Raw genomic sequence first — 94,623 nt, 5'->3', positions numbered from 1 at the left:
TCACCATGGCCTATGAACCGGCAGCCGGCCAACTTCTTCGCTTCAACACCGCTGGCGCTGACACCCGGTTCAGCTGGTCCGGAAGCCAAATGATCTCCGAATACGGTACCGCCTTCGTGATCAACCGCCGCTATGTGCCCGGTCCCGGTACCGACGAGCCGGTGGTATGGTACGAAGGCTCGGGCACGAGCGACCGCCGCTGGCTGCACGCCGATGAGCGCGGCTCGGTAGTGGCGGTGAGTGACGGCTCGGGCAACGCGATCGCGGTCAACCGCTACGACGAATATGGCATTCCCGCATCGACCAACATCGGCCGCTTCCAATACACCGGCCAGGCATGGCTGCCCGAGCTCGGCATGTACTACTACAAGGCCCGCATCTACTCACCGACGCTGGGCCGCTTCATGCAGACCGATCCGATCGGGTACGGCGCAGGTTTGAACGTTTATAACTATGTGAACTCTGACCCCGTAAACTATCGGGACCCAGCGGGACTTGATCCCGAGCCTCTTCCTGGCTGGCCGAATTGCTATTGGGATCCCGATACGACGACGACGACCTGCGGCGGCGATGGGGGGCATCCCAAGGACGAAGAGGGGGTTCCTTGGTGGTATGGAACGGGAGGCGGAAACGTTGGCGGCGGCTCTGGCAGCCTTGGAGGAGGTGTCGGCGGAAGTGGAGGAATTAATAGCGCTATCGTGGTGCGGGCAGCCGTGTCGCCGCAAGAGACGCCGTGTGGCGACTCCCCGGATAGCGCCCTCAATATCGTGCGCGACGGTTTGGATTGGCTGAGTGTGGGCGCAGATGGCCTTTCCATTGCAGCCACAGCGACAGGCGTTGGCGCTCCGATCGGGGGACTCGTCAAAGGTTTACAGATCGGCTTGGAAATAGGCATAGGCGGGATCAACGCATACGATGCCTACTTTAACGGAAACTACGCTCCAGGAGCAGCTCAACTTGCGGGCCTCGGCACTAAACTTATCCCAGGAGGCGCACTGGCTTCGAGAGCGGCAAGAAGTCTTAGAGGAGGACAGGCCCGTAACGCTCTCGGACAGTTTAGGAGGTCGATGCTCGATACTGCAGCGGGCCGTGAAGCTGTCGACACTGGATTAGGGAGAGCGGCAGGTGCCGCCACAGAGGGCACAATATGTCTATTCAACTGAATCAAGCTATCGTCATATTTTTTGTGTGGGTGTTTTGCTTACTGGAGGACCAGTGGTTCGATAAACTCCTTAGGTATCAGATTGAAGGCCAGGCTGAAAAGGTTGGCTCGCCTGCAAATAAAGCAATAGAGTTATACAATAAAATCAAAAATCGTTTTCTTTGGATTGCGTTGGCAACTGCATTAACGATGATCCTTTTGTCATTTCATATTGATAGCGCGACGGTGAGGATTGCGATTATTTCAATGGGCGTGTTGATTTGCCTTACTTACGTAATTCTTAAACTTATACCGTATAACAAATCGTCGAAGATGCTCGGTAAGAGTTAATCAATGCCGCAAAATACGAAATCCACTTTCGAGAAGTTTAAGGATTGCGGAATCAGGATCACATGGCATCAGATGCGACGTAGGCCCACCGTAGGTCGAATATCGCCGAACAATCCAGCCAGCGCACTTTGACCAGGAAAACCGGATCCAAACGCCCCGGCTGAGTTTGGGTAGAGTTTGGGTCGCCGTCGTTGGAGGCCCAAGTTTCAGTCAAAATCGGCGGAGAACCAATGCTCCTGCCCGCAGCCCTGAACAGCCTTCGTAATGCAGGGGTCACAGGTTCGAGTCCTGTAAGCGTCTACTTCTGGGAGTTGAAAGCGGCGAAGCTGCCTTCCGGGTCGGGCCGCTCGTAGCGGCAGCGGCGGCCCCATTTGTGGGCGTTGAATCTCGCTTCCGCTTGCGAGCGCTACTCACTCACGGAGATGATGATGATGATCGAACACTTGCCCCGATCAAATATTATTGGTTGGCAGCGGTCGCATTCTTCGGCGCGACGATTCTAGCGGCGTCGATCCGTCTGCGGCACGACCGCGCAGTAATGCGCTTGGAACGGTGACAAGGCGGCGCAGTGCCGGAGACCCGAACCGAAGCCCAGCCAGCGCCAGCGTCCAAGGATGTCGCTGCGCTGAATGTCCATTTGGGGCTTAGCGGTCCTTCCCTACCGGCGATCAACGATCGGCAGCTATTGCCGTTCTCAAGCCGAAAGAGGACAGGCGGCTTCCGGCCCAACTTTGGTCGAAGATCGTAGCGGTATGTGATGTCCGCTTATGGGGCGGGGCGAGCGCATCCCCCATGACCGGCTTTGGGGCGTTCGCGGACAGGTCGCTTTAATGAGTCTACGGTCTAAATCTCTCTAATCTGTATCGCATCTGGCGCAGGAATTGGCGATGTAACGAGCGTCGTCCCCGGTTTGCGGACGCTTCTTTCAAGTGGATTTGCAGACGCCCGGTGGCTTCCATTTACAACTCTTTACTGGCCATGTTTCCGCAGATGCGCAGCTTCCGGCTTGTACGGACTTCGCCTTTCTTCCGTGTCCCCGAGGCGCCGATGCGCCTCTGAGGGTTCTGGTGGTCGATGATGACGCGCGCATTCGACTGCAGATTGCCGGCCATCTGACCGAACGGGGGTACATGGTGGTTGAAGCTGCCAGTGCGGACGAGGCGCTGCTGCTTCTCGAGGACATTGATCGCTCGATCGACTGTGTTTTCTCGGACGTTCAGATGCCCGGCCGTTATGATGGTGTCGATCTGGCCCGCTGGGTACTCAGCCACCGTCCCGGATTGGCAGTTCTGCTCGCATCAGGGAGTTTCCAGGTCGAGGATCTTGAACCGGAGCTTCGCACCATTCTGCCGGTGCTCGCGAAGCCATATCGCGGTGAAGCCGTCGAGGCGTGCATGGCGTCCTTGGTCACGGCCATGAGGCTGAACCACGTCGACCGGCTGACAAATTCCGCCTGAAGCAGAGGCAATGGGGATTCCGGACTGAAGTTCTCTCAGTCCGCCACTCAAAGCTTTCCGCGCTGGTACTCCCGGAGCTTTGCCTCCGGATCGCCCCTAAGCCTGCGTTTCCGCCAGTAGTTTCGCCGCCGGTAAATGACGGTTGCCGCACAAGCAGCGACGGTGGCCCCACCTCCCATGACCCAGATCAGTGCGGTGCTCAGGTCCGTCGGAATCACGTCGGTCTTCTCGTTACTGCCTTGGCCTCCTGGTCGCGCTTAAACCATCGAAAGCGGAGGCAATGTAAATTGTGGTAAAGGACCGCGGAAGCCGAACGGAACCGAGGGCGGAAAGAAGGTGGATGCCCATACCGTCTTGAACCCGGTTATCGTCGATCTGGTGGTGGAGCCCCCAATATCCGGGAGGCGAAACGTGATGGATTACCATCTGGCGTCGCCATGCGGCCGCCGCGCCGCAGCGGAAATGCCGCGGTTCACAACTGGCAATCTTCACACCATTCTTCACATGATTTGGGCTTGAGAGCGATTCGCAAAAATGCTATGGAAAATTTCCCGTAAATTTCAGAGGTTTGCGGTGCGTTGAGGCGTTGCCGATGGCGAGGAGCCAAATTTTGGTACCGGCATTCGCAGGTTCGAATCCAGCCGGAATGATCGCGAAACCGCCGCTGCCCGGCGCCCTATGTCTGGGCATTGGCACGGCGCTCACACCGGGCTTGCGGTCACAGGGCTCGTGGACTCGCGCTCGATGATCGAGAACGGGATATAGACGGTACTCCCCAGGTGTCGGTCGCTTCGCGGCGGTCGAAGCTCCTCGACCAGGCGTTGTGTCGCAAGTTCCGATATCTCCACGATCGGCTGCCGAACCGTGGTCAGAGGAGGCCAGATCTTTACGGCGATCGGCGTATCGTCGAAGCCGACGACGGAAAGCTGGTCGGGAATCAGGATACCGCGACGATGGGCCTCGGAGACGACCGCAGCGGCCATGTCGTCATTGGCGCCAAAAATTGCCGTCGGGGACCGAGACAGGTCGAGGAGCTCGCGCGCCGCCACCAGGCCCGATTCATAGGTGAAGTCCCCCTTGGCAATGAGGGCGCCGTCTTCCTCGATGCCCGCGGCGGCCAATGCCGCCCGGTAGCCCGCCAGGCGCGTCGCACTCGCATAATGCTGCTCCGGCCCCTCGATCAGCCCGATCCGCACATGGCCCAGGTCGATCAGCCGCGCGGTCATCGCCCGCGCCGCATCGTAATCGTCGACGCGCACGCCCGGCATGTTCGCCAGTTCGCGTCCGGGCGACAAAGCCATCATCGGCACATCGGTTACGAACAGTCCGGGCGAACGATCCACGATCTCGCAAAAGGGCGGGGGCAGAAGCAATGCATTGGCGCCGCTGCGCACCAGCCCGTTCAATGCGGCGGCCGTGGCTTCCTCCGTCTCATCGTCGCAGCTTCGGATCAGCAGCTGGGCACCGAGCTGCGCCGACGCGTTGAGCGCCCCGACGAGAACGGCGCTCAAGAACGCGCTTTGCGGATTGCGATAAATGAGGCCGATCCTGAGCTGCGACGCGCTGGCAAGAGCGCGGGCGGCCGCGTTCGGCGTGTAGCCGAGCTCCTCGACTGCCTTGTGGACGGCTTCGCGCGTGCTCTCCAGCACCTTTTTGCGGCCTATAAGCACGTTCGACACCGTCATCGCCGACACGCCGGCGCGGGCGGCGACGTCGCTGATCGTGACGGCCGAACTTGATCGACGTGAACGCTGGCTCATGGACGATGCCTCACAGGCAACATCGCTTCGTGCCCGACCGAAATCAATGATCTAGCCCCTGGGTTGACATGCTCGTCCTTTTCGCAGAGTTACCGACAAAGGCAAGATTTAGCGCTAAACAATAATGGCGCAATGGGGAGGTCCGATCATGGAAGGTATGGACATACGCCATTCCGGTGCCCGCATTCACCGGACCTCCGACGCGCCACGGCCGAATGGGGGAGAGTGGTGATGGCGACGATCCCCGGCAAGTCCGATTCGCCGACCTGGCCCTCACCGGCGAGTGCCTGGTACGCGGCGATCATACTGATGCTCGCGAACACGCTGGCGTTCGTCGACCGGCAGGCGCTGGCGCTGCTCGTACAGCCGATCAAGAACGACCTTCAGATCTCCGACACCGCAATGAGCCTGCTTTACGGGCTGAGCTTCACCCTCTTCTACGTCGCCGTGGGTATCCCCGTGGCGCGGCTCGCCGACCGGTCGAGCCGCCGCAACATCGTCGCCCTTTCGGTATTCGTCTGGAGCGCGATGACGGCATTATGCGGCTTCGCCCGCTCCTTTCCGCTGCTGTTCGCGGCGCGGGTCGGCGTAGGGGCGGGCGAGGGCGGTCTCAGCCCTTCGGCCTATTCGCTGCTCGCGGACTATTTCCCCAAGAACCGGTTGCCCGCCGCGATGGGCGTCTACCAGATGGGCATCTATCTGGGCGGCGCCTGCGCGCTGCTGATCGGCGGCCTCATCTCCACGGTCGTCCCGCCCGGCGAAGAGGTGGTGTTGCCACTGCTCGGCGCCGTCAAGGGCTGGCACATCGTGTTTCTGGCGCTGGGGATTCCGGGGCTGCTGCTGTCGGCCCTGATATTGACGGTGCGCGAACCGGCGCGGCAGGGGACGGCGGGCGAGGCGCCCAAGGTCCCGATCCCGCAGTTCCTGTCGCATATCGGCGGACGCAAGCGCGCCTATTTCGGCATCGCGCTGGGCTTTGCGCTGATGATCTTCGTCGGCAACGGGACCGGCGCGTGGATTCCGGCCTTTCTCGAACGGAAATTCGGCTGGACCACCGCCGAGATCGGCGCTTCCTATGGCCTGATCGTCTTCTTCTGCGGCACCAGCGGCGCGCTGGCGGGCGGCTTCTTCGCGAGCTGGCTGCGCGGCCGGGGGCATGAGCGCGCGAACCTGCACACCGCGCTCATCGGCTTTTGCGTCCTGATCCCCGTGACGATCGGCTTTCCCCTGATGCCCAGCGCCGGGGCCGCGCTTGTGCTGATCGGAGTCATGAACTTCTTCGCGGGCTTCAATTTCGGCGGCGGGCTTGCTGCGTTGCAGGAACTCACGCCGAACCGGATGCGTGCATTGTTGTCGGCAATGTACCTGTTGACGATCAACATCATCGGTGCCGCTCTAGGGCCCACCGCAGTCGCGCTGATAACCGATTTCTGGTTCGGAGACCCGCAGCGCCTGCCCGAGGCATTGGCCGTGACCTGCGCCATAGCCTCGCCTCTTTCCGTGCTCGCGCTGCTGATCGGCATCCGCGGCTATTCCGACGCGCAGACCGTCCAGGAGCAAATGTGACCCTCGAAGCCCCAGACCTCATGACCGACCCGCTTGCGCTCAGCGTCGAGGACCGGGCATGGGTCGATCGCCAGCTCGCTACGCTCAGCGCCGAGGAAAAAATCGGTCAGCTCTTCATTTTCGCGGCCGAGCAGGACACGCTGGAGGAGATTGCCGAACTGGCGGCACTCAAGCCGGGCGGGATCCACCGCTTTCCGGGGCATGATCTCGACAAGGCGTGGGCGTCGACACGCGCTGCGATCGATAGCGCCACGACGCCCGTCGTGATCAGCGGCGATATCGAAGGAGGGACGATCTCGTATCGCTTTTCGACGGCGATACCGAACCAACTGGGCATCGCGGCCTGCGACGATCTGGCGCTTACCGGCGAGCTGGCACGTGTCGTGGCCGAGGAAAGCGCTGCCCTGGGTTATAATTGGTCGTTCACTCCGGTGATCGACATCAATGCTGCCTGGCGCAATCCGGTGGTCGGCACGCGCTCCTACGGTTCCGATGTCGAGCGGATCGCCGGGCAGGCGCAGGCCTATATTCGGGCCCTGCAGGCGCACGGGATCGCAGCGACGGCCAAGCATTGGCCCGGTGACGGCTATGACGATCGCGACCAACATCTCGTGACCACGGTCAACCCGCTGGACATGGAGGCCTGGGAGGCCGGGTTCGGCGAACTCTATCGCCGCGTGATCGCCGACGGAGTGATGACCGTCATGTCCGCGCACATCGCCTTGCCCGCCTTCGTCAGGTCGATCCTGCCGGATGCCGGTCGCGAAGCGTTCCGCCCGGCATCCGTTTCGCGGCTGCTCAACGAGACGCTGCTGCGCGAGCGTCTCGGTTTCAGGGGGCTGATCGTCTCCGACGCTACCGGGATGGCCGGGCTGACGAGCTGGGCCGACCGGGAAGAAAGGGTCCCCGCCGTTATCGAGAATGGCTGCGACATGTTCCTGTTCAGCCGGTCGCCGGCGTCGGACGTGGCGCTGATGACGAAGGGATTGCGCGAAAGCCGCCTGTCCGAGGCGCGGCTCGAAGCGGCGGTCGAGCGCATTCTCTCGTTCAAGGCCAGACTCGGGCTTCACCGGATGACCGCGGAGGAACGGCTGCCCACGCTCGACGACGTCCGGGAGCGCCTGAGCGTTCCCGCGAACCGCATCGTTGCCGAACGCGCCGCGGGGCAGGGCATCACGCTGGTGAAGGACGCGCAGCAGCTGTTGCCGCTCGATCCGGTTCGCCATCGTCGCGTGGTGGTGATCGAAGACGCGGGCTGGAGCTTCTTCGTGGGGGCGCAGCCGCGCAACCTCGATGCGCTCAAGGACGCGCTGCGCGCCGAAGGATTCGAGGTCCGGGATTTCGATTCAGACCACCGCCCGACCCGGGCGGATGCGGATCTGATCCTCTATCTCGCGGGGCAGGAGGCGACGCCCAGCCTCGGCAGCATCTTCCTCGACTGGGGGAAGCTGCACGGCGGATCACGCAAGGCGATGCATCGCTTCGGGCATGAGATCCCGACGCTGATGATCTCGCTCGGACAACCTTATTACCTGTTCGATGCTCCCGACATGGCCACCTACATCAATGCCTATTGCGGGCTCGAGAGCGTGCAACGCGCATTGGTCCCCCGTTTGCTCGGCCGTGAGCCGTTCGCCGGGGTCAGCCCGGTCGATCCCTTTTGCGGACTGGAGCAGGCGAAATGGTGACGCGCGAGCGCATGAGACGGACGCTGTGATGGATAAGGTTTTGCCCAATGACCAGCAGGCACAGCTTGCCGGGCTCTATCGGGCGATGGCGCCGGAGGGGCTGACGCCGCTGTGGGAAGCGCTCGCCGCGCTGGTGCCGCCTCAGCCAAGCTCGCCCGCGCTCCCGAACGCCTGGTCCTATGCCACGGCGCGCGACTTTCTCATGCGCGCGGGCGATCTGATCAGCGCCGCCCAGGCGGAGCGGCGGGTGCTGATCCTCGAGAATCCCGGTCTGGCGGGCCAATCCTCGATCACGCCCAGCCTCTATGCCGGGCTCCAGCTGATCCTGCCGGGTGAGGTCGCCCCGTGCCATCGGCACACGCAATGTGCGTTGCGCTTCGTGATGGAAGGCGAGGGGGCCTATACCACGGTCGACGGCGAAAAGGCAGTGATGCATCCCTTCGATCTCGTGCTCACCCCGGGCGGGCAGTGGCACGATCACGGCAATCCGACCGCCGAACCGATGATCTGGCTCGACGGGCTCGACATCCCGACGGTGCGTCATTTCGACGCGGGCTTTGCGGAGCGGCTCGACGTCGACGTGCATCCCGAAACCGCGGCGCCCGGCAGTACGCTCGCGCAATATGGGCGAAATCTCCGCCCGTTCCCGGGCAGCGCGGCCGATCGACGCCCGGCGCACCAGCCGCTGTTCCATTATCCCTACGCGGATTGGCGCGCCTCGCTCGACCAGATGGCGGCGCAGGCAGCCATCGATCCCTGGCTCGGCCATGCGCTGGAGTTCGTGAATCCGGCTGATGGCGGGCCGGTGATGCCGACCGTCGCGGCGCATGTCCGGCTGCTCCCGGCCGGCTTCGCGACGAAGCCGCGCCGCTCCACCGACGGCACCGTATTCGTCGTCGTCGAGGGTAGCGGGGAGGCGATGATCGGCGACCGGGCGCTCGCGCTCTCGGCGCGCGACATCTTCGTGGTGCCCTCGTGGCACGCCTTGAGGCTGCGTGCGGACACGCGGCTGGTCCTGTTCGGCTATTCGGACAAGGCGGCGCAGCAGAAGCTCAATCTGTTCAGGGAGGAACGCGTGTGAGCGACCTGTTTCAGCCGCAGCCGCCGGTCTATGCCGCAACCAGCGATGACAACCGCTTCCCGGTACGCCGGCTGTTCTGCATCGGCCGCAACTATGCTGCGCACGCGCGCGAAATGGGCCGCGATCCGGATCGCGAGCCGCCCTTCTTCTTCACCAAATGGGCCGAGACGGTCGTGCTCGGCGGTGCCACGATCGCCTATCCGCCCGAGACCGCCAACTTCCATTATGAAGCCGAGCTGGTCGTCGCGATCGGCAAGGGCGGGCGCAACATCCCGGCGAGGGAGGCGGAGCGCCATGTCTATGGCTTTGCCGCCGGCCTCGACATGACACGCCGCGACCTCCAGCTCGATGCGCGGGAGAAAGGGCGTCCGTGGGATACCGGAAAGAATGTCGAGCAATCCTCGCCGCTCGGCCTCATCCATCCGATCACCGAAACCGGCCCGCTGACACGTGGCGCGATCCGCCTCACGGTGAACGGGTCGACGAAGCAGGAGGCCGATCTCGCCGAGCTGATCTGGCCGGTCGATGAGGTCATCGCCTATGTGTCGCGCTTCTACCGGCTGGAGGCGGGGGATCTCATCTATACCGGCACTCCCGCGGGCGTAGGCGCGGTGGCGGAGGGGGACAGGATCGTCGTCACGATCGACGGCCTCACCCCGTGCGAGATTCTCGTCGGTCCACCCGCGGCGGAATGAAGGCGATGCGGCTCCACGGTTATTTCCGTTCCACTGCATCCTATCGGGTGCGGATCGCGCTGAACCTGAAGGGGCTTCGCTACGACCAGCTGTCCCATCACCTGCGCAAGGGCGAGCAACGCGCGCCTGCGTACCTCGCGCTCAACCCGCAGGGGCTGGTGCCGGCGCTCGAGCTGGACGACGGAAGGGTACTGACCCAGTCGCTCGCGATCTGCGAGTATCTCGACGAAATCCACCCGGAGCCTGCGCTGCTGCCCACCGATTCCATCACGCGGGCACATATAAGAGCGTTCGCACAGCTGATCGCGTGCGACGTACATCCGGTCCAGAATCTGAAGATACTCAACCGGCTGTGCACGCTCGGAATTGGCGAGGACCGGATCGACGGCTGGGCTCGAACCGCGATCGAGGAGGGCCTGGCGGCATGCGACGTGCTGATCGCCGACACGGCGGGCCGATACTGCTTCGGCGACGCGGTAACCCTCGCCGACATCTGCCTCGTGCCGCAACTGGTCAACGCGCGGCGCTTCGGCGTGGATCTGCGGTGGCCGCGGCTGCTCGCGATCGAAGCCGCATGTCTCTCGCTTCCAGCCTTCGCCGACGCTGCACCGGAGAGACAGGAGGACGCAGAGTGATTGCATGCAGCGAAGCGCGGAAGGAGAAGCTGGTGCCCCGAATTCGAAGTTTGTTCCGGACGACGGCGCTTTCGGCGATGATCGGCCTCGCGATGGCGCCGTTCAGCGCCGCGGACGCGCGCGACGGCGGTGGTGCGACGCCGCCGCAGGCGCGTGCATCGACGCGCGCCGAGCGAAGGCCGAACATCCTCCTGATCATGGCCGACGACCTGGCCCCGCGGCTGGGAAGCTATGGCGCGCCCGTGCGCACCCCCAATATCGACCGGCTGGCCAGGCAGGGCGTCAGCTTCGATCGCGCCTATTCGCAATTTCCGTGGTGCGCGCCGAGCCGTGCCTCGATGCTGACCGGAACGCGGCCGAACACCACGCGCGTCGCCGACCTCAACACGCCGTTCCGCGCGGCGCTCCCCGACATCCTGACGCTGCCACAATACTTCAAGTCCAACGGCTATTTCTCCGGGCGCGTGGGCAAGATCTTTCACCAGGGTGTGCCCGCCGGCATCGGTGAGGCCGGTCCTGACGACACCCGATCCTGGGACAAGGTCGTCGATCCGCGCGGGCGCGATCGCGACGCCGAGAACGGCCGGCTGGTCGATCTCACTCCTGGCATCCCCTACGGCTCGGCGATGGCATATCTCGCCGACGAGGGCGAGGACGGCGAGCAGACCGACGGCAAGGTCGCCACCGCGGCGATCGAAATGCTCGAGGCGAACCGCGACAAGCCCTTTTTCATCGGGGTCGGCTTCTATCGCCCGCACGTGCCCGAAGTGGCGCCGAAGAAATATTTCGACCTATACCCGCTCGACAAGATCGCGATCGAGCAGCAGACGCCCGAGATGCTGGCGCGCGTGCTGCCGGCGAGCAAGGCGTGGGCGCCGGACAATTTCGCGATGACGCCCGATCAGCAGCGGCAGATGATCCGCGCTTATTATGCGGCGACGAGCTATATGGATGCCCAGGTCGGGCGTGTGCTCGACGCGCTGGAGCAACTCGGTCTCGCCGACGACACCATCGTCATTTTCACCAGCGATCATGGCTTCATGCTCGGCGAGCACGGCCAGTGGATGAAGAACATCTTGTGGGAGCCGTCGGCGCGGGTGCCGCTGGTCATTCGCGTGCCGGGTGCTCGCAAGTCGGCGGGCAAGCGCTCGCCGCGCACGGTGGAGCTGCTCGATATCTACCCGACATTGCTCGATCTTGCGGGGCTCCCCGGCTATGCCCGCAACGAGGGCAAGAGCCTTGCGCCGCTGCTCGCGCGCCCCGCGGATCGGGGCTGGACCAAGCCGGCGCTGTCGCAGGTGCGCGGCGGGCGCAGCGTTCGCACCGAACGCTGGCGCTATACCGAATGGGAAGGCGGCAAGCAGGGGCGCGAGCTCTACGATCACGCCAGCGATCCCCGCGAGCTCCGCAATCTCGCCGATGACCCGCGCCAGGCGGTCACCATCGCCTCGCTGCGCAGAATGCTTCCTGCTGGCCCCGTCGAAGCGCGGCCCAAGCCGGTTCGCTACGATGCGATCCATGACTGCACCTATTTTCCAGCCCAGCCGGCCAAGGCACCCGGTGCGCCCGGCGGCGACGGACTGGCCGGTTTGACACGATGCGAGGAACTCGATCCATGAGCACTCGGCGGCGGACATTCAGGATCCGAGCAACATTGTGCTCGGCCGCGGCGATCGCGGGTGCGTTCACCATGCCCCTGGCATTTGCGCAGCAGCGCGACCGCGCGGCAGCGCCGCGGGTAGTTGCGGCTCCGGCCCGCACCGATCCGCGTCCCAATATCATCCTCATTCTCGCCGACGACATGGGCGTCGAGACCGTCAATGCCTATGGCGGCGAATATTTCACTCCCAATCTCGATCGCATGGCGAAGCAGGGGCTGCGCTTCGACAATGCGCACGCCATGCCCTTGTGCTCGCCCTCGCGCACCCGCCTGATGACCGGGGTCGAGAATCACCGGAATTATGAGGCGTTCGCTTATCTGGCGCCCGGCCAGGTCACGTTCGGCAATGTCCTCAGGGACGCCGGCTACGCGACCGGGATCGTCGGCAAATGGCAGCTTTCCGGCAACGGGTTCGACGGGCGAAAGGGTATCACGCCCGAGCAGGCCGGATTCGAGGAAAGCGCGCTGTGGCAGCTCAAAGCGCTCGATGCGAAAGGCTCGCGCTATTGGGGGCCGACCCGCGTGGTCAATGGCAAGACCCGGATCGACGAGGAGGGCTTCGGCCCCGATCGCGATCAGGCGTTCGCGCTCGACTTCATCGAGCGGCACAGGGACCGTCCGTTCTTCCTCTATTATCCGATGGTCCTGGTCCATGATCCGTTCGTCCCGACGCCGGATTCGATGTCGAGCAAAAGCGAGAAGGACCGCTTCGCCGGCATGATGACCTATATGGACACGCAGGTCGGCGCATTGCTCGCCAGGCTCGAGGCGCTGGGGCTGGACGAGAATACGATCGTCGTCTTCACCGCCGACAACGGCACCAATCGCAAGATCACCAGCACGCGCAACGGCACCGAGGTGCGGGGCGGAAAGGGACTGCCCACCCTCACGGGCACGCATGTGCCGATGATCGTGCGCGCGCCGGGCCGGGTTGCGGCGGGCAGCATTACCCCCGCTCTGTTCGACTTTCTCGATTTCGTCCCGACCTTCGCGGAGTTCGCGGGCGCGAAGCTGAAACCGGGCGCCGTCGACGGCGTGAGCCAGGCGGCGGTGATCGCGGGCAAAGCGTCGGGCGTCCGCGACTCGATCTTCATGCATTATGACCCGCGCTGGCTGGCGCGCCCTGCGCGCTTCGTGTTCGATGCGACGCGCAAGCTCTATGGCGACGGACGCTTCGTCGCGCTCGATCCGGCGAGCGGCGTGGAGACCGAGATTTCCCCCGAACGGATGACGGCGGCGGATCGCGAGCGCCGCACGGCCTTCGAGAAGATCCTGCACGAGACGCCGAACGTCCCGTTCAGCAAGGAACGCTTCCCGATGTGCGTCGGCCGGCCCTCGCGCGATCCCAAACTTCCCGCGATCGAGGCGGGGTGCGGCCCCGCCTCGAGTGCCATTGGAGAGGATTCCTGACCGGCACGGGCCCGGCTCGAACGATCAGGTGAGTTGGAGAATTGTGATGTCCCGTTTTCGCGCCAGTCTGTTATGCGCTGCCATCGGCCTGGCGGGTGCCGCCGCGCCGCTGCTGGCGCAAGAGACGTCCAGGCCCGCTCCGGCAAGGGCCGCGACGTCCGCCGCCGCCAAGCCAAAGAACGTCATCTTCGTGATCGTCGATGATTTGCGCTACGACGGCATGGGTTTCCTCCAACCGCAGCTCCGCACGCCCAATATCGATCGCATGGCGCGCGAAGGGAGCTATTTTCCGAATGCCGTAGTCACTTCCTCGCTCTGCTCGCCGAGCCGCGCCACGATCCTGACCGGCGAGACGGCGCGTAACCACCGCATCGTCGACAACAACAATTCGTCCGAGGCCGGGCTGACCTATTTCCCGGCGCTGCTGCAAAAGGCCGGTTACCAGACGTCGTTCATCGGCAAATGGCATATGGGGAGCGACAATGACGATCCCCGGCCGGGCTTCGACAAATGGGTGAGCTTTCGCGGGCAGGGTGCCTATTATCCGACGACCGGCATTCCGGCATCGGCCGCGGCCGCCGGCAAGCGCAACATGCTGAACGTCGACGGGCGCGAGGTTCCGCAGCGGGGCTATATCACCGACGAGCTGACCGACTATGCGATGAACTGGCTGGACAAGGAGCGCGACAAGTCGAAGCCCTTCTTCCTCTATCTCAGCCACAAGGCGGTGCATTCCGATCCGCTGCCCGCACCGCGGCATCGCGGCCAGTATGACAAGGTGACGTTCAAGATCCCCGACACCGCCGCCGACACGCCGGAGAACCGGCGCGGCAAGCCGATGTGGGTCTACAACCAGCGCAATACCTGGCACGGCATCGATTTCTTCTACAACTCCGACATGAAGATGACGGAGTATCTGCGCTATTATTATTCGACCTTGTCGGCGGTGGACGACAGTCTGGGGCGGATCTTCGACTATCTGCGCCAGCACAAGCTCGACCGCGATACGATGGTCGTCTTCACCTCCGACAATGGCTTCCTGATCGGCGATCACGGGCTGATCGACAAGCGCAACGCCTATCAGGGCTCGGTCCGCGTGCCGCTGCTCGTGTGGCAGCCCGGCAGCGTGGCGGCGGGGGCGACCAACCCCGGGCGAATCCGCAATCTCGATTATGCCCCGACCTTCCTCGACCTCGCCGGGGTCGAGCGTCCCGCCAATTTCGAAGGCAAGAGTGCGTTGCCGCTGATCACCGGCCGCATCGCGGCGAAGGACTGGGCGCCGCAGGACTTCGTCTATGAATATTATTGGGAGTGGAGCTTTCCGATGACGCCGGGGACCTTCGCGATCCAGCGCGGCGACATGAAATATATCCAATATTACGGCATCTACGACACCGACGAACTATACGACCTCGCGCGCGATCCCGACGAGCGCAATAACCTGATCAACGACCCCGCGTACCTTCAGGCCAAGATCGATCTGCGCAAGGCCCTGTTCGCGCAGCTCGCCGATCGCGAGGGGCGGCATGCGATTCCCTATGGGGAGCGCCGGGCGATCGGCAGCGTCCGCCGCAGCCGCACCGGACCCGGCGCCGCGCAATTCCCCGACGAATGGCTGGTCGAGCCCAATCGTGCCGATCGGCTCGACGACATCCTGCCCGACAGCCCGGCCAAGCAGAAAGCCAAAGCGGAGGGGCGCCCGTTCGCGCCGGTGGCGCGGCTCGGGCAAGAGAAGCTGGACGAGCAATGAGTGGCCGGATCAATCGCCGCGGGATGATCGGCCTCGCCGCCGCAGCGACCGTCGCCGCGCGCACCGCGTCGGCGGCCACCGCGGGACGGCCGAACATCCTGTGGCTGGTCAGCGAGGACAACAATCCGTTCGCCGGCGCCTATGGCGACCGGCTGGCGCATACGCCGACGATCGACGCGCTGGCGCGCAAGGGCGTGCTCTATCGCAACGTCTATTCGAACGCTCCCGTCTGCGCGCCCTCGCGCTTCGCTATCCTGACGGGCATCTATCCCGAAAGCTGCGCGCCCGCGAACCAGATGCGGGCCAACGCAAAGCTACCGCCCGAATTCCGTACCTATCCCGAGTTGATGCGCGCGGCGGGCTATTTCTGCACCAATGCCAGCAAGACCGATTACAATTGCGACGTCGATCCAGCGAAGATCTGGGACGTGCAGGGCGCTGAGGGTCATTGGCGCAAGCGGCCGGCGGGCAAGCCGTTCATGGCGGTGTTCAACTACGAGACCACGCATGAATCGCAATTGTTCACGCCGACGCCCGGGCGCGTGACGCCGGAGATGATCGTGCTTCCGCCGTTCCTGCCGGACACAACCGGCATCCGCCGGGATTTCGCGAGCTATCACAACTTGATGGAGAAGATGGACGGGCAACTCGCCGCCCGGCTCGCCGAGCTCGAGGCCGACGGCCTCGCTGACGACACCATCGTTTTCCATTATTCCGACAATGGCGGCGTCCTGCCGCGCTCGAAGCGCTATTGCTACGACGAAGGGCTGCGGTGCGAGCTGGTCATCTATGTCCCGCCCAAATGGCGCCACTTGATGCCCGTGGGCCCCGGCAAGGTGATCGACAGCCCGGTCACGTTCATCGATCTCGCCCCCACATTGCTTTCGATCGCCGGCGCCGCGCAGCCGCCGCAGATGCCTGGCCGCCCGTTGCTGGGCAAGCGCGTCGGCGCGCCGCAGCGCTGGGCGTTCGGCATGCGCAACCGCATGGACGAGCGCATCGATTTCTCGCGCACCGTCACCGACGGCCGCTGGCGCTATATCCGCAACTACATGCCGCACCGCCCCTGGGGGCAACACCAGGCCTATGAATGGCAGGCGCAGGGTTATCAGGACTGGGAGACGGCGTATCGTGCCGGCACGCTCGATGCCGTGCAGCGCCGCTTCTTCGAACCCAAGCCGTTCGAGGAGCTTTACGATCTGCGCGGCGATCCGCACCAGATCGCCAACCGGGCGGGCGATCCGGCCGCGGTGCGCATGCTCAAGTCGATGCGGGATGCGCTCGATGCACACATGGTCGCGATCCACGACAATGGCTTCCTGCCCGAAGGCATGGCGGGGGAGGGCTATGTCGAAAGCCGCAATCCTGCCGTCTATCCGCTGAAATCGGTGATGCGGCTGGCGGGCGCGGCTGCAAGCCGGGATCCCGGCCGGCTGACGATGCTGCGCGAGCATTTGGCGAGTCCGGTCCCGGTTCTTCGCTACTGGGCGGCGACCGGTATGCTGGTCCTAGGCGAAGCCGCGCGAAGCGAGCTGACAGCGTTGCGATCGATCATGCGCCGCGACGACGCCCCCAATGTCCGGATCGTCGCCGCGGAAGCCGTGGCCCGGCTCGGCGAGGCCGAAGGAGTCCATGCTCTTGCCGGCATCCTAGACGCGGCGCCGTCGTGGCAGATCCAGCTTTCGGCGATCAACGCGCTCACCTTTGTCGGCGAAGCGTCGCGTGCCGTACTCGATTCCGTGCGCCGCGCGGCCCGGGGCGATGACGATTATGCGCGCCTCGCCGGGCGGTATCTCGAGGCAGTGCTCACCGGCACCTACACGCCCGCCACGGCGATCTTCGAGCTGGATCGACTGCGCAAGCGTCTCGGCACGCCTGGCAGCGCTGCGCCTACGAAGAATTGATTGGAGACCGACGGATGATCGCGAATGCTCCCCAAGATGCGGGCCGGGCGCTGAGCCGGCGCAGCGCATGCCTGGCGCTGGCCGGGCTCGGCGCGATGGCGCTGACCGGCGCGGCCCATGCCGGACCCAAGCGGGACTCTCGCCCGAACATCGTGGTGATCGTGCTCGACGATGTCGGCTTCTCGGACCTAGGCGCCTTCGGATCCGAGATCCGCACGCCGGCGATCGACCAGCTTGCCCGCGACGGGGTGCGCTACAACCGTTTCGACAGCAAGGCGGTTTGCACCCCGACGCGTGCCGCGCTGCTCACCGGGCGCAATCCACAGACGGTGCGGATGGCCGACCTTCCGGCGGCGAAGGTCGATCCCTCCGATCTGACGCGTGACCGGGGCGAGCTGCCCCGGAATGCCCAGACCATCGCCCAGGTGCTGCAGCGTTCGGGATACCGGACATACGGGTTCGGCAAATGGCATCTGGCTCCGGAGGACGAGGACGGATCGCCCGGGCGCAACGCTTCGTGGCCGCTGCAAAGGGGCTTCGGAAGCTTCTATGGCTTCTTCCTCGGCTGGACCGATCAATACCGGCCCGCGCTGATCGAGGGGAACCGGACGATTCCCACGCCGACCAGCCCGGGATATCATTTCTCGGTCGACATCACCGACCGGGCAATCGCCGCGATGCAGCCGTCGGGCGGCGATGCCGCGCCCAGATTCATCTATCTCGCTTATGGCGCGGGCCACTCTCCGATCCAGGTGCCGAAAAGCTATATCGATGCCTATCGCGGCGTTTACGAGAAGGGCTGGGAAGCGCTGCGCGGCGAGCGGCTTGCGCGCATGAAGCGCATCGGCATCGTTCCCGCGAATACCGCGCTGGCGCCGCGCAGCCCGTCCGACCGGCTATGGGAGGATCTCAGCGCAGCCGAGAAGGCTGTGTTCGCCCGGTTCATGGCGACTTATGCCGGGTTCCTGACCCATACCGACGAGCAGATCGGCCGGTTGGTCGCGCACCTCAAGGCGACCGGGCAATATGACAACACGCTGTTCGTGCTGTTGTCCGACAATGGCGCTGCGTCGGAGGCGGGGCAGAAGGGCTTTTTCGAGAAACTGTACCGCCCCAACACGCTGACGCCCGAGCAGATGCTGGCGCGCCTCGACGAACTCGGCACGGGCAAGACCCAGGCGGAATATCCGCGCCCCTGGGCGATGGCCAGCGTCACGCCGTTCCGCCGGTACAAGGTCTGGCCCTATCTCGGCGGCGTGCGCACGCCGCTAATCGTGACCTGGCCGCGCGTCATTCGCGACGGGGGCGCGATCCGTCGCCAATATGTCGACACGGTCGATATCGCTCCCACGCTGGCGGAGGTCGGCGGTGCCCGCTTTCCGCGCAAGTTGAACGGAGTCGCGGAGATTCCCGTGGCCGGCAAGTCGATCCTACCGACCCTACGCTCCGCCACGGCGCCGGCTGCGCGCACGGTCCAGTATTTCGAGCTCCGCGGCAATCGCGCGATCACGCAGGGCAAGTGGCGGGGCGTGGCGATTCATGCGCCGGGGACTGACTTCGCCGGCGATCGCTGGCAGTTGTTCGACACCGAAGCCGACTTCTCCGAGGCGACGGACCTCGCCGAGCTCCATCCCGCCAAGCTCGAGGAGCTGAAGCGGCTCTGGTGGCGCGAGGCGCGCAAGTACAGCACGCCGGCGCTTGCCGAAATGCCGGAGCGCTTCCGTTCGCGCGAACGTTTCGACGACAGCCCGGATCGTGCCGGCCCCGCGACGCCGGCGAGCAACTGACTTTTGGTTGCAGTGACCGCCAAGAGACCGCAATGAACCATGCTGTGAATTCCGCCACTCCAGACGATACCAGGCTCGTTGGCATGCGGCGCGTCGAGGGCGGCCGCTTTCGCATGGGTTCGGAGCGTTTCTATCCCGAGGAGGCGCCGGTTCGCATGGTCCGGGTCGACCCGTTCTGGCTCGATGAGACACCCGTGACGAACGCGCAGTTCGCGCGCTTCGTCGAGGCTACGGGACACGTCACCTTCGCCGAGATTGCGCCGGACCCTGCCGATTATCCGGGGCTGGACCCGGCGTTCGCGCTCGCGGGCTCGCTGGTCTTCCAGAAGACTGCCGGGCCGGTCGATATGGATGATTTCTCCCGGTGGTGGGCCTTTCGCGTCGGTGCCGAATGGCGCCATCCTATGGGTCCGGACAGTTCGATCGAAGGGCTGGAGGATCATCCGGTGGTCCATGTCGCGTATTCGGACGCGGAGGCCTATGCGCGCTGGGCGGGCAAGGCGCTTCCGACCGAGGCGGAATGGGAGTTCGCCGCGCGCGGCGGTACCGACACGGAATATGCATGGGGGGACGAACTCGCGCCCGGCGGCGCGATGCTGGCCAATTACTGGCAAGGCCTTTTCCCCTTTGCGAACACGCTGCTCGATGGGTTCGAGGGGACCTCGCCGGTTCGGCACTATCCGCCCAATGGTTTCGGCTTGCACGATATGATCGGCAACGTCTGGGAATGGACGTCGGACTGGTTCTCCGTGCCCGGCGCCGGCGATCGCAAAGTGGCGAAGAAGAAGCCGGGCGCATGTTGTGCCATCCCAAATCCGCGGGGTGGGCGCGAGCGCGATAGCTACGACCCCTGCACCCCCCAGGTGCGCGTCCCGCGCAAGGTGTTGAAGGGCGGGTCGCATCTGTGTGCCGAGAATTACTGCCAGCGCTACAGGCCGGCGGCCCGTCATCCCCAAGCTGTGGATTCGTCCACCACGCATATCGGCTTCCGCTGCGTCATTCGAGCCTGACCGGCGCGCGTCCGGCCTTCGCCGTTCGCGTCTCTGCCTCTCATGCCCCCGCCTGCCGCCGGGACGGTCGAAGCACGTCGGCAAAACAGCGCATGCCGAAAGTCCCGCGCTGTCGACCCTTGTGATTGTCGCTTGACAGCATTCCTGGCACTCGTCAGTTTAGCGTTAAATCAAATGGTCGGCAGGTGACGATTCGCCTTCCGTCCAGGCCAGCAGAGCCGCGTGAAAGCAATCAATTCGGGGAGGTTTCCATGAACCGTGCAATCCAGTTCCACACCCTTGTCTCCGCGCTTGCGCTATCCTTTTCATTGACGGCGGCGGCGCACGCGCAGGATGCCGGGCCCGTATCGGAGACGCAGGCCCCGGCGACCGACGTCGTGGACACCGGCGAGATCATCGTGACTGCGCAGAAGCGGGCAGAGCGCCTGCTCGACGTGCCGCTGGCGGTCACCGCCGTCACTGCGGAGGCGCTCGCTGATCGTCAGATCGTCGACACGAGCTCGCTCGTCCAGGCAGTTCCGTCGCTCAGCTTCCAGCAGGGCGCCAACCCGACGAACACCAGCTTCCGCATTCGCGGTATCGGCACGTCGCTCTTCGGGCAGGGAACCGAATCCTCGGTCTCTACGGTAGTCGACGGCGTCGTCGCCGTGCGCCAGGCGCAGGGTTTCTCCGACCTCGCCGATATCGAACGCGTCGAAGTGCTGCGCGGCCCGCAGGGAACGTTGTTCGGCAAGAATGCTTCGGCGGGCGTGATCAGCGTGACCACCGCGCGGCCGACGAGCGACTTCACGGCGCGTGGCGATTTCACCATTGCCGAGCATGACGAATACCGGGCGCGCGGCACCGTTTCCGGTCCGCTGTCCAGCACGCTGCGCGCGCGCGTCACGGGTTATTATAATGACGTGCGCGGCGTCACCCGTAACATCGGCACCAATCGCTGGGTCAACGGCTCGCGCGGCTGGGGGGTGCGCGGCAAGCTCGAATGGGACGCGACCGAGCGGCTGAACTTGCTGCTGAGCGCCGAGTATCGAAAGACCGACGCCGATTGCTGCGGCTCGACGATGATGAGCATCGTCAATCCTGTGCTCCAGAAGCTGGTCGGCCCGATCCGGGCCTCGCGCGAAAACCGGACGGTCAACGAGGACGCCGATACCTACGCCAACACCAACCAGCAGACCTACTCGCTACAGGCCGACTGGGATCTGGGTTCGGCGACGGTCACTTCGATCACTGCGTTCCAGAAGTACCATCTCGACGTCAATCAACCGATCGACCGCATCAATGCACCGGCTCCGTTATTCGTGGGCGCGGGGGCTGCCTATGCCTGGTGGAACCAGAACCATGGCGTCGCGAATATCCAAGGCCTCAGCCAGGAATTGCGGATCGCGAACAACGGCAGCAGCGACTTCAACTATGTCGCCGGCATTTTCTACATGCACAGCTATATCGAGCGGCCGTTCGATCGTCGCCGCGCGCGTTGCACCGCGGGCACGATCGGCATGCCCTGCGCCGCTGCGAATATCGTCTATCAGTCTTCCGCCAGCGAGATCCATCTTTCGCAGGACAGCATCGCCGCGTTCGGCCAGTTCGACTACAACATCGTCGGTGGGCTGAAGGCTATCGGCGGCCTGCGCGTCCAGTATGAGAAGGGCTTCAACCGCGGCTACCGCGTCGCCCCGATCGTGACGGGCGACGTGATCTTCCCCGCCAATCCGCCCGTCAGCGGTGAATTCCGTGCCGATGACATCGCGGTGACCGGCAAAGCGGGTCTCCAGTATGAATTCAGTCGCAACGCCCAGCTCTACGGCACCTATACCCGCGGCTATAAGGGCCTCGGCTACGAGATGGAGATCTCCGCCGATCTCGCCAACCAGAAGGCGCTCGAGCCCGAGCATGTGAACGCCTATGAGCTGGGCTTCAAAGGCCGTACGTCCGACGGATCGTTCACCGTTTCGGCCGCTGCCTTCCTCGCCGACTACACCAACCTGCAGGTTCAGGCGAACCGCTCGGATCCGGTGACCGGGGTCGTGCAGTTCGTCTCGACCAACGCGGGGAAATCGCAGACCAAGGGTTTCGAGATCGAAGCGACGTTGCGCCCGACGGAAGGCTTCACGGTCAACACGGCAGTGACCTATGCGCACTCGACAATCGATATCGACGGCCTGAATTGCCCCCTGCAGCTCCAGGCCGCTGCGCCGGTAATGACGGGCGCTCCGATCAACGTCTGCTACCGTCCGGCTGTCGGCGCTACCCCGCAGCAGAACCTTCGTGGGAAGCCTCTGGCGGCGAGTCCCGAGTGGCGCGTCAGCGTCTCCCCGCGCTACGAAACGGATATCAGCTCCAGCCTCGGGGCGTTCGGGCAGTTCTCGATCAATTATACGAGCGAGCAGCAGTTCGCGGTGGAACAGGATCCGCTGCTATGGCAGCCGGCATATGTGCTGGTCGATGCCAGCATCGGCCTCAAGACCATCGACGATCGCTACAGCCTCACCCTGTTCGTCAAGAATCTGTTCGACGAAAATTATCTGACGAGCATCGCGCATAATTCGCTGCTGGCGACCACTGCGAACCCCTACGATCTGGTCGGAACCTACAACAAGGACTCAAGTCGCTATTTCGGCGCAACCTTCGGATTGAAGTTCTGAGCTTTTGCGACGGTCGGCATCTTCCGGTGCCGACCTTCATCCTTCACCGCGTTGACGGCGAGTCAGCGTGAGGCAGCTCCATCTATGTCGACGGCAGGCCAATCGCGACACTGCGCTGTCGGGTTATGATTACGGCTATAACCGCCTTTCGCCCCAATCGACGAACGGTAGCGTGTTCTACGAGAAGTCCGGCCTGGCGGCCGGGTTTCGTGCAGTTGGCATTCGGATTATTGTCGTGCCTGCCGTTCGGACTAGGCGCGTCCGCGAAACCGGTCGGCCAACGGCCGGCTCGATTCCAACCTGGGTTATGATGTGACGCTGAACTTCCAGCTGTATGTCCAGGGGCGTCAACGGTACCAACGTACAGGTCGTCGAGTGGTCGGCCATCGAGGAATGCTTCTTGATGTTTCAAGACACCGGCACGCTACAGCGCGTTTCGTTTGAACAGACCTCTGGTTTTGGGCGGCGCGGCGCAATTGACGGTAGATCCGCATTCGCCACGCCTGCAAAAACTCTCTTGCGCTCAGATGACCCGCATTCCGAGCTCGTCGACTAACTGGCAAAGACGAGGCAGCATCCCGTCGGCCCACATATATCGTTCGGCCCATGACCAGCGGGCTACTCTGTGGACGGAAGCTGTGGAATGCGATTCCACCAGCTTCTGCACCTTGGGCGCCGCCGCGCCGCGCGATCGCCGCATGATCGAAGCGGGAACGAGATTCGGCGACAGTCACTCCGCGCAGCACAGCGCGGGGTAGAGAAAAGGCCACAGGCCAGCGCGGTCGCAAAGGACTGTGAAGGCCGACCAGTCGAAGCTCTCTCGCGGCCACGGTGCTTACGAATTACCAAACCGATTTCATATTGCCGCTGAAGAGTCAGGCTCGCGAAAGAACAGCTCGCATGCACCAGAGGTGTGCCAGGAGTAGCGGTGGGGAAAAGATGCCGCCGGCACCGGAAATGCGCCATTTTTGGAGGGAAACGGTTGGAATGAGCATGTCGATGTCGACCATATGCGAGCCGCCGGCGAGCTTTCGGGTGACGCCTTCGTGCAGATCGATCGACCAGGGATCGTCGCGATGGATAAAAGTCAGCGTGACGGGTCGGGTCGCGGCTGCGGGCATCGTCCAACTGCGCTGGACCGATAATTGAGCAAAACTTCTTCTCCTTTCCGAAGTCGGCATGCGCATATACTTACGAACGGCTTAAACTTCACTACGACGAGTTTTGTTAATCCATATCGCTATCTGTCATGATCGTCATTCGGTAATCCAAAATCGGAACGCCATCCGATAGCCTTCATTCCTCTCTCGTAATAGTGCTTCCATATATGGGCCGAGGTAATCGCAGGAAAGAAATCATGTCCTATCTGGCGGGCGACGGCGTGCCATCCTTGTGACCACACCAATCGTTCTCTAAGTGAAATACGATGAATCGCCTGTATTGTGGCGGGCGTGAATTCGAGTAGATAATTGCGAACGGATTTGGGTGACGCTGCGGCGCTAACTTCAAGAACGTTCTTCGGTATTGTATTCGGGGCGAGCCTATCGGTAAAAAAAAGTGCCGGAAATACTATGCCCAGCGCCCCCGCGCGCTGCGCCTGATCGACGAACGCATCCCATTGCAGCGCGCCGGACACAACGTCGCGCCGAATGATCATTGCCATCTCGATCATACGCAACGGGGTCAGGCTATCCAGCGGACAGCTGGCATGAGTTGCGACGTGAAGCAGAAGGAGCGGCTGACGGAGCGCAAAGCCCATAGGGCCGGCCGGCCACGCCGATCTTCTCGAAGGCTGGTCTACGAGATCCAGGCGGGCAGCGGAGACCGTGGGTCTAGGCTGATAGTCGAGCGAATGGTGTAGATCCACGGTCCACAGATCATCTGCGTGAGTCAGCAACAGCGACGATGGCTCCATTCTCCCGCCGGGAGCGGCCCAGCTCGTCTCCCGGTTTGACTTATATGTGCGGATAAATCCCCCCTCCTGGAGGAGCATGTTGGCAGCATCGGCGTCGCCGGCCCCAACCAACAGGTCAATGTCGCTCGACGGTCGGGTCGACGGATCAGGAAAATAGGCGAAAGCGGTGTGCATGCCCTTGAGGACCGTGGCGCCAATTCCGCGTCGATCGAAGGCATGAAGCACTTCGATCGCCCGGCTTCGCATCCGTTCCATCCGCAGACGATTGTGCCGCAAGTGCAGATCAAAGACGCCTGCGATTTCAGCGGATGCCTGGACTCGACCCTCGCCGATCCACCAACCGAGCAATGGTCCGATGCCAGCGGTGTACGCCGCGAGGCTCATCGCGACTGTATCTCCATCATTCAGCACAATGTCCGACTTCTCGTGGGTCAGAACCTCGCCCGCAACGCGCGTCAACACTTCGCGAGCCCGGCGGCACCGCTCAGTCGAAATATCGGGCCACAGCCATCGCGGACATCCTTGCGATCGCGCCCAGTCGACCCGGCGCCGAAACTCCTCGGGCGAGATGTCAAATGTCGAGAGCGCGAGCGCAGTCACCGGTTCTTGCTCCTTGCTCGTCATCGGGGGAGAGGCGGATTGCATCCCCGATGATTGGCACGCTCGGGCCGCCCGTGCGCACCGCTTCATTGAAACGCCGGTCGATATCGATGACCGGCAGGGAAGAGGGAACATTCATGCGTGAACCTCATATGTCTGATGGGTAGCGTGATCCCGTTCCTCGATCCGGGGAGGATGCTGCTGCGACAGACGGATCAGTCGCCCACACAAGGCGAACGCCTCCGGTCGGTGCGCGACGATGACGATCGTCGGGCGCGGGTTCAGGCCGGCGAGCATCGTCAGAATGCCCCTCTCGCTATCGGCATCGAGCGCGTTGAGCGCTTCGTCGAGCAGCAGGAGCCGAGGCCGCCGTAACAGCGCGCGAGCCAGGCCGACGCGCTGACGTTCCCCCCCTGAGATCATCGCGCCGCGCTCGCCGAGCGGTGCATCGATGCCCCCCACGCGCTGGAGCAGCGCGGCGACGCCGACGAGGTGCAAGGCCTCCACCATGTCGGGCGTGCTGGCATCGCTGGACCAGGACAGGCTCTCGCGGAGTGTCCGGCCGCTGAGGACAGGATCCTGGCCGACATAAGCGAGGTCGTTAGCGAAGCGCGTCGGGTCCGTATCGCCGTGTCGTATCTGGCCCGCATCGGGAACAAGAGTCCCCGCCATCAGGTCGAGAAGCGAGGTTTTGCCGACGCCCGAGGGGCCCGCGATTCCGACCATGGCGCCGGGCGGAATATGGATCGAAAAGTCGCGCAAGATATCGCGTTCACCTCGGGAGGCGGAAACGTTTTCGAACGACAGGCCTGCGGTTTCGAATGGCGTTGCGGCAGATGCGGCGCGTGCTGGGGCGGGGGGCAACATCTCCTCGAGCGCTCGCAGCCGCTCATAAGAGGGCAGGCTATGTACCAATTGCTGAAGCCCGCGCTGCACCTCGCTCAAGGGCCCGCTCATCCGGCTCAACATCAGCAGCACCACGAGAAGGCTCGTCGCGGGAAAGCCGATTGCCACGCCCGTACCGACGAGCGCGATCGCGGCGATCGCCGTCAGACTGACGCTCATCTCCCTGGCCCGCGCGTGAACCGAAGCGAAGGCGACGCGATCCGCGATCGCGGCGTCGGACAGAAGGCGCTGCTGCTCGAGCCAGGCCTGGCCGGTTCGCTCGGCGGCGACCATCTTCAGGCTGGCGAGAAAATCGATCGCATTCTCGGTCATGCCGAAATGGCGATATGTGATGCTCTCGCCGAGGCGTCGTATTCGGCCGAGCATCCGTCGCATCGGGAGATAGGTGAGACCGATGATCGTGAAGGCTATCAGCGCGGCGAGGGGCGCCACCGCCAGCGCCATCAACGCCATCCCTATCGCGATCACGGTGGCGGTTATTGCGGCCATCAGCGAATTCGCGGCGATACCGACCTGATGGATCTCTACGCTCAATGCCTGGACGATACGGGCATGCGACAGTTCCGCGATCTGGGCCCATGCTGCCCGCGTCAGTCGGTCGGCGAGGCGCAGTCGCGCCGCCTCGACGAAACCGACCTGAAGCCGGCTGGTCAGCCGTTCCCGCGCCAGCACAATGATGGCGCGAAGCGCGACGAGCAGTGCGAACAGGGCCAATATCGAAGGTAGGGAAGTTCCGCGCGGAAGCATCGGCAAGGGACTGGCCACCCCACCGGCCGGCGTGAACATACCGAAGATCGCCGGAGCCAGTAGCAGGATCCCGATGCCCTCTGCCAAGGTCCCCGTCGCCATCAACCCGATTGCGACGAGCAGACGGGTTCCGCCGAACGCGGCGAAATCGCGAGCGAGATTCGCCAACGTGAGGCCCGAGGATTTCATGCCGCTTTCCTTGCGTGGATGGCGCGCGCATAAAGATCGAGGAACGCTGAGGCAGTGAAGTCCGCATCCTCCACCAGCGCACGCGCCTGCGCTGCGTTGGCCAGTCGCAGGCGAAACTCTTCATCACCGGCAAGCCGGAGAATCGCGGCGGCCAGCGCACCCGCGTCGCGGCTCGGCACCGCGATCGCCGCCTCGGGAGCATATTCCGCAACGTGGCCAACCGCGGTTCCCACCGTAGGCACTCCGGTGATTGCGGCTTCCAGCATCGCGATCGGCGCGCCCTCGCTGAGAGAGCTGACGACCATCAGGTCCGCCTGGTCGACCCAGTCCCGCAATCTTGCCTGGGGCTGGAATCCCGGTAGCCGTACGCGATCTTCCAGTTCCAATGCGGATACCGCCGCATGGATCTCTCCGCCGAGCGTGTCCTCGCCGACGATGTCGAGGGTGAAGGGCAGGCATGCCTCGCGTAACTGCGCAGCGGCTGCGAGCAGGGTCGACTGATCCTTGACGCGATTGAGACTGGCGATCTGCAGGAGCCGGAGGGGTTGGGTGGGATCGCGGCGCCGGGGCGGAGCGGCGGGCCAGCGATCGAGCGCGACCCCCAGGGGCACGCGGAGTGCGTCGACACCGACCGAGCGGGCATAGTCGCGCATGGTCTCGCTCGGCACGGTGACGAAAGTCGCAGCCCGAAGCGACAGCGCGGTGATGGCGCGCGACTTGAGGGTCAGATGGCCCCCATAATGGATTTCGGGCAGGCGCACGACGTCGCCGCCCGGCAGTGTCAGCACCATCGGAATATCCGCCAGCGCCCGTCCGCCGCCGCCCACCAGCCCGGAGATGCCCGCCCAGAAGGCGTGGACGATATCGAACGGCTTCGCGCGATGCAGCGCCAGGAGCTTGGCGACGCCGCGCAGCGACCGCGGCCGCGACCCGATATTGTGGACGTCGGCATCGAGGAGCCGCCATCGGTCGGGGCGCGGTTCCTGTTGCAGCGCGATGACCTGCACGTCGTGCCCGGTGCGGGTCAGTCGCTCGATCAGCCAGAGCATGCACGGAATGACTCGGTGGCTGCCCGTGCGATCGACCCCGCCCGGCGTGATCAGCGCAATCCTCATTGCGCTCTCCGCGCGACGACGGCTTCGTAGATGTCGACGAGTCGGCGACCAACGACTGGGAGGGCGAGATGCGTGTCGAAGTGCCGGCGAACTGCGGCGCGGCCCTGCTCGCCCGGCCGGGGCGCCAGCGATACCAGCGCTTCGGCGAAGGCTGACGCATCGCCGGGTGCCGCGAAACGGCTATCGGCCAGATCGCCGACCAGCGCGCGAAACGGCGCGATGTCGCTGACGACCGACGGCAGGCCGCAAGCCAGCGCCTCGATCAGCGCATAGCCCGATCCCTCGCGGTGGCTGGTGGCGAGAAGGAGATCGCATGCCCGGCAGAGCTGCTCGACCTGCATATGCGGCACGCGTCCGAGCAAATGTACATGGCTGGCCAGCGCAGGATCGCTCGCGAGGCGCCGTTCGAGCGCGGGAAGCAGCGCATCCGAGCCGTGGACGCACCAGAGCTCCGCCCCCGGCAGGCGCTCGCTCGCCAGGCGGAAGGCTTCGATTGCGGTCAGGGGATCCTTGTTTGCGTCCAGCCGTCCGATCCAGAGGATCGCCGGATCGCCGTGCACCCCGGTTCGCGCCCGCGCCTCGGCCCGATCGCCCGGTTCGAAGTCGCTGGAGCTTTCCGGCACGGCAAAGATCGGCGCTTGTGCCGGCAATTGGCGTGCGGCGATGAATGGCTCGGCCTGCGCCTCGGCGGTGAACAGCGCGGCCGCGGCACGCGCGTGCCCCCATTGGCGCAACCGCGCGAGCCGTGGTCGGGCGGCGTTGCTGGCGTGGTCCTGCACCAGCAACGGCGGCACGAGGGTAGACAGTAATCGGGCATGCAACGGGAAATCGAGACCGTTGAGATGGACGATGTCGGGTGTCACCTCCTGCACTGCGCGTCGCAAACGCCAGGGCGCAAGCGCACGCCCGGCCGCGACGGGAATGAAATGGTAGCGCACGCCGCGCCGCGTAAACCTGGCCTCGGTATGGCTCGCCTGTACAACCACGACATCGACACCCGCGCTTGCCGTGGCTTCGGCGATCGCCGGCAAGGTCTGCCAGGCCGCCAGCAGCGCTTCCGGCTCGCGCCGCTGGGGGTCGAGGACGCAGTTCACCTGGGCGATGCGCAGCGTCACGAGGCGGCATGCTCGATCAGCCGGGGCAGGTTCGCCGCGAGCAGCGCTATCGCCTCTTTCGGCTCCTCGCCGAGCGTCAGGCGCCATGCCCCGTGCAACGTGATCCGGCGCAGGCCGGCGGCGATGTCCGCCGCGAGCAGATCGAACCCCGGCTCGAGCGGACCGAGCGCCGCGCGTGCCGCCGCGGGATCCAGCGGCTCCAGCGATACGCGCTCTCCGCGATGGAGCACGCACAGGGCTGCGGCGTCCGCTGTGACGGGGTGCGGGGGCGCCGGCACGGCAATGGCGCGCTTGCGCTTGCCGTTGCGGAGACGGATCGGCGCGTCCTCTTGCTGGTGTGCGTCTTCGGGGAACAGATGCACCGGGCGGGGGATGCCCCAGACGCGGAACTTGCGCTGGGTCTCGACATAGACGGTGTCGTCGGAAAGCAGCGGAAAGCCCGCCATGTGCGCGGCCAGCGCGAGGCAGCTCTTTCCCGAACCGCTGCGCCCGGCGAGCAGGATCGCCGTCGACCCCGCGACGAAGGCAGAGGCATGGATCGGCGTGCGTCCATTGCGCGTGAGCAACCACAGGATCAGGCAATCGAGCACTTGTTCGCGCAGTTCCGGATCGTTGAACGCATCCGGATCGGCGACGCGACACCAGGCCTGGCCGCGCCCGGCATCGGCGCGCGCATCGATGTTCCCGCGGATCGAAAGCCCGAGCCCGTCGGTCTCCACCACCGGTCCGCCGCCGTAGACTGGAACCGGACCCACTTTCAGCCACAGGTCCAGCACCGGCCCATGCGCGTCGACCGGGGCCTCCCAGCCGCGACATGCCGCTGCGACTGCTTCGATCAATCGCGGGTGGCTGGCCTTGACGCGGAGCGTCACGCCGAGCGGCGAGAAATAGGCGAAGGCACAGTCGCCTGTCGGCAGCTTGCCCCTTGCTGTTTCCGTCCCAATTTCCGCGCTCATAGCTTGCGCCCCGCTTGCTCCACTTCTTGAGTGGGTGCGACGCGCGCGAAGGTTCAAAGCGGCTTCGCCGCTTCCTTCGAAAACCGCTTTGAACCTCGACCGGTTGCGCCGCCACTAACCTCAAACCGGTGTGTAAAAACGGGGTGGCAATGTGATTCTGGTCGCTCATTCCTTCTGTCTGCGGCGCGACCGCAAGCAATTCGAACGATCAAAACCCTATGCGCCGCTCGCCACTCTGCTCGCCGCGGCGATCCTTCGCGAACGCGGCCATTCGGTCGCGCTGTTCGATTCGACCTTTGAGCCGGGCGGCGACGGCTTCGGACCCCGGCTAGGTGCGCTCGATCCGGAGATCGTTCTGCTGATCGAGGACAATTTCAATTACCTGACCAAGATGTGCACCGAGGATCGGCGCGCCGATGCGCTGCACATGGTCGCCGCGGCGCGGGGCGCCGGCACGCGGGTCGCTGTCAACGGGCCGGACGCCTCGGACAACCCGCGCCTGTATCTAGAGGCGGGCGCCGATGCGGTGATGACGGGCGAAGGTGAACTTGGCGCGGCCGAGATCGTCGACGCGTTCCAGCGCGGCGCGCCGCTTGAGACCGTCCCAGGGCTGATCCTGCTCGAGGCCGGAGAGCTGCGCCACACGCCGCCGCGCCGGCAGGAACAGGCGCTGGACGCGCTTCCCTTTCCCGCCTGGGACCTGGTCGATGTGCACGCCTATCGCGAGGCGTGGACGCATGCGCACCACCGTTTCTCCTGGAACATGGCGGCGTCGCGCGGCTGCCCCTATTCGTGCAATTGGTGCGCCAAACCTACTTTCGGACGGCGCTATACCCAGCGATCGGCCTCTTCGGTCGCAGAGGAAATGGCGCGGCTGAAACGCGAGGTCGCGCCCGATCATATCTGGTTCGCCGACGACATCTTCGGGATGACCGGGGAGTGGATCGCCGAATTCGCCGAAGAAGTGCTGCGGCGCGACGCGCGCATCCCCTTCATGATGCAATCGCGCACCAACCTGATCACCGCGCCGGTCGCTGCGGCGCTGGCGGCGGCTGGGGCGGAAGAAGTGTGGCTCGGAGTCGAATCGGGTTCGCAGCGGATCCTCGACGCGATGGACAAGGGCACGCGCGTCGAATCGGTGCGTGTCGCCACGCGGACCCTGCGTCGGCACGGGATCCGCTCCGGCTGGTTCCTCCAACTCGGCTATCCGCCCGAGGACTGGGACGACATCCTCCTCACCCGCGACCTGCTCCGCGACGAGCGGCCGGATGAGATCGGCGTATCGGTTTCCTATCCGCTGCCCGGCACGGTGTTCCATGATCGCGTGGTTGCGGAGCTCGGCGCGCGCCGCAACTGGCGTGACACCGACGAGCTAGCGATGCTCTTTCAGGGGACGTTCGACACCGCCTTCTACCGAATGGTGCGCGACGCGCTGCATGCCGACGCCGATGCCGGGATGGTCGACGAATTGCGCTGGCACGACCTTGCCCGGCGCGCCGACGCCCATCGCTCGTCTAGCCCGGTGAGCATGGAGCTTCGCGCGTGAACTCCGCGGCGGAACTGCTGCCCGCCGGTGCGGCCTTCGACGCGATCGCCGATAATTTCGATGCGCGCTTCGGCGACTGGCAGAGCGTCGAGGCGCAGCGGCGCGCGGTTCGCCGCGTGCTCGTCGAGCTGTTCCCCGAAGGGTCGCGCCTGCTGGAGATGGGTGGCGGGACCGGGGTCGACGCCGCTTGGCTGGAGGCACGCGGGCGAGAGGTGCTGCTCACCGACGCCTCGCCCGCGATGGTGGCGGAAGCGGCGCGCAAATTGGGCCCCGGCGCGGCGGAAGTCGTCGCGATTGAGCAGCTCGATCGCCTTGCCTGGCGCGGCGAGCGCTTCGACGGCGCCTTCTCCAACTTCGCCGCGCTCAACTGCGTGTCGGACCTCGCGCCGATGGGCCGGAGCCTGGCGCGGCTCGTGCGATCCGGGGGGCACGTCGCCTTGGTGGTCTTCGGCTGCTGCTGCCCGGGCGAGATGATCGCCGAGGCGGCACGCGGACGCTTCGGCAACATGCTGCGCCGGGCCAGCAAGGGCGACGTGCCGGCCAGGCTTGGCGGGCAAAGCTTCAGCGTGCGCTATCACCGCAAGGCGGCGATCGTCGCGGCGATGGCGCCGGGGTTTCGTTATATGGGGCGTACCGCGATCGGGCTCTTCGTCCCGCCGAGCGCGGCCGAACCCTGGATTTCCCGCCATCCCTGGCTCCTCGCCGGGCTCGAGGCGGCCGACCGGATCGCTGCGCACAGGCTCGCGCTGTTCGGCGATCACATCCTCTACCGTTTCGAGCGCCGCCATGACGGGGAGGCGGCATGAGCGCGCCGCTTTCCGACACGCTCGACCGCTTCCGTGCCGACTATGCTGCGCACCGTGCCACCGAAGGGCGCGGACTCGCGGAGGCGGAGCTGCTTCGCCTTCCCTGGCTCCGGACCGGGCCGCTGGCGCGGCAATGGAGGGTGCGTGCACGCACCTTCGAAGCTTTTCTCGAGCAGGTGGCCGATCCGTTGGCGCGAGAGGCGGGGCGGCCGTTGCGCGTCCTCGATCTCGGCGCCGGAAACGGCTGGCTCTCCTATCGGCTCGCGCTTCGCGGGCATGAATGCACTGCCGTCGATATTCGCGACGACCGTGTGGATGGTCTCGGCGCGGCTCGAGCCTTTCGCGCGCGGGTGCCGTTCGACTGTCTCGTCGCATCGTTCGACGCGCTGCCGGTAGTCGATCGCTTTGCCGATCTCACGGTCTTCAACGCCGCGCTGCACTATGCGACCGATTTGGGCACGACGCTGGCGGAGGCCGCGCGGGCGACGCGGCGGGGCGGGGTGCTCGTCATCCTCGATTCGCCCTTCTACGCGAAGGACGCGCAGGGCGCGGCGATGGTCGCCGAAAAGCATGCTCATGCCGCCGAGCGCTTCGGCGACCGCGCGCAGAGCCTGCTCGCGCTGCCGCACATCGAGTATCTGACCGCCGCGCGGCTGCGCGAGGCTTCGGCGCCTTTGGCCCTCGCCTGGCGGCGGCGGCGCGTCATCTATCCGATCTGGTACGAATTGCGCCCGCTCGCTGCGCGCCTGCGTGGCGCCCGCATGCCTTCCCGCTTCGACATCTGGACCGTGCAGATCCCATGATCCTGCTGATCAATCCCCGCGCCACCCGGCCCAAGAACCGCCGTTTCCCGCTGAGCCTCATGGCGATCGGCGCTGCGCTGCCCGAAGGCACCGACTGGGAGATACTGGACGGCAATCTGCCCGGCATGGACCTGTTCGCCAGCGCGAGTGCGATGATCGATGCGCGGGCCGTGACGCCCGACCCGGTGCGTGCGATCGCGCTTACGGTGATGCCGGGGCCGCAGCTCGTCAGCGCGGTGCCGCTATCGAAGGCGCTCAAGGCGCGGTATCCGGACATCCCGATCATCTGGGGCGGCTATTTCGGCAGCCTCTATCCCGCGCCGGTGCTCAACGCATCCTATGTCGACTGGGTCGTCCGCGGGCAGGGCGAGCAGACCTTCCTCGAGCTGCTGGACGCGATGGAGGGCCGGCGCCATCCGACAAGCGTGATGGGCCTCGCCTTCCGCCAGGCCGACGGATCGCACTGGATCGGGCCCGAGCGCAAATGGGTTGGGCCAGACGAGCTGCGCGATCCGCCATTCCACAAGATCCAGGTCGGCACCTATCTCCACCCGACCATCATCGGCCGCCGCTCGGGCGTCTACCAGGCGTCGATCGGCTGTCCTTTCGGGTGCAGCTTCTGCGGCGTCATCTCGGTGTTCGGGCGCAAGGAGAAGGTGCAGGCGGCCGATCGCGTGGCGGCGAACCTCGCCTTTCTCGTGCGCGAGCACGGGATGGATTCGGTCCATTTCTACGACAACAACTTCTTCCTCAACGAGAAGCACGCGCGTGCCATCGGCGAGGCGTTCCTGCCGCTGGGGATACGCTGGTGGTGCGAAGCCCGGGTCGACACGCTCTCGCGCTTTTCCGACGACACCTGGGATCTGCTCCGCCGTGCCGGGATGAAGATGGTGTTCTGCGGCGCCGAATCCGGATCGGACGAAGTGCTCGCCAAGATGTCGAAGGGCACCACGACCGACCAGATCCTGGCCGTGGCGGCCAAGACGCGCGAGCACCGGATCATCCCCGAATTCTCGTTCGTTTTCGGCGATCCGGACGAACCCGAGCGCGAGACCGACAACACGCTCCGTTTCATCCGGCGCCTGAAGGCGATCAATCCGGAGATGGAGCTGATCACCTATTTCTACACGCCGACCCCGCAGCGCGCCGCGACCTATGGTGGAGTCGATCCGCTCACCGGCACGCCCACCGATCTCGAGGAGTGGATCCAGCCCGACTGGGTCAACTGGATGACGCACGAGGATCCGCACCTTCCGTGGATGGATCGGCGGATCAAGGCGCGGGTCGAGAATTTCGAGCTGGTGCTCAAGAGCCGCTTCCCCTCCGTGCACGACGGCAGGACGCGCGCCTGGGGCAAATTGGTCGGCCGCGTCCTCGCGCTGCGCAGCTGGGCGCGCGAGGATTATCGCAACCCGGTGCTGCTGCGCAGCGTCCGCAAACTGGCCCAGCGCGCGCGCGACGACCGTCAGGCCTATGGCCATCTGCGTCAGGGCGTCGACGAATTGGACGTCGCGGCATGAGCGCGTTGCCGGTCCGCGAAGGCTATCGGCTATGGGCGCCGACCTACAACGCCGAGAATGCGGTTTCGCAGCTCGAGGCCTCGCTGGTCGCCGAGATGACACCGCCACTCGCCGGCCTGCGCCTGCTCGATGCCGGATGCGGAACCGGGCGGCGCCTGCGCGACTGCGGTGCGGCCATGGCGACCGGAGTCGATTTGAGCCCGGAGATGATCGCGGCTGGGCAGGGCGATCTCGACCCGGCGATCCGTCTACTGGTCGGCGACGTGCGCGCGCTGCCGCTTCCCGATGCCGGCTTCGACCTGGTTTGGTGCCGCCTGGTGATCGGGCACCTCTCCGAATGCGCGCGGGCCTATGCCGAGCTGGGCCGCGTCACCGCGCGGGGCGGGCAGGTGATCGTCACCGATTTCCATCCGGCGGCGCACGCGGCGGGTCATCGTCGGACCTTTCGCCACGGCGATCAGGTCCATGAAGTCGAGCACCACGTCCACGAACTGGCGATACATCGCGAGGCCGCGCGCGCCGCGGGGCTGCGGCTGGCTGCGGTTCGTGCGGCGGAGGTCGGCCCGTCCGTCCGGCCTTTCTACGAGCGCGCCGGACGGATCGCGCAATACGAAGCGGATCGCGGGCTCCCGGTGGTGCTCGCGCTATCGTTCGTGAAGGAAGATCGATGCGGATCCTGATCCGCACGCCCGATCGCGACGTGGCGATCGAAGGCGGAACGCTCGTCGCGGCTTCGGGCGATTTCGATATCCGGCTCGACTTCGCCCAAGGTCATATCCGTCCCGGCCTGATCAACGCCCACGACCATCTCCATCGTAACCATTACGGCCGGCTCGGCGAACCGCCTTATCCAGACGCCTATACCTGGGCGCGCGACATCCAGCTTCGCCACGGCGCGCTGATAGCCGAACGCCACGCCCTCTCGCGCCGCGAGGCGCTGCTTGCCGGCGCGTGGAAGAACCTGTTCGCCGGCGTCACCACGGTCGTCCATCACGACCGCTGGGAACCGGATTTCGACCGCGACTTCCCAGTGCGTGTCGCGCGTATCGCCGGCGAAGATTCGCTCGGCATGGCAACGGAACTCGCCTTTCCGGCCGCTGCGCCGCGCATTTGCCTGCATGTCGCGGAGGGTGTCAGCGCGGTCGCGACAGGCGAAGTCGAGCGGCTCGATGGCATGGGCCTGCTCTCGCCCCGGCTGATCGCCGTCCACGGCGTTGGGATCGAGGGCGAGGCGATGTCGCGGTTCCGTGCATCGGGTGCGGCTTTGGTCTGGTGCCCGACGTCGAACCTGTTCCTGCTCGGTCGCACAGCATCGCGCGAACTGCTCGAAGACGGCCTCGACGTGCTGCTGGGGAGCGATTCCTTGCTCACTGGCGATGGCGACCTCCTCGACGAGCTCCAATGCGCCCGCAGCCTCGGCTTCCTGTCCAACGCGCGGCTCGCGGATGCGGTCGGCGCCACGGCCGCGCGGCGTCTCGGCCTGCCGACGCCTTCGCTCGATCCCGGCGCCCCGGCCGATGTCGTCGTGCTGACCAAGCCGCTGCTCGAGGCACGTGCCGAGGACGTCGTGCTGGTGATGGCAGGCGGCATCCCCCGCGTCGCGCGGCTCGATCTCGTGCCGGCGCTTGGCGCGCTCGGCGCAGCCGGCCGCATCCGTCGGCGTGGCAACATCAATCGCTGGACCAGCGCAGCGGCGGGCGATGGGAGCCCGGCCATTCCGCCACGCGGAACCGAATCTCTCTCAACTATGGGGCATTCCAATGACGCTTGTTACCAAGACCTCCCTCCTCGCGGCGCTGCTGCTGGCGGGCACCGGCAACGCCTGGGCGCAGACCGAAGCGGGGCCCACGCGTGATGCGGCCACGGTTGCCGATCCTGCCCGGGAGAATCCCGCGCAGGAGGAGGCGCCTGCCGAAACGCCACCGCCGCCATCCACCGACATTCTCTCGGGACGCACACTCTCGATCCTGCTCGATGCGCGGCTGGTCGCGGCTGACGGCCATCGTCGTTTCTCGGACGGCGGCCTGAGCATCACGCGCTTTTCCGGCACCGACGACGGCGATTTTCGCGTCGATCCGCTGCCGATCGAGGCCGACCTGATCTGGACGCCGCGTTTCACCGGCTCGCTCGCGGGCAACGTCTCGGTCGCGTGGCAGCGCGATCAGGAGAACGAAGTCGATCTAATGGAGGCGTTCCTGACCTTCCTCCCCGAACGTTCGGGCAATGTCAGTTTCTCGGCCAAGGCAGGACTCTATTGGCCGGAGATATCGCTCGAGCATGCCACCGGTGGTGCATGGAGCACGGTGCACACGATCACGCCCTCGGCGATCAATTCCTGGGTCGGCGAGGAAGTGAAGGTCGTCGGCGCCGAGGTCTCGATGATGGCGACGGTCGGCAAGAGCGACATATCGGCAACGGCCGGCCTGTTCGGGCTCAACGATACCTCAGGGACCTTGCTCTCGTTCCGCGGCTGGGCGCTGCACGACATCAAGGCCACTGCCTTCGGCCATTTCGAGCTGCCGCCGCTCAACGATTTCATCGTCCATCTCCAGGAAGACCGGACGCGTTCGCTGATCGAGCTCGACAACCGCGTCGGCTTCTATGGCCGTCTCGAATGGCGGCCGCCCGTTCCGGTGACGCTCAATGCCTTCTACTATGACAATCGCGGCAATCCGGAAGCTTTCAAGCCCACGGGCCAATGGGGATGGCGCACGCGCTTCGTGAACCTGGGGCTCACCGCCGAGCTTGCGCCGGGGTTGCGGCTCCTCGCCCAGGCGATGGAAGGCACCACGCAGATGGGCTTCAAGACCAACGGCGTCGTATGGGTCGATACGCGGTATCGCTCCGCTTATGCGCTGCTCGCGAAGGAAATCGGGGAGGGTGAGATCTCGGGCCGGATCGAAGCCTTCGATACCAGCGAGCATGGCAGCGAGATGTCGCATGACGACGAGAGCCAGCAAGGCTGGGCGCTCACTGCGGCGGGTCGCTGGACGTTCAATCCGAGGCTGACCGGCTTTATAGAACTGCTCCATGTGCGCAGCACACGGGGCACACGGCGAGTCTATTTCGACCTGCCGCCGACCGAATCGCAGACGGTGGTGCAGGCATCGCTGCGCGTCCGGCTGTGAAATCCGCCCCGGTTCCTCCGGCGCTGCGCTACCATTCGCGGAAAGGCGCGCTCGCCCGACGGCTCCTCGCGCGGCGGGGCGCGGTGCTGGCGCGGCTGCCCGCGCAGGCCCGCGACGACCTCGCGCTCGTGCACGAGACCCGGAGCCGGACCGCCCTGCTGATGGCCGACACGGCGGCGCTGCATCTCGTCGCCTGCGCGCGGGCCGCTTCCGTGCTGGACGGCGCGATGGCCGAGGCGGGCGTGCTGATGGGCGGCAGCGCTCGCCTGATCGCCGCTGCCAAGGGCGCGACACCGCTTCACTTGTTCGACGTGTTCGAGACGTTGCAGGGGCGCGACGCCTCCGGGACCGCGCTCGGCGCGCATTTCGGCGGCGTCCATGGCACGCTCGCCGCCGTCGAGAACCTTCTGTCCCCCTTTGCGGGCGTCTCCCTTCATCCCGGCATATTCCCGCACTCCGCGGCGGGGCTGGAGGGGCTGCGCTTCTCCTTCGTCCATCTCGACCTCGACCTGCCCGAAGGCACGCGCGCGGCGCTGGAATTCTTCCATCCGCGCCTGGTGCCCGGCGGCATCCTGCTCGGTGACGACTATGCCGACCCGGCCGTACGCGTGACGTTCGAGGAATTCTTCGCCGAAAAGACAGAAACCTTGATCGCGCTTCCCTGGAGCCAGGGGATGATCGTCAAGCGCTGACGCGGCCGCGCTCAGGGGGTGAGCGCGGCCGCGGACGCCGCCTCATTGGGCGGCGACGGCCAGGGTGCCGCGCATTGCGGGATGGTAGATGCAGTAGAAGGCGATGCTTCCCGCCTTCTTCACGACCATGCTGACGCTCTGGCCTTGCTGGACCCGGACGTCGAAGCTTTTGTTGCGGGCGGTTGCGGTGTGCGGCACGGAGTCGCGATTGACCCAGACAATCGTATCACCGACCTTCACCCCGCCGGGCAGCTTGCCGAAGCTCATGTTCGCCATCACCACCGTATATTTCTGAGGCGCCGGCGATCGTGCAGTCGCCGGGGCTGTCGCTGTGGTGGCCAGGGCGAAAGTCAGCAGCGCCGCGGCGCCCGAAATCCGCAGCGGGCCGCGGCGAAGTGGATGGGCTTTCCCTGTATCCTGCATATTCGGTCGACTCCCTTCGAAGGAGTCGGCGCGGTCGGAGCGGACGAACGAACACCGGGGGAGCTCGCGGCCGAGACCGACGCTCGATCGCGCCGACATCCCGTAAGTGCCGCCCGCGCGCTGCGAGGTTCAAAAGCTGGCGATCAGAAGGGAAACGAGGCTCCAAAAGTCAGCGCCGTGGCGCTGTGGCGCCGGCCGGAATAATAATCGCGCCCAGGGCCGGAGCCCGAGAGGTTGGCGCGCAGGTCCAATCTGCCAAGGTCTCGGCCGAGCGTCACACGCCAGTCGTAATGCTCGCGCGGCGTGTAGCGGGGCGGATCACTGAGGTGAGTCAGAAGGCCGGCATGCCCGGTCAATCGCCATTTGGGCGCCAGGCGCAATGTGCTTTCGACCTCTGCGTAGAGCGTGTGGACGCCCGGGCGGAGATAATCGGGCGAGTAATAGACGCGCGACGCGATGCCGTGCGCCGTCACGCCGAGATAGGCTTCGGTATAGTGCGTGTCGCCCGTGCCGGAGTGGCGCGTATACCAGCTTCGGACCACGCCGGCATCGATCGAGACGCTTGGGGTTATCCGTGCCGCATAGCCGGCGTTGAGCTGATAGGCGAGCAGCGCCGGATCCGACTGGTCGAAGCCGACGGTCGCCGAGCCGTTCACGTAGAGCCCCGATTCATGGTCGTAGCCCAGATCGATGGTGGCTGCGGGATCGCCGCTGCTCACCGAATAGCCGCGGAACCGAAGATCGCTTTCCACGCTGGCGCTGCCGATGATCTGCGCGCCCGCCGGCGCGACCTGGCACATGCCGAAAATCGCGATCGGCAGGCCGGCATGATGAAGAACGCGGAGAAATCTTCTAGCGGTGCCTCGCCCCGGCAACGGCGCGTTCCAGCGCGCAACGGCAGTCGCAATTTGTCGAGATCGGCAAAACGGTCGCACAGGCATCAATATTCCCTTGCGCGCCGGGCGTCGTCGCGATGCGAAAAGCGGCCACTCCCCGTTCCTGGCGGGCCAAAGCGAGCAGCCCGCTCACATGGGCCGCCGCGTAGGAACTGCCATTTACGAAATACCATTTGCCCCCGGGTTGTGTTGTCGGCACGTCGCGGCCCGGTGCACCGTACACCGCGGCGGGCCGCGACGGCAAAGCCTGATCCGCGACCGCTATCACGCCGGTCTCCGAGGCGGGAAATCCACCTTTGGGCAGGCTCGGATCATAGGCCGCCACGACGGAGACGTGGCGTGACAGCGCGATCGAGACCAGGCGCGCCAACAGCGGGTCAAACGGGCCACTCAGGCTGAGATTGATCACCTTGGCATCGCTGTCGATCGCGAAATGCAGCGCCTTGGCGAGGCTCAGCGTATCACAGACCGTTGGAGTGGCGGCCGCCGGCCGCATCTGCCAGCAGGCGCGGAGCGCTAGCATCCGTGCGCCGGGCGCCACCCCGGCAATGCCCAGCGCGTTGCCGGATTTCGCCCCGATCACTCCGGCGACGCCCGTGCCATGCTGCTCGGCGTTGGTCGGGTGGTCGACGACGAAATCGCGGTTGGCCGAGAACTGGCCGATCAGATCTGGATGGCTGGCCTCGACCTTGCTGTCGATTACCGCGACGGTAACCCCGCGGCCGGTCGCGACACGGTGAAGGTCCGCGAGCCGCCAGGCGCCCGCGGCGGGCTGAACGGCATAAAGTGGATCGTTCTCGAGCTGTGCGCCGCCTTGCGCGTGGTAGAGCTGCATCGGCTGGGCCCAGAGCACCTGTCGGTCGCCGGTGAGGCGCGCCAACGTGTCATCGACGGTGCCGCCCTCCGGTACGCGCATCACGAAACAGTCGACGCCCAGCAGCGGCATCGGCCAATTGTCTTCGATCGTCAGGCCGTTGCGGCGCGCGATCGCCACCGCGACCCGGCGACGCGCGCTTGCCGAGGCCTTGTCGCCATAGGCGCCGGAATAATTTGCGTTCGGACGGAAATGGGACGGCGGGAGCCGCAGCATGACGAGGATCTCCCGGCTCGTCTGCTGCTGCTGCTGAATCGTCGCGTTCTGCGGATGTGCGTCGGCCGGTGCCGGCAGAACCGCCGAAGCACATAGCGCGAAAACGCCTCCGAGCAGGGTGAGGAGGCGCTTCACCGTGCCCCGTCGCCGTCCAGCGGCTCGGCGAGCGCGATGCGCGGCGACGCTCGGAGTTTCGCGACCGTCGCGTCCCGCCGTACGCCGTCGACACGCAATATCCAGGCACCCGTCGTTAGCGGCCCCTCCACCACGCGCGCCTGCGCACCGTCCAGCAGTGTGCGGATGTCGCGCTCGGCGGTTTCGGGGCGGAAGAGGACGACCATATTTCCCGCTTGCGCGGTGCCGGCCGAACCCAAAGCGTGATACTCCGCAGGGCCCGGCGCCTGTCGGAGCGAACCGAACGCGACGAGCAGGAGCGCCGCGGCGGCGGCTTGGCCCGCGATCGCCCAACCAATGTTAATGCGCCGGCGCAAGAACGGAATCACGCGCGCGGTCGCGGCTATGGGCGTGGGCGCCGGTGTTTCCTCCGTAGCCGTTCCCAGTTGCTCGCGCATTGCCGCCCAGCCTTGCTCGACATCCATCGAAAGCCCTCCGATCCGGCGCCCCAGTCCTCGCTCGAATTGCAGTTCGGCCCGGCAATCCGCACACTCGACGAGATGCGCCTCGACCATCGCCGCCTCGGCGGCATCGAGCGTCTCGTTGACGTACCAGGGAAGCAGCGTCTGCGTCTGCTCGTGCGGATCGCCATGGAGTTTGATGACATTGTTCACGGCGATCGATCCTATATCCAGTCCGCCAGGCCGCCGCCCAGCTTGCGCCGAAGATGGCGCCGCGCATGAAACATCCGGGTCTTCACCGTATCCACCGGGCAATCCATGATCCCGGCAATATCGCGATATCCCATTTCGTGATAATAAGTGAGATCCACGACTGCCCGGTGGTCCGGCGACAGGGTCGCCACGGCTTCGGCGAGCAGCGCCTGTCGACGTTCCTGCGCGAGTTCCTCGTCGGGGCCGGCATCCGGCGACACGAGCTCTTCGCTGCGGTCGTCCTCGACCGGCTCGTCCCGCCGGCGCAGCGCCTTCGCGGCTTTGCGATAGGCAATAGTGAAGATCCAGGTCGAAAGCTTGCTCGCGCCATTGAAGCTCCCAGCGCCTTCCCAGACCACCATCATCGTGTCGTTCAACACTTCCTCGATCGTCGACGGCCGGCGAAGGAGATTGAACAGGAACCGCGACAGCCGTCGATGATAGATGCGATAGAGGTGCTCGAACGCCTCTAGATCGCGCTCGGCCACCCTCGCGATGAGGCGAAGTTCCTCCTCGTCGCCGCGCGCCGCCATTTTTGTCCCACCCTTTGTTGAGAGCCGTTCGTCCAACGCGCCTCGTCCATGTCGCATGGCCTGTTAGTGCGGAGCATCGGCTTTCGGGTTCAATTCGCTGCCGATTGCCTTCGCGCAAAATCTGTCAGACAAGGATCTCTCGAGCAATTCAATACCCCAGCCACAGCCTCGTTGGCGATGTACCTGCACTGAGCAGTGTCTGGTTTCGTGGCTCATGCCCAACGTGCTCTCCGAGGCTGGCTCCGGTGAGAGCCCGCTGACCACGACAATCGTCGAGCCCGCCGGCAACCTGTATCCCGAAGCTCTTCTTGAGTGGCATCGACCAGCGGCTGACGCGAACCGTTGCCAGGCGCGATGATTCGGCCGCTTCCCGAGTCGGTTGCGTGTGTAACGGCAATATGGTGCGCCTTTGATCCAGAAATGGATAAAGTGTCGTTAGTTCAATGAGTTGACGCGGTGCGCAGGATTGCTTCGAATCCTGCCTCCCCAGCCATCCCTCCCCTCCGATTCGGTTCCTAAGGCGCTGAAGGAGAAGGATGTGGAGTTGGTGTCATCGACCGGGTGGACCGGATTTGACGGCATTTTTCACGCAATTCGTCACCAGGATTTCCAGCGCCGGGAGGGCGCCAGGTTCGGGGGCAACCGCGCAGCGCTATCGGCGAAGGTCGTCAGGCGAAGCCTGCAGGCTCAAACGTCGTGCTCGTCGCCGCACTTGCCCACCGGTTCAGCGCCGGGTGTCCGCCTTGGCTTTGGAGCGCTTCCCAGTCGGCGACGTCGACGGGGGCGTTTCATTCGCCGCAGGGCGGGGGCCTTCCGGCTCGGCTTCGTGCCCCTCTCCAATTCTCTCCCGCGCCAGATACGCCAAGAGTCTGGCGGCGCGCCGAATTGAACTCATGCCGGCATCAACGAGGGTGATTGGAGATGGATGGCGGCAGCAATTGCACGCGGAAGATCCTGGGCAATTCGAGTTCCTCATTATGGCGGCGTGGGGCGTCTGGCAGCGGGGCCGTCGTCCCGCAAGCGCCGTGACAACATGTTACAACGGCGCTTCGAGCAGCCGCGATGCGACAATGCGCGAGGTCTCGTTCCGGGTCCGTCATTTTTTGTAAAATAGTGTAAAATCAGGAATTTGATTGCCCCGCGCTGGGCGGGAAGGTGGCGTATCGCGTCGGCGAGCTTCGCACGTCGCGCGACGCCAATGCCCGTGGTTCGACAGCCACGCGACGTTCTGGGCGGTACGCACCGACTATCGCGTGATCGGGAAATGGGATCTACTCGCCGAAGCCCGCGAGCTCTCCAGCCGCGAGGCAGGCGATTCGCGTCCGGGACGCTGGCCGGGTTTACCGGCACATGGGCGACAATGTGAAGCTCGGCGTCGGCTACAACTTCACCGACTATTCCGGCGATCTTTCCGATCTCAGCTACGACGATCGGGTTCCTTCGTGAACCTGATCGGGAAGTTCTAACCCATATCCCGTCCCCGGGGCGAGCGAGAATCGGGTATCGCCGCCGCCGAGTTGAGGCTCGGCGACGGTTTCGTCTATGCCCTTCGAAGGCAAGGGAGAGAGGCATGCGTACCGATCGAGTGATCGCAGGAGCGATGCTGGTGCTGGTTGGCGCCTGCGTATCGCCGCTGAGCCGAGAAGGGTCGCTGCCGCCCGCGGGCGCGGGCCTCACCGATCCAACCTATGCTCTCGCCTCGGCTCCGGGAAACGGCGAGGCCGCGGGCGCCGTTTCGCTGGTCCGTGACGCGCTTGCCGCCAAGGGATATCGCGAGACCCCGAACGGCCGCTATCGCCTCGAGGTTGGCCTGGCCAGTGCTCCGCCACAGGTCGAGGTCCAGCACGACGAGAGCCGCGGATCGACCAGCAGCGGCGCGCTGCCGAACCCGATCGTGCTGTGCCGGCCGCGGCGCTACGTGCTCACGGTCGGAATGGTCGATCGGGCGAGCGGCGACGTGCTGTTCCGAAACGCGGCGGTAGTCCGGCACTGCGGCTCGACTCGGGAAAAGATCCTGCCTCGGCTGGCGAGGGCCGCGGTCATCGGGTGAGGGTCGATGCGAAGGCGGGCAGTGCGAGAGTGAAGCGCGAACCGTGCGGTGACACGGCGGCGTACTCCAGCCTGCCGCCATGGCGGTCTGCTACGGTCCTCACATAAGCGAGGCCGAGACCGACGCTCATTCCCGGGGCGGACCTCCCCATCGGACCGAAGCGACCGGTCAGATCCGCGAGACGTTCCTCCGAGATGCCCGGACCCCGGTCTTCGATCCACGCCTCGAACTCGAAGGCGTCGCCGGTCGCGACCACATCGATGCCGCAGCGAATTTCCGCACCCGGCGGGCTGAACCGCACTGCGTTGTCCAGCAAGTTGAGAAATGCCCGGGTGAGGGCATGGCGCTCGCCGCCGACGCAGAAAGGCTCGCTGGGAGGCACGACGATCCGCACGTCCTTTTTCGACGCAAGCGGCCAGAGCGCGTCGCTCGCCTCGGCCAGACAATCGTGCAGGTCGGTCTCTTCCGGAGCAAAGCCGGTCTCGCGCAGCCGCGCCAGTTGTACGAAATTCTCGGCCAGGCCCAACGTTCGGCGAGCGTGGTAGGCGATCTTGTCTGCGGTTGCGGCGGTAAACCCGCCACTCCCGGATTTCGTGGTCGCGTCCAGCAAGGTGATGATGGCCGCTTGGGGCGAGCGCATATCGTGGCTGAGAAATTCCAGGGCCTGTGCGCGGTCACGCTCGACAGCGCGAATGTTGGTGATCTCCGCCAGGAGGTGGATCCATCCGCGCTGTTCGCCGGTTGCATCCGTGAGCGGTGTCCGCCGATGCGAGAAATGCCTGCCGTCCGCCGATATGAGATCGTTTGCCGCAGGGGTGCTGTAGAGAGCCGCGCGCGCTTGGGCGTCCCGGGCCAGGAGCGCTTCGGCGCGGCCGTTGGCGACCAACACGTCTCCTTCCATGGTCGTGACGACCAGGGGGTCGGCTACGCCGTCGACGGTGTCGGCGACCAGGCGCTTCAGATCGCGCAAGGCCGTGATCGAGTCGCTGAGGGCGAGGGCGTTCCGCCCGGCATGGTCGAGCCGGCTTTCGGCCGGCGCCAGCGTGCCGCCAAGATCCATCGACAGACGGGACAGTTCCTGCGAAATCGTCTTGTCGATCGCGTGCAGCCGTCGCCAGCCCCATAACGGGTATACGAATGCTATCCCGAGCAGCGCTGCTGCAGGGGGTATCCACAGGCCCGTCGTGGCGATGAGCAGGACCGGCAGTGCGGCGACCAGACCGAACATCGCCAGCGAGGCGAGCAGGGCGCCCGAGGGCCTGAGACGCCAGAACATCAGCAAGAGGATGATGCCCGGCATCGTGCCTGCGGCCAGCCGGATCGGCAGCGACACCTCACGCACGAAGCGGTCGGCGAGCATCGCGTTCAGGAGGTTGGCCTGCACCTCGAGTCCGGCGAGCGTTCCCGCGCCCGCGACGTCGTGGCGGTCGCCCAGGCCTCCGGCGGTCGCGCCGATGAGAACGATCCTGTCACGAACGAAGTCGGGCGGGAGGCGCCCGGCGACGAGGTCGCCGAACGACACGGTTCGGAACGCGCCGGCAGCACGATAGGGCACGAGCACCGACATCTCGCCCCTGGCGTGCGCGCGCTGCCAGGCCGGCGAAGCATGGCCCATTGCCAGCCTGTATGTCTGCTCGACGAGGTGCAGCCAAGTGCGCGAGCCGTCGTCCACCTCGAGCAGTGCGGTGCGGGCCGTGCCATCCTCTTCGTGGGGAAGCGCGACCTGCCCGAGCGCTGCGGCAGCCTTTGCGACCGGCGCAATCGGCGCCACTGTCTCGAAAGCCCGTCCGTCCGCGCCCGGCGCGTCGAAGAGGATCGGCAATGCGACCTTCGCCTGTCCCAGGGCCTTGGCCAGCGCCGCATCTTCTCCCGAAGAACGCCCGGGTTCCGTGAAAAGCACGTCATAGGCGATCGCTGCCGGTCGATCGGCGGCGAGAATCCCGATCGCCTGCGCGTGCATGGTGCGGGCCCATGGCCATTGTCCGAGCGCGGCCAGACTCGCATCGTCGATCGTGACCAGGAGGATCCGGTCGGAAGCCGCTGGCGCCCGCAATTCAACCACGAGATCGTAGATCGCGTCGTCCGCCTTCGAAGTGGCACCGGTGAGGGTGAGCCCCAAGGTCAACGCCAGCACGAGCACCGCAACCGCGCACCATTCCATCAGCAAGCGCGGGAACAACTTCAACGCTTTCGAGATCGTGTCGGATCGGTGATCGTCAGCTTCTCGGGATCCGTCCACGATTCGGTGGCCTCGCCGTCCTCGATCTGGATCAGGCCTACGCGCCAGTAATAAACGCCGCCGGGGAGCCGCCGCAGCGTGAGCGCATCGCGCGCGAGCGCAACTTCATCGACCATCAAGCTGCCTTGCGGCGTGTCGCGCATGAGTTGGAAGCGATATCGCCTTACCCCCCCGCCGGCGCCCGACCAGCGGAAGCGGTATCCATCCTCGCCGGTTTCGACGGATCCATGAATCGAGGCGAGGCGACGCCGGAAACTATAGGCTTGCGCCAGTCCTTCCAGCCCGCTGGGCGCCACTGCCGATACCCGGACGAAGAGGTTGCCGTTCGGGATGTCGTTGAGAGCGAAGACCCCGTCGTCGGAAAACTGCTCGGCGACGTTGTCGATGAACCCGGCGTCGGTCGCGATCACCGCGCGGTAGCGGATCGCCCCGTCGAGCTTGCGGGCGCGGAACTCTACCGCGTAGCGCGTCTGCACCGGCGGTGGTTCGTCCAGATCCGGGGCAGCAAGAAGCTTCTCGATTCGAGGGGGGCTGGCAGAATCGAGCGTTGCGCCGAAGCTGCGGTCCAGTTCCAGCGCGCCGGAGCCGTCGGGGCCGGAGAACCCGACCCGTCCCGTCAGCACCTCCGTTGCGGCGACATCCCGTTCGGCTTCGAATGAAACCCGGAACTCGGTGCCTCGCACCGCGGTCATGCTGATCGGGGTACGTATGCGGTATCGGCCCGAGGGCGGGTCCACCGGAGTTACCTTCGTCTCGAGGCGACCTTTCTGCACTTCGATGCGATAATCGATCGCACCGGTGAGCAGGATGCGGCGGAGCTCCCGGATTCGCACGCGGCTCTGCGATGGGATCACCACTTGCGAGCGGTCCGCGAGGATCAGCGTGACGAAGCTGTTCGCAGCAGTCGCGACATCGGTATTCTCGCCGATTACCGAACCCGCGGCCAACGGCACCGGGCGGCCCGCCATGGATAGACTCACGGTGCCGCGGTAGCTTGCAAGGCGTGCGGGCTCGACCTTGTAGCGCAACCAGTCACGCGGGATGGTCAGAGGCCGGCCGACAGGCAGGCGCCGCGGATTTCGGATTCCCGCCAGCTTGAGCAGGGCCCGCCATCGCCGTTCCGGCACGAGAAAGCTTTGACTAAGCCTGTCAAGCGTATCGCCCCGGCGCACGACATAAATGACGGTGTCGGGGGGAGGGGCCGGTGCGGGGGTGACGGCGGCGGCCCACAGCGCGCCCGCTAGAAACATGCCTACTCCTCTGCCCCGAAACGCTCCATGCGATAGCCATAACCAGAAATCGCGACGATGCGGTAGCCGTTCTCGGGGGTCAGCTTGAGCTTGGTGCGAATACGCGAAACGTGCATGTCGAGCGTCCGCGTCGAGAGATCGGCGGCACTCTGCCAGATCGTCTCCAGCAGATAGCTTCTCGACAATGCGCGGTGCATGTTCTCGAACAATGTGAGCGCGAGCTGGAACTCCTTCGCGCTCAGCGCGACTTCCTCGACCCCTACGATAACCCGTTCCGTCAGACGATCGAAAGCGTACGAACCGAACTGCAGAACCCGGTCTTGTGCGGCGGTGGGCATTGCACGGCGCAGCACTGCCTGGACGCGTGCGACGATCACAGTTCCGGTTTCCGGCTTGACGACATAGTCATCCGCGCCCGCATGCAGTGCAGCGGCGATGTCATCCTTGTCGGACCGGCTCGTTAGCATGATGATGGCGGTTGCCCGGGATACGGCATCGCGGATCGAGCGCAGCAGCTCCATCCCCGAGCTGTCGGGCAGATTCCAGTCGAGCAGGATCAGGTCGAAGGTTTGCCTGCGCAGCGCGGCAAGAAGGGCGGCGCCGTTGCGAAAGCCGGTGCTCGAATGGCCCGCCGCGACCAATGCTGCCGAAGCGAATTGGATTACGCTCTCATCATCATCGACTACCGCGATACGCATGCAGGGCCCTTGCGTGATCTCAATAGGGCTCAGCCACGAGTGTTGCCGCCTGGGCACGGCGGCAACCGCAGTAACCATTGCTCCCGGCTACGCCTGCCAGGTCTGCAAACGCGGATACACCTGGATGAGCAATCATCGACATGCTCCGCTGCTAGCAACGGGGGGCAGGAGCGACAATCGCAGCCTTGTAAACAGTTGTAACAAGCATCTGAGATTCCGCTACGTCACGGCCATCCCGCGCGGCTCCTCCCGTCGGCGGATCAGGACGGATTGTCGCAGGGATCGCAGGTAGTTTGGACCGCCGATCGGGGTCTGGCCGACACTCTCGCTACTGGGCCGTGGGATAGCATTCCGGCACTCCTTCCGTAGTAACGAAGGTCATTCCGGGTAAAATCCAGGACGCATGAGTACCGCGTGCGAGATGCAGGACAGTATGATCTCAGGGAGCTAAGTCGTCCCCAATCTACATCGCATCTGGCGCAGGAACCGGCGATGGAGCGAGCGAGCTCCCCGATTTTAAGATCGTTTCTTTCGGACGGATTTGCAGACTCCGATGGCTTTCATTTACAACTCTTTACTGGCCATGTTTCTGAACATGCGTAGCTTCCGGCTTGTATGGCCTTCACCCCTCTTCCGTGTCCCCGAGGCGCCGATGCGCCTCTGAGGGTTCTCGTGGTCGATGATGACGCGCGCATTCGACGGCAGATTGCCGGGTATCTGGCCGACCGGGGGTACATGGTAGTTGAAGCTGCCAATGCGGACGAGGCGCTGCTGCTTCTCGAGGACGTCGATCGCTCGATCGACTGCGTTTTCTCGGACGTTCAGATGCCCGGCCGCTATGACGGCGTCGATCTGGCCCGTTGGGTACTCGGCCACCGTCCCGGACTGGCAGTTCTGCTCGCATCAGGGAGTTTCCAGGTCGAGGATCTTGAACCGGAGCTTCGCACCGTTCTGCCGGTGCTCGCGAAGCCATATCGCGGTGAAGCCGTCGAGGCGAGCATGGCTTCCCTGGTCACGGCCATGAGGCTGAACCCCGTCGACCCGCTGGCAGATTCCGCCTGATGCAGAGGCAATGGGGACTTCGAACCGAAGCTCTCTAGCCAGGGTCGCGGCTTGATCTTCATTTTGTTTCGCCCTGCGCCAGGGGATGGTCGGAGGTGCCCGACATCGTCGTTCCCCGGGGCGATCCGTCGGTGCATCGGACAGCTCTCAGGGTTCACGGACGCGACCACGGTGCTTGGCGCCAGGACCTTTGGGGAGGGCGGGTTCGCGAGGATCATCTTGCTTGCTCCTCAGTGAAGAGGGCGACCACCAGCCCATCGGCCAGCCATTGGCCGAGCAACTGGCCTGCGCGTGTGATGCCGGCTTCTTCTCCGAACGTTTCGACCATGGTGGCGCACAGACCGGCAAAGGGCATACCGCCGCGCACTCGAAGCAGGGCATGGTGTTCGAGTTGATCGATCGCGCGGAAGCGTGGGGCATCGCCCTCGCGCCAGACGAGGATCGCGCCGGGTTCCGGCAAATAGGCCACGGCAGGCGGCGCTTCGCCCTCGGCCAACGCGGACCAGATCGCGGGCGCATTGGTAGTGAGCTCGCCGAAGTCGAGCGTCGGCGCGAGGCGCAAGGTCGCGCGGTCCCAATCCACTTCGCCCAGGTCGAATGCGGTGAGCGCGGTGGCATCGGGGCCGACAAAGGCCTCGGCGAGCGCGAGTTCGATCCACGCCAACTCGGGGATCTCGGGGTCGTCAGCATAGAGCATCGCAAGCGTCGCCGGAAAATCGCGCGAATAGGCGTCGAGCGTCCAGCTGCTCGGCGGCACACGCTCGACATGCGCGATCACCGCCTGGTGGAACGCCTCGCCGCCGATCCAGTCGCGGGTGCGCGCGAAGCCGTCCTCGATGCATGCCGCGAGCTGGGAGCGGAAATTATTCTGATAGACGCGTAGCCCGGGCGCGGCATTCTCTCCGATTCGTATGGCGGCCGATGCGTCCTCGCGCATCAGCCATGCACGCATGTCGCGCTGGAGGTCGATCAGGCGCATGCCGCCGCCCGGGCGCCGTCGCGCGCAATCTGCCGGGCAATGTCCAGCTCCGAGAGGAGCGCGTACAGCGGCGGAATCGCGTCGTCACGCTCGATCATGGTCGCCACCGGGCCGAGCCGCGGCAGGACGTGCGCATAGAGGTCCCAGACCGAGGCGGGGACTGGCTGGTCATGCGTGTCGATCAGCAACTCGGCGCCCTGACTGTGTCCGGCGAGATGGATCTGGCGCACGCGACGGTGCGGTAGGCGGTCGAGATAGGCCAGCGGATCGAAACCGTGATTGGTCGCGCTCACGAACACGTTGTTGACGTCGAGCAGCAGCCCGCAGCCGGTACGCGCGCATATCGCGTCGAGAAATTCCCATTCGGTCATCGCGGCGGGCGTGAAGTCGATATAGGTGGAGGGATTCTCGACCAGGATCGCGCGGCCCAGCGCATCCTGCGCGCGGCCGATATTGGCGCAGACCAAGTCGAGCGCCTCGCCGGTATAGGGCAAAGGGAGGAGGTCGTGTGCGCTGAAACCTTCGCTCCGGGTCCAGCTCAGATGATCGGAGACGAACAGCGGTTCGATCTCGTCAACCAGTGCCCTCAATCGTGCGAGATATGCCCCGTCGAGCCCGTCGGCCGACCCGAGTGACATCGACACACCGTGTAGCGCGACCGGATAGCGCGCGCGGACCTCGCGCAGGATGCGGCGCGGCCGGCCGCCATCGACCATGAAATTCTCGGAGATCACCTCGACGAAATCGACCGCGATACGGTGTTCGAGGAAATCCGCATAATGCGGCTTGCGCAGGCCGAGCCCGAAGCCGGCGAAGGGAGCGATCATCGGATCAACCTCTCCAGGGTGTCCGGCCCGGCGACGATCGCGCCGGGCCGGCATGCGGTCACTTCGGTTCGGTCAGGCTGCCGCCGGCGGCCTTGCACGCTTTTGCGGTCATCGCCTTGAAGCCCTGGCCCTTGCAGTCGTTCTGGCCCTTGCAGTCATTCGACGCGGTCTTGCAGTCCGACGTGCCCTTGCAGGTGTTGACGCCATAGCAATGGACGGTCTTGGCGGCACCGACGCCGGCCTTGGCAAAGGCGGCGGTCGGTGCGGCGGCGGTGATTGCGATGACGGCGGCGGAAGCGGCGATGCTGACGCCGGTGCGGATGATGGTCATTGGGAGTTCTCCAGAAAGTTCTGCCAGGGTTGGCCTCCCCAGTTCGCTGTGCCGCGGCGGGCGGTTACAGCCCTCCCGAAATTACCAGCGCAGCAGGCGCGGTCCGAGCAGCGCGCCGACCGAGGCGGCGAGCAGGATGCCCAGCGAATACCAGGTCAGCACGAAGATTGCCGAGACTTCGGGACAGTGGAGGCAATAGACCGTCGCGGCGAAAGCGCCTGCCGCAAGGCCCGCCGCCGCGCCCGCTGCGCGCAGGCGCGTCGGCGCGAGCCGGCGGAACGACCAGAGCAGCCCCACGAAGATCGGCATGGCGAGCGTGAGCACGCGCCACGGACAGGTCCTCCAGCTATGCCCCAACCACATCGCCAGCCATTCGCCCGAGGGGGTGCGGATCAGCTCGAGCGCGCCGACGCCGGCGAGCAAAGCGACCGGGATCGCGATGACCCACAGCCAGCGCAGCCGCCTGGTGTCGGGCCGGGCGAGCTGCGCGGTCACGACGAGCGCCGCCACCGACAGCGAGAGGGTGTATCCCCACTTCATCCAGAAGGCGAAGCCGTGCATCGCCTCACCCAGATCCGGGCGGATGCCCATCGACAGCAGGACATAGCCGCCCGAGACCAATGCGCCGAGCAGGATGCCGATGGCGATCCGCCAGCCGACTGCGTTCCTGCGGACTGGCGGCACGTCCTGCGAGAGGCGGGAGATGAGGTCGTCGGTGTTCATCGCCTTTCCCCCTGGATCCGCGCCACCAGCGCCTTGAGCCCACGATGCACCGAGACCTTCACATCGGATTCGCCGATCCCGCCGGCCTGTGCCGCTTCGGCCACGCTCAATCCATCGAGCCTGGTGGCGCGGATCATCCGCGCCTGCTTGGCGGGCAGATCTGCGAGCAGGCCTTCCATGTCGAGTCGCGCGGTCGAGGCGCTTTCGAAGTCTTCGGCGATCAGCATGTCCTCCAGCCCGTCGATCGGGCACAGCCGGCGGCCCCGGCGGAAATGGTCGACCATCTTGTAGCGGGCGATCGCGAACAGCCATGCCGTGAAGGCACGATCGCGGTCATAGGTTACGCGGCGCGTGTGCACCGCGATCAGCGTTTCCTGCACCAGATCCTCGATATCGTCGTCGGAGCCGCTGGCGCGGCGCCGATAGAAGCCGCGCAGCAACGGCACGAGCAGGCGCAGCAACGCGGCATGGGCTGCGGCGTCGCCGTCGAGTCCATCGATCATCAATCCGCGCAACGCGTCCTCATTCGCCTGCATTCGTGCTCCTCGAGGAAGAGTTCGGCGTAGCCGGCACGAAGGTTACACGGCTTTGCGGCAATTTTTTTGCTCGCCCCCGTAACCGCGCCCCGGCCCGCGCCGAACTAGCGGCGTGATCCGGGCTTTCGCCTCCTCCCCGGTCACCGCGCGGCCCGGCACCCCCAAACCCGGGCCGCGCACCGGAGGCACCCCTATCGAAGGAAAGACCCATGCGTTCGACTCACGCCTCCCTCGCCGCCACGCTGGCGGTTGCCGCCGCCGCCGCGGCGCTCGCTCCCGCCGCCGCCGCGGCGCAGAACAAGCCCGCCATGGAAAAATGCTACGGCGTCGCACTCGCCGGCAAGAACGACTGCAAGGCGGGTGCCGGCACGAGCTGCGCCGGCACGTCCAAGGTGAATTATCAGGGCAACGCCTGGAAGCTCGTCAAGGCAGGCACCTGCATCGCGATCAAGACGCCCAAGGGCAGCGGCTCGCTGACTCCGAAGGCGTGACCCTCTTCGGGCCGGGGCGCCTGAGCCGCGTTCCGGCCCCGCATTTGCGGAGAAACCCGATGATTTCGTTGATCGCGCTCCCCGAGCGCTTCGTCCGTCGCGCGTCTGCGCTGGTGCCGGACGCGTTCCTGCTGCTCGTCGCCCGTTTCGGCATCGCGGCGGTGTTCTTCCTGTCGGGCCGCACCAAGGTCGACGGGATTCTCCACGTGACCGACGGCACCTATGAGCTGTTCCGCACCGAATATACGCTGCCGCTGATCCCGCCCGAGATCGCCGCAATTGCCGCGACCTGGTCCGAACATGCCTTCTCGATCCTGCTGGTACTCGGCCTGTGCACGCGCTTCTCGGCACTGGCGCTCTTCCTGATGACGTTGACGATCGAGATCTTCGTCTATCCCGACGCCTGGCCGACGCACCTCAGCTGGGCGGCGATCCTGCTGCCGCTGATGTTCCGGGGCGGTGGCAGTTGGTCGCTCGACGCAGTCGCTCGATCACTGCGCGGGGACAGGAGCCGTGGCGCCGTGCAATCCGGGTGCTGATATTCCGCTTCCGGTCACAGCCACGCAACACGTTGCTGCCTAAGCACGATCCGCGGCGCGGCGATTTCCGCTTCACTGGAACGCAAATCTGGTGGAACCTGGCGTCGCAGCCGCAGTGTATGCGATCGTTCGCCTGGAAAGCGGACGAGCCAAGGGAGGAACCTGATGCGTATCTTGTCCGGTCTGGGACTTTGCCTGTTGGCGGTCGCTGCGGTTCCGGCGCTGGCCGGTTCGCAAGCCGCGGCGCCTAACGTGCTCAGCGCTAGGGAGCGTGCCGAGGGCTGGCAGCTGCTGTTCAACGGCCGCGACCTGAGCGGCTGGCGATCGTTCGACGGGCGCGCGCCTTCGTCTTCGTGGGAAGTGCGTGACGGCACCCTGATGCTGACCGCGAACAGCGGACGGATGAGGGGTGCCGATCTCGTCACCGCCGAGAGCTACGGCGCGTTCGAACTGACGCTCGATTGGAAGGTCGAGCGCGGCGGCAACAGCGGAGTCCTCTATCTCGCGCGAAACGCGCCGCAGACCACGCACATCTACGAAACCGGGCTCGAGATGCAGATCCTCGACGATGCGGGGCATTCTGACGGCAAGATCCCGTCCCATCGGGCCGGGGCGCTCTACGACATCACGGTGCCGCCGGCGGGTGCGGCGCATCCTGCCGGAAGCTGGAACCACGCCCGGCTGCGCGTCGAGCCGGGACGTGTGCGGCAATGGCTGAACGGTAAGCTCACTGCGGACGTGACCTTCGGCGATGATGCGTGGCGGAAGCGAGTGGCGGCGTCGAAGTTCGCGACGATGCCGTTGTTCGGCACCTTCCCGAATGGCGTGATCGGGCTCCAGGACCATGGCCATCCGGTCGCGTTCCGGAATATCAAGCTCCGCCGGCTCGGCCCGTCCGCCACGGTTGGCCAGTGACGTCCGGCGCGATCGACGCGGCGGAGGGCGTTGCCGACGTCGTCATCGTGGGCTCGGGCGCCGCTGGAGGCATGGCGGCCTATAGCCTGACCAAGGCGGGGTTGCGTTGCCTGCTGCTGGAGGCCGGCCGCGACTACGACCCGCAGGCCGAAGTCAACATGACCGCGCCGGAGAGCGACGCCCCGCTGCGCGGCGCCGCTACGCCCGACAAGCCATTCGGCTATTTCGATGCGACCGTCGGCGGCGGATGGCAGGTCGACGGCGAACCTTACACAATGCGCGAAGGCACCGACTTCCGTTGGTATCGCTCTCGGATGCTGGGCGGGCGGACCAACCATTGGGGCCGGCATGTGCCGCGGTGGGGCCCGTATGATTTCAAGCCCTTCTCGCGGGACGGATTGGGTGTGGACTGGCCGATCGGCTATGACGACATCGCGCCGTTCTACGACCGGGTCGAGCGGATGATCGGAGTCAATGGCGGGCGGATCGAGCTGGAGAATCATCCCGATTCGCCGCCGGGCTGCCTGATGCCGCCGCCCAAGCCACGCATCCCCGAAATGCTGCTCAAGGCCGCCTGCGAAAGCCTCGGCATACCCGTGCGGCCGGCGCATACCGCGGTACTCACGCGCGATATGCCCGATGATGTCGCGCCGCGCGCCGCCTGCTTCAACGCGACGCCGTGCACGCGGGGCTGCCCGATCGGCGCGATGTTCCAGACGACCACGTCGTTCCTGCCGATGGCGAAGGCTACCGGACGGTTGACGGTCGTGACCGACGCAATGGTCGCGCGCGTGGTGATGGCATCGGCGAACCGCGCCGCCGGCGTCGAATATGTCGATCGCAAGACGGGCGCGCGCCATCAGGTCAAGTCGCGCGTTGTCGTCTTGGCGGCGGGCACCTGCGAGACGACGCGGCTGCTGCTCAATTCGGGCGGCAGCGAGCGCCCCGGCGGGCTGGCCAATTACTCCGGGCAGCTCGGGCGCAATCTCACCGATTCGACCGGTGCGTCGTTTCGCGCGCATATTCCCGAGCTCGCCGATCGGCCACGCTACAACGAGGACGGCATCGGCGGCCAGCACATGTACATCCCGTTCTGGCTGTACCAGCAGCAGAAACGCGGGGAGCTGGATTTCCCGCGCGGCTATCATTTCGAACTGGGCGGCCGGTTCGGCATCCCGCCCGCCGCCGCGCTGCCGCGGGTGTGGGGGAAGGGGCTCAAACAGGCAGTGCGCAGCGCATCGGGCGCGTCGATCGCGATGGTGCTGCGCGGCGAAATGATCCCCAACAAGGACACGTATTGCGAGATCGACCCAGGCGTGAAGGATCGGTTCGGCATTCCGGTACTGCGGTTTGCGTTCCGCTGGTCGCAGCACGAGATCAACCAGGTCGCGCACGGACGCCGGACCGCGCATGCAGTCTTCAAGCGGATGAACGGGACCATTCTCGATCCCGAGTTGCCACCCGAAAAGCTCATCACCGCCGGTGGTGAGATCATCCACGAGCTGGGCACCGCGCGGATGGGCGCGGACGCGCGGTCGTCGGTGGTCGACAGCTATGGCCAGACCTGGGACGTCGACAATCTGGTGCTGATGGACGGTGCGATCTTCGCCTCGGGCGCGCACAAGAACCCGACACTCACCATCCTCGCATTGGCGCTACGCGCCTCCGAGCAGCTGGCAGCCCGCTTCAAATCGGGAGCCTTCGCATGACTCCGTCGCGCCGCGAAACGCTGCAGTGGATGATGGCGGCGGCGGCACTGCCGCTTGCCCGCTGGTCGCCGCCCGCGATGGCGGCGGGGCAGAATACCACCGCGCCATTTGACGTCGTCGACTGGCCCGAGGTGCTGCCCCCGCCCCCGGCCAGGGGCTATGGCCGCGATCCGGATCTGATGACGCCCAAGGTGCCTTGGCCACTGACGCTGAGCAATAAGCAGCGCGCGACGGTTGATCTGTTGGGCGATCTGATCCTACCCGCCGACGAACGCTCGCCTGGTGCCGGAACGCTGGGGGTGGGGGCGTTCGTCGACGAGTGGATCAGCGCACCCTATCCGATCCAGCGTGCGGACAGGGCGCTGCTGATCGGCGGTCTGATCTGGCTCGATGCGCAGAGCCGCGCCCTGCACGGGGCCACGTTCGACGCGATCGCGCCGTCCCAGCGCGATGGACTGCTCGATGCGCTCGTCGTGGCGGCGCCCGTCGTCAGGATGGCGAAGCCTGTCGCCTTCATGGACACGCTGCGGCACTTGTTCGTGCTCGGCTTTTATAGCCTTCCCGAAGGCAAAGCCGACATGGGTTTCATCGGGGACCAGCCGACGCCGGGCGACTATCCGGGGCCGAGCGAAGAGGCGCTGGCACATCTTGCGCAAGTGCTGGATCATTTGGGTCTCGCGAGTTCCTAGAATCAGGCGTCGGACGACCCTTTTCGGCGGCGTCCCCCAAAGGAAGGGAAGATCTGGCGAAGTGGGTAGGAGTCGAGATGCTCCCCCATGAACGCGATCTGTGCGTTCCGCCGCTCCGGACCTCAAGTGCTCGATGGCGTGGCAGGGGTGCACTATATCAAGACCGACCGCAGGATCGGCACCAACATTACGGGCAGCGCCACGCGTGGACCACGCCGGAATTGAGGACTGCGAACCGACGTCGGAATCCTCCCGCGAGTGCTTATCGAGCAGGAAAGGATTGCGGGTTGCGGATTTGCGACTAGCGTAGCGCCATATCCGCCGCTCGAGGCATAATCCGAATGATCATGACCGGCTCGCATGATTCAGTGCTCGTCTCGATCTCGATCTCGATCGCCGTCGCGGCTTCGTATACTGCACTGGATCTGGCCGGCCGTATCCGCGCTTCGGAAGGTTGGCTGCGCCGTGTCTGGCTGGTGACTGCGGCAATCGCGATGGGCGGCGGCATTTGGGCGATGCACTTCGTCGCGATGCTGGCTTTCAGCATGCCGGGAATGGCTGTGGGCTATGATGTCGAGCTGACGATCGTGTCGCTGCTCGTCGCGATCGTCGTCACCGGCGCCGGCTTCGCGGTGATGGGCCGCTCGCGCGGCGCTGCGGGACCTCTGCTCGTCGCCGGGATATTCATGGGCCTCGGGATCGTCGCCATGCACTATATCGGCATGGCGGCGATGCAGATGCCGGCCGCGCTCAGCTATGATCGGCTGTGGTTGGCAATTTCCGTGCTGATAGCGGTCGGGGCGGCCACGGCGGCGCTCTGGCTCGCTTCGCGCGAGAGCCATCATTTCGTCCGTTTCGGCGCGGCAGCCGTGATGGGCGCGGCGATCGCCGGGATGCACTTTTCGGGGATGCGCGCGGCAATATTCACCATTGCGCCGGGTTTCGACATGGCGCGCGGCGCTTCGGGCGCGAGCCAGTCGATGCTGGCGATCGGTGTGTCGGCGGCCGCATTCCTGATCCTGTTCCTGTCGCTGATCGCGGCGATGTTCGATCGCCGTTTCGCCCTGCTCGTACAGCGTGAAGCGAATGCGCTTCGACAGAGCGAGGAGCGCTTCCGGTCACTCTATAAGGGGACGCCGCTGCCGCTCCATGCGCTCGATCGCTTCGGACTGATCGAGCATGTCAGCGACGCCTGGCTCGACCTCATGGGCTATACCCGCGAGGAAGTTATCGGCCGCCCATTCGTCAATTTCCTGACGGAGGCGTCGGCGCGCCAGTTCCTGCAGGACTGGCCCGAGCTGTTGCGCCAGGGCTCGCTCGGACCACGCGAATATCGCGCGGTCACCAGGGATGGGGCCTTTCTCGACCTGGTATCCGCAGCGAAGGTAGAGCGCGATTCCGCGGATGAGCTCCTTCACGTCGTCGGCGGTTTGACCGACATGACCGGGCGCCGGCGCGCAGAGGAAGCGTTGCGCCAGGCCCAGAAGCTCGAGACGATGGGCCAGCTCACCGGTGGCATCGCGCACGATTTCAACAATCTGCTTGCCGTCATCCTCGGCAACCTCGAGTTGCTCCGCAAGCGCCTGCCAGAGGACCCCAAGGCCTTGCGGCTGCTGGAGAGCGCCTATCAGGGCGCGGAGCGCGGCGCTTCGCTCACGCAACGATTGCTGGCATTCGCGCGACGGCAGGATCTGCGCCCGCAACCGGTCGACATCCCGGAACTGGTCCACGGCATGACGAACCTGCTGCAGCGCTCGCTCGGTCCGCGGGTGCAAGTCGAGACGCATTTTTCACTCGGGCTTCCGCTCGCCCGGGTCGATGCGCACCAGCTGGAGATGGCGCTCTTGAACCTCGCGGTGAATGCGCGTGATGCCATGCCGGACGGCGGTTACGTGGATATCTCGGCGTCCGAAACGCTTCTCGCAGATGGCGAGATCGACGATTTGCCTGCCGGGCGCTATGTCCGGCTCACCTTCGCGGATACCGGCGCTGGCATGGACGAAGAAACGTTGACGCGGGCGACGGATCCGTTCTTCACGACCAAGGATGTCGGCCAGGGCACCGGGCTGGGGCTGTCGATGGTGCAAGGCCTTGCCGCGCAATCGGGCGGGTGGCTTGCGCTTCGCAGCGTCGTCGGCCAGGGCACGACCGCCGAACTCTATTTGCCGTTCGCGGAGCGCCCGGTGCGGCGAAAGCCCGAGCCTGCCCACCCCGATGAAGCGCCAACGAAATTGCCGCCAATGACCATCCTGGTGGTCGACGACGATCCGCTCGTGCTGGCCAATACGGCCGCAATGCTCGAGGATCTGGGCGTCGCTGTCATGATGGCAAGCTCCGGCAGCGGAGCGCTTGCGGAGGTGCACCGTGGTGGCATCGATCTGGTCGTTGCGGATCAGCTCATGCCCCAGATGACGGGTCTCGAGCTGGCCGAGGAGATCCGGAAGGACTATCCGGAGCTGCCCCTGCTGCTCGTCACCGGTTTTGCCGATCTCGACCGTGATGCAATCAAGGGCATCCACGTGCTTGCGAAGCCGTTCACACAGGAGGCGCTCGCGCGGACTGTTCGAATGGTGAAGGTCTCTGCCTCCGTAATCCCGATCAACCAGCGACGGAGCAGAACGTCCGCGAGCGATGATGCGCCCGAATGACTCGATGAGGTCCAATCCAAACGCGGCAGCCGGTGACGCGCCGAGCTACGGTGAATGCTCGGCGAGCGCGGCAGAGAGTATGTCTACGAGAATGCGGCCGGCAGCGCTGTCGGTATCGAGACGCGGATTGTAGATGGTCACTTCAAGGCCGACCGCATTGCCGCTGTTCAGTGCCACTCTGAGAACGGAAATCAGCTCGCTCGGCGAAAGCCCGTCCGGCAAGCGGAAATCGACAGCGGGCATGACGGCATCATCGAGCACATCAACATCGAGGTGGATGAAGAAGCCGTCGAGCCCAGGGCGAGTCAGATGAGCAACGGCGCTGCCGGCGGCATTCTCCACACCGAGGCGGCGTAAGGTGTCGAGATCATATGCCCGCATCTCGCGCGGCAAGGACTGACTGCCGAACTTCGCCTGGTCTTCCTGATCGCGAAAGCCGAACGCGACGGCATCTTCGGGCCGGACGATCGGCCGGCGGCCTTCGAGATCCGTGATCAGCGTCGGCCCGGATCCGGTCACAAATGCGAGATCCATCGAAGCGCCTTCGCCATTTGGCTCGGCCTCGGGCTGGAAGAAGTCCGCGTTGCCGTCGATGAACAACAGGCCGAAGCGTCCGCGCCGACGCCAGGCCAGCATCGTGCCGAGGAGGATCGTGCAATCGCCGCCGAGGATGATGGGAAAGTCCCCGGAAGCGAGCACCGCCTCGACCGCGTCTGCGAGTTTGGGCGACCATTGCGCAAGCGCAGGGGCATTCAGCGTCAGCGTCTCGTGATCCCGCGTCTGATCCTTCGGCGGCACGGCCAGGCGCCCGGCCCGCCGCGCGCCGATCCGATCCGCGAGCCCCAGTTCCAGGAGGCGCTCCGGCAGCGCCTCCACGCCGCCGCCGGTCAGGCCAAGTGTCGAGGGTGCTTCGATTATGGCGTAGGAGCGGGGTGGCATCATGATCTCCTGCTGATGCGCACCCAAGCTGCAACGAGCCACAAGGTTCCCGCTCGTGCGGCCACGGGAACTCGCGGACGAAACCAGAAAGCCGGTATCGGCTCGCAGCCCGTGGGCATGGGCTGTTCTATTTCTCGGTCAATTCAGGCGGCAGGCCCCCCGACGCAGTGCGTCCGAAGCCAGAGTGTCACAATCGCCGTCTAGGCAAATTCTCGAATCAAGCGGTGCCGTCCTGTCGTCCTGACCGGGCTGCGCCGCAGCGGGACGAATGTCCGGTCAGCGGGTCAGGGATGAACGGCACCGACAGGGAAAGAGCACGCTGGCTGCTGCGCAATATCCTGCCGCACGAGCCTGCGCTCCGCGGCTGGCTCGCGCGGCGCGCGTTGCCGGGTCTCGACGCCGACGACATCATCCAGGAATCCTATTCGATCCTGGCCGAACTCGAGACGGTCGCTACCATATATTATCCGCGCGCCTATCTGTTCCAGGTCGCGCGCTCGGTGATCACGCGCCACGTCCGCCGCACGCGGATCGTTCCGATCCATGCGGTCGACGATCTCGAACGGTTCGATCCTGCCGATGATGCCGCCTCGCCCGAACAGCATGCGATCGATCGGGACGAATTGCGTCAGCTCGCCCGCGCGATCGCGGCGATGCCGCTCAAGACCCGTGAGGCTTTCATCCTCCGGCGCGTCGAAGGCTTGCCACAGCGCGAGATCGCAGCGCAGATGGGCATATCGGAGAATACGGTCGAAACGCATATTTCACGAGGCATCCGATTCTTGATTGATTGGTTCGGGCGTGGCGGAAAGACACCGTCCCAAACCTCTAGGCAAATGGACCCGGAGATTGCCGCGTTAGATGGCCGAGCGAGAAACCAGTCGAGACATTGATCAGGCGGCGTCCGAATGGACGGCGCGACTGGATCGTGGGCCGCTGACCCCGGAACAAGACGAAGCATTCCAGGCCTGGCTGCAGGGCGATCCCCGCAGCAAGGGCGCCCTTCTGCGTGCGCAGGCGTTGTCGCTGCGGAGCGAGTCCGCCCAGGCGCTCGGACCGGATTTCGATCCGGCCGCGTTCGAAGAGCCGAAGCAGTCGTCGCCTTCGGGAATCTCGCGCCGCAAGACGCTGATATGGGCGGGCGGGGCAGTGGCAGCGTCCACTTTGCTGGCGCTGGGCCTCAACATCCCTACGGCAGGGGCGGTGATCAGCACCGGGCGGGGCGAGATTCGCCTGGTGCCGCTCAAGGACGGCTCGACCGTGCTGCTGAACACGGCGAGCAGCATCCGGGTCCAGGACGATGCGGAAGTACGCCGCGTCACGTTGCTCGAGGGCGAGGCCTATTTTTCGGTGGCGCGCGATCCGCGTCCGTTCACCGTCGAAGTCGACGGACGCCGGCTGCGAACGACGCAGGCGGGGTTCCGCGTCCGCAAGCTCGGCGGAAGCCCAGTCGACGTGCTGGTCGATCGCGGCCGGGTCGATCTCGCGACGCCGAGCCGGGTCGACGTGGCGCTCGGCGCCAATACGCGGCTGCTTCTGTCCGCGGCCGGGCAGCCGCAGCCGATCGCGCCGGAGATCGTCACCCGTGAGCTTTCGTGGCGCGAGGGCAAACTGGCCTTCGAGGGCGAAACGCTGAAGCAGGCTGCGGACACCTTCGCACGCTACAGCGACATCCGCATTCAGATCCGCGATCCCGAGCTTGCGCGCGAGCCGGTGACCGGTCTGTTCGCCTCCAACGATCCCGTCGGGTTCAGCCGTGCGATCGCGCGCGTATTCGATGCGAAGGTCGATCAGCGGGGCGACGACGTCATCCTCACCAGGACTGCTGCGGCGCAGTAAATTTTTTCTGAACCGATAGCGGAACCAATCGGCTGACGGCTCTCAATTCCCGAATGTCGCGACCAACGCGACCATATCGGGGGTCAGCCAAATGCACTTTCGTCATTCCGTTCTCTGCTGCGGGACCGCCGTCGTCGCGCTCGTGATCGCCGCGCCGGCCGCTGCACAGGAGCGCATCTTCGACATTCCGGCGCAGCCGGCGGTTCGCGCCATTCCCGAACTCGCGCGCCAGGCGCAGGTGCAGATCGTCGCGCCGGCGCGCGACCTGCAGGGGATTTCGACGCCAGCGGTGAAAGGCCGGATGGACGTGCGCACCGCGCTTCGCCGCCTGATCGCCGGCACGCCGCTGCGGATCGACAGCGACGATGGCCAGATCATCACGCTGCGATCCTCGGGCGCGTCGACGGGCGCTGGGCAGGTGCAGGGCGTCGGCACCGGCAGCGTGCGCGGCCGCGTCTTCAACACCGCGACCGGTGAATATGTCCGCAACGCCGAGGTCCGCATCGAGGGCACGACGATCGGCACGCTTTCCGATGACGATGGCGACTTTCGGCTGACGGGCGTGCCGACGGGCGAAACGACCGTCGTGGTGCGCTATACCGGCCTGCAGGAGACGCGGACCGTCGCCAATGTCGTCGCCGGAGAAGTCGCGACGCTCGATGTCCAGTTGCAGGCGCTGTCGGACACCGCCGAGCTCGCCGACGCCAACGAGCTGGTGGTCACGGCGATCCGTTCGGGCCAGGCCAGCGCGATCATGGAGCGGCGCGCCGCGCCGAACGCCAAGAACGTCGTCGCCGCCGACAATTTCGGCGCGCTCACCATGGGCGATGTCGGCGAGTTCATGAAGAACATGCCGGGCATCTCGCTCGACTATACCGAGGTCGACGCCACCGCGGTGCGCATCGGCGGGCTCGATCCGAAATATTCGACCTTCACCACCGACGGCGCCCGCATGGCGACCGCCACGTCGAACAACAATAACGGCCGCCAGAACTCGTTCGAGCAGATGTCGATCACCGGTATCGACTCGATCGAGCTCAACAACACGCTCACCGCCGGCATGGACGCCGACTCCCCCGGCGGAAACATCAACCTGCGCAGCAAATATGCATTTCAGCGCAAGGGCCGGCTGTTGCGCTTCCAGCTGGGCGGCGTGGGGACTTCGGATTCGGGCTTCTCCTCGGCTTACTTCCCCGACGACAAGAAGCACGCGCGTATCTATCCTTCGGCGCAGATCGGGTATGCGGATGTCTTTCTCGACGGCACGCTCGGCGTGGCGTTCAATGCAAGCTACAACGCCAATTACGTCCAGCAGGACCGCATCCAGACCGACTGGTCGTATCTCGCGAATGGCCGGGTGATCCCCTATCAGGTGATGTGGCGCCCGGGCCCGAAGTTCACCAGCCGCCGCGCCGCCAATCTGAGCGTGGATTACAAAGCGAGCGACAAGCTCACGCTGTCGCTGCGCAGCAACTACTCGTTCTACGACGTCGAATATTTCAACCAGTACACCTTCCTGATCTTCGGCACGACGACGACGTCGCGCGCCACTGCGGATTCGACCCCGACGCACATCGTGGTCAATCCGAACGGGACCAACACCCGGCTGCACACGCAATATTCGCACCGTTATGCCGGCACGCCGGCGTGGCTCGTCGCGCCCAAGCTCGAATATAAGGACGACAGCTTCGAGGCGGTGCTGCGTGGCAGCTACTCGAGCTCGGAGTTCAATTTCCGCGACAATTCGAAGGGCTTCTTCCAGCGCACCGACAGCTGGCTGACCCGGATCGGCTTCACGCTCGACCGTCCCTCGACCGACTCCAACGAATGGACGCTGACCCAGACCGCCGGCCGGCCCTGGGGCGACCCGAGGAGCTTCAATCGCGACGACGATATCGGCAACAATATCCGCACGTCCGAATCCAACGCCGTGAACGAGATGTACGGCGGCAATCTCGACCTGAAGAAGAAGTTCGACGTCGCCGGCGTGCCGTTCCTGCTGCTCGGCGGCGGCGGACTGCGCACCAACGACTGGCGCACCAACGAAGGCTCGTTCAACCAATTCCAATATGTCGGTCCGACAAACGATCTGACCCAGCGCGCACCCGAGGCAGTGATCCCCTGGACGCAGAACTACCAGTTCCAGATCCACGGCTTCGACGCGGGCAACATGAACGCGCAGAACTGGCGCGCCGACAGCAACTACGCGACCTACGACATCTTCAAGGCGCACCCGGAATATTTCGTGCCCGACACGGTGGGCAATTTGAAGCGCGATCTCGACAATAACAAGCGCGTGAAGGAGGACATCTTCGCCGGCTATTTCGAGGTGCAGGCGCGCGCCGGCCGGGCGCGGTTCGACCTGGGCCTGCGCTATGAGAAGACGAAGACCGGCGCCAGGGTCGCCAACGTCCGCCCGGTGAAGGATGTCACCGCGGCCGGGCTTTCGGTCAGCACGGTCGAGGGCCTGCTCTACCAGTACAACAACGGCACCTATTCGACGCGCCACGGCGAATATGACGACTGGTTCCTGAGCGGCGGCATCAAATATGATTTCACCGACAATCTCGTCGGCCAGTTTGCCTATAGCCAGTCGATCCTGCGCCCGGATTACGGCAATCTCGGCGGCGTCGTATCGGTCAACGACGACACCCAGATCGTCAGCGTGCCCAACACGCTGCTCAAGCCCGAGCATTCGACCAAATATTTCGGCGGGCTGCAATATTTCCTCGAGCCCTCGGGCGTGGTCGGAATCTCCTATTACCGGCTCGACATCAAGGACATGCAGGTCACCGGCATCACCGTCGATCCCGCGGATGTCGGCTACAGCGCAGGCGATTATCCAGGCTACATCTTCCGCAGCGCGCAAAACGCGCCGGGGATCAGTACCAACGAAGGCGTGATCTTCGAATACGACCAGCAGTTCAGCTTCCTGCCGGGCGCGCTCAAGGGCTTCGGCATGCGGGCATCGCTGACCATGATCGATCCCGACGGCGAGCGCGTGAACATGCCCAAAAAGGCGGCGAACTGGGGCTTCCGCTACAGCCATAGCGGCTTCGACGTCCAGCTCACCGGAAACTGGCAGGACAAGTATCGCACCAGCGCGCTGAGCAACACGCCGACCACCGCCAATAACGGTATCCTCTATCATGCCCAGCGCGAGCTGTGGAACCTCAGCGCCAGCTACAAGATCGACAAGAATTTCGAAGTGATGCTGGCGGGGCGTAACATCTTCAACGCGCCCGACGTTATCTATTCGAACGTCCCCGGCCGGGTGCAGCAATATACGATCTACGGATCGATGTGGAACCTCGGCATCAAGGGCACCTTCTGATGGCACTCGATATCGATCGCCGCAGCCTCATCGTTGGCGCAGGTCTCGGGCTGGGCGCGCTCGTGCTGCCGGCGGGGCGTGGTCTCGCCCAGCAGATCCTCGGCGCGAAGGGGTTCACGCACAATGTGGCGAGCGGCGAACCCGGCCCGGATTCGATGCTGTTGTGGACGCGCTACGTGCCCGCAACGGGTGACAATGCGATCCGGCTCGACGCCGAAGTGGCGCTCGACGCGGATTTCGCCAGGCCGGTATCGGGCGGCAGCGTGCAGACCGGCCCGTGGCGCGACTGGACCGCGAAGATCACCGTCGACGGGCTGAAGCCGGGAACCGTCTATTGGTACCGCTTCGTCGCGCCCGACGGCAGCAAGTCGCCGGTCGGGCGCACCAAAACGCTGCCGGCGGGCGATGCCGGCCGCTTCCGGCTCGGCGTCTTCTCCTGCTCGAACCTGCCTTACGGCTGGTTCAATGCCTATGGCCACGCCGCCGCGCGATCGGACCTCGACCTCTGGCTGCATGTCGGCGACTATATCTACGAATATGGCACGCCGGCAGCGACCGACGTGCGGGTGCTGGATGGACGTACGCTCGCGCCGGGGCACGAGATCCTCGCCATCACCGATTACCGCATGCGCTACGCCTGTTATCGCGCAGACCCCGATCTCCAGCGGCTGCACCAGATGGCGCCGATGGTGGCATTGTGGGACGATCACGAATCCAGCAACGACAGCTGGGAGGGCGGTGCGCAGAACCACCAGCCGGCGAAGGAGGGCGACTGGAACCTGCGTCGCGCTGCGGCGATGCAAGTCTATCGCGAGTGGATGCCGGTCTCGGACGAGCCGTGGAAGGCCTATCCGATCGGCACGCTCGCGACGCTCTACCGGACCGAATCCCGCCTGCTCGCGCGCACCCGGCCGGCCGATATCGGCGCGACGTTCAAGGCGGCCGATCCCGGCGCCGCGCTCAAGGCATTCCGCGACGGCGCGTGGCAGGATCCTTCGGCGACGATGCTGGGATCGACGCAGGAAAGCTGGCTGGCACATGCGCTCAAGGCCAATGCGCGCAGCGGCGCATGGCAGCTGGTTGGGATGGGGACCATCCTCGGACGGACGGTGATGCCGCAGGAAGCAGTGAGCTGGCTTCGTTCCGATGCCACCGAGAAGAGCGTCGCGAGCTTCCGGGACAATGCACGCGCAGCGAAGCTCGGTCTGCCGATGTGGATGGACCGCTGGGACGGCTATCCCGCGGCGCGTTCGCGGCTGCTCAAGGCGGCGCAAGCGGCCGACGCCAACCTGGTGATGCTCTCGGGCGACAGCCACAATGCCTGGGCTTATGGCTTGGTCGAGGATGGCCGGCCGGCTGGCGTCGAGTTCGCCGGCCACGCCGTCACCTCGCAGGGCATGGAGGGCAGCATGGCGGCCGATCCAGCAATCGTCGCCCGCGGATTCATTGCTGCCAATCCCGAACTGAAATGGGCGGACACCAGCCGGCGCGGCTATATGATGATCGAAGTCACGCCCGGGCGCGTCACCGGCGAGTGGCTGTTCCTGCAGACGATCAAGGCGCGGAGCACCAATCTCGCGGGGTCGCATCGCATGCATGTCGAGCGGGGGCGCAAGATTTTCGCGAGCTAGATCTGCCGCTCGCAAATTCGACCATACGCATGTGGGGGAGGCGGGCCCATCTGGTTGCGCATACTTCGCGGTCGCCGTGCCGGGCTTGAGCGGGCAGCTTCTTCCCTGAAGCTGCCCGCCCGTAGTCGCGATCAGGCGAACTCGGCCATTTTGCCGCTGCCGCCGAACACTTCCACCTTGCCGCCGCTGGCCCGGCGCCGCTGGAGCCAGTCCTTGAGCAACTCCGAGCACGTGTGATCGATCGCCGAACAGCGCGAGAAATCGATCCGGACCGGCGCCTGGCGCGGCAGGCCGTCGAGCCGTTCGGAGAGCTTGGGCAGCGCGAGGAACGTCGCCGCGCCGTCCAGCGCCAGCGTGTGGCCCTCCGCTTCCTCGCTCTGCTCCACCCGCAGGCGCAGGCGCCGGAAGTGCGGCAGCAGCTCGACCATCGACAATGCGATGCCGACCAACACGCCGGTCAGCAGGTCCTCGACCACCACCAGCGTGAGCGTTACTGCCCAGATCATCGCCGGCAGCACGCCATAATCGCGCAGCAGATGCTTGGCATGGCTGAAATTCACCAGCCGCGCGCCGGTGACGACCAGCACTGCGCCGAGCGCGGCCATCGGGATCTCGCGCAGCAGCCAGGGGAGCAACGCGACGAAACCGAGGATCCACACGCCGTGGAGCATCGTCGAGAGCCGCGTCGTGGCGCCGGCCTGGACGTTGGCCGAGCTGCGGACGATCACGCCGGTCATCGGCAGCGCGCCGGCGGCACCGCACAGCAGGTTGCCCACGCCCTGCGCGCGAAGCTCCTTGTTGTAGTTGGTGCGGACGCCGTCGTGCATCCGGTCGACCGCCGCCGCCGAGAGCAGGGTCTCGGCGCTGGCGATGAAGGCGATGGCGAAGGCTGCGCCGATCACGGAAGGGTTGAGAAGGATGGAGAAAGCGCCCGCATCGGGCAATGCGATCGCCGCGGCGATATTCTCCGGCACGACCACGCGGGTGACGTCGAGGCCGAGCGCGAAGGCGAGCAACGTGCTCGCCATCACGCCCATCAGCGCGCCGGGGACGAGCTTGAGTGCTGTCGGCCGCCATTTCTCCCAGCCGAGCATGACGCCGATCGTCACCAACGCGAGCGCGAGTGCGATTTCCGCCGCCGCCATGTTGGGCGACAGGCCGAGCAGGCGGCCGGGCATCGCCGCGAGATTCTCGAGACCGCTGGGGAGCGGCTTCGAATCGAACAATACGTGGAACTGGCCGATCACGATCAGCACGCCGATGCCGGCGAGCATGCCGTGGACGACGGCAGGCGAGATCGCGCGGAACCAGCCGCCGAGGCGGAATATCCCGGCGACGACCTGGATCAGTCCGGCGAGCATCAGGATCGGGCCGAGCGCCGAGAGGCCCTGGTCGCGGACGAGCTCGAACACGATGACGGCGAGACCGGCGGCGGGGCCGCTGACCTGCAGCGGCGATCCGGCGAGCGCGCCGACGACGAGGCCGCCGATGATGCCGGTGATCAGGCCCTTTTCGGGCGACACGCCCGATGCGACGGCGATGCCCATGCAGAGCGGCATCGCGACGAGGAAGACGACGATCGAGGCGGTGAGATCCCGGACGTTCCAGCGGGCCTTTGCCTCGGGCGGGGCGGCGTCGAGAGGGGCGGTGGCGGTGTTCATTCCGCCGCCTCCAGCCGCTCGGCGGCCACGCGCGGCGAGGCGGGCAGCGCCACCGGTAGCGGCGCATCCTCGCGGATCGGCACGAACTGGTTGCTCACGCCGTCGAGCGCCAGCACCTGGCCATGCGCGATATCGAAGAACCAGCCGTGCAGCGCGACATCACCACGCGCGATCGCCGCGGCGACCGAGGGGTGCGTGCGCAGATGCGCGATCTGCACATTGATGTTCTCGAGGCTGGCGGCACGTACGCGCTCGCCATTCTCCACGCCGGGATAGCCGCGCTCCACGACGCTCTTGGCCGCCTGGCTATGGCGCAGCCACGCCGCGACATTGGGCATGTTCTCGAGCATCTCGGGGTTCATCAGCGCCTTCATCGCGCCGCAGTCCGAATGGCCGCAGACGATGATGTCGTGCACGCCCAGCGCCTCGACTGCATATTCGACCGTGGAGGAGACGCCGCCATTCTGCGTCGCGAAGGGCGGCACGATATTGCCCGCGTTGCGGCACACGAACAGGTCGCCGGGCCCCGCCTGCATGATCTGCTCGGGCACCACGCGCGAATCCGCGCACGAGATCATCAGCGCCTTGGGGCTCTGCCCGTCGGACGCCAGTCGGGAGTAGAGGTCGCTCTGGTTCGGAAAGACCTGCTTTGCGAAGCTCAGCACGCGTCCCATCAATTCGTTCACGATTCCGTACTCCTTGCCAGCTCGCACCAGGGCGAGCGTCAGGAGGGGAAGTAGGGGCCGTGTTTTGCTGCAGCGCAGCTTGCGTGTAAGGAATTGTTGCCCGACGGCCGGCCGTTTCAGGTGAGCGGCAGGCGGATTTCTGCGCTCAAGCCGCCGCTGCTGCGATTGCGCAAAATGAAGGTGCCGCCTTCGGCCTCGACTGCGCGGGTGACGATCGAAAGCCCGAGCCCGAGGCCCAACGTATCGCGCGTCCGCGCCTGATCGAGGCGGACGAAGGGCTGCATCACGGTCTCGATCGATTCGGCGGGAATGCCGGGACCGTCATCCTGGACGCGCAGCACGATCTCGGTTTCGGTGCTCCGCAGGACGATCGAGACATGCTCGGCATGATGGACGCCGTTTTCGACGAGGTTGACCAAAGCCCGCTTGAGCGCGCCCTGCCGGACGGCGCGCTCGAGATGGTCGGGGCCGTTGTAGCGCACGTCGCCGCCGCGATCGCGCGCATCGTCGGCCACGGTCTGGCAGAGCGCGGCGAGATCGACCCGGACGCGCGGCTCCGCCTCGTCCTCGCCGCTAAGATAGGCGAGCAGCGATCCGATCATCGCTTCCATCTCCGATATGTCGGACTGGATCGCCTTGTGCGTCTCGACGTCCTCGACGCCGTCGGCGCGCAGCCGCAGGCGCGCGAGGGGGGTGCGCATGTCGTGGCCGACCGCGGCGAGCGCCTGGGTACGGTCCTCGATCAGCCGGTGGATGCGCGCCTGCATGCGATTGAACGCGCGGATGACGCGACGCAGCTCGCGCGGGCCGGCCTCGGCCAGCGCCTCGGGCTCGTCGCTGCCGACGCGCTCGGCGGCCTGGGCGAGCTGGCGCATCGGCAGCAAGGTCCTGCGCACGAGCATCCCGCCGATCAGGATGATCAGCACTGCCGGCGCGAGCCCGAGCAGGATGCGATCGAACGAGAAGCTGAGCTCGTGCACCGGCTCGCGCGTGGCGAACTGCATCTTGCTCCCGTCGGGCAGCATGATGCTGCCCTCGATCACTGCCTTGCGGCCGTTGCCCACCAGCCGCAGGTGCGGATTGGCACCGGCGAGGCTCGGCTCCCACTCGACCACCTGCTTGTGGATGCGATCGAGGTTCGGTGCGATCCGCAGCCGGGCCGGCAGCGTCGTGCCCCAGCGGACTTCGTAGCGGCTGGTCGTAAGGTCCGCGGCCAGCGCGGCGCGCCCTTCGGCGGGCTCCTCCGCCAGCAGTTTCCGGGCGATCACCAGATGCTCGGCGAGCCTGCGCGCCTCGTCGTCGCGCACCGAAAGCTGGCTCGCGCGCTCATAATAAAAGGTGCTGGCGCCGAATTCGATCAGGATGGCGAGCAGCAGGATCGCGAAGACCCGGCCGATCAGCCCCAGCGAAGGGCGCAGCGCGCGCGTCAATCGCGCGTCACCGCTACGTTCAGCATATAGCCGACGCCGCGGACCGTGACGATCGGCGCCTTGCCGTGCGCATCGGACAGCTTGCGGCGCAGACGGCTGATCAGCACGTCGACGCTGCGATCCGAGCTGTCTCCCAGCCGCATGCGCGAGAGCTCGATCAGCCGCTCGCGCGCGATGACGCGGCCGGCATTGTCGCAGAGGCTGACCAGCAGGTCGAACTCGGCGCCGGTCAGTTCGACGATCGCGCCGCCCGGCGATTTGAGCTCGCGGCGCGGCAGGCTGACGGTCCAGCCGTCGAATTGCAGCCGTCCCTGCGCCTGGTGCGACGGCGAGGGTTCGGAACCGTTGCCGCGGCGGAGCACGGCACGGACGCGGGCGATCAGCTCGCGCGTGCCGAACGGCTTGGCGAGATAGTCGTCCGCGCCGAGCTCCAGCCCGATCACGCGATCGGTCTCGCTGGCCTTGGCCGAAATGAAGATGATCGGCACGCGGCTGCGCTCGCGGAGCATGCGGCACAGATCGATGCCGCTGGTGCCGGGCAGCATGATGTCGAGGATGACGAGATCCACTGGCGAGGCGTCGAACGCCGCCCACATTTCGGGCGCGGTCGCCACCGGACGCACGCGATAGCCATGTTCCTGGAGCGCGCGCGCAGTGAGCGTGCGAAGCGGCGGATCGTCTTCGACCAGGATGATCGAGGGCGGGGCAACGGACTGAGGAAGCATCACTTGGGGACCTAGGGTCGTATGCGTGCGGGAACAAGTCTTGCACTGCAGCATGACCTGCTCAGCAATGTTTCCTTACGTTCGCGCGAAGCGGGAGCAACACGCTCCCCATAGAGGAATCCTCGACACATATTTCGAGGACACGATCATGTTCTTTGCCCTGCTGCTCGCCCAGACGGCGACGCCGCTCGAACTCATCTGTGTCGGCGGCGGTGCGGCGAACAAGGCCGATATCGCGACGGTCTATGGTGCCGAGAACAGCGGCAACAATGCGTGGCCGACGATGCACGACAGGCGCCGCGAAGCCTTTCGCGATCGCGTCGAGGTCCGGATCGCGGGAGAGCAGGGCCGGATCCGCTTGCCCCAGGCCATGCTGCCGGCCGGTGGCGACGGCTGGTTCAACCTCGGCAAGTTGAAGCTCAGCGCACGGACGCTCACCGCGGCGGCGGCGATCGACCTGATGAACAACCCCAGGGTCCGTCTCGATCGCGCTACCGGGGCTATTCGCATCCGCGGTGCGGCGGGCAGCTATGACGGCGTCTGCCAAGGCGGGCTGGCCTCGTAGCGCCACCGCCTCTGGAGTCTAATGACTTCACTCTGCTCCGTTCGTTTCGAGCGCAGTCGAGAAACATCACATCGCGGTTGGCTCCGTTTCTCGACTGCGCTCGAAACGAACGGGGAAGTAAGCGGTTCAAGCACAAGTCATCCCGCTCCCCCTTTCGCGGCGCGATCAAAATGCGGCTTGAGCAGGTGCGCGAATTGCTGGAGGAGGCCGGTCGATCTTCGCCTGACAGGGAAACTCCATGCCTTCCGGACTTGTAGCGCTGCTGGACGACATTGCCGGCATCACCAAGCTCGCCGCTGCGTCGCTCGACGATGTCGGCGCGGCCGCCGGCAAGGCCGGAGGGAAGGCGATCGGCGTGGTGGTCGACGATACCGCGGTGACGCCGCGCTATGTCGTCGGCCTGTCGCCCGAGCGCGAGCTGCCGATCATCGCGAAGATCGCGGTCGGATCGCTGCGCAACAAGCTGCTGCTCCTGTTGCCCACCGCGCTCCTCCTGAGCGCTTTCGCGCCCAGGGCTATCACGCCGCTGCTGATGCTGGGCGGTGCGTTCCTGTGCTTCGAAGGCGCCGAGAAGGTGCTCGAGGCGTTGAGCGGGGAATCGCATGCGGAAGTCGAGGCCGCGCCGATGGATGCCGCCGAGCTCGAGCAATCGAAGGTCAAGGGCGCGATCCGCACCGATCTGATCCTGTCGGCGGAGATCATGGCGATCGCGCTCGCCGACGTGGCGGAATCGCCGATCCTCACCCAGGCCGTGGTCCTCGCGATCGTCGGCATCGGCATCACCATCGGGGTCTATGGCGTGGTCGGGCTGATCGTGAAGATGGACGATATCGGCCTGCACCTCGCCGAACGCCGCAGCGCGGCGACGCGCGCCATCGGCCGCGGACTGGTCAAGGCGATGCCGGCGCTGATGGAATTCGTGTCGATCGTCGGGACCGCCGCGATGATCTGGGTCGGCGGCGGGATCCTCGTCCACGGGCTGGAGGTGCTCGGCGTCCCCGAGCCCGCCGGCACGATCCACCACGCGGCCGAGGCGGTGACGCATGCCGCGGGAAGCCTTGGCGGCATCGCGGCATGGCTCGTCAGGGCGATAGCCTCGGGCCTGTTCGGGCTATTGGTCGGCGGCGTGCTGGCGTTCGGCCTGCACAAGATCCGGCATTGATCAATTTCGGTCATCCCGGCCTTGAGCCGGGATCCCGCTTTTTCCGCCTGGCCTGAAGGCAGCGGGACCCCGGCTCAAGGCCGGGGTGACGAAAAACAATATGAGTCCTCAACCTACACGTTGAAGCGGAACAGCATCACGTCGCCGTCCTGGACGACATATTCCTTGCCTTCGGAACGCAGCTTGCCGTGGTCGCGCGCGCCGGACTCGCCCTTGAACTGGACATAATCGTCATAGGCGATCGTCTCGGCGCGAATGAAGCCGCGCTCGAAATCGGTGTGGATCTCACCCGCCGCCTGCGGCGCCTTGGCACCGACCTCGACGGTCCAGGCGCGTGCTTCCTTGGGGCCGACGGTGAAGAAGGTGAGGAGGTGAAGCAACTTGTAGCCCGCGGTGATCACGCGGGCGAGGCCGGTCTCCTCCAGCCCGAGCTCGGCGAGGAACTCGCCGCGGTCTTCGGGCGGCATCGTCGCGATCTCGGCCTCGATCGCTGCGGAGACGACGACTGCCTCGGCGCCCTCGGCCTTGGCCTTCTCGAACACCTTGGCGGAGAGGTCGTTGCCGTTGGCCGCGTCCTCCTCGTTGACGTTGCAGACATAGAGGACGGGCTTGCCGGTCAGCAATTGCGCCTGGGCGAACACCCTGGCCTCTTCGGCGTCCTTCGGCTCGGTCAGCCGCGCGGGCTTGCCCTCCCGCAGCAATTCGAGCGCCTGGCCGAGCACCGAGGCGGCGATCTTCGCCTCCTTGTCGCCCTGCTGGCCCTTTTTGATATAGTTGGGGACGCGTTTCTCGAGGCTCTCGAGGTCGGCGAGCATGAGCTCGGTCTCGACCGTCTCGGCATCGGCGATCGGATCGACCTTGTTGTCGACATGCTGGATGTCGTCATTCTCGAAGCAGCGCAGCACATGGACGATCGCGTCGACTTCGCGGATGTTGCCGAGGAACTGGTTGCCGAGGCCTTCGCCTTTGCTCGCGCCGCGCACCAGCCCGGCGATGTCGACGAAGCCGAGCTGCGTCTCGATGATCTTGGCCGAGCCGGCTATCTCGGCGAGCTTGTTCAGCCGCGGATCGGGCACCGCGACGTTCCCGACATTGGGCTCGATCGTGCAGAAGGGATAATTCGCCGCCTGCGCCGCGGCGGTCTCGGTCAGCGCATTGAAGAGCGTGGACTTGCCGACGTTCGGAAGCCCGACAATGCCGCAGCGAAAACCCATGAGAAGTTCGATCCTGTGTTGAAGGGCCGGATGTCTCCGGCAAGTTGCCGGCTCGATAGGCGCAAAGCGCCGCGGTTTCCAGTGTGCCGGCGAAACGCCACGACGCCGGCGGAGAGATGCGGGAAGGCGGGATCGGCTACGTCCTGGCAATGTATCGCTGCTTGACGCGGCCCCGTTCATCTGGGGTACAGGGGCGCCAAGCCTTTTCGGCAGGTTCGAGTATTCAAGGAGCAGGGAATGATTCGCCGTCACATGATCATGAGCGCCGCCGCGGCGACGCTGGCGCTTGCAAGCTGCGGCGGCAGCGACGATCCCACGCCCACACCCTCGCCAACGCCGACGCCGACGCCGACGCCGACTGCGTCGCCGACCTATACTGCGTTCCCGCTGGCCGCCGCCGCGGAGTTCAGCACGATCAACGCGGCGACCAGCTATACCGGCGATCCGGCCGGCGCCGTGACGCTGGGCGTCGCGAGCACCGAGCAGATGACGACGCGCGTCCGCCTCGCCACCAGCAACGCGATCGCCACCGCCACCTATGTGATCAACGAGAACAACGAGGAATCGCGCTTCGCCAACGCCAACGTTACCGTCCAGCCGGCGACGACGGTTCCCGAGTTCGTGTTCCGCACCGACGACACCGCGACCGCGGGTAAATTCTCGCAGCTCGAGTTCCTCAACAACACGATTCCCGACAAGGTGACGAGCAACACCAATCTGGCGCTGACCAATGTCAGCTACGCCAATTGGTGGCGCGGCGATTCGACCACGGGCGCGAAGCGGATCACCAACACGGTGTTCGGCTACCAGACCGTCCTCCGGGACATGCCGACCACGGGTACGCAGGCTTATACCTCGACCGTCGTCGGCCGTCTGGTGAGCGTGTCCGGCGCGACGACCAGCGTGCTGCGCGTCTCGGGCACCGTCACGACCTCGGTCAATTTCTCGACCGGTCTCGTCGATCTGACGCTCAACCTGACCACGATCCCCGCGGCAGGCGGCGCCCCGGTTGCCTATGCCAACTTCACTGCGCGGGGCGCGATTCCGGCCGGGCAGAACCAGTTCACCGGCAGCTTCACCGCTGGCAACCCGCTCTCGGGCACGATCGCCGGCGGCCTCTTCGGCTCGCAGGCCAAGGAGATCGGCATCACCTTCGCGGCCACGGGCACCATCGGCGGCGCCAACCAGAACCTCGTCGGCGTGGTCGTCGGCAAGAAGTAAGGCTAAAGATACGAAACAAAGAAGGGGCTCCGGGAAACCGGGGCCCCTTTCTCTTTGGGCTCAGCCCTGCAGCCGCAATGCGACTTCGCTCATGAACCGAGCGTCGTTGCCGTCTGCGAGCCAGATCGCCTCGGCCGCGATCGCGCCGAGCATGTCGGTGAGCGGATCGATCTCCGCCTTGGCGTAGTTACCCAGCACATAGCCGGTCACCCGATCCTTGTGCCCGGGATGGCCGATGCCGATCCGCACGCGGCGGAAATCCGGGCCGATATGCGCATCGGTCGAGCGCAGGCCGTTATGCCCCGCCGTGCCGCCGCCCATCTTCACCTTCACCTTGAACGGCACGAGATCGAGCTCGTCGTGGAAGACGGTGACCTCGCCTGGTGTCAGTTTGTAGAAGTCCATCGCCGCGCGCACCGCCCGGCCGCTCTCGTTCATGAAGGTGCCGGGCTTGAGCAGGATCAGCTTGTCGGTGCCGATCCGCCCTTCCTGCGTCCAGCCCTGAAACTGCTTCTTCGGCGTCGTGAAATCGTGCACCTCGGCGATGGCGTCCACGGCCATGAAGCCGACATTGTGCCGGTGCATCGCATATTGCGGGCCCGGATTGCCCAGGCCGACCCAGAGCTGCATGCGTTGAACCTCAAAAGAAAATCGCCTCCGCACCTAGGATGCGGAGGCGATTTTTTCATCCAGGAAAGTTGGGGAAAGCGATTACTCGCCTTCACCCTCGGCCGGAGCCTCTTCCGCGGACTCGGTCTCGGTGTCGCCTTCGCTCGACTTGAGCGCCGACGGCGCCACCACGGTCGCGATGGTGAAGTCGCGGTCGGTGATCGCCGAAGCCGCGCCCTTGGGCAGGGTCACCGCCGAGATGTGGATCGTATCGCCGACTTCGACGCCCTTCAGCGAGATCTCGATCTGGTCGGGGATCTCGGCCGCGTCGCACACCAGTTCCAGCTCGTGGCGAACGACGTTGAGCACGCCGCCGCGCTTGATGCCGGGGGCCTCTTCCTCGTCGGTGAACACGATCGGCACGTTGACGTGCACGCTGGCATGCTCGGAAATGCGCAGGAAGTCGACGTGGATCGGACGATCGGTCACGACGTCGAAGGCGACGTCCTTGGGCAAAGTGCGCTCGCCATTGACCATCACGACCGAGTTCATGAAGTGGCCGGTCATCAGCAGCTTCATCAGCTCGCGTTCGCTGACGTGGATGCCAACGGGGTCTGCCTTGTTGCCGTAGATAACGGCGGGGACGCGGCCTTCACGACGAAGCGCCCGGGAGGCTCCCTTGCCAGCCCGGTCGCGCGTCTCGGCCGACAGCGTAAGCGTCTCGCTCATGTGTCGTTCCAATGCGCTAAAGTGTTTCAGTTCCCATGCCGGACAGGCCTCCAGGGATGACCCTGTCGCAGCAAGCGCGCGCCTCTAGCCGAGAACCGGCCGGAGTGCAACTTCTGAACTCCCCTCCCTCGCAGGGAGGGGAATCGATGAGTCGTTCGCCCGCTGTCTGCCCTAGACCAGTTCGGGCAGCAGCTCGTCGAGCTTGTCGAGGCTCTGGCTCCAGCCTTCCTTCATACCCTTCAGCGCCGGGATCATCCGCTCGCTCACCTGCGTGACGAGGGTGGTCATGTGCATCAACGTCCCGCCGTCCGGCGCGTCTTCGAACACGAAGGTATCCTCATGCTCGATTCCCCAGCTGCCGTCCTCTTCCTGGAAGGCCCGCAGCACGAAACGCATGCGGTTCGGGCGGTCGACTTCGAGGAACTCGCCGTAGACGGGGTTGGTGCCGTACGGTTCCGGGCCGCGCATGTCGATGCGGATCTTGCCGCCCGGCCGCACGTCGGTTTCGCAGACCGGCGCATCGAATTCGCGCGGGCCCCACCAGCGGGCGAGATGCTCGGCTTTGGTCAGGCAGTCGAACACCAGTTCGCGCGGCGCGGCGAAGGTGCGGGTGATCGTCATTTCGGTGCCCACACCGGGTTCGGTCACAGTCATTTCTTCTCTCCTTCTTCCTGCAGTTGTTTCAGATACAAATCGAGATCGTCGAACTTTTCCTCCCAGAAGCGCCGATAGGCATCGAGCCATTGGCTCGCCGCCTTGAGCGCTTCGGGCTCGAGCTTCGCCGGGCGCTGCTGCGCCGTGCGGCCGCGCGAGATCAGCCCGGCGCGCTCGAGTACCTTCAGATGCTTGGTCACCGCCGGCCCGCTCATCGCGAAGGGGCGGGCGAGCTCGCCCACCGAAGTCTCGCCGCGGGCCAGCCGCGCAAGGATCGCGCGCCGGGTCGGATCGGCCAGGGCCGCGAATGTCGCGCTCAATGCGTCGGGTGTCGGGCTCATGTAACCTCCTAGTTAAATAACCTATCAGTTAAATGAACGCGGGAGTCAAGCGCTATTCGGCACCCCGCGAAAACGGGGGTGACGGTCAGGAGTAAGCGAGTCGTCGACGCGCCTGGATGAGGGTTCATATCTTTCTTCGTCACCCCGGCCTTGAGCCGGGGTCCCGCTGCCTTCAAGCTGGGCAGAAGAAGCGGGATCCCGGCTCAAGGCCGGGATGACTGAGATCTATCAATGGCTTACTTAGGTTCTCAACCTAGTAGTTGACTCGCTCCGCCTTGATCCCGCGCTTCGCCAGTTCGGCCTGCACCCCGGCCGGTCCGGCCAGATGCCCCGCGCCCACGGCGACGAACACGGTGCCCGGCTGCTTCATCCGCTCGGCCAGCCAGCCGGCCCATCTGGCATTGCGTTTGGCGAGCAAGGCATCGACCAGCTCGGGCGAGCCACTGAGATCCTCGTTCATCATCCGCGCCAGCCCGTCGGCGTCGCCGGCGCTCCACAGCGCCACCATCCGGTCGATCGTCTTGCCCGCCTTGGGCAGGTCGTCGATCGTGTCGATCAGCAGTGCGCGCTGTGCCGCCAGCGGCAGGCGATCGAAATAGCCGAGCTGCTCGCGCGCGGTCTCCAGTCCGACGACGGGCTTGCCCGCCGATTTCGCCGCCGCGGTCAGCACCGCTTCGGCGCCGTCCTTCTCGTCATAGCCCAATTGGCGCAGCGGCGCCGCCGAGAGCATCGTCGCGGCCAGCCACGGCTCGGCGCGATCGAGCGCATCGGACGCCAGCCCCATCTCGGGCAAGGCGGCGCGGAACTTGGCCGCCTCGGCGGGCGGAAGCTGATCGGGCAGGGAGGGGCCCGTGGGCGACATGCCCAGCTCGCTCACCAGCGCCTGCATCTCGCTCTGCCCCGGCATCACCAGCTCGAGCACCAGTTCGTTGCTTCGGTCGAACGCGGACTTCACGCCTTCGTCGAACCAGCTGAGGCCGGGCTTGAGCATGTGGACGGTGCCGAAAAGATAGATGGTGGTGTCGGCGTCCCTGACCACCCACAAAGCGGGATCGGCATGGTTCGCCGGCTTCTCCGGCTTCCTGGCCTCGCACGCGCCCAGCGCCAGCAGCGCCGCTCCGATCAGCAATTTCCGCAACATCGCGCGACAGGAGGCGATCACTGCATCCTTGTCAACGTGGGCGTCGCGCGCCAAAGCACGCCGCATATGTCCGAGCCCCTAAGCTTCCAGCGCATGATCCTGAAGCTCCATGATTACTGGAGCGAGCGGGGCTGCGTGATCCTCCAGCCCTATGACATGCGCATGGGCGCCGGCACTTTCCATCCGGCGACGACGCTCAAGGCGCTCGGCCCCGATCCGTGGAACGCCGCCTTCGTCCAGCCCTGTCGCCGCCCGACCGACGGCCGCTATGGCGAGAATCCGAACCGGCTCCAGCATTATTACCAATACCAGGTGATCCTGAAGCCGAGCCCGCCCGACCTGCAGGAACTCTATCTCGGCAGCCTCGCCGCGATCGGGATCGACTTCACCCGCCACGACATCCGCTTCGTCGAGGACGATTGGGAGAGCCCCACGCTCGGCGCCTGGGGCCTGGGCTGGGAAGTCTGGTGCGACGGGATGGAAGTCACCCAATTCACTTATTTCCAGCAGATGGGCGGGTTCGACTGCAAGCCGGTCGCGGGCGAGCTGACCTACGGGCTCGAGCGGCTGGCGATGTACATCCAGAACAAGGACAGCGTGTACGATCTCGCCTTCAACGATGCGGGCGTGAGCTATGGCGACGTGTTTCTCGAGAACGAGAAGCAGATGTCGAAATGGAACTTCGAGATCGCCGACACCGATGCGCTGTTCGATCTGTTCCGCAAGGCCGTCGCCGAATGCGAGAACTGCCTGAACAACGATTTGCCGATCCCGGCTTATGAGCAGGCGATCGAGGCGAGCCACGTGTTCAACCTGCTCAACGCCCGCGGCGTGATCTCGGTCGCTGAGCGCCAGGCCTATATCGGCCGCGTCCGCGACCTGGCGAAGGGCTCGTGCGAAGCGTGGATGACGAAGAACGGGTGGGCGGCGTGAAGAAGAGGTTCGCGCAGAGGCGCGAAGGCGCAGAGAGTTGCGCCCGCCGCGCTAGCGGCCTGCAACTCCCGCTGCCCGCCAAGCTGCTTGGGGTCGGAGGGGCGGCTGACGCCGCCGGAAAACCTGTCTCCGCGTCTCTGCGCCTCTGCGCGAACCAACTTTCTTCCCTTCTTCGCGCCTTTGCGCCTTTGCGTGAACCATCATGACCGAAGACTTCCTTCTCGAGCTGCGTTGCGAGGAAATCCCCGCGCGGATGCAGGAAAAGGCGCGTGCCGATCTGGCGGCGCTGTTCGAGGCGCGGCTCAAGGCGCTTAGCCTGCCGTTCGAGGCGATCGAGAGCTTCGCCACGCCGCGCCGCCTCGCATTGATCGTCCGCGGTGTCGCCCCGGAAACCGCGGCGATGACGGAGGAGCGCAAGGGCCCCCGCGCCGATGCGCCCGCCCCGGCGATCGAGGGCTTCCTCCGTTCGACCGGGCTTACCCGCGAGCAATTGGTCGCGCGCGACGACGGCAAGGGCGGGCAGGTGCTGTTCGCGGTGGTCGAGCGCCCGGGCGTGGTCGCCGGATCGGTGCTCGCCAGCGCGATCACCCATGTCATCCACGCCTTCCCCTGGCCCAAGTCGATGCGCTGGGGCGCGGCGTCGCAATCGACCGAGAGCCTGCGCTGGGTACGCCCGCTGCAGGGCATCATCGCCTTGCTGGGCGACAAGCTCGTGCCGGTCGAGGTCGCGGGCATCAAGAGCGGCGTCGCCACGGTCGGCCATCGCTTCCATCATCCCGGAGCGATCACGATCGGCAGCGCCGGCGACTATGTCGAGAAGCTGCGCGCCTGCCACGTCGTGGTCGACGGCGCCGAGCGCCGCGCGATCATCGCGCTGGGCGCCAAGATGGCCGCGCAGAAAGCAGGGCTCACGCTGGTCGAGGACGAGGGCTTGCTGTTCGAGAATGCGGGGCTGACCGAATGGCCGGTACCCTTGCTCGGCCGCTTCGACGCGGACTTCCTCTCGGTCCCGCCCGAAGTGATCCAGCTCACCGCGCGGGTGAACCAGAAATATTTCGTCTGCCGCGATGCCGACGGCAAGCTCGCCAACGCCTTTGTCTGCACCGCGAACATCGATGCGAGCGACGGCGGCGAGAAGATCGTCGAGGGTAACCAGAAGGTGCTGGCGGCGCGGCTGAGCGACGCGCGCTTCTTCTACGAGACGGACTTGAAGGTCCCGCTCGCGGAGCAGGCGAAGAAGCTCGAGAAGATCGTCTTCCACGAGAAGCTGGGCACGGTCGCCGACAAGGTCGAGCGCGTGGCGAAGCTCGCGCGGTGGCTGGTCGAACGGGGCATTGTCACTTCTGCTCCCTCTCCCCGCTCGCGGGGAGAGGGCCGGGGAGAGGGGGACTCTCCTTCGAGCGTTTCGTCTGCGGATGCGCCCCTCTCCCCGACCCTCTCCCCTGAAGGGGAGAGGGAGAGGTTGGCCGCCCTTGCCGAACGCGCCGCGCGCCTTGCCAAGGCCGATCTCGTCACCGGCATGGTCGGCGAGTTCCCCGAGCTTCAGGGCCTGATGGGCGGCTATTACGCCGCCGCGCAGGGCGAGCCGGCGGAGGTCGCAGAGGCGATCCGCGATCACTACAAGCCGGTCGGGCAGGGGGACGAAGTTCCGACCGCGCCGGTGACGGTAGCGGTGAGCCTGGCGGACAAGCTGGATACAATTGCGGCCTTCTTTGCGATCGATGAAAAGCCGACCGGATCCAAGGATCCCTTCGCTCTGCGTCGAGCGGTACTGGGAGTCGCTCAACTTCTAATCCGTAATAACCTGCGTTTGCGCCTTCGACGCGCCTTTCGGATTTTGCACCTCGGATGGATTGAGGGTGCCGTTCGATCTGCTCATAATGGCGCACTGGTGGATCTTGGCGAAGATCTTTATCGGCCCAAGGCTTTGGAACTATTGAGAGTTAAGCTCATAGATGATTATTTGGAGTTCGCTCCGACGGAGCTTGTCCATGAGTTTTCCCGCAAGTTCGATCTGTGGAATGAGGGCGCGGCGGTTGAGATTCCTATTTTTGCCGCTGACCGCCTCAAGGTCCAGCAACGCGAGGCCGGCGTCCGGCACGACCTGATCGACGCAGTATTCGCGCTCGGCGGCGAGGATGATCTCGTCCGCTTGCTCGCCCGCGTCCACGCGCTGCAGGCGTTCGTCACTACCGAGGACGGCAAAAACCTCCTCGCCGGGTACAAGCGCGCCGCGAACATCCTCAAGAAGGAAGGCTTCGACGGCACCGATACGGACGTGGGCGGCAACATCTACGAAGCCGAGCCTGCCGAATCCGCGCTCAAGGAGGCGCTCGACGCCGCCGAGCCGCGCGCCGAAGCGGCGATCGCGGCCGAGGATTTCGAAGCCGCAATGGCCGCGCTCGCTACGCTGCGGGGGCCGATCGATCGGTTCTTCGACGACGTCACGGTCAACGACTCCGATCCCGACAAGCGCATCTCCCGCCTCGGCCTGCTCGCGCGGATGCGTGCTGCAGTGCACCAAGTTGCCGATTTTTCGAAGATCGAAGGCTGATACCGGTGGAAGGGCAGGGGGCGATTGATCCGGCGATCTTCGTCCCGCTATTCCTTCTCGCCTTCCCGGTCTTCTGGATCGCGATAGTCTGGATCATCGCATTGCAGGGGTGGCGCACGGTCGCGGGCGCCTATCCCGCCACCTCGGATGCGCCACTATCTGCCCGGCGCGTTCGCTTCGGTAGTCTGAGCATCGGTGGAAAGCTGATGTCGCCCAATTATGGCTCGAGCGTCGATGGCTGGTTTTCGCAAACCGGGTTCTGGTTGCGGCCCGCGCTGCCGTTCCGTCCCTTCCATCCGATGATCTTCGTCCCCTGGGCGCGAGTGGAGTCGGTCGAGCAGGCGCGCAAGCAGCTCAGGAAAGCGGTTCGAGTCCGGCTGGCCGGGAACGTACCCGATCTGCTGCTCCTCGGCGCGCTCGGTCGCGCGGTGCTCGAGCGCAAATAGTCACGCGCGGCGGAACACTTCACAGACCGGTCGGCCGGTTCCTTGCCGCGGTAACCGTCAACGACTCCGATCCCGACAAGCGCATCTCCCGCCTCGGCCTGCTCGCACGGATGCGTGCTGCAGTGCACCAAGTTGCCGATTTTTCGAAGATCGAAGGCTGATTTATCTGACTTATTGCGCGCCCGAAACAGACGATTTCGCCTAACCTTTTCTAACCTTTGGCCGTCCGCCGCACATCGGGAACCTGACAACGCAATCAGCACTTCCGCCTTGTTCGCAGTCGCGGTAGGCGCCTCCCGTCCCGGGGCGGCGCCTCCAGCATAAGGATCAGGGATGACGCAGTACGTGTACCGCTTCGGCGGCGGGGTTTCGGACGGCGGCAACGGCGACAAGAACTTGCTCGGGGGCAAGGGCGCCAATCTCGACGGCATGGCGTCGATCGGCCTGCCGGTCCCTCCCGGCTTCACGATCAGCACCCCGGTCTGCGCCCTCTATTACGACGAAGGGGAAAGCTTCCCGGACAGCCTCAAGGCCGAAGTTTCGACCGGCGTCGCCCATATCGAGAGCGTGACGGGCAAGAAGTTCGGTGACCCCGTCGATCCGTTGCTCGTCTCCGTCCGTTCCGGCGCCCGCGTGTCGATGCCCGGCATGATGGACACCGTGCTCAACCTCGGGCTCAACGATGCGACCGTCCAGGGCCTCGCCGCCACCTCGGGCGACGATCGCTTCGCATGGGACAGCTATCGCCGCTTCATCCAGATGTATTCGGACGTCGTCCTCGGGCTCGATCACGACCGCTTCGAGGAAGCGCTGGAGATCGCCAAGGAGGATAACGGCTTCAGCCTCGATACCGAGCTGAGCGCGGGCCACTGGCAGAAGCTCGTCGCCGAATATAAGGCGATCGTTCAGGAATTGTGGGGCAAGCCTTTCCCGCAGGACGTGCACGATCAGCTCTGGGGCGCGATCGGCGCGGTGTTCGGATCGTGGCAGTCCGAGCGCGCCAAGGTCTATCGCCGTCTCAACGACATCCCGGGCGACTGGGGCACTGCGGTCAATGTCCAGGCGATGGTGTTCGGCAACATGGGCGAGACCTCGGCCACCGGCGTCGCCTTCACCCGCGACCCGGCCAAGGGCGACAACGCTTATTATGGCGAGTTCCTGATCAATGCGCAGGGCGAGGACGTCGTCGCGGGCATCCGCACGCCGCAATATCTGACCAGGGCCGCGCGCGAGGCTGCCGGGGCCAAGCCGCTGTCGATGGAAGAGGCGATGCCCGAGGTATACGCCCAGCTCGCCGCAGTGTTCGAGACGCTCGAGACGCACTACCGCGACATGCAGGACATCGAGTTCACCGTCGAGCGCGGCAAGCTCTGGATGCTCCAGACCCGCAGCGGCAAGCGCACCGCCAAGGCCGCGCTCAAGATCGCAGTCGACATGGCGAACGAAGGGCTGATCACGCAGGAGGAAGCGATCCTGCGCGTCGATCCGATGGCGCTCGATCAGTTGCTCCACCCGACGCTCGATCCCAATGCGACACGCGACGTGCTGACCAAGGGGCTCCCCGCTAGCCCCGGGGCTGCATCGGGCTATGCGGTGTTCGACAGCGACACCGCCGAGAAGCGCGCCGCCGCGGGCGATGCGGTGATCCTGGTCCGCGTCGAGACGAGCCCCGAGGACATTCACGGCATGCACGCCGCCAAGGGCATCCTGACCGCGCGGGGCGGGATGACCAGCCACGCCGCGGTGGTCGCGCGCGGCATGGGGCGCCCCTGCGTCTCGGGCGCGGGGACGCTGGCGATCGTTGCGAAGGAGAAGCTGTTCCGCGTCGGCGGGCGCGAAGTGCGCGAAGGCGATACGATCACGATCGACGGCGCCACCGGCGAAGTGATGTTCGGCGCGGTGCCGACCGTCCAGCCCGAGTTGTCGGGTGATTTCGGCACGCTGATGGAGTGGGCCGATGCCAGGCGCCGGCTCAAGGTCCGCGCCAATGCCGAGACTCCGCTCGATTGCCGCACCGCGCGCGAGTTCGGTGCCGAGGGCATCGGGCTGTGCCGCACCGAGCATATGTTCTTCGACGGCGCGCGGATCACCGCGGTGCGCCAGATGATTCTGGCCTCCGACGAGAAGGGGCGTCGGGCGGCGCTCGACAAACTGCTCCCCGAGCAGCGCAGCGATTTCGTCGAGATCTTCGAAGTGATGGCCGGGCTGCCCTGCACGATCCGCCTGCTCGATCCGCCGCTCCACGAATTCCTGCCGCACGAAGAGGCCGAGTTTGAAGAGGTGGCAAAGGCTGCCGACATCGATGTCGAGACGCTGCGCCGCCGGGCGGCGGAACTCCATGAGTTCAATCCGATGCTCGGCCACCGCGGTTGCCGTCTCGGGGTGACCTATCCCGAGATCTACGAGATGCAGGCCCGCGCGATCTTCGAGGCGGCAGTGCTCGTCGCGGAGAAATCGGGTGCCGCGCCCATCCCCGAAGTGATGATTCCCTTGGTCGCCACGCGACGCGAGCTCGAGCTGATGAAGATCGTTGTCGACAAGGCGGCCGAAGCCGTGTTCGCCGAAAAAGGCCGCCGGATCGAATATCTCGTCGGCACGATGATCGAGCTGCCGCGCGCGGCGCTCCGTGCAGGCGAGATCGCCGAGGTCGGCGAGTTCTTCAGCTTCGGGACCAACGACTTGACCCAGACAACGTTGGGCGTGAGCCGCGACGACGCCGCCCGCTTCCTGACGACCTATGTCGAGAAGGGGATCTATGCCCGCGATCCGTTCGTCAGCCTCGATGTCGAGGGTGTGGGCGAGCTGATCGCGCTTGCGGCCGAGCGGGGCAGGGCGACGCGATCGGGCATCAAGCTCGGCATCTGCGGAGAGCATGGCGGCGATCCCGCCTCGATCGCCTTTTGCGAGGCGACCAGGCTCGATTACGTCTCGGCCTCGCCCTATCGCGTGCCGATCGCGCGGCTGGCGGCGGCACAGGCAGCGCTGAAGGCGAGCTAGGTTGTTGTGCTCCGACGAAGGCCGGAGCTCTAGCGGCAAGCGACACGATTGGCCGCCAACGCTCCGACCTGGGCCGGAGCACAGAGTATCAGTAAGGATCGACCGCCCGTGGAGGCGCGACCACCGACGTCGTGGCGGCACGCAGCCGGGCATTCTCCGCCTCGAGCTCGCGCAGCCGCCGCTGTGCTTCGCGCAGTTCGGCGCCGGTTTCGTCGCGATAGGTGCGATGGCGCAGCTCTTCGTCCTGATAGCGTTCGCGCCATTTGCTGCGGCCCGAGCGCGCGGCAAGGCCGAAGAAGAAGCCCGCCACCAGCGTGATGCCCAAAGCGACGAACTGCGTGACGGTATCGAAAGGCAATCCCTGCATCGCTCGATCCTCCCTGTGACGGCGGGCAGGCTAGTCCGCCCGCGCCGCCGATGCCACCGTAACGATCGGCGAAGGAATTAGTGCATCAGCGCATCGTTGATCGAGCAGGCCGCGGGCCCGAGAATCACGATGAACAGCACCGGCAGGATGAACAGGATCAGCGGCACCGTCATGATCGCAGGCAGGCGCGCGGCCTTTTCCTCGGCGCGCATCATCCGCTCGTTGCGGAATTCGGCAGAGAGAACGCGCAGCGCCGAAGCGAGCGGGGTGCCGTATTTCTCGGTCTGGATCATTGTCGTGACGACGCCGCGGACCGCGTCGAGATCGATGCGGTTGGCGAGATTCTCGAACGCCTGACGTCGGTCGGTCAGGAAGCCCAGCTCGATCGCGGTCAGCGAGAATTCCTCGCCGAGTTCGGGATAGGCCTTGCCCAGCTCGCGGGCGACGCGGGCGAAAGCGGCGTCGACGGTGAGACCCGCCTCGGCGCAGATCACCAGCAGGTCGAGCGCGTCGGGAAGTCCCTTGCGGATCGCGTGGCTGCGCTTGGTGATCTTGTTCTTGAGATAGATGTCCGGCGCCTTGTAGCTCAGGATGAAGCTCACCGCGACGAGGCCGTATTTTTTGAACGGGCTCCAGTCGAGGAACATGTCGGTGCCATAGACCATGTACAGGATCGGTCCGCCGATCACGATCGGCAGGACCAGCCGGCCGAAGATCACCGCGACCGCCCATTCCTTGCGGCGGATACCGGCCTGGAGCAGCTTGGTCTGCGCGACCTGGATCTGGCTCTCCTGCAGCACCTTCATCGAAGACAGCAGTGAGCGGATCCGGTCGGTCGTCTCGTTCTTTTGGACCAGCTTGGCGCGGCGCTTGGAAGTCGAGGCGGTGATGCCTGCCTTCAGCTGCTCGCGCCGGTCGTTGAGCGCCTTGACGCGCTTCGCCATCGGATCGCGCACCGTGGTCGCGGTGTAGATCGCGAACACGACGGCGGAGGCGGCAATAGCGCTGAGAAAGGTCGCGACCCAGAGGACGTCGACGCCGAGCAAGGTGGGGCCGGTGGGCGTTGTCATCATCAGATCTCGAAATTGACCATCTTGGCCATGATGAAGGCGCCGAGCGACATCCAGATCAGCCCGCCGCCACCGGCGACCATCAGGCGCTCATCCTTGAAGAAGTTGGCCATGTAGTTGTTGTTGATGAACCACACCAAGGTGAACACGATGAACGGCAGCGAGCCGACGATCAGCGCCGAAGCCTTGGATTCCGACGACATCGCCTTGATCTTGAGCTTCATCTGCGCGCGCTTGCGCAGCACCTCGGCCAGATTGGAGAGAGTCTCGGCGAGGTTGCCGCCGGTCTCGCGCTGGATAGCGATGGTGATGGTGAAGAACTGGAATTCGGGCGTGCCGAGCCTGTCCGCAGTCTCCTGCAGCGCGGCGTCGAGCGTGCGGCCGATCTTCATCTTGTCGGTTACCGAGCGAAATTCCTCTCCGACCGGTCCTGCGACCTCCTGACCGACGACCCCCATGGTTTCGGTGATCGGAAGGCCCGAACGCAGGCCGCGCACGAGCAGTTCGATCGCGTCGGGGAACTTCGAGGTGAATTTGGTAATGCGGCGCTTGATGAAGAAGCTGACTACCTTGTGCGGCAGGCCGACCCCAAGGAACAGCGAAAGGAACAGCGCCAGCCAGATCGGCACGCCGTTGAGATAGAGTAGTGCGCCGGGCACCATGATCAGTCCCAATGTGATCATGCCGTACTGGCTCAGCGTCCAGTTCTTGCCGGTCATGTTGAGCCGCTTCTGGAGCAAGGCTGGATTGGGCATGAAGCGCGAGGCGGCGAGGTCCATCCCCGATGCGCTCTTGGCGGTGACGCGCCGGATCTGCGCTTCCATCGCCACCGCGCCGGCGCCGCCGGCGTGACGCTCGCGCAAGCCGGTCAGGCGCCGTGCACTTGCGCGCGCGGCGTTCGGCCCGGAAAAAGCGAGCACCATCAGCGTAAGCACCAGGAAGGCACCCCCACCGAGCATCAAAACCGGCAGCAATTCCACGCCGACGTGCCTCCGAACCCGTTAACCCGCGCAGCTTAGGCGCGGATTGGTTACTTCTTTGCCTTTGACGGCATCTTGACCTTGATCTTGTCGAACAGCGAGCTGCCCTTCGATCCCTTGGCGGGCGCCGTATTATCGTCGCGCTCGCCCGAATCGGTGATGACGGTGATCCGCGTCGCGAGGTCCGTCAGTGGCGCCAGCGACTTGGCCGCCTTGCCGGCTTCGGCGAGCGGCTTGCCGAGCTTGGCGGCCTGAGCCGCGAACTTCTGCTCGAACGGGATCAGCACGTCGATCTTGCGCTCGATCGAGCCTTCGAAGTCCTTGCGGCTGATCTCGAGCACTGCCTGCGGCTGAACCTTGTTGGCGACGACGATGACCTGGGTCTGCGGCGCGTTCGACTTGAACCAGCTGAGGATGCGGATAGCGTCGCGCGCGGCGGCGAGCGTCAGCTCGGTGACCAGCACCGCGACCTGAACGTCGGTGATCAGGTGCGGGTGATTGACCAGCATGTTGCGCGGCAGATCGACCACGGTGCATTCGAACGCCCCGCGCATCTCTTCCTGCAGCTGATAGAATGCAGCGCCGTCGGTCAGAACCGGGGCGTTGATCGGCGCCTCGGCCGAGAGCACGGCGAGCCGATCCGAGGCTTTCACCATCGCGCGTTCGATGAACAGACCGTCGATGCGGCTCGGATTTTCGATCGCATCGGTCAGGCCGCGGCCGGGCTCGAGATCGAGCGCGAGCGCCCCGGTGCCGAAATGCACGTCGAGGTCCAGCAATGCGGTCGTGCGCCTGTGCTTATCGCTCAGGAGCCACGCAAGCGAAGTCGCGATCGTCGACGCGCCGCAGCCGCCGCGCGTGCCGATCACCGCCACGGCGCAATGCGGCACGTCGCTGCCCTGTTCGGCCAGCTTGGGCGCGTTGAGCGCGGCTTGCGCCTGGGAAAAGGTGTCGCGCAGCGCGTCGGGGTTGAGCGGCTTGAGCAGATAATCGTGGATCCCGCTCGCGACGAGGTCACGATACAGGCGCACGTCGTTGACCTGCCCGGAAGCGATCACGATCGTGCCGGGCTCGCACACTTCGGCGAGCGCGTTGATGTCATTGAGCGGATCGCCCGATTCGGAGAGATCGACGAACAGCACGTTGGGGCTCGCCGACACCGACAGAGTCTGGACTGCGTTGCGCAGCCCGCCTTTGTTGACCTTTTCGGGCGACCAGCCGAGCTCGACGGCGATGGGGCGCAGCGCCTCGGCCGTCGCCTCGTCACAGACGAAAGCGACGAACGGCTCGCGATGGCCGGTGCGCGAGGGATTGAAGGGCGCGTTCACTTGGTGCCTCCGTCGGTCTTCACGGTGCCGCCGCTGCCCGAAGGCTTCGCGCCGCGAAACGCGTTGATTGCCTTGTTACCGGTCATCTGATCGCTGACCGGCGAACCCGCGGCGCCACGGACCAGATCGCTGGGATCGGCGACCATCGCGGCAAGATTGCTGTTGGTCGCGCAGCCGTAATTGGAGCTCGTGCTCGCCGAGTAGTCAGGCTGGTAGACACGCGAGAAATCGGGGCAGTTGGGAACGCTGGCGGTCATCCGCGTAACTACGACGCGTACCGTGCCCGGAGCGATCTGCCCCACGGTGACCGGCGCCTGGTCCGACAGCATCAGGCCATATTGGTTCGCCTGCGCCGCGATCTCGTCATGGGCGCCGGTGCCGTTTCCGCCATCGTCGATCGCCACGCGATCGCCGTAGCGAAGCCCCATCGACTGGAGCCAGCCTGCGAGACGCTGGCTTTCGCCCGACGCGAGCCCGTTGCCCGCGGTCCGGACGTCGAAGACGTAATCGTTTCGTTCGACCACCGGCTGGTACACCGAGTCGACACCGCCATTATAGGTCCCGCACGCGCTGAGCAGCGCGACCGGAGCCAGGAGGAGGGGAGTGAAGCGCGACAACATTGCGATCTCCTCAGGACATCAGAAGCCGAAGCCGGGGGTAGCGGAGCCACCCTTTTTCGGCTTGGACGGGGCGGGCGCAGCCTTGGGAGGCTGGGTGACCGGATTGGCGGGTGCCGGCATCGCTGGCCCCGGCGCGAACGCCCCGACTGCGGGCGTCGCACTGCTGGGTGCCATGGTCGGCTTCGGCCGATCCCCGCCGGTGGTGCCGGCGCTCAGCTGGCCGCCGAAGATCCGCTGGAAATCGTCCGGTGCGCGATAGCCGTCGGTCGGCAGCACGATCTGGTTCGCATTGACCGGCTTCACCAGATACGGCGTGATGACGATCATCAGCTCGGTCTCGTTGCGCTGGAAGCCGTTCGAGCGGAACAATGTTCCCAGGATCGGGACATCGCCAAGCCCGGGAATCTTGCTGATCGAATTGTTGTGGGTGTTCTGCAGCAGGCCGCCGATCACCATGCTCTCGCCCGAACCCAGTTCGACCGTGGTCTCGCTGCGGCGCGTGCTGAGCGCAGGGATGACCGTGCCGTTGAACTGAACGGCGCCGGATGACGAAAGCTGCGAGACCTCCGGACGGACACGAAGCGAAATACGGCCATCTGCCAGCACGGTCGGCGTGAAGGCCAGACTGACGCCATATTGCTTGAATTCGATCGAAACCGCGCCGAGCGCCTGGGAGATCGGGATCGGGATTTCGCCGCCGGCCAGGAAGGTCGCGGTCTCGCCCGAAAGTGCCGTCAGATTCGGCGTGGCCAGCACGGTCACCTGGCCCATCGTCTCGCCCATGTCGATCGCGGACAGCACATCCATGCCGAACAGCTTGCCCGCCAGCCCCAGGGTCGAGAAATCGTTGCCCTTGGCGATGTTGGTCACGTCCGTGGCGCGTGGATTGAGGAACTGGCCGGTCGAAGGATCATAGGGCCCTTCGATGATGCCGCCGTTCGCGGTCGGAATGCGTGCGATCGGGAAATTGGCCAGCTGGCCGGGCGTGAAGGAACCGGGGTTGCGCCCGCTGGCCACGCCAAAGGTGAAGCCGCCCGTCTGGTCGCGGGTCGTGATATTGACGCCGACATTCTTGGCGAAGCTGCGGTTCACTTCGGCGAAGCGCACCTGAAGGTTCACCTGCAGCGGAGTCGCTGTCTTGAGGCGGTTGATTACGCCGATCTTGAGCGGCGTTGCCGGATCAGAGACGTTGACGCCGGGGTTGAGCAGCGAAGTCACCAGGCGCTGGGCCTGCTCGCTGTCGTCTGGAGACGCGACCGTGCCGGTGAGCACCGCGATCTGCCCGACGGTGGTCACCTTGATGTCCGCGTCGGGCATAGCTACCCGCATCATCCGATCGATCGACGTGATGTTCTGGCTCACCCGAACGTTGGTCGAATAGACCACGGCACCGCTGGCGGTGGTCGCGAAGATCGTCGCCTCGCCGAATTCCTTGCCGAACAGATGGATCTGCCGCGGATTCGCGACGTAGACGTCGGCAACGGCCGGATTGGAGGTCCATACGTTGGCGACGTTGGCGGGAAGCGTTACGAGTTCGCCCTCGCCGATCGAGAGCAGGACCTCGCTGGTCGGGCGCTGTGCGCCGACCGGAAGATTCCCTACCCGCGCCTGCTGACGCGACTGGGCCATCACTTGGGCGGGCAGGCTCATCGCCAGGGCCGCCGTCACCGTGGCGCCGAGCGCCCGGTTCAGGAGTGTGTTGCTGCGCATCTAGTTCTTACCCCCGACCTCAATCTCGGTCACGCTGTTGCCCCGGGCCACATTGACCACCGGGCCCTTCCTGACCGCCACGCCCCCCGGATAGCTGCCGGGTACCGGCTGCGCGCTGCGCTCCTCGCTGGGCTTGCCGGGCACCGTGCTGCGCTGGAAGCGCGATACGTCGGCGCCGGTGGCGAAGCCGCCTGCACCTTCCATCGGACGAGCCGCGACACGCGCCAGCATTTCCTTTTCCTTCTTGGGATCACCGTCAGCCGGCACGTCCACGTCGCCATTGGCGATCGCCTGCTCGAGATCGCTCTGGTTGTCGGCGATCGAGCGGAGCGACAGCGAGAGCTGCCCCACGGTCTGCGCGACGGCGATCTTCTCGGCGATCTTGGGCGTCGCCTCGACGGTGACGTTCGAATAGGTGGTGACGACGGTGTTGCCCTTGTCGTCCGACTGCTTGTCGGTCTTCTGATCGGTGGCGAGCACGCGCAGGTTGCGCAGGATCGTCTCCGAAGCCTTGAGCGGCGGGCCATCACCACCGCCGGCAACCGTCTGAGTCAGCACGAGGTCGACGCGATCGCCAGGGAATATGAAGCCGGCAACGGCGCTCTGGGCGGACACCGGAACCGTGACGGCGCGCATGCCCGGCCCGAGCGCCGCGGCGAGGAAGCCGCGATCGCCGGGCTTCACCAACGCACCCTGCGTGATCGGCTGGCCCGCGGGAATGGCGAAGCGAACGACCGTGCCCTGCAATTTGGCGGGCTCGGCCTCACCCTTGATGTAATAGGCGCCTTCGATCAGCTCTTTCGGCCAGGCGACGAACTTCACCGACGTGGCGTCGAGGATGGTGCCCACTGGAAGCGCGCGCGTGGCGACCATCACTTCGGTGGTGTTCTGCGGCTGCACGGCCGCCGGAACGGCGTTCGCGCTCGGCGCAGGCGCGCCGACCAGGATGTTGCGTGCCATGAACGCCGTGATCGCTGCGACCACGAGTGCGCCTACGAGCAGAATGAGCTTGCGTGCATCCATTTCGCTTCAAGCCTTTTCAATTGCATGGCCGGTTGAGTTGCTCCGGCGTTAAGCATTACGTGAACTGGTTAAAAATCGGTTCGCGAAGAACGAGCAGTGCCGAAATGGCGATCGCCACTCCGTATGGGGTCTCCGGGACGATGCCGCGTTTGCGTGCCGCGCGGGCCCCGACGAGCAGCAGCACGCCCAGCCCGGCGACGAGCGCCATTGCGACGATTGCCGTGACGATGGGCTGCGCGACCAGCACCTGCGCGAGGCTGAACCGGCTCCACCAGGCGAGCGCTGCGAATGTCGCGATCGCCGAGGCGATCGGAACGATCGTCCGCCACGGCAGTGCGCGGAGGCCCCCGCGCAGCCGGGCCCAGCGGTCCGCGACCATGACGATCGTCAACGCGCCGCCGACCAGTGACATCAGCACCAGCATGTAGACCAGCGGCTGCACGGGCAGCCAAAGCGCCAGCGCGCCGAGCATCTTGACGTCGCCGCCGCCCATCTGTCCCAGGGCGAAGGCGCCGATGAAGAAGACGAAGACGATACTGGCGACGCCGAGCTGAATGGCGGCGTCCGGCCACGGCACCAGCCCGTTGGCCCACCACCAAGCGGGCGCGAGCAGCGCGATCGCGGCGTTTTTCCAGTTGGCGATGTTGCGCGAACGCGCGTCCTCGATCCCAGCCGAGACCA

Annotated in this window: 80 protein-coding genes (1 of these 80 running past the window's edge); 41 read left to right on the top strand and 39 right to left on the bottom strand. The window is 65.4% G+C overall.

Going from position 1 to position 94,623, the window contains the following annotated elements:
* Nucleotides 1–1,163 (top strand): RHS repeat-associated core domain-containing protein (locus BR78_RS21310; RefSeq protein ID WP_197021297.1); only part of this gene is annotated, 1,163 nt, incomplete at its 5' end.
* 1,396 nt (nt 1,164–2,559) lie between these two features.
* Entirely contained in the window at nt 2,560–2,949 is a 390-nt protein-coding gene (locus BR78_RS0107370) for a response regulator (protein WP_231478183.1), read from the top strand.
* A gap of 701 nt (nt 2,950–3,650) precedes the next feature.
* Here BR78_RS0107370 and BR78_RS0107365 read toward each other — a convergent pair.
* A complete protein-coding gene (locus BR78_RS0107365) occupies nt 3,651–4,709 on the bottom strand; it encodes a LacI family DNA-binding transcriptional regulator (protein ID WP_029728733.1) in 1,059 nt (352 codons plus the stop codon).
* A gap of 231 nt (nt 4,710–4,940) precedes the next feature.
* Between BR78_RS0107365 and BR78_RS0107360 the strand changes: the two genes are divergently transcribed.
* From BR78_RS0107360 to BR78_RS0107305, 12 genes are all read left to right on the top strand, one after another.
* Nucleotides 4,941–6,275: a spinster family MFS transporter gene (locus BR78_RS0107360; protein WP_029935915.1), complete on the top strand. Its 1,335-nt coding sequence runs from the start codon at nt 4,941–4,943 to the stop codon at nt 6,273–6,275.
* Nucleotides 6,272–7,963: a glycoside hydrolase family 3 protein gene (locus BR78_RS0107355; protein WP_029728771.1), complete on the top strand. Its 1,692-nt coding sequence runs from the start codon at nt 6,272–6,274 to the stop codon at nt 7,961–7,963. The genes BR78_RS0107360 and BR78_RS0107355 overlap by 4 nt, the downstream gene beginning before the upstream one ends.
* A 28-nt stretch (nt 7,964–7,991) precedes the next feature.
* Nucleotides 7,992–9,044, top strand: a complete 1,053-nt coding sequence (gene gtdA / locus BR78_RS0107350) for a gentisate 1,2-dioxygenase (RefSeq protein WP_029935913.1) — start codon at nt 7,992–7,994, stop codon at nt 9,042–9,044.
* Nucleotides 9,041–9,739, top strand: a complete 699-nt coding sequence (locus BR78_RS0107345) for a fumarylacetoacetate hydrolase family protein (protein WP_029935910.1) — start codon at nt 9,041–9,043, stop codon at nt 9,737–9,739. Before gtdA ends, BR78_RS0107345 begins: the two co-directional genes overlap by 4 nt.
* Nucleotides 9,736–10,374 (top strand): maleylacetoacetate isomerase, encoded by a 639-nt coding sequence (maiA, locus tag BR78_RS0107340; protein WP_443027669.1) that lies wholly within the window; start codon nt 9,736–9,738, stop codon nt 10,372–10,374. The genes BR78_RS0107345 and maiA overlap by 4 nt, the downstream gene beginning before the upstream one ends.
* 32 nt (nt 10,375–10,406) lie before the next feature.
* A complete protein-coding gene (locus tag BR78_RS0107335; protein WP_269320202.1) occupies nt 10,407–11,993 on the top strand; it encodes a sulfatase in 1,587 nt (528 codons plus the stop codon).
* A 71-nt stretch (nt 11,994–12,064) separates the two neighbouring features.
* Nucleotides 12,065–13,444: a sulfatase-like hydrolase/transferase gene (locus tag BR78_RS0107330; protein ID WP_197021296.1), complete on the top strand. Its 1,380-nt coding sequence runs from the start codon at nt 12,065–12,067 to the stop codon at nt 13,442–13,444.
* Between the two features lie 46 nt (nt 13,445–13,490).
* The gene (locus BR78_RS0107325; RefSeq protein WP_051683223.1) at nt 13,491–15,194 is read left to right on the top strand and encodes a sulfatase family protein; all 1,704 of its coding nucleotides are present in this window, start codon (nt 13,491–13,493) and stop codon (nt 15,192–15,194) included.
* Nucleotides 15,191–17,098 (top strand): sulfatase-like hydrolase/transferase, encoded by a 1,908-nt coding sequence (locus BR78_RS0107320; RefSeq protein WP_029935897.1) that lies wholly within the window; start codon nt 15,191–15,193, stop codon nt 17,096–17,098. The genes BR78_RS0107325 and BR78_RS0107320 overlap by 4 nt, the downstream gene beginning before the upstream one ends.
* Before the next feature lie 14 nt (nt 17,099–17,112).
* Nucleotides 17,113–18,885, top strand: coding sequence for an arylsulfatase (locus BR78_RS0107315; protein WP_051683222.1), 1,773 nt, complete (start codon nt 17,113–17,115; stop codon nt 18,883–18,885).
* Nucleotides 18,886–18,968: 83 nt separating this feature from the next.
* Nucleotides 18,969–19,895 (top strand): formylglycine-generating enzyme family protein, encoded by a 927-nt coding sequence (locus BR78_RS0107310; RefSeq protein ID WP_029935895.1) that lies wholly within the window; start codon nt 18,969–18,971, stop codon nt 19,893–19,895.
* Nucleotides 19,896–20,146: 251 nt separating this feature from the next.
* A complete protein-coding gene (locus BR78_RS0107305; RefSeq protein ID WP_029935893.1) occupies nt 20,147–22,540 on the top strand; it encodes a TonB-dependent receptor in 2,394 nt (797 codons plus the stop codon).
* A gap of 875 nt (nt 22,541–23,415) precedes the next feature.
* Here BR78_RS0107305 and BR78_RS21640 read toward each other — a convergent pair.
* The 6 genes from BR78_RS21640 to BR78_RS21950 all read right to left on the bottom strand — a co-directional run bounded on the left by BR78_RS21640 (nt 23,416) and on the right by BR78_RS21950 (nt 30,083).
* Entirely contained in the window at nt 23,416–23,727 is a 312-nt protein-coding gene (locus BR78_RS21640; RefSeq protein WP_231478182.1) for a hypothetical protein, read from the bottom strand.
* Between the two features lie 53 nt (nt 23,728–23,780).
* Entirely contained in the window at nt 23,781–25,079 is a 1,299-nt protein-coding gene (locus tag BR78_RS0107290) for a nucleotidyltransferase family protein (RefSeq protein ID WP_029935890.1), read from the bottom strand.
* Nucleotides 25,080–25,190: 111 nt separating this feature from the next.
* On the bottom strand, nt 25,191–26,897 hold the full coding sequence (locus BR78_RS0107285) for an ATP-binding cassette domain-containing protein (protein WP_029935889.1): 1,707 nt from the start codon (nt 26,895–26,897) through the stop codon (nt 25,191–25,193).
* Nucleotides 26,894–28,012, bottom strand: a complete 1,119-nt coding sequence (locus tag BR78_RS0107280; RefSeq protein WP_029935886.1) for a glycosyltransferase family 4 protein — start codon at nt 28,010–28,012, stop codon at nt 26,894–26,896. The genes BR78_RS0107285 and BR78_RS0107280 overlap by 4 nt, the downstream gene beginning before the upstream one ends.
* Nucleotides 28,009–29,127 carry a glycosyltransferase family 4 protein gene (locus BR78_RS21955; protein WP_029935881.1) on the bottom strand — a complete coding sequence of 373 codons (1,119 nt, stop codon included), beginning with the start codon at nt 29,125–29,127 and terminating at the stop codon, nt 28,009–28,011. The genes BR78_RS0107280 and BR78_RS21955 overlap by 4 nt, the downstream gene beginning before the upstream one ends.
* Entirely contained in the window at nt 29,124–30,083 is a 960-nt protein-coding gene (locus tag BR78_RS21950; protein WP_029935878.1) for a hypothetical protein, read from the bottom strand. Before BR78_RS21950 ends, BR78_RS21955 begins: the two co-directional genes overlap by 4 nt.
* Before the next feature lie 151 nt (nt 30,084–30,234).
* Here BR78_RS21950 and BR78_RS0107265 point away from each other — a divergent pair, with 151 nt between their 5' ends.
* The 8 genes from BR78_RS0107265 (at nt 30,235) to BR78_RS0107230 (ending at nt 38,578) form a co-directional block, all read left to right on the top strand.
* Complete coding sequence (locus BR78_RS0107265) at nt 30,235–31,629, top strand: B12-binding domain-containing radical SAM protein (RefSeq protein WP_029935876.1); 1,395 nt, start codon at nt 30,235–30,237, stop codon at nt 31,627–31,629.
* Entirely contained in the window at nt 31,626–32,435 is an 810-nt protein-coding gene (locus BR78_RS20885) for a class I SAM-dependent DNA methyltransferase (RefSeq protein ID WP_051683221.1), read from the top strand. Before BR78_RS0107265 ends, BR78_RS20885 begins: the two co-directional genes overlap by 4 nt.
* Nucleotides 32,432–33,238 carry a class I SAM-dependent methyltransferase gene (locus BR78_RS0107255; protein WP_029935873.1) on the top strand — a complete coding sequence of 269 codons (807 nt, stop codon included), beginning with the start codon at nt 32,432–32,434 and terminating at the stop codon, nt 33,236–33,238. Before BR78_RS20885 ends, BR78_RS0107255 begins: the two co-directional genes overlap by 4 nt.
* Nucleotides 33,235–34,758 (top strand): B12-binding domain-containing radical SAM protein, encoded by a 1,524-nt coding sequence (locus BR78_RS0107250; protein ID WP_051683220.1) that lies wholly within the window; start codon nt 33,235–33,237, stop codon nt 34,756–34,758. Before BR78_RS0107255 ends, BR78_RS0107250 begins: the two co-directional genes overlap by 4 nt.
* Complete coding sequence (locus tag BR78_RS0107245) at nt 34,755–35,438, top strand: class I SAM-dependent methyltransferase (RefSeq protein WP_051683219.1); 684 nt, start codon at nt 34,755–34,757, stop codon at nt 35,436–35,438. Before BR78_RS0107250 ends, BR78_RS0107245 begins: the two co-directional genes overlap by 4 nt.
* Nucleotides 35,426–36,613, top strand: coding sequence for an amidohydrolase family protein (locus tag BR78_RS0107240; protein WP_051683218.1), 1,188 nt, complete (start codon nt 35,426–35,428; stop codon nt 36,611–36,613). Before BR78_RS0107245 ends, BR78_RS0107240 begins: the two co-directional genes overlap by 13 nt.
* Nucleotides 36,519–37,886, top strand: coding sequence for a hypothetical protein (locus tag BR78_RS0107235; RefSeq protein WP_029935864.1), 1,368 nt, complete (start codon nt 36,519–36,521; stop codon nt 37,884–37,886). The genes BR78_RS0107240 and BR78_RS0107235 overlap by 95 nt, the downstream gene beginning before the upstream one ends.
* Before the next feature lie 83 nt (nt 37,887–37,969).
* Nucleotides 37,970–38,578, top strand: a complete 609-nt coding sequence (locus tag BR78_RS0107230) for a class I SAM-dependent methyltransferase (protein WP_156022240.1) — start codon at nt 37,970–37,972, stop codon at nt 38,576–38,578.
* Between the two features lie 42 nt (nt 38,579–38,620).
* Here BR78_RS0107230 and BR78_RS0107225 read toward each other — a convergent pair whose 3' ends face one another.
* The 5 genes from BR78_RS0107225 to BR78_RS0107205 form a co-directional block, all read right to left on the bottom strand.
* Nucleotides 38,621–39,001, bottom strand: coding sequence for a cupredoxin domain-containing protein (locus BR78_RS0107225; protein WP_197021294.1), 381 nt, complete (start codon nt 38,999–39,001; stop codon nt 38,621–38,623).
* 143 nt (nt 39,002–39,144) lie between these two features.
* The gene (locus tag BR78_RS0107220; RefSeq protein ID WP_029935858.1) at nt 39,145–39,801 is read right to left on the bottom strand and encodes a TorF family putative porin; all 657 of its coding nucleotides are present in this window, start codon (nt 39,799–39,801) and stop codon (nt 39,145–39,147) included.
* A 52-nt stretch (nt 39,802–39,853) separates the two neighbouring features.
* Nucleotides 39,854–41,122 carry a S8 family peptidase gene (locus tag BR78_RS20425; RefSeq protein ID WP_156022239.1) on the bottom strand — a complete coding sequence of 423 codons (1,269 nt, stop codon included), beginning with the start codon at nt 41,120–41,122 and terminating at the stop codon, nt 39,854–39,856.
* Nucleotides 41,119–41,775, bottom strand: coding sequence for a zf-HC2 domain-containing protein (locus BR78_RS0107210; RefSeq protein WP_029935854.1), 657 nt, complete (start codon nt 41,773–41,775; stop codon nt 41,119–41,121). Before BR78_RS0107210 ends, BR78_RS20425 begins: the two co-directional genes overlap by 4 nt.
* A gap of 11 nt (nt 41,776–41,786) precedes the next feature.
* Nucleotides 41,787–42,347, bottom strand: a complete 561-nt coding sequence (locus BR78_RS0107205; protein WP_037566016.1) for an RNA polymerase sigma factor — start codon at nt 42,345–42,347, stop codon at nt 41,787–41,789.
* A gap of 1,570 nt (nt 42,348–43,917) precedes the next feature.
* Between BR78_RS0107205 and BR78_RS0107195 the strand changes: the two genes are divergently transcribed.
* The gene (locus BR78_RS0107195; RefSeq protein WP_029935850.1) at nt 43,918–44,397 is read left to right on the top strand and encodes a hypothetical protein; all 480 of its coding nucleotides are present in this window, start codon (nt 43,918–43,920) and stop codon (nt 44,395–44,397) included.
* Here BR78_RS0107195 and BR78_RS0107190 read toward each other — a convergent pair.
* Genes BR78_RS0107190 through BR78_RS0107180 form a run of 3 tightly spaced genes read right to left on the bottom strand, consistent with a single transcriptional unit; the run spans nt 44,387 to nt 48,584 of the window.
* Entirely contained in the window at nt 44,387–46,582 is a 2,196-nt protein-coding gene (locus tag BR78_RS0107190) for a CHASE2 and HATPase_c domain-containing protein (RefSeq protein ID WP_231478181.1), read from the bottom strand. The genes BR78_RS0107195 and BR78_RS0107190 overlap by 11 nt on opposite strands.
* On the bottom strand, nt 46,579–47,886 hold the full coding sequence (locus BR78_RS0107185) for a FecR domain-containing protein (RefSeq protein WP_029935846.1): 1,308 nt from the start codon (nt 47,884–47,886) through the stop codon (nt 46,579–46,581). Before BR78_RS0107185 ends, BR78_RS0107190 begins: the two co-directional genes overlap by 4 nt.
* A 2-nt stretch (nt 47,887–47,888) precedes the next feature.
* The gene (locus BR78_RS0107180; protein ID WP_029935843.1) at nt 47,889–48,584 is read right to left on the bottom strand and encodes a response regulator transcription factor; all 696 of its coding nucleotides are present in this window, start codon (nt 48,582–48,584) and stop codon (nt 47,889–47,891) included.
* Nucleotides 48,585–49,256: 672 nt separating this feature from the next.
* On the opposite strand from BR78_RS0107180, the gene BR78_RS0107175 reads away from it, so the two are divergent.
* On the top strand, nt 49,257–49,646 hold the full coding sequence (locus tag BR78_RS0107175) for a response regulator (protein ID WP_197021292.1): 390 nt from the start codon (nt 49,257–49,259) through the stop codon (nt 49,644–49,646).
* A 214-nt stretch (nt 49,647–49,860) separates the two neighbouring features.
* Here BR78_RS0107175 and BR78_RS0107170 read toward each other — a convergent pair whose 3' ends face one another.
* The 5 genes from BR78_RS0107170 to BR78_RS0107150 form a co-directional block, all read right to left on the bottom strand.
* The gene (locus BR78_RS0107170; protein ID WP_029935839.1) at nt 49,861–50,625 is read right to left on the bottom strand and encodes an HvfC/BufC N-terminal domain-containing protein; all 765 of its coding nucleotides are present in this window, start codon (nt 50,623–50,625) and stop codon (nt 49,861–49,863) included.
* Complete coding sequence (bufB, locus tag BR78_RS0107165) at nt 50,616–51,452, bottom strand: MNIO family bufferin maturase (protein WP_029935837.1); 837 nt, start codon at nt 51,450–51,452, stop codon at nt 50,616–50,618. Before bufB ends, BR78_RS0107170 begins: the two co-directional genes overlap by 10 nt.
* Before the next feature lie 58 nt (nt 51,453–51,510).
* On the bottom strand, nt 51,511–51,783 hold the full coding sequence (bufA2, locus tag BR78_RS0107160; protein WP_029935834.1) for a BufA2 family periplasmic bufferin-type metallophore: 273 nt from the start codon (nt 51,781–51,783) through the stop codon (nt 51,511–51,513).
* Between the two features lie 81 nt (nt 51,784–51,864).
* A complete protein-coding gene (locus BR78_RS0107155; RefSeq protein WP_029935832.1) occupies nt 51,865–52,506 on the bottom strand; it encodes a DUF1109 domain-containing protein in 642 nt (213 codons plus the stop codon).
* On the bottom strand, nt 52,503–53,042 hold the full coding sequence (locus tag BR78_RS0107150; protein ID WP_029935830.1) for a sigma-70 family RNA polymerase sigma factor: 540 nt from the start codon (nt 53,040–53,042) through the stop codon (nt 52,503–52,505). The genes BR78_RS0107155 and BR78_RS0107150 overlap by 4 nt, the downstream gene beginning before the upstream one ends.
* 209 nt (nt 53,043–53,251) lie before the next feature.
* On the opposite strand from BR78_RS0107150, the gene BR78_RS0107145 reads away from it, so the two are divergent.
* The 6 genes from BR78_RS0107145 to BR78_RS0107120 all read left to right on the top strand — a co-directional run bounded on the left by BR78_RS0107145 (nt 53,252) and on the right by BR78_RS0107120 (nt 60,033).
* Nucleotides 53,252–53,533 carry a BufA1 family periplasmic bufferin-type metallophore gene (locus tag BR78_RS0107145; RefSeq protein ID WP_029935828.1) on the top strand — a complete coding sequence of 94 codons (282 nt, stop codon included), beginning with the start codon at nt 53,252–53,254 and terminating at the stop codon, nt 53,531–53,533.
* A 59-nt stretch (nt 53,534–53,592) separates the two neighbouring features.
* Nucleotides 53,593–54,072: a DoxX family protein gene (locus tag BR78_RS0107140; RefSeq protein WP_029935827.1), complete on the top strand. Its 480-nt coding sequence runs from the start codon at nt 53,593–53,595 to the stop codon at nt 54,070–54,072.
* A 165-nt stretch (nt 54,073–54,237) separates the two neighbouring features.
* A complete protein-coding gene (locus tag BR78_RS0107135) occupies nt 54,238–54,987 on the top strand; it encodes a 3-keto-disaccharide hydrolase (protein ID WP_037566013.1) in 750 nt (249 codons plus the stop codon).
* Entirely contained in the window at nt 54,984–56,696 is a 1,713-nt protein-coding gene (locus BR78_RS0107130) for a GMC family oxidoreductase (RefSeq protein ID WP_197021291.1), read from the top strand. Before BR78_RS0107135 ends, BR78_RS0107130 begins: the two co-directional genes overlap by 4 nt.
* Nucleotides 56,693–57,385: a gluconate 2-dehydrogenase subunit 3 family protein gene (locus BR78_RS20880; RefSeq protein WP_051683215.1), complete on the top strand. Its 693-nt coding sequence runs from the start codon at nt 56,693–56,695 to the stop codon at nt 57,383–57,385. The genes BR78_RS0107130 and BR78_RS20880 overlap by 4 nt, the downstream gene beginning before the upstream one ends.
* Before the next feature lie 347 nt (nt 57,386–57,732).
* The gene (locus BR78_RS0107120; RefSeq protein WP_231478180.1) at nt 57,733–60,033 is read left to right on the top strand and encodes an MHYT domain-containing protein; all 2,301 of its coding nucleotides are present in this window, start codon (nt 57,733–57,735) and stop codon (nt 60,031–60,033) included.
* Nucleotides 60,034–60,078: 45 nt separating this feature from the next.
* Here the strand turns inward: BR78_RS0107120 and BR78_RS0107115 are convergent, their stop codons facing one another.
* Nucleotides 60,079–60,975: an arginase family protein gene (locus BR78_RS0107115; protein ID WP_231478179.1), complete on the bottom strand. Its 897-nt coding sequence runs from the start codon at nt 60,973–60,975 to the stop codon at nt 60,079–60,081.
* 287 nt (nt 60,976–61,262) lie between these two features.
* On the opposite strand from BR78_RS0107115, the gene BR78_RS0107110 reads away from it, so the two are divergent.
* From BR78_RS0107110 to BR78_RS0107095, 4 genes are all read left to right on the top strand, one after another.
* Nucleotides 61,263–61,865 carry an RNA polymerase sigma factor gene (locus BR78_RS0107110; protein WP_029935815.1) on the top strand — a complete coding sequence of 201 codons (603 nt, stop codon included), beginning with the start codon at nt 61,263–61,265 and terminating at the stop codon, nt 61,863–61,865.
* Complete coding sequence (locus tag BR78_RS0107105) at nt 61,834–62,811, top strand: FecR family protein (protein ID WP_029935813.1); 978 nt, start codon at nt 61,834–61,836, stop codon at nt 62,809–62,811. Before BR78_RS0107110 ends, BR78_RS0107105 begins: the two co-directional genes overlap by 32 nt.
* 91 nt (nt 62,812–62,902) lie before the next feature.
* Nucleotides 62,903–66,145, top strand: a complete 3,243-nt coding sequence (locus BR78_RS0107100; protein ID WP_051683213.1) for a TonB-dependent receptor — start codon at nt 62,903–62,905, stop codon at nt 66,143–66,145.
* Nucleotides 66,145–67,776 (top strand): alkaline phosphatase D family protein, encoded by a 1,632-nt coding sequence (locus BR78_RS0107095; protein WP_029935808.1) that lies wholly within the window; start codon nt 66,145–66,147, stop codon nt 67,774–67,776. The genes BR78_RS0107100 and BR78_RS0107095 overlap by 1 nt, the downstream gene beginning before the upstream one ends.
* Nucleotides 67,777–67,907: 131 nt before the next feature.
* On the opposite strand, the gene BR78_RS0107090 is transcribed toward BR78_RS0107095, so the two are convergent.
* The 4 genes from BR78_RS0107090 to BR78_RS0107075 all read right to left on the bottom strand — a co-directional run bounded on the left by BR78_RS0107090 (nt 67,908) and on the right by BR78_RS0107075 (nt 72,278).
* Nucleotides 67,908–69,437, bottom strand: a complete 1,530-nt coding sequence (locus BR78_RS0107090) for a SulP family inorganic anion transporter (RefSeq protein WP_029935806.1) — start codon at nt 69,435–69,437, stop codon at nt 67,908–67,910.
* On the bottom strand, nt 69,434–70,123 hold the full coding sequence (locus tag BR78_RS0107085; RefSeq protein ID WP_029935804.1) for a carbonic anhydrase: 690 nt from the start codon (nt 70,121–70,123) through the stop codon (nt 69,434–69,436). Before BR78_RS0107085 ends, BR78_RS0107090 begins: the two co-directional genes overlap by 4 nt.
* Before the next feature lie 116 nt (nt 70,124–70,239).
* Complete coding sequence (locus BR78_RS0107080; protein ID WP_029935802.1) at nt 70,240–71,553, bottom strand: ATP-binding protein; 1,314 nt, start codon at nt 71,551–71,553, stop codon at nt 70,240–70,242.
* Nucleotides 71,550–72,278, bottom strand: a complete 729-nt coding sequence (locus BR78_RS0107075; protein WP_029728658.1) for a response regulator transcription factor — start codon at nt 72,276–72,278, stop codon at nt 71,550–71,552. Before BR78_RS0107075 ends, BR78_RS0107080 begins: the two co-directional genes overlap by 4 nt.
* Nucleotides 72,279–72,426: 148 nt before the next feature.
* On the opposite strand from BR78_RS0107075, the gene BR78_RS0107070 reads away from it, so the two are divergent.
* Entirely contained in the window at nt 72,427–72,843 is a 417-nt protein-coding gene (locus BR78_RS0107070; RefSeq protein WP_029728659.1) for a hypothetical protein, read from the top strand.
* 238 nt (nt 72,844–73,081) lie between these two features.
* Nucleotides 73,082–74,005, top strand: a complete 924-nt coding sequence (locus BR78_RS0107065) for a DUF808 domain-containing protein (RefSeq protein WP_029728660.1) — start codon at nt 73,082–73,084, stop codon at nt 74,003–74,005.
* A 113-nt stretch (nt 74,006–74,118) separates the two neighbouring features.
* On the opposite strand, the gene ychF is transcribed toward BR78_RS0107065, so the two are convergent.
* Nucleotides 74,119–75,219 carry a redox-regulated ATPase YchF gene (ychF, locus tag BR78_RS0107060; RefSeq protein ID WP_029728661.1) on the bottom strand — a complete coding sequence of 367 codons (1,101 nt, stop codon included), beginning with the start codon at nt 75,217–75,219 and terminating at the stop codon, nt 74,119–74,121.
* Between the two features lie 237 nt (nt 75,220–75,456).
* Between ychF and BR78_RS0107055 the strand changes: the two genes are divergently transcribed.
* Nucleotides 75,457–76,440 (top strand): hypothetical protein, encoded by a 984-nt coding sequence (locus BR78_RS0107055; RefSeq protein WP_029728662.1) that lies wholly within the window; start codon nt 75,457–75,459, stop codon nt 76,438–76,440.
* A 60-nt stretch (nt 76,441–76,500) separates the two neighbouring features.
* Here BR78_RS0107055 and pth read toward each other — a convergent pair whose 3' ends face one another.
* The 5 genes from pth to BR78_RS0107030 form a co-directional block, all read right to left on the bottom strand.
* Nucleotides 76,501–77,070 carry an aminoacyl-tRNA hydrolase gene (gene pth, locus BR78_RS0107050; RefSeq protein WP_029728663.1) on the bottom strand — a complete coding sequence of 190 codons (570 nt, stop codon included), beginning with the start codon at nt 77,068–77,070 and terminating at the stop codon, nt 76,501–76,503.
* Nucleotides 77,071–77,151: 81 nt separating this feature from the next.
* Nucleotides 77,152–77,778, bottom strand: a complete 627-nt coding sequence (locus BR78_RS0107045; protein WP_029728664.1) for a 50S ribosomal protein L25/general stress protein Ctc — start codon at nt 77,776–77,778, stop codon at nt 77,152–77,154.
* A gap of 171 nt (nt 77,779–77,949) precedes the next feature.
* Nucleotides 77,950–78,432 (bottom strand): SRPBCC domain-containing protein, encoded by a 483-nt coding sequence (locus tag BR78_RS0107040; protein WP_029728665.1) that lies wholly within the window; start codon nt 78,430–78,432, stop codon nt 77,950–77,952.
* Nucleotides 78,429–78,773 (bottom strand): ArsR/SmtB family transcription factor, encoded by a 345-nt coding sequence (locus tag BR78_RS0107035; protein ID WP_029728666.1) that lies wholly within the window; start codon nt 78,771–78,773, stop codon nt 78,429–78,431. Before BR78_RS0107035 ends, BR78_RS0107040 begins: the two co-directional genes overlap by 4 nt.
* Before the next feature lie 253 nt (nt 78,774–79,026).
* On the bottom strand, nt 79,027–79,980 hold the full coding sequence (locus tag BR78_RS0107030; RefSeq protein WP_231478178.1) for a TraB/GumN family protein: 954 nt from the start codon (nt 79,978–79,980) through the stop codon (nt 79,027–79,029).
* Here BR78_RS0107030 and BR78_RS0107025 point away from each other — a divergent pair, their 5' ends adjacent.
* The 4 genes from BR78_RS0107025 to ppdK all read left to right on the top strand — a co-directional run bounded on the left by BR78_RS0107025 (nt 79,981) and on the right by ppdK (nt 86,844).
* Complete coding sequence (locus tag BR78_RS0107025; RefSeq protein ID WP_029728668.1) at nt 79,981–80,847, top strand: glycine--tRNA ligase subunit alpha; 867 nt, start codon at nt 79,981–79,983, stop codon at nt 80,845–80,847. It abuts the gene before it with no gap.
* Nucleotides 80,848–81,049: 202 nt separating this feature from the next.
* Nucleotides 81,050–83,401 carry a glycine--tRNA ligase subunit beta gene (gene glyS, locus BR78_RS0107020; RefSeq protein ID WP_029935798.1) on the top strand — a complete coding sequence of 784 codons (2,352 nt, stop codon included), beginning with the start codon at nt 81,050–81,052 and terminating at the stop codon, nt 83,399–83,401.
* 5 nt (nt 83,402–83,406) lie between these two features.
* Nucleotides 83,407–83,847, top strand: coding sequence for a hypothetical protein (locus BR78_RS0107015; RefSeq protein WP_029728569.1), 441 nt, complete (start codon nt 83,407–83,409; stop codon nt 83,845–83,847).
* 333 nt (nt 83,848–84,180) lie between these two features.
* Nucleotides 84,181–86,844 carry a pyruvate, phosphate dikinase gene (ppdK, locus tag BR78_RS0107010; RefSeq protein ID WP_029728570.1) on the top strand — a complete coding sequence of 888 codons (2,664 nt, stop codon included), beginning with the start codon at nt 84,181–84,183 and terminating at the stop codon, nt 86,842–86,844.
* 88 nt (nt 86,845–86,932) lie between these two features.
* On the opposite strand, the gene BR78_RS0107005 is transcribed toward ppdK, so the two are convergent.
* The 8 genes from BR78_RS0107005 to BR78_RS22370 all read right to left on the bottom strand — a co-directional run.
* A complete protein-coding gene (locus BR78_RS0107005) occupies nt 86,933–87,211 on the bottom strand; it encodes a hypothetical protein (protein WP_081855631.1) in 279 nt (92 codons plus the stop codon).
* Nucleotides 87,212–87,288: 77 nt separating this feature from the next.
* Entirely contained in the window at nt 87,289–88,281 is a 993-nt protein-coding gene (locus BR78_RS0107000) for a type II secretion system F family protein (RefSeq protein ID WP_029728572.1), read from the bottom strand.
* Between the two features lie 2 nt (nt 88,282–88,283).
* Complete coding sequence (locus BR78_RS0106995; protein ID WP_029728573.1) at nt 88,284–89,261, bottom strand: type II secretion system F family protein; 978 nt, start codon at nt 89,259–89,261, stop codon at nt 88,284–88,286.
* 50 nt (nt 89,262–89,311) lie between these two features.
* Nucleotides 89,312–90,589, bottom strand: a complete 1,278-nt coding sequence (locus BR78_RS0106990; protein ID WP_029728574.1) for an AAA family ATPase — start codon at nt 90,587–90,589, stop codon at nt 89,312–89,314.
* Nucleotides 90,586–91,209, bottom strand: a complete 624-nt coding sequence (locus BR78_RS0106985) for a CpaD family pilus assembly protein (protein WP_029728575.1) — start codon at nt 91,207–91,209, stop codon at nt 90,586–90,588. Before BR78_RS0106985 ends, BR78_RS0106990 begins: the two co-directional genes overlap by 4 nt.
* An 18-nt stretch (nt 91,210–91,227) precedes the next feature.
* A complete protein-coding gene (locus BR78_RS0106980; RefSeq protein WP_029728576.1) occupies nt 91,228–92,919 on the bottom strand; it encodes a type II and III secretion system protein family protein in 1,692 nt (563 codons plus the stop codon).
* Nucleotides 92,920–93,942: a Flp pilus assembly protein CpaB gene (gene cpaB, locus BR78_RS0106975; protein WP_029728577.1), complete on the bottom strand. Its 1,023-nt coding sequence runs from the start codon at nt 93,940–93,942 to the stop codon at nt 92,920–92,922. It abuts the gene before it with no gap.
* A gap of 55 nt (nt 93,943–93,997) precedes the next feature.
* Nucleotides 93,998–94,623: the 3' portion of an A24 family peptidase gene (locus BR78_RS22370; RefSeq protein ID WP_443027668.1), read on the bottom strand. 40 nt of this gene lie beyond the right edge of the window; the window shows 626 of its 666 coding nt (coding positions 41–666); its start codon lies beyond the right edge, outside the window; it ends in the stop codon at nt 93,998–94,000.

The organism is Sphingomonas sp. UNC305MFCol5.2 (genome assembly GCF_000712135.1).
Taxonomy (GTDB): domain Bacteria; phylum Pseudomonadota; class Alphaproteobacteria; order Sphingomonadales; family Sphingomonadaceae; genus Sphingomonas.
This window is presented reverse-complemented; position numbering and strand designations above follow the sequence as displayed.

Bases quoted from the DNA above. Each gene is read 5' to 3' on its own strand.
- BR78_RS0107365 (WP_029728733.1), bottom strand. From the start codon at position 4,709: ATGAGCCAGCGTTCACGTCGATCAAGTTCGGCCGTCACGATCAGCGAC.
- BR78_RS0107360 (WP_029935915.1), top strand. From the start codon at position 4,941: ATGGCGACGATCCCCGGCAAGTCCGATTCGCCGACCTGGCCCTCACCG.
- gtdA (WP_029935913.1), top strand. From the start codon at position 7,992: ATGGATAAGGTTTTGCCCAATGACCAGCAGGCACAGCTTGCCGGGCTC.
- maiA (WP_443027669.1), top strand. From the start codon at position 9,736: ATGAAGGCGATGCGGCTCCACGGTTATTTCCGTTCCACTGCATCCTAT.
- BR78_RS0107330 (WP_197021296.1), top strand. From the start codon at position 12,065: ATGCCCCTGGCATTTGCGCAGCAGCGCGACCGCGCGGCAGCGCCGCGG.
- BR78_RS0107325 (WP_051683223.1), top strand. From the start codon at position 13,491: ATGTCCCGTTTTCGCGCCAGTCTGTTATGCGCTGCCATCGGCCTGGCG.
- BR78_RS0107320 (WP_029935897.1), top strand. From the start codon at position 15,191: ATGAGTGGCCGGATCAATCGCCGCGGGATGATCGGCCTCGCCGCCGCA.
- BR78_RS0107315 (WP_051683222.1), top strand. From the start codon at position 17,113: ATGATCGCGAATGCTCCCCAAGATGCGGGCCGGGCGCTGAGCCGGCGC.
- BR78_RS0107310 (WP_029935895.1), top strand. From the start codon at position 18,969: ATGCGGCGCGTCGAGGGCGGCCGCTTTCGCATGGGTTCGGAGCGTTTC.
- BR78_RS0107305 (WP_029935893.1), top strand. From the start codon at position 20,147: ATGAACCGTGCAATCCAGTTCCACACCCTTGTCTCCGCGCTTGCGCTA.
- BR78_RS21640 (WP_231478182.1), bottom strand. From the start codon at position 23,727: ATGCGCATGCCGACTTCGGAAAGGAGAAGAAGTTTTGCTCAATTATCG.
- BR78_RS0107290 (WP_029935890.1), bottom strand. From the start codon at position 25,079: ATGACGAGCAAGGAGCAAGAACCGGTGACTGCGCTCGCGCTCTCGACA.
- BR78_RS0107285 (WP_029935889.1), bottom strand. From the start codon at position 26,897: ATGAAATCCTCGGGCCTCACGTTGGCGAATCTCGCTCGCGATTTCGCC.
- BR78_RS0107280 (WP_029935886.1), bottom strand. From the start codon at position 28,012: ATGAGGATTGCGCTGATCACGCCGGGCGGGGTCGATCGCACGGGCAGC.
- BR78_RS21950 (WP_029935878.1), bottom strand. From the start codon at position 30,083: ATGAGCGCGGAAATTGGGACGGAAACAGCAAGGGGCAAGCTGCCGACA.
- BR78_RS0107255 (WP_029935873.1), top strand. From the start codon at position 32,432: ATGAGCGCGCCGCTTTCCGACACGCTCGACCGCTTCCGTGCCGACTAT.
- BR78_RS0107250 (WP_051683220.1), top strand. From the start codon at position 33,235: ATGATCCTGCTGATCAATCCCCGCGCCACCCGGCCCAAGAACCGCCGT.
- BR78_RS0107245 (WP_051683219.1), top strand. From the start codon at position 34,755: ATGAGCGCGTTGCCGGTCCGCGAAGGCTATCGGCTATGGGCGCCGACC.
- BR78_RS0107240 (WP_051683218.1), top strand. From the start codon at position 35,426: ATGCGGATCCTGATCCGCACGCCCGATCGCGACGTGGCGATCGAAGGC.
- BR78_RS0107235 (WP_029935864.1), top strand. From the start codon at position 36,519: ATGACGCTTGTTACCAAGACCTCCCTCCTCGCGGCGCTGCTGCTGGCG.
- BR78_RS0107225 (WP_197021294.1), bottom strand. From the start codon at position 39,001: ATGCAGGATACAGGGAAAGCCCATCCACTTCGCCGCGGCCCGCTGCGG.
- BR78_RS0107220 (WP_029935858.1), bottom strand. From the start codon at position 39,801: ATGTGCCAGGTCGCGCCGGCGGGCGCGCAGATCATCGGCAGCGCCAGC.
- BR78_RS0107205 (WP_037566016.1), bottom strand. From the start codon at position 42,347: ATGGCGGCGCGCGGCGACGAGGAGGAACTTCGCCTCATCGCGAGGGTG.
- BR78_RS0107195 (WP_029935850.1), top strand. From the start codon at position 43,918: ATGCGTACCGATCGAGTGATCGCAGGAGCGATGCTGGTGCTGGTTGGC.
- BR78_RS0107185 (WP_029935846.1), bottom strand. From the start codon at position 47,886: ATGTTTCTAGCGGGCGCGCTGTGGGCCGCCGCCGTCACCCCCGCACCG.
- BR78_RS0107180 (WP_029935843.1), bottom strand. From the start codon at position 48,584: ATGCGTATCGCGGTAGTCGATGATGATGAGAGCGTAATCCAATTCGCT.
- BR78_RS0107170 (WP_029935839.1), bottom strand. From the start codon at position 50,625: ATGCGCCTGATCGACCTCCAGCGCGACATGCGTGCATGGCTGATGCGC.
- bufB (WP_029935837.1), bottom strand. From the start codon at position 51,452: ATGATCGCTCCCTTCGCCGGCTTCGGGCTCGGCCTGCGCAAGCCGCAT.
- bufA2 (WP_029935834.1), bottom strand. From the start codon at position 51,783: ATGACCATCATCCGCACCGGCGTCAGCATCGCCGCTTCCGCCGCCGTC.
- BR78_RS0107155 (WP_029935832.1), bottom strand. From the start codon at position 52,506: ATGAACACCGACGACCTCATCTCCCGCCTCTCGCAGGACGTGCCGCCA.
- BR78_RS0107150 (WP_029935830.1), bottom strand. From the start codon at position 53,042: ATGCAGGCGAATGAGGACGCGTTGCGCGGATTGATGATCGATGGACTC.
- BR78_RS0107145 (WP_029935828.1), top strand. From the start codon at position 53,252: ATGCGTTCGACTCACGCCTCCCTCGCCGCCACGCTGGCGGTTGCCGCC.
- BR78_RS0107140 (WP_029935827.1), top strand. From the start codon at position 53,593: ATGATTTCGTTGATCGCGCTCCCCGAGCGCTTCGTCCGTCGCGCGTCT.
- BR78_RS0107135 (WP_037566013.1), top strand. From the start codon at position 54,238: ATGCGTATCTTGTCCGGTCTGGGACTTTGCCTGTTGGCGGTCGCTGCG.
- BR78_RS20880 (WP_051683215.1), top strand. From the start codon at position 56,693: ATGACTCCGTCGCGCCGCGAAACGCTGCAGTGGATGATGGCGGCGGCG.
- BR78_RS0107120 (WP_231478180.1), top strand. From the start codon at position 57,733: ATGACCGGCTCGCATGATTCAGTGCTCGTCTCGATCTCGATCTCGATC.
- BR78_RS0107115 (WP_231478179.1), bottom strand. From the start codon at position 60,975: ATGATGCCACCCCGCTCCTACGCCATAATCGAAGCACCCTCGACACTT.
- BR78_RS0107110 (WP_029935815.1), top strand. From the start codon at position 61,263: ATGAACGGCACCGACAGGGAAAGAGCACGCTGGCTGCTGCGCAATATC.
- BR78_RS0107105 (WP_029935813.1), top strand. From the start codon at position 61,834: ATGGCCGAGCGAGAAACCAGTCGAGACATTGATCAGGCGGCGTCCGAA.
- BR78_RS0107100 (WP_051683213.1), top strand. From the start codon at position 62,903: ATGCACTTTCGTCATTCCGTTCTCTGCTGCGGGACCGCCGTCGTCGCG.
- BR78_RS0107095 (WP_029935808.1), top strand. From the start codon at position 66,145: ATGGCACTCGATATCGATCGCCGCAGCCTCATCGTTGGCGCAGGTCTC.
- BR78_RS0107090 (WP_029935806.1), bottom strand. From the start codon at position 69,437: ATGAACACCGCCACCGCCCCTCTCGACGCCGCCCCGCCCGAGGCAAAG.
- BR78_RS0107075 (WP_029728658.1), bottom strand. From the start codon at position 72,278: ATGCTTCCTCAGTCCGTTGCCCCGCCCTCGATCATCCTGGTCGAAGAC.
- BR78_RS0107070 (WP_029728659.1), top strand. From the start codon at position 72,427: ATGTTCTTTGCCCTGCTGCTCGCCCAGACGGCGACGCCGCTCGAACTC.
- BR78_RS0107065 (WP_029728660.1), top strand. From the start codon at position 73,082: ATGCCTTCCGGACTTGTAGCGCTGCTGGACGACATTGCCGGCATCACC.
- ychF (WP_029728661.1), bottom strand. From the start codon at position 75,219: ATGGGTTTTCGCTGCGGCATTGTCGGGCTTCCGAACGTCGGCAAGTCC.
- BR78_RS0107055 (WP_029728662.1), top strand. From the start codon at position 75,457: ATGATTCGCCGTCACATGATCATGAGCGCCGCCGCGGCGACGCTGGCG.
- pth (WP_029728663.1), bottom strand. From the start codon at position 77,070: ATGCAGCTCTGGGTCGGCCTGGGCAATCCGGGCCCGCAATATGCGATG.
- BR78_RS0107045 (WP_029728664.1), bottom strand. From the start codon at position 77,778: ATGAGCGAGACGCTTACGCTGTCGGCCGAGACGCGCGACCGGGCTGGC.
- BR78_RS0107040 (WP_029728665.1), bottom strand. From the start codon at position 78,432: ATGACTGTGACCGAACCCGGTGTGGGCACCGAAATGACGATCACCCGC.
- BR78_RS0107035 (WP_029728666.1), bottom strand. From the start codon at position 78,773: ATGAGCCCGACACCCGACGCATTGAGCGCGACATTCGCGGCCCTGGCC.
- BR78_RS0107030 (WP_231478178.1), bottom strand. From the start codon at position 79,980: ATGCGGCGTGCTTTGGCGCGCGACGCCCACGTTGACAAGGATGCAGTG.
- BR78_RS0107025 (WP_029728668.1), top strand. From the start codon at position 79,981: ATGTCCGAGCCCCTAAGCTTCCAGCGCATGATCCTGAAGCTCCATGAT.
- glyS (WP_029935798.1), top strand. From the start codon at position 81,050: ATGACCGAAGACTTCCTTCTCGAGCTGCGTTGCGAGGAAATCCCCGCG.
- ppdK (WP_029728570.1), top strand. From the start codon at position 84,181: ATGACGCAGTACGTGTACCGCTTCGGCGGCGGGGTTTCGGACGGCGGC.
- BR78_RS0107005 (WP_081855631.1), bottom strand. From the start codon at position 87,211: ATGCAGGGATTGCCTTTCGATACCGTCACGCAGTTCGTCGCTTTGGGC.
- BR78_RS0107000 (WP_029728572.1), bottom strand. From the start codon at position 88,281: ATGACAACGCCCACCGGCCCCACCTTGCTCGGCGTCGACGTCCTCTGG.
- BR78_RS0106985 (WP_029728575.1), bottom strand. From the start codon at position 91,209: ATGTTGTCGCGCTTCACTCCCCTCCTCCTGGCTCCGGTCGCGCTGCTC.
- BR78_RS0106980 (WP_029728576.1), bottom strand. From the start codon at position 92,919: ATGCGCAGCAACACACTCCTGAACCGGGCGCTCGGCGCCACGGTGACG.
- cpaB (WP_029728577.1), bottom strand. From the start codon at position 93,942: ATGGATGCACGCAAGCTCATTCTGCTCGTAGGCGCACTCGTGGTCGCA.